The organism is Nitrosomonas sp. sh817, assembly GCF_030908545.1.
Lineage (GTDB): Bacteria > Pseudomonadota > Gammaproteobacteria > Burkholderiales > Nitrosomonadaceae > Nitrosomonas.
The window spans coordinates 288,358-403,700 of the sequence record NZ_CP133083.1 but is presented as its reverse complement, the minus strand read 5'-3'; the positions used below and the strand labels follow the sequence as shown (position 1 = coordinate 403,700).

Sequence of the window (115,343 nt, the reverse complement as noted above, 5' to 3'; positions counted from 1 at the left end):
CGGTCCGATATAGTTGAATCCGAATTCTTCAAACAAGGTCCCCGGGGTTACCATGCCTTTGACATGTTCTTCGGCTCGCTTGGCCAGTTCCAATACCGGCGGCACGACCCCCAGCACTTTTTCGCCGGCCCGCCGGGCAGTGGCATAGAATTTCCCCGACATCAGCTTGGCCAGATAATTATTCAGCGCACCAACCGGCCGGGAAATCGACATATCGTTGTCGTTCAGAATCACCAGCAAGTTGGCGTCCATGACTCCGGCGTTGTTCAACGCTTCGAAAGCCATGCCGGCGCTCATCGCGCCGTCGCCGATAATGGCGATGGCGCGCCGCCCGGTGTTATTGAGCCGCGCTGCAACCGCCATTCCCAGCGCAGCGCTGATCGAAGTGCTGGAATGCGCGGTACCGAAGGCATCGTATTCGCTTTCATCGCGGCGCGGAAATCCGGCGATTCCGCCGTGCATGCGCAGCTTGCTCATGCCTTCGCGCCGCCCCGTCAGAATTTTGTGCGCATAGGTTTGATGTCCGACATCCCACACCAATTGGTCGTAAGGGGTATTGAACACATAATGCAGTGCGACCGTTAATTCGACAGTCCCCAAATTAGATGATAAGTGCCCACCGGTCTGTGCGACCGAATCAATCAGAAAGTTACGTAACTCATTGGAGAGTTGCGGTAATTTTTTTTGATCCAGTTCGCGTAATTGGGATGGTGAGTTAATGGTATCTAACAGTGGATACATTCAATGCCTGAAAATAAAAAGTGTGAAAAAAACAATCAGAATTTACGTTTAATAATAAAATCGGCTACCTGCCGCAATCTTAACGCAGAATCACCGAATTCATTAAGTGCTTGGTGCGCATCGTGCTGGAGTTTCTCGGCCAATTCACGGGCTTGGTTGACCCCCAGAATACTGACATACGTTGGCTTATTATTGACCGCATCTTTTCCAGCAGTCTTGCCAAGCGTCGCGGTCGTCGCTTCGGAATCCAGTAAATCGTCAACGACTTGAAAGGCCAAACCGACACATTTGGCAAAATGATCCAATTTCGCCAATTGTTCGTCACGCAAATAACTACTGCAACGCGCTCCCAGCATCACCGCGGCGCGAATCAATGCCCCGGTTTTGTGAATATGCATGAATTCCAATTCCGGAAGACTGAGCATCTTGCCAACGCTATCCAAATCAAAGGCTTGCCCGCCCGCCATGCCGCGCGAACCGGAGGCCAGCGCCAATTGCGCAATCATCTCCAATTGCGTTTCCGCGGCGTCAGCGATACGCTTTTCCGCTAATAACTCAAACGCAAGGGTTTGCAGACTATCTCCGGTCAATAGCGCCGTCGCTTCGTCGAATTCAACATGGCAAGTCGGCTTGCCGCGACGCAAGATATCATCATCCATGCACGGCAAATCATCATGCACCAATGAATACGCATGGATCAGCTCCACCGCCGCAGCTACGATCGTGACGCGCTCAACATCCGCTACCGCCAGTTCTCCGGCTGCGAATGATAATAGCGGCCGGACCCGTTTGCCGCCTCCCAGCACAGAATAGCGCATGGCCTTATGCAGACGTTCGGGAACACAATCCGAGGCCGGTAATCTTGCTTCCAGAAAGGCTTCAATCCGCGCCTGACAGTTGCTGGCCCAGTTTTGAAAATCATTGTTCATCGCTATCCGATTTTGATAAATTTTTTAACATGCCGGATTCTAATACCCGCACTTGCTGTTGCGCATCTTGAAGTTTGCCCTGACAATATTTTATTAATTCCGCGCCGCGCTGATAGGCTGATAGTGAAGCTTCCAATGACATTTGCCCTGCTTCCATGGCTGCCACTATTTTTTCGAGTTCAGCCGACGCCGCTTCAAAACTCTCTGGTTGAGCCGAAGCAGTTTGCTTCGATGATTTGGTCATAAAAACGTAAGCCAGCTAATAAAACCGATAGAGACCATATTAATGGTTCATTTATAAAAATGGGTAAAAATAACGCAATAAGCCGTATCAGGTCAATGCAAATTTAGGAAAACACTGGAACAGCAATCCAAAGGTTTTTTTTAATAGCCCGACAAGGTTGAATGACATCGGTGGATGAAGTCTCCGTTTCGTTTAACGAATGCCATCCATAACCGCGATATTGATACATGAAACCGACTATGGCAAGATACAGACCTGAGCTAGCATGAGCGGGAGTCTATTAATTTTTTTCATAAATCTTCCGGAACATTGCCTCTCATTCAGTGAACCGCTAATCTCCCTATGTTTTTCAGGTAGAGATCTTACAAACAGAATCAATTGAATAACCATTAACATTTATTGAGACGATCTTGAACGAATTTTTTGAACAAATCGCCGTATATTTTGAGACCGTTCCGTTGTGGCCTTTTTTAATTTTTGGCTTCTTGGGAGTGGTGGCATTGATGATCGACATCGTCAACCGCAAACGGCGCACTTATGCCATCGAAAACTTCCGTGCCACTATTGAGGAGGAGCTGGCGGATATGTACCCTGTGCATAAGCGTTGGCCCAAAAATATCAATCATTACCTCACCGTCCGGTTACCGGAAATGCATCAAAATTTTGAAGTGCTCCGCGTGTTCATTCCTCAAAAAAACTTGCCCGAATATAATGCCGATTGGAACAATTTCCGGGATTTCTGCCGCAATCTCACTGATGAAAAGATTGCTGCAGCGGAGCAATCTCCGGTATCCGGCCAACCGCCAAGCAATGAGCCGGATCCCAAAGAAGTTTTTCATAAGTTGATCGAAAACTTACTGAAACACACGCATTTTAAATAATTTCGCTATCGCGCCGGGCTGCTGTATTTATCCGTTGTTAATCATCAGAATCATTTCGTTACCCAGTGAATAGATTATCGCTCGCGGCTCGTTGCAACATTTACCAGAAACGGTGCTCCATCATCGATGAGTAATCACCCGATGCCGGCCAATTCCCGCATAACCGTCAAACCGGTTATGTCATATCGGGATATGGGTAAGTTTATCGATGTCCCATGGCACGTCTATGCCGATGACCCGATGTGGGTGCCGCCGTTACGTCTCGAACGCCGTTTTCATTTTTCCCGTTTCAATCCTTATTTCAAACATGGCGAATGGCAAGCCTGGGTGGCGTACCGGAACGGGCAGCCCGTTGGCCGGATCAGCGCGCAAATCGACAAGCTGCACCAGGAAAGGTATGGATCGGATAGCGGTCATTTCGGTTTGCTCGAATGTATCGACGATTCCGAGGTATTCTCCGCCCTGATTCTGAATGCGGAAGCTTGGCTGGCAGCGAGGGAAATCCGCCAGGTCAGCGGTCCGTTCAATCTGTCGATCAATCAGGAATGCGGCATTCTGGTCGAAGGTTTCGACACACCGCCGGTTATCATGATGCCGCATTCCGCGCGCTGGTATGGCCGGCTGCTTGAAGAACAAGGCTATCATCCGGCAAAAGATTTATTGGCGTATAAAATTGAAGTCGACTTTGAGATACCGGCTGTCATGCAAATGATCATCCGGCGATTCTCCCCGCAAATTCGCTTGAGAACCTTGCAGCGTGACCGCTTCGACGAGGAAATCGAAACCTTGCGTAGCATTTTTAACGATGCCTGGTCGGAAAACTGGGGGTTTATCCCGTTCACTGAAGAAGAATTCGCCGAACTGGGCAACAGTTTGCGCCTGCTGCTGCCGGATGAATTTATCCAAATTGCCGAGATTGACGGAAAACCGGCGGCATTCATGGTGGGATTACCGAACTTGAACGAAGTATTAAAGGAATTAAACGGCCGTCTTCTTCCTTTCGGCTGGCTCAAACTTATCAATCGCGTCAGGAAACGGCAAATCCGTTCCGGACGCATCCCGCTAATGGGCGTCCGCAAACAATATCACAATACGCCGGTCGGGCTGGCGTTAGCCTGTCTCGTCATTGATGCCCCCAGGCAAGCCGGTCTCGCAAGAGGCATCGAAGAAGTTGAATTATCATGGATCCTGGAAGATAACATGGCGATGCGTCATATCCTCGACAAAATCGGCTGCGAGCAATACAAACGTTACCGGATTTATCAGAAACTGTTATGAGTAATCCATTAGCCGCGTGCCTTACGCTCCTTCGGAGCCATTGGCTTCGAAACATTGCCAGCTTGAATCGATGAAATTGATCGAACGGTATATCGCGCGGGAAATCATGTTGCCATTCACGGTAGTGGCGCTCATTTTGATCGGCCTGTTCGCCAGCTTCAGCAGCGCCCGCCTGCTGGCCGGAGCGGTAACGGAAACCTTGGGAATCGCAGCATTAATCAAACTGGTATTTCTCAAGACGCTCATCGCGCTGGAAGTTTTGATTCCCATCGCGCTCTATATTTCGGTCATCATCGGTCTGGGCAGGCTCAACAAGGATCATGAATTGATTGTGATGCGCACTTTCGGTTTGAGCGGCTCGCGTTTGGTGCTGACTGTCCTGACCGTGGCAATCCCTGTCGGTATTCTGAGCGGCATGCTGTCGTCGTATGTCCGGCCCTGGGCTTATAGCGAAAGCTACATCCTGGATGCGCAAGCGGAAGCGGAGTTGAATACCAATCGCTTTCAAGCCGGCCGCTTTTACGGCAGCGAAAAATCCGGCAGGATTGTATATGTGCGGACTAAAGACGAAATCAACAAGGAAATGCAGAATATCTTTCATTTCATGAGAAAACCGGATAGCAGTGAAATCGTATTCGCTCAAAAAGCGCACCAGATCCAGCCGACAGCGCAAGAACCGAGGCCGAACATCCAATTATCCGACGGCGTGGTTTATCAATTGACCAATGCGGCTACCGTGGATGACGTCATTCACTTCAAAAGCATGACTTACTTTATCGATAATGACACCGCACTTAACTACCGGCGTAAAGCGGCGGCAACCCGGACGCTATGGGAGTCGGATCAACCGCGCGACATCGCGGAACTGCAATGGCGGATTTCCCGTCCTCTCGCCACCATTCTGCTGGCTTTGATCGCCATGACATTTATCCGCTTGTCACCGCGCCAGGACAAAACCGAGCGGACTTATTTATTCGCCGCGCTGGCTTTCGCGGCTTATTACAACCTGAGCGGATTGGCTAAAACCTGGGTGGAACAAGGCGTGGTCGGCAACGTGCCGGGAGTTTGGTGGCTGGAATCCTTGATGTTGCTCGCCCTTATCACTTACGCATGGATCGCAAGCAATAAAAAACAGCCGCGTCAGTCATGACCCTCTATCGTTATATCAGCTACCAAGTCATCACCGGTTTCATAATCGCCACCGCGGTTTTGTTACCGCTCTTCAGTTTTTTTGATTTACTGGACCAGCTGGACGATGTCGGCAAAGGCACCTACCGCGTCAGCGATGCGTTTTTCTATACCGCCATGCTGTTGCCGCGCCGGTTCATTCAGATCGCACCCTTTATCGCGTTGATCGGTACCGTGATCGCACTTGGAAAGCTGGCAGTGCACTCGGAATTGATCGCCATGCGGGTCGCCGGCCTGTCGCCGCTGCGAATCAGCCTGGCGCCACTCAGCATCGGAATCGTGCTGTTGCTCGGTGTCGCGATTCTGGAACAATTCGTGGCCCCGCAGTTGCAGCAGAAGGCGATCACTTACCGGGCCAATGCATTGGAATTGACAGTTGAGCTAGGCAGGAATCTCGGTATCTGGACCCGCAACGAGCACAGCATTTTGCGCATCGGCCAAATCGTTCATAACACCAGAGCCGCGGATATCGAACTGCTGCAACTCGATCCGGATGGTTTTTTACAATCGCACACGCTGGCACAATATGCCGATATCATCGATGACGAAGTGTGGCAACTCAGCAATGTCACCATCCGCACGTTTACAGACGATCAAATAACCGTCACTCGCGCCGAGGCAATCAACTGGAATTCCTTCGTCAAACCCGACGACATCGCAACGTTGACCAAACCGCCGGAGAGTTTGTCGCCGGTCGAATTGGCCCGTCACGTCGAATTCCTGCGCAGCACCGGCCAGGATGCGGATTCCTACGCGCTGGCGTTGTGGCGCAAAATCGGCAGCGCCTTGATGACGATCGCCATGTTGCTGCTATCGATCCCATTCGTGTTCGGATCAATCCGTACCGGCCTCAGCAACAAACTGGTACTCGCCACTCTGATCGGAATCGCGGTTTACTTGCTCGATCAAATTATTGCCAATACCGGCTTGATCCTGCGGATAAATACCACCGTCATTGCATTGATACCCAGTATTGTGATGATTCTGATCGCCAGTTTATGGTTGCGCCGGACTTTTTAGCGATAAGCTATTATTGTTGCTGGAAAACCTCTAAAATCGCAGGGTCTCGCAAGACTCGATCCATTTTTCCCGGAATCGGACGGTCAAATTAGAATAACACCCTTGAGCTATCACACATGCCGACTTCAACCTACATTTACATTTTCGGTGAAGATGAAATAACCATTTGGGGACTCACCGGGCGCGAACGCTTGGCGCGGATGCTGAAACCTTACCCGCACTTGAAATTCACCGGCGATGCCGAAAAAATCCCGGTCAGCGCTCAGGCGCTGTTTTTGAACGCCAATTTCCTGTTCGACGCGCGCGTATTGAAAGCTTTGCTCGAACAGGACAAAAAAGTTGCGTTATACAATGACGAAGGTTGTCCCGCTGCGATCCTGACCGATGGCAGCTATGCGCCGCAGTTATTGCGCAATCTCAACAACAATAAAGACCATAACTATAAATTCGCGTTGCTGACCATCCCGCGCATCGGTTTGAAAGACCTGAAAATCGACGTGCAGCAAAATCTGAAAAAGAAAGATCCGCCGTATATTTTGCCGGTCAGTCTGGAAAACAAGCCGTTGCTCGAAAAAGAACTGTTTTCCGGATCGTATAAAGGCGTCACCGATTTCGTTACCAAGTGGGTCTGGCCGCTGCCGGCATATTGGGCAACGCATTACTGCGTGCGCCGGGGCTGGCAACCGAATCATGTCACCTACGCCAGCGTCGTTTTCGCCGTGCTGGCGGGCGTCGCGTTCTGGCACGGATTGTTCGGAACCGGTTTACTGATGGGCTGGTTCATGACCTTTCTCGATACCGTCGACGGCAAGCTGGCGCGCGTCACCGTCACGTCCAGCCGCCTGGGCGATGTATTGGATCATGGCCTGGATATCGTGCATCCGCCGCTGTGGTATGTCGCTTGGGGCGTCGGCCTAGCGGGCACCGCAACGCCGCTGACCGGACTGGGCGTGCTGATGACGTTGATGTTTCTCGGTTATGTCGGCGGACGCCTGTGCGAAGGCGCATTTCAGTTCGGCTTGGCGTCGTTCGATATGTTTATCTGGAAAAAACTCGACTCGTTCAACCGCCTCATAACAGCACGGCGCAACCCGAATCTGGTATTACTCAGCTACTGCTGGCTCACCGATCAACCCGATTTCGGATTGCTGATGGTGGTTGTCTGGCATCTGGCTTCCACCGTATTCCTGCTCTGGCGCGTCGTCACCGCATGGAAGATCAAGCTGCAAGGCGGAACCTTGACATCCTGGCTGCAGGATATCGACCCAGCGCGCGACCGGGATATCCTGGCGGTCAGAATTTTCACGCGTGCCCCGGTCGATCTGAGAAAACCATTCCCGTTGTCATAACGTTAACTAGCCGCCAGACTATCCTCATGACGCTGACCACGCGCATCAGCCGCCTGCAAGCCGGAACAGCCAAAATCGGCTGCCTGCTCAATCCGCTGGGCGGTCAGGTGCGCAAGCGCGCAGCCGCTATCCGCGAAGCGTTGCGTGCCATACCGGATCTGATGGTGTGCGAAGCGCAGGATGCTCTGACTTTCAAAACCACCATCGAACAATTGCTGCAAGCGGATATCGACTTGCTGGTGATCGTCGCCGGTGACGGCACCACGCATGCAATTTTCGGCCATTTATTCGCGGCCCGCGCGCCCGCCGACTGGCCGCTCATAATGATCGTGCCCGGAGGCACCACCAACATGACGCCGCTGGACTTAGGCATGCAAGGCAAGCCCGAACAAATCATTCAGCGTTTGCATCATTATCTGCGCCAACCAACAGCGCCCCATCTGGTGCAACGCCCGGTGCTGCGGATCGAACAACCAGACATTCCGGCGATTTACGGCATGTTCTTCGCAGTCGGCCTGGTTGCGCGCGGCGTTAAATTCTCGCGCAGCCCGGTCAAGCAAATCGGCATCACCGGCGGTATTTTCACCGCATTGATCATGCTGCGCTCACTGTTCGGTATGTTGTTCGGACGTCAGCAAAGCGCCTGGTCGCCGGTCACCATGACCTTGACCGAAGCCAACGGCCGGATGCACCGCGGCACCTACCTGTTCACCTTGGTCAGCGCATTGCATTGCCTGTTACTTAACATCCGCCCGTACTGGGGCAAAGAACCGGAGCCGCTGCACGTCACCTTGGTCGATCAAAGGCACAAGCGCTTGTGGCGTTCGCTGTGGCCGCTGTTATCCGGTGGCGGACATGTACTGCGGGAACAAGAGGGTTATTACAGTCACAATACCGCCCGCATGACGATCGAAATGGACGATGAATACATCGTCGACGGCGAACTGTACCGTTCGGCGCCGCAATCGCCGATCACCATCGCCGCCACCGAACCGGTTACATTTCTGGTGTTATAGGAACCTCATGACTCTAGCGCCTGCCACCCATGAACCATTGCCCGCCGAGTTGCTCGATGCCGTCGCGGCGGAAAGCGATCAGCCGGTTTCGCCGGATTTTGCGCCGCTGGTCGATGCGCTGATTCAGCGTTTCGGCGAATCGCTCGATGCCGTGGTGTTGTACGGCTCCTGCTTGCATTCCGCGATCAGTCTCGATGAAGGCATCGTCGATCTGTACGTGGTTGTCGACGACTACCGTAAAGCCTATCCCAAACGGCATTTAGCGGTTCTGAATGCGTGGCTGCCGCCGAATGTGTTTTATCTGGAAGTGCCGCATCAGGAAAAAACCCTGCGCGCCAAGTACGCAGTCATTTCCACCGCCGATTTTGAAGCCGGTGCGCACCGCTGGTTTCATTCGTATATCTGGGCGCGTTTCGCGCAACCGTCGCGGCTGTTGTTCGCACGAAATGACAGCGTCCGCCAGCAGTTGTACGCAGCAATGGCGCACTCGGTGCTCACTTTTTTGCGAACCGGCGTAGCCGCGCTTGAAGCCGGTAGCTACACTGTTGAACAACTGTGGACTCGCTGCTTGTTGTTGACTTACGCCGCCGAGCTGCGCGCCGAGAAGGCAGGCCGCGCCAATCATCTGGCCAATGCTAATTTAACCGCTTTCACCGGCCTGACCACCGCGGCCAGCCCGCTGTTGCGGAATGTTCTGGAACAACAAGCGGATGGTTGCTACCGGTGCCTGACCGATCCGGCAACCCAAAAGCAGGCTTTATGGCGCTGGCGCGTGCGCCGCTGGCAAGGCCGGGTTCTGTCGATCCTGCGCCTGGCCAAAGCCACACTGACATTCGCCAACAGCGTCGACTACGCCGCCTGGAAAATCGAGCGCCACACCGGCGTGCGCGTCGAAGTCACGCCGCTGCTGCGCCGCCACCCGATCCTTTGGGGTTTAAAAGTCGCCAGCCGTCTCATCCGCCGCGGCGTGTTACGCTAACGGCCATCATGCATTAAACTATCCACCAAAACTTCCATTGGAGAAAATCTATGAATCAGTCTATTCGTCTATTCATGCTGTCATTATCCCTGCTGCTAAGTGCCTGTACCACAATGTACCTCGAAGGACTGGAAAAAGTCGGCATACCCAAGCGCGATGTGATGGTGTATCGCGTTGAAAAAGCCCGCGACACCCAGCAGGAAACCAAGGAACAATTCAAATCGGCATTGGAACAATTCACCGCCGCCACCAACTTTCAGGGCGGCGATCTGGAAGCGACGTACACACGGCTGAACGACGCGTATGAAGCCAGTCTGGGCAAAGCCGAAGAAGTCCGCAGCCGCATCGCCGATATCGAGAGCGTATCGGAAGCGTTATTTACCGAATGGAAACAGGAAATCACGCAATACAGCAACGCCTCCATGCGGCAAAACAGCCAGCGCAAACTCGAAGCCACGCAAGCGCATTACCATCAGCTTATCTCGTCGATGAAGCAGGCTGAAAGCAAAATCCAGCCGATTCTGACGGTGTTCAACGATCAAGTCATGTACCTCAAGCACAACCTCAACGCCCGCGCCATCGCATCGCTCAAAGGTGAACTCGGCAATATCAAATCCGACGTGTCGGCGCTGATCGCTTCGATGGAACGCTCGATCAACGAAGCCAATGCATTTATTAGTACGATGGATAGCAAATAATCCATGAGCCTTGAGGACGAACTGACCAGAGCATTTATCGAAGATGGCTACCAACGTGCTGGCAAGGAAGTTGGTTATTGGGGTCGCCGATTTCTTCAATCAGTAAAACGTAATGGTGCCCTGGCGACCGCTAAGCGAATGTTGCTTCCTCGCAATCAAGGTCAGCGTAAGGGATTGGATGCACTCCTCGAAGCAAATCGCCCTGAATTAACGGTTGAGGCAATCCTCCTGCAACCCAAATTCCGCAGTTTATTCAGCGCCGCTGAGATTGCGATAGCCCAAGAACGTCTTGGTGAATATGGAAAAGCAATAGCCTCTCATATTATTTCTCGAGAGAAGCTATTTCCCGATGAACTTGAACCAGGAAAAAAGTACACTGAAGGAGCAAAGAAGCAAATACGGGTAAATGCCTACGAACGTAATCAAAAAGCTCGAGAAATTTGCGTGAAACATCATGGACATGACTGCGCTGTATGTGGATTCAATTTTCAAGCACGTTATGGAGAGATCGGAAAAAACTTTATACACGTGCATCATCTTAATCCTCTGGCTCTTACCGACGGTAAATATAAACTAGACCCCGTAACTGATCTTCGCCCTGTGTGCCCGAACTGCCACGCCATGCTCCATCGCGGCGATAAAGTATTAAGTATTGAAGATCTTCGTAACAAATTGATCAATCAAGACAAATTTTCTAACTCAAATCTGCTTATATAAACCGCATCGACAGATCCACCGCTTGGATATTCTTGGTCAGACTGCCGATCGAAATCCGGTCGACGCCGGTTTCCGCGGCTTGGCGCACGTTATCCAGCGTGATATTGCCGGAGGCTTCGAGGATCACCGGTGCGCCGGCTTGCTGGCGGGTCAGCGCCACGGCATCGGTTAATTGATCCAGCGTGAAATTATCCAGCAACACCATGCGCGCGTCGGCCGCCAGCGCTTCGCGCAATTCCGCTAGCGACTCCACTTCAATCTGGATAAAAACGCCCGGCGGCGCGATTTCGCGCGCCCTGCTTAACGCCGGTTGAATCCCTCCGGCGGCGATGATGTGGTTTTCCTTGATCAGAATCCCATCGTACAAGCCAATGCGGTGGTTCACCCCGCCGCCGCACGCCACCGCGTATTTCTGCGCCAGCCGCAAACCCGGCAGCGTTTTGCGCGTATCGACAATCACCGCGCTGGTTCCGGCGACGGCATCGGCATACCGCCGGGTTTGCGTCGCCACCGCCGACAGCAATTGCAGAAAATTCAGCGCCGAGCGCTCCGCCGTCAGCAATGCGCGGGCATTTCCCTCAACCTTGCAAAGTATCTGCCCCGCTTGTACCGTTTCACCATCCTTGGCGAACCATTCGATCTCTGTGTCCACCGCCAGCGATACAAAACACGTATCGAACCACTGCGTGCCGCACAACACCGCGTTTCCCCGGCTGATCACAGTGGCCTGCAGGGCTTTGTCATCCGGAATCAGCGACGCCGTCAGATCACCGCTGCCGATGTCCTCTTGCAGCGCGCGTTGCACGTTGGCGCGAATTTCATCGTGTAAATCTTGCAATTTTTATCCTTTTGGGCTGTCAAGCCATGCATTATAGTGCACGCAAGTTGTTCACTTACGTTCTTCGAACAGCTAGTATAGCGATTGGCCCGCGAAATAAGGAGACGACATGTCCGGCGCATTCGACTTTATCTTTTATAGTATCGCCACGATGCTGGGTGTGGCTGTTGTCGGTTTGATCGTCGTCTGGTTCATTCAGGATATCACGCAAAAAAAACATTCGATTCTGCGCAATTATCCGGTGATCGGTCGGCTGCGTTATTTTTTCGAGATCCAGGGCAAATATTTCCGGCAGTATTTTTTCGCCAATGACCGCGACGAAATGCCGTTCAACCGCGCCACCCGCGGTTGGATCTACAAAAATTCCAAAAATAAAGGCAGTCTGGTCGGTTTCGGGTCGACCAACGATTTGCGTCAGCCGGGTTCGATTATTTTCGTCAACGCGGCTTTTCCGATTCAGGAAGAAGATCAGTTGCCGACGCCGTCGTTGCGCATCGGTGAAGGTTACTGCGAACAGCCATTCGAAGCGAAATCGATCATCAATATCAGCGGTATGAGTTACGGCGCGATTTCCAAACCGGCGGTTCGGGCATTGTCGCTCGGCGCCGCGCAGGCGGGTTGCTGGTTGAATACCGGCGAAGGCGGCTTGGCGCCGTATCATTTGGAAGGGGGTTGCGATGTGATCATGCAAATCGGCACCGCGAAGTACGGCATCCGCGACGAGCAGGGGAATTTCTCGCCGCAACGCGCGAAAGAATTGAGCAAAGTGGTCAAAGCGTTTGAGATCAAGTTGTCGCAGGGCGCTAAACCCGGCAAAGGCGGTCTGCTGCCCGCCGGCAAGGTTCATGATGAGATCGCCTCCATTCGTGGCATTCCGGTGCATCAGGATTCGATCAGCCCGAATCGCCACAAAGACATCAACAACATCGACGAATTGCTCGACAAAATCCATTACATCCGCGAACTGACCGGCCGCCCGGTCGGTGTTAAAACCGCGATCGGCGGCTGGAATTTCATCAATGAATTGTGCGACAACATCAACCGCCGCGGCTTGGAATACGCGCCGGATTTTCTCACCATCGACGGCGGTGAAGGCGGCAGCGGCGCGGCGCCGCAAACTTTGATGGATCATGTCAGCCTGCCGATTGCCGAGGCGTTACCGCGGGTAGTCGATGCGTTGCTGCAAGCGGATTTGAAAAAACGCATTATCGTCATTGCCGCCGGTAAGCTGGTGACATCGGCGGAAGGCGCTTGGGCGCTTTGCGCCGGGGCGGATTTCGTCAACACCGCGCGCGGTTTCATGTTTTCACTCGGTTGTATCCAGGCAATGCGATGCCATCTGAATACCTGCCCGACCGGCATTACAACGCACGATCAGCGACTGCAAAATGGCCTGGTGGTGGAAGAAAAATATTTGCGTGTCTCCAACTACGCCCGGAATGTCAACAAAGAAATCAACATGATCGCGCATTCGTGCGGGCTTCGTCACGCGCGAGAATTCCGGCGCGAGCATGTGCGCATCGTTGAAACCGCCGGTAAAAGCATGGCGCTGAATATTTTGTATCCCTACCCGGAAGCCGCTAAGAAAAGAAATTCGGATTAACCGGACAAGTTGCCGACAGTAATCACCGTAATCTTAAAGCCGCAATCACTGCCCCATCTCGCTGCAAAACTGCATTGTTAGAATTGAGCGGAAAAAACCATCCAAATGCATACTTAAGTATTGTATAGAATAACCGATAATACATGCCTTTGAATCGATTCCAAAACTTCATACAACAGGCAATCACAGGCAATGCTTCGTTTCTTCAGCAATCAGGGCAACACAAAAACAATTGTAATAAGTGGCTTGACACTGACAACATTGATTATTCTGACGGGCCTGTCGGTTTATACCGTCATGCAGCGTCAGATCGAAACCATGACGGCTACCGGACTCAAAGCCACCTTGGAAAATACCGTTAAACTGATCGAAAATCAGATCACGCATTCGGTTGCAAATACCAGAGCCACTTCCACGCGGATTTTTTTAATACAAAGCCTGGAAAAAGTTTATTCGGATGATTCAAGATCCGAAGGCATTGCCGGATTACGGGAATCCGCGGAAAAAATCCTTACAACGCATTTCTCAAGCATCCGCATTTACGATTCCAATGACAATCTGGTGATCACGGACGGTAACGTCGCAGAGCGAGCCACGCTTCCCGTGGAGTTAAACACCCATCCCGATGTCCACACCTTATTGTTCTGGAACCAAGGCTTTATATTACAAAACTCGATCCGGCTGTTTAATCAGAACCATCAACTCATTGGCCGTATTGTCACAGAAGAACAGTTACCGGATCTCACACGGATCTTTACCGAAGCGCCACTGATTGGCGAAACCGGCGATTTCTTACTGTGCGCGCCGGTGACGAGCAATAATCTCGAGATGGATTGTTTTTTCCGCGCTTTCGACGGTAACCAGTTTAAGCGGATACAGCGCATTATCAATAACAAACCGTTACCGATCCATTTTGCATTGAACGGTGAAACAGGCACGAAATTTATCAAGGATTACCGGCAAGTCGATGTCGTCGCGGCGCATTCACCTGTCGCCTACGGACTCGGCGCTGTTCTGAAAATCGATAAAGATGAGCTCAATAGCTATCTCACGCATCAAGTTAAAATCATCGTCACCTTTCTGGTTTTGATTTTATTATTTGGCATCGCAGTCATTCACTGGTTGACTTTGCCTTTCATTCAGCGATCGATTAAACAAAAAGAGTCTTATCTGAACGAGCGGCTAAAGGAAAATGTTTGCCTGCAGAAAATCAGAAATTGTTTGACACAAGATCAAAGCATCGAAGAGACCTGCAAAAATATTTTAGGTTTCTTGTTGTCAGCTTTTGAAAACCAGGATACGGCGGTTGCCAAAATCAGCCTCGAGAACAAGCAGATGACCACTCCGGGATACCAGGATCATTTGCCCGATTATATTGAAGCCGCCGTGATCGCGAACGGCCAGCAGTGCGGATCGCTGCAAGTGGCCTTCATGCACGATGCGCCGCATGGATTGGTTTATCAGCAAAACCTGATCGGGACCATCGCTCATGATCTAGGCAGATGGTATGAACGCAAAGAAGCCGAGAAGCGCATCATCGAAATGGCAACACACGATGCATTAACCGGCTTGCCGAACCGGCACTTGTTACAGGATCGGGTTGAGCAGGCCCTGGCTCATGATTCACGACGGCAACGGCAAATGGCAGTACTTTTTATCGATCTGGATCATTTCAAAACAATTAACGATTCACTCGGGCACGATATCGGGGATTTATTGCTGAAAGCAGTCGCCAATCGCTTGAAATTTTGTGTCCGTAACGAAGATACCGTAGCGCGCCAAGGCGGCGATGAATTTATTGTCGTGCTCAATTCCATCGCCGAATCGCTCGATGCCGCAAAGGTTGCACAAAAAATTCTGGATTCTTTGTTGCAGCCTTTTTATATTCATGGAAACGAGCTTCACATCGGCGGCAGCATCGGCATTGCGGTATTTCCTAACGATGGCGGAACCGCTGAAACGTTGCTGAGAAACAGTGATGTCGCCATGTACCATGCCAAGGAAAATGGCCGGAATAATTACCAGTTCTTCACCGATGAGCTTAACAAATCCGCGTATGAAAGACACACCTTAAGTCTGGATCTGCGATACGCGATGGAACGGAACGAACTGATACTGCATTACCAGCCCGTCATGGATATGCCTAATTACCACCTGTACGGGCTTGAAGCTTTGCTGCGTTGGCGGCATCCGGTGCATCAGCTGGTATCGCCGGATAAATTTATCAATCTGGCTGAAGAAACAGGATTGATTATTCCCATCGGCGAATGGGTTCTGAAAACCGTCTGTCTCCAGATCAAAGCATGGCAAAACCAAGGCCTATACGTACCGCGCATTGCAATTAACTTATCTGCCCGGCAATTCCGCGATAAGGATTTGATTACCAATATCTCACGAATCCTAAATGAAACCGGGGTCGATGCGAAATATATCACGCTGGAAATCACCGAGAGCATGCTGATCGACAATATTGCGAAAGTCGTGGAAACGCTCAATCGTCTGCACGCAATGGGTCTGCATATTTCCATTGACGATTTCGGAACCGGTTATTCAAGTCTCAGTTATCTCAAACAATTCCCCATTCATACACTTAAGATTGATCGTTCATTTGTCCGCGATATTGTTACCGATAAAAATGATCGGACCATTGTTGCTGCGATTATTGCAATGGCGCATAGCCTGGAATTGGAAGTAGTCGCGGAAGGAATCGAAATAGAAGAGCAGTTAGCCTTCCTGACCGAACAGAAATGCAATCATTATCAAGGCTATTATTTCAGCAAACCGGTTCCGGCACCGGAGATCGAAAGCATGCTTAAACCGGTTCTGCATAAACCCAAGATTCGCGCCATTCATTCAGTCAGATAACATTCCACTTGAAATTTCACAGCTTTCCCCCACGTAGGGATCAATTACCTACGATGGGAGAATTTCATGCGTTTTGACAAACTCACTACTAAATTCCAACAAGCATTCGCGGATGCGCAGAGTATTGCAATCGGCCAGGATAATCCGGCCATAGAGCCTCAGCATCTGTTGCTGGCACTATTGCAGCAAGAAGATGGCAGCACTTTGTCGCTATTGCAGCGCTCCGGCGTCAACACTGCGCCTTTGCTTGAGAGCATCAAACAAAGCGTCCAGCGTTTGCCAAAAGTGGAAAACCCGGGAGGTGAAATCTCCATTTCCCGTACTTTGAATAATCTGCTCAATCTGGCTGATAAAGAAGCACAAAAACGCAGCGATCAATTTATTGCATCCGAAATGTTTTTGCTGGCGGCGTTACAAGATAAAGGTGACATCGGAACGCTGCTGAAACAGCACGGCGCCAGCTCATCCGCTTTGGAAAAGGCGATTAATGCGGTACGCGGCGGAGAACAAGTCAGCAGCGCGGAAGCTGAAAGCAGCCGCGAAGCGCTGAAAAAATATACCCTGGATCTGACCGACCGGGCACGCCAAGGTAAGCTGGATCCGGTTATCGGCCGTGACGATGAAATTCGGCGCGCCATTCAAGTATTACAGCGCCGCACAAAAAATAATCCGGTGCTGATCGGTGAACCGGGCGTCGGTAAAACCGCCATTGTTGAAGGACTCGCACAGCGCATTATCAATGGTGAAGTGCCCGAAAGCCTTAAAGACAAACGTGTTTTGGTATTGGATATGGCTGCGCTGTTAGCCGGCGCCAAGTACCGCGGGGAATTCGAAGAGCGTCTCAAGACCGTGCTGAAAGAGCTTGCGCAAGACGAAGGAAAAACCATTGTGTTCATCGATGAGCTGCATACCATGGTGGGTGCCGGAAAAGCCGAGGGCGCGATGGATGCCGGCAATATGCTGAAACCGGCGCTGGCTCGCGGCGAATTACATTGCATCGGCGCTACGACACTGGATGAATATCGCAAATATATTGAAAAAGACGCTGCGCTGGAGCGCCGGTTCCAGAAAGTATTGGTCGAAGAACCAACCGTTGAAGCTACAATCGCGATATTGCGCGGGTTACAGGAAAAATACGAGCTACACCACGGCGTGGAAATCACCGATCCGGCTATCGTCGCGGCAGCGGAGCTCTCTCATCGCTACATTACTGACCGTTTCCTGCCGGACAAAGCCATTGATCTGATCGACGAGGCAGCCGCACGCATCAAAATGGAAATCGATTCCAAGCCTGAGGTAATGGATAAGCTTGATCGCCGCCTGATTCAGCTCAAAATCGAGCGCGAAGCAGTGAAAAAAGAAAAAGATGAAGCGTCACAAAAGCGCCTGGCGTTGATCGAAGACGAAATTCAGAAGCTGGAGCGTGAATATGCCGATCTCGAAGAAGTATGGAAAATCGAGAAAGGCGCTGCGCAAGGTGCAGCCAGTATCAAGGAAGAAATCGACCGTATGAAGGCGGAAGTGATGAAATTCCAGCGCGAAGGCAAACTAGAAAAAGTTGCCGAACTGCAGTACGGCAAGTTGCCGCAACTCGAGGCCAAATTAAAGGAAGCCGCGCAATACGAAGCCGAAGGCGGACAAAACAAGTTGCTGCGCACGCAAGTCGGCGCCGAGGAGATTGCCGAAGTTGTATCGCGAGCCACCGGCATTCCGGTATCCAAAATGATGCAAGGCGAACGGGAAAAGCTGTTGCTCATGGAACAAAAACTGCACGAGCGGGTGGTCGGTCAAGACGAAGCGGTACGGTTGGTATCGGATGCGATCCGCCGGTCGCGCGCTGGTTTATCCGATCCTAACCGGCCTTACGGTTCATTCTTGTTTCTCGGTCCGACTGGTGTCGGAAAAACCGAGCTGTGCAAAGCGCTCGCCGGATTTCTGTTTGATTCCGAAGATCATTTGATCCGGGTCGACATGTCCGAATTCATGGAAAAACACTCCGTCGCACGTCTGATCGGCGCACCGCCAGGATATGTCGGTCACGAAGAAGGCGGTTATTTGACCGAACTCGTCCGCAGAAAACCGTATGCGGTCATTTTGCTCGACGAAGTCGAGAAAGCCCATCCGGATGTATTTAACGTATTGCTGCAAGTGCTCGACGATGGCCGCATGACCGATGGTCAAGGACGCACGGTGGATTTCAAGAATACCGTTATCGTCATGACTTCGAACCTGGGATCTCAGATGATTCAGGAAATGGCCGGCAGCGAGTATCAAACGATTAAGAATGCGGTGATGAGCGAAGTTAAAACCTACTTCCGCCCGGAATTCATTAACCGGATCGATGAAGTGGTTGTGTTCCATTCGCTGGATCAAAAGCATATCCAATCAATTGCCAGAATACAGTTACACGGTTTGGAAGCAAGATTGGCAAAACTTGAAATGAAGCTGGAGGTTAGCGACGCTGCGTTATCGGCGATTTCACAAACCGGATTTGATCCGATCTTTGGTGCGCGCCCACTCAAGCGGGCGATTCAGGCGCAAATCGAAAATCCGCTTGCTAAAGAGATTCTGGAAGGTAATTTTGTTGCAAAAGACACGATCTGTGTTGATCTAATAAATGATGTCTTCAGTTTTATCAAAAAGACACAATAGGTCATTATTTTCAATGGTTTGAATAATAATTCAAATGGTAACTACATCACAGGCAAGCCATCGGCTTGCTTGTGTATTTCGTGAGACCGCTTAATTAATACCAGATTCGGGTAAAATATATTTTTTTGACCGGGAAGTTCGTCATGTTTAAAGGTAGCTTGGTTGCTATCGTCACTCCCATGGATGAAGAAGGTGGATTGGACCTGAGTCGTTTCCGCTCCCTTCTCGATTTCCACATTGAGCAGGGTACCGATGGCGTAGTTGTGGTTGGCACCACGGGTGAGTCACCCACTGTCGATTTTGAAGAACATCACTTGTTGATGCAGATTGCAGTTGACCATGTTGCCGGGCGCATACCGGTGATCGCGGGTACCGGCGCAAACTCAACCCGAGAAGCCATCGACTTATCGATTCACGCTAAGAACGCAGGTGTCGATGCTTGCCTTTCGGTTGCGCCTTATTACAACAAACCCACCCAGGAAGGACTCTACCAACATTTTAAGGCAATCGCTGAGGCCGTTGATATCCCGCAAATTTTATACAACGTACCCGGCCGGACAGTTGCCGACATTCATAATGAAACGGCATTACGTTTGGCTCAAATTCCGAATATTATCGGTATCAAAGATGCAACCGGCGACATCGGCCGGGGCACCGAACTGCTGCAACGCGCTCCACCAGGTTTTGCGGTATACAGTGGCGATGATGCCAGCGGTCTGGCGTTGCTGCTGTTGGGCGCGACCGGTGTCATTTCAGTAACAGCCAATGTCGCGCCTCGCATGATGCATGAAATGTGCATTGCGGCATTCTCCAGCGACCTCAATACCGCACGCGAAATAAATAGCAAACTGTTACGCCTGCATATCGATCTGTTTGTCGAAGCAAACCCTATCCCGGTTAAATGGGCTGTTGAGCAAATGGGATTAATTGGCCGTGGAATCCGTCTGCCCCTGACGCCTTTATCCGAAAAATACCATCAACTTGTCCGTCAAGCGATGAAATCGGCCAGCGTCCAGGAAATAAAGGGATAAGATGTCAAAAATGAATTGGCGCAAGGTAATCGTAACCGCATCAGTATTGCCGCTTTCACTAATCCAAACAGGTTGCAAAACGATTGACCTGTTCCCGGACACGAAAACGATTGATTATAAATCGGCAGGGCGATTGCCTGCGCTGGATATCCCGCCGGATCTGGTGCAGCCGGCCATTGACGAACGCTATTCAATCCCGGAGCTTAGTTCATCGGGTAGCGCTACTTTTTCTTCTTACAATAACGAACGTGGCGGGCAACAAACAACCGGCATGTCCGCGCTGCTGCCGTCATCAATACAAAATGTGCATATCGAACGCTCCGGAACGCAACGCTGGCTGGTAATACCACAGTCTCCCGATCTGGTGTGGCCAGTTGTAAAGGAATTCTGGCAGGAATTGGGTTTCTTAATCAAAATTGAAATTCCGGAAGCCGGAATTATGGAAACCGATTGGGCTGAAAATCGCGCCAAGATCCCTCAGGATTTTATCCGCACTTTTATCTCCACCTTCTTGGACAGCATCTATTCAACAGCCGAGCGAGACAAATTCCGCACCCGCCTTGAACGCAGCGAAACGGGCAATACTGAAATTTATATCAGTCATCGTGGCATGACCGAAACTTTGGAGGGCAATCTCAACCGGTCAGTCTGGCAACCCCGCCCAGCCGATCCCGATCTGGAAGCGGAAATGTTATCACGCCTGATGATGCGCTTTGGTGTGGAAGAACAAAAAGCAAAAATGGAATTATTGACGGGAAGAAGCAGCACCTATGAACGCGCTTTTATCGACAAGGAAGAAACTTCGTTGCTTGTCTATGAAGCGTTCGACAGATCGTGGCGGCGTGTTGGTCTAGCACTGGATCGCATCGGTTTCACGGTTGAAGATCGCAACCGCGAAGAAGGCATCTATTATGTACGTTTTGTTGATCTCAACAAAGATAGCAAGAAAAAGGGCGACGATGAAGGAATTCTTTCGAATATTATGTTCTGGAGAAGCGGTGATAAAGATGACTCAAAAGCAGCGAAATATCGCATCCATGTGCATAATGCAGGAACAAATTCAAGCAACATCACATTGTCGAATGACGACGGATCGGCGGTGAATTCCGTCATGGCCAGCCGGATATTAAAGTTATTGCACGAACAGCTGAAGTAAACAGATGGTGGATTCAAAATTGAAGTGCAACTTTTGTAAGGAAGTTTAGGAAGCAAGCTGCGGTAGTATCGGAGCTTCTTAAACGACCAAGTAGAAGGAGCACAGATGAAGCACTACAAGCAGCTCACCAGCGAGCAACGATACCAGATTTCCGGCTTGAAGAAGGCGGGTTTGAACCAATCGCGAATAGCGGATGCAGTGGGCGTGAGCAAGTCGACGATTTCGCGGGAATTCAGGCGGAACAAGGGTCGGCGTGACTGGTATCCCAAGCAGGCGCAGGAATTACGGAACGAGCGCCGAAAACAATGCGCCAACGCCCAGCGTTTATCAATGTCGGACTGGACGGAAGTTGAGCGATTGGTTCGGCTGGACATGAGTCCGGAGCAAGCGGCCCGTCGACTTGCTTTGGAAAGTGTGTTGCAGATCAGTCACGAGACGATCTACTTGCACATATATGCAGACAAGCGTCGAGGTGGCGACCTGTGGCGGCATTTGCGTTGCCAGAAGCCCCGCAGGAAGCGTTATGCGAGCGGTCAAGAGCGCCGGGGCACGATCAAGAACCGGATCGGCATTGATGAGCGTCCGGGGATCGTGGATCAGAAGAACCGCATAGGCGACTGGGAGGGCGACACCGTAATCGGCAAGAACCATCAAGGCGCATTGGTTACGCTGGCCGAGAGGAAGTCGCGCTACATTCTGGCAGCCCAAGTGCCCGGCAAACATGCATCGGGCGTAACGGCGGCGGTAACGCGATTGCTGCGCCCCCATAAACGCAAGTGCCACACCATGACATTCGACAACGGGAAAGAATTTGCGGAGCATGAAACCATTGCTGCGAAACTCAATGTGGATATCTACTTCGCTCATCCTTATCATTCATGGGAGCGCGGCTTGAACGAGAACAGCAATGGTCTGCTGCGGCAGTATTTCCCCAAGGGAATGGAATTGATTAAGGTGACCCAGGAACAAGTACAATGGGCGGTGGATAGACTCAACCATCGACCGCGCAAGGTGCTTGGATTCAGAACCCCGTTTGAGGTGTTCTTCGGAAAGACGGTGCGCTATACCAAGCCACCGCTAGGTGTTGCACTTCGAAGTTGAATCCGCGGATGCATTCACTATTAACTTCATTCACATTCAACATTCATTAAATCAATTTCATTTCAATCTTTCTAACAACCCATCGAGATCAATGAGAAGAGAAACAAAAAAACCGCCTCGCGGGCGGTTTTTTTTGTGATAGGTGCTTATTAACTATCGATTAGTGGCCTGGCTTGCTTGTTCCACCATAAGGACGCGCATCCGCTCCCTCTTTCAAACAGTTGCCATTTGCATCGATTCCATGTGGACAATCAGGATCTTCCCCACGGAGGGCTCTTTCATAATTTTCTCTTTCGGTTTCAGGTAATGCTTGATTTTTTGCACCACCACAAGCAGATAAGGTCAAGGCAAACAATGCAGCAGCCAGAAGTGAATATTTCATTGTGAATTTTCCTTATAAAAGTTCTTAAAAGTTCCGCAGTATATAACGAGTTTAAACAATCATTCAAGCATATTCATATGCTTAATGAAAAGTCACTCGGTAGACATCTGCTCTTAAGGATTACATCGCTTAGATAAGTAATATCTATTTAAATGACTTCCTTTTTTCTGCGAGTCCATTCTTAACAGCCTGTACCTCAGGTTAAAAATGGAATTTCAAGATCTTGATTGACATTAAATGTAATTAAACGCTTTACTTTCCAATCTATCAATCAATCTGCCACAACCTCTCCAAAAAGAGAGTTTGTGGCCTCGGGAAACACTATTCACAGAACCCAACCACTCGCCATTAAGGACTTACGCGGCTTATCGATTCTGTTCATCCTGTTTATTTCAATTCTTCAGGCTCAGAATCTCTTGGTGCATAAGCTGATGGAGGCGGCTTATCCATTGGATAACCATCCAAGCTTTTTTTGCCCTCACATGCACTTAAAGTCAAAATCGCGAAAGCAATCGCTACAAGTGAAAATCTCAACATCTAATCTCCCATGTTCATCATTTAATTTGCGCTAATAGCATAATCCAACTTTTCGGATTATACAAATTTAGCACTTCTACTTTCATGTGCCATGCACAGGTCTTCCATAAAATACTTATAAAGATCAAATCTTCTGCTTAACGTAGCCATTGAGATACCATTGATAGAGAATTTCCCCAGTTGCTTTATCGATGTTCCCGGGAGACGTTAATTCATAATCATCCGCCAACTCCGTCAATAACCGGCATGCTTCGACACTTCCAGTAAAAATCTCGCCATTGATAAAAAACTTATCGCGGCGGCATAGCATTCTACTTTTTAGATCAAGCTCCAAGCCTTTTTCACGAACCGATCTAACAAAATCACGCAACGGTACCGGCTTTTCAGGTTGTTCAAAAAAAACATGCGGCTTGGGTTCGGAAAGATAGATCCCAAGAAAATCTTCTATATCATTTTGATTCCACTTTATTTTATTGAGGATAGTACGAACCTGCGACAACATTGCCGGACTCAAAACCGATGGATGCGATTGCAATTGCAGATCAGGATCCGCATACCGGCCAGGCGCCGCAACCCGATCCTGCAGAAAAACCAGAAATTGGGTCATCAACTCTTCATGACTGGGAGCGCGGAAACCAATGGAATACGTCATGCAATCGTCCTCCGCGATGCCGTTATGCGCGTATTTGGGAGGCAAGTAGAGCATGTCGCCGGCTTCCAGCACCCATTCTTGTTCCGGATAAAAATTCTTCAAAATCCGTAGCGGCGCATCTTCAATAAAAGCATCATCCAATTGGGCTGAAATCTGCCAGCGTCTCGCTCCAAGCCCTTGGAGCAAAAAAACATCGTAGGAGTCAAAATGCGGCCCGATTCCGCCCCCCTTCGGCGCATAACTCACCATTAAATCATCCAGCCGCGCATGTGGAATAAAACGGAACTTGGATAACAATTCCCGCGCCGATGGCAGAAAATGATTCACATCCTGAACTAATAGAGTCCACTGCTTCTCCGGTAATCTTGCAAAATCCCGATCATCCAACGGCCCATGTTTCAGTTGCCAGCGGCCATTTCTCTGGACAACCAAGCGGGATTGCGCTTCTTCGGAATACGCAAGCGAAATCAACGCATCGCGCGTCAACAAGCCTTTAAAACCCGGCAGCGCATCCCTTATCAACAACGGCTGCTTTTGCCAGTAATCACGCAAAAACACTTTCGGGGCCAAGCCTCCGAGAGAAATCATCTCAATCATTTAGTAATTCAACCTCGCAATCCAGGTAGCGGCTCCGATTGCAATACAAATTGCAGAGCCAAGCCATTATTACACCAACGCTCGCCCCGTGGTAATGGTCCATCTTTAAATACATGCCCTTGATGCCCGCCACAACGGGCGCAATGATATTCCGTGCGCATGAAGATCAATGAATAATCCGGTTTGGTTTCGACATGCCCCGCCACCGGTTGTGTAAAACTAGGCCATCCCGTGCCGCTTTCGTATTTATGCCGGCTCTCAAACAGTGGCAAATAACACGCAGCGCAAATATAAGTTCCTTCCCGGTATTCGCCGTTCAACTCGCTGCTCCCCGGTTCCTCGGTGTGCTCCTCGAACAACACTTGAAATGCCTCGGGCGATAAAAGTTCACGCCATGCATGATGAGATTTTTTCAATGGCCGGATCGTCCCTTGCGCGCCATCACTCGCCATCGCTTGAGAGGATAACCATGCCGGAAAAAACGGTAATACCACAATCCGACGAAGAAATGCGCGCCGTTTCATTGCAAATTGCTCCTTGATAATTGATGCAAAAAGAAATAATTCTACTGTATCCGCAGCCCATCCATTTTACTGGAATAGCTTCACAAAACCCGCAAACAGAATCACCCGGTTTCGCTTTACTCGCCATGCAGATTTATGGACAAATCCTGTATCATCACACTTTTAGATTTTTATCCCAGTCCACATGAAAATCACTTTTCTGGAATTTGAGCAGAATATTGCAGAATTTGAATCCAAAATCGAAGAATTACGCTTTGCACAAGACGATTCGGCGCTCGACATTTCAGCAGAAATTGCTCGCTTACAGGCCAAAAGTCTCTCTCTGACAAAAAACGTCTACGCCAAACTGACACCCTGGCAAATTTCACAAGTCGCGCGACACCCGCAGCGGCCCTATACGCTGGACTATATCGAGCATCTGTTCACCGATTTTGAAGAGCTGCACGGCGACCGTAATTTTGCCGACGACCATGCCATTGCCGGCGGGTTAGCGAGATTCAATGGTCAGACCGTGATGGTAATCGGTCACCAAAAAGGACGGGACACTCGTGAAAAAATTTTTCGCAACTTCGGCATGCCCAAACCGGAAGGTTATCGCAAAGCACTGCGCTTAATGCGCTTGGCGGAAAAATTTTCAATCCCGCTGATTACTTTCATCGATACACCAGGGGCTTATCCGGGTATCGATGCCGAAGAGCGCGGACAATCGGAAGCCATCGGTAAGAATCTTTATGTACTGGCGGAATTGCGAGTACCCGTCATTTGCGTCATTATCGGCGAAGGCGGCTCCGGTGGTGCTTTAGCCGTGGCCGTCGGCGATGTCATCCATATGCTGCAATATGCCACGTACTCGGTCATATCCCCAGAAGGTTGCGCGTCCATTTTATGGAAAAGCGCCGACAAAGCACCGGAGGCTGCTGAAATCATGGGCATTACCGCCGACCGGTTAAAGGCAGTGAATCTAATCGACAGTATCATCAGCGAACCCATCGGAGGGGCGCATCGTGATTATCCGGCGATCATGCAATCCGTCAAAAGTGTTCTACAAGAATCCTTGCGCAAACTTCAAGATCAATCGATTGAAACACTGTTGGAAAGGCGTCTGGATCGGCTCATGACATATGGCGCATTCAAGGAAGTCAAAGTCGATTAACTTGCTGTGTCATGTTCAAGCAGTATTACATACACATATCAAACCCGATGACCGGTTAGCCATCGCCTTGAGCGGCGGCGTCGATTCCGTTGTCTTGCTGCATGCGCTCTACACACTTTCCGGAGAAATTCCTTTTTCGCTCACCGCCGTGCACGTCAACCACGGCATCAGCCGCAATGCGCCACTCTGGAGCCAATTTTGCAGCGACCTCTGCCGCAGCTACGGCATCCCGATCAATATCGCTTGTCTGCAACTCAACAAGGAAAGCGGTATCAGCCTTGAAGCGCTTGCCCGGGAAGAACGCTATCGTATTTTCAGCCGCACGCAAGCCGACTATGTGGTTTTAGCCCATCATCTGGATGACCAAGCGGAAACATTATTGCTGCAATTACTTCGCGGGGCCGGAATCAAGGGTCTGAGCGGCATGCCTTGGATCAGAAAGCAACCGGGCGTTGCCGCGCCGCAACTATTGCGGCCATTGCTAGAAGTCACGCGGGGTCAGATTGAAGCTTATGCGCAGCAGCATCGATTGAAATGGATTTACGATGAAAGCAACGATAGCATCGCCTACAACCGGAATTTCCTGCGCCACGAGATCCTGCCGGTACTAAAAAAGCGTTACCCTGGTTATGGCAAGACCCTGCTGCGTACCAGCCGCCACTTATCCGAAGCTTCGCAATTGCTGGATGAATTGGCGGAAATCGACAGCACAGATTGCCTGGTATCGGGAAAACTGGCAGTCGACAAGATGCGCGCACTCAGTTCTTCGCGTGCGAAAAATTTATTGCGTCACATACTGAATCAACAGAACATAACGCTTCCCAGCACGGTGAAACTGGAAGAAATATTGAAACAGCTATTATCGTCAAGTACGGATAGTCAAATCCATATCCGTTTTGGCGATACCGCCATTCGTTGCTTTAAAGGACTGATTCACATTTTCCCGGAAGAAGTTACTCTGCAAGCACCACGGCCTTCGCAATTCATCTGGCAAGGGCAATTACCGCTGACACTGACACACCTGGATGGCACCGTCAGCTTTACCGAAACCGGATCGCAAAGCATCGATCCGCAGAAAATCTTAAACCAATCAATCGCATTACGTACCCGCCAAGGCGGCGAACATTTCAAGCCAGCCTGCAATCGCCCTACCCGTAGCCTCAAAAATTTGCTGCAAGAGGCGTCGATTCCACCTTGGCAACGCCGCATCCTACCGCTGCTATTTTGTAACGACCGGCTGATTTGGGTGCCGGGAATCGGTATCGATTGCGATTTTCAAGTAAAATCGGGTGAAACTGGGATCTTGCCTATCTGGAATTCTTAGTAGAAAAGCCTATTGCTAACAACCAATTGTATTAACTTCGCCACAATCTAGGACATTCAACATGATTTTAATTACCGGAGGCGCCGGATTCATCGGCAGTAATTTTGTGCTCGACTGGCTGGCGCAAACCGGCGAACCCATCGTTAATCTGGATAAACTGACGTACGCCGGTAATTTACAGAATTTATCGTCGGTATCCGGAAATACGCAACATATCTTCGTGCAAGGCGACATCGGCGATACGCAACTGATATCGCAACTGTTGGCGCAGCATCAACCGCGCGCGATTATCAACATGGCGGCGGAAAGCCATGTGGATCGCTCGATTCATGGCCCGGAAGACTTTATTCAAACCAATATTCTCGGTACCTTCCGCTTGCTGGAATCGGTCCGGGCTTATTGGTCTGCATTGGAACCCGCCGCCCGCGCCAATTTCCGCTTTCTGCACGTATCTACCGACGAAGTTTACGGTTCGCTAGAAAAAAACGAACCGGCATTCACCGAAACGCATGGCTATCAACCCAATAGCCCGTACTCTGCGAGCAAGGCTTCCAGCGATCATCTGGTGCGCGCTTATCACCACACCTACGGACTGCCGGTGCTGACCACCAATTGTTCAAATAACTACGGCCCTTTCCAGTTTCCGGAAAAATTGATTCCGCTGATGATCGCTAACGCCTTGGCAGGAAAACCACTGCCGGTTTACGGCGACGGCTTGCAAATCCGCGATTGGTTGTACGTGATCGATCACTGCCGGGCCATCCGCCGTGTGCTGGAAGCCGGTATACCAGGCGAAACCTATAACATTGGCGGCTGGAATGAGAAAGCCAATATTGAAATCGTCAACACGGTTTGCACGCTGCTCGAAGAATTTCACCCCGGCTCCGATTTCAAGCGTCTGATCACTTACGTCAAAGACCGGCCGGGGCACGACCGCCGCTATGCGATCAATGCGCAGAAAATTGAGCGCGAACTCGGTTGGAAACCGGCTGAAACCTTCGATACCGGTATTCGTAAAACCATCGAATGGTACCTGAACAATCCGCAATGGATTCAAGACGTTCAAACCGGCGCGTATCGCTCCTGGCTGGAAAAAAACTATAACGGCCGGCAGTAATATGAAAATTCTGCTATTCGGTAAAAGCGGTCAGGTCGGCTGGGAATTGCAACGCAGCCTAGCGCCGTTAGGCGAGCTCGTTGCACTGCATTCAAGCAGCACAAACTTATGCGGTGATTTCCGCGATCTCTCCGGGATTCAAGAATCTATCAGAACTATCAAGCCCGGCGTTATCGTCAACGCTGCAGCTTACACCGCAGTCGATAAAGCCGAACAGGAACCGGAACTGGCAAGGACGCTGAATGCTGAAGCGCCCGGACTGCTGGCGCAAGAAGCCAAGCGATTAAACGCCCGGCTGATTCATTATTCCACCGATTATGTGTTCAACGGCAACGGCGGCCGGCCGTTTGTTGAAACCGATCATCCGGAACCGTTGAATGTTTATGGCCGGACCAAATTGGAAGGTGAACGGAATATTCATGCAGCAGGTTGTGAATATGTCATTTTCCGCACCAGTTGGGTTTACGCAACCTTCGGCAATAATTTTATCAAGACCATGTTGCGGCTGGCGCAGCAACGGGATTCGCTCAAGGTCGTCAACGACCAAACCGGCGCACCAACCGGTGCGGAATTGATTGCCGACATCACCGCTTATACGCTGCTAATGCTGCAGCACCAAACGTTCGCCGGCGGTATCTATCATTTGACAGCGAAGGGTTACGCGTCATGGTTCGAGTATGCCAAGCTGATCTTGACTCAGGCGGAAACAGTAAACTTTCCCCTTAAAATGAACCCCGGCAATTTACAGCCCATACCGAGCCGCGAATTCCCGCTCCCCGCGCAGCGTCCGCTTAATTCGCGATTGAATACCGGCAAGCTGGAGCAGGCTTTGGAATTACAACTGCCCGATTGGCAAACCGGCGTTCAACGGACGCTAACGGAAATCCTCAACAAATCAGATTTGTTACCGGGCTGATCACCACAATCACTTAAGCGACCAGAATCCGTTTTCCAACAGAAAATTCATCGCAATCTGGCCGAAGCGTTTGGAAAACACATCCGCAAATCCCTCACGCGGTGAGAAATCGACCAGCGTTTCCGCTTCGATCACTTCGCGGGCGACGTATTCGGCGCTACCGAGCGCATCGGCAAGCCCCAAATCGATACTGCGTTGTCCTGTCCACACAATGCCGCTGTATAACTCCGGTGCATCCTTTAATCGGTCTCCCCGGCCATTTTTTACTACTTGAATGAATTGCTCGTGTATTTCGCGCAATAGCGTCGCCGCATGTGCTTTTTGGGTCGGATCCAGCGGCGAGAAAGGATCAAGGAAGCCTTTATTTTCACCGGATGTCAGCAGCCGCCGCTCGATACCTAACTTATCCAGTGTGCCGGTAAAACCGAAACCGTCCATCAAAACACCGATCGATCCGATCAAACTCGCCTTATCGACATAAATTTTATCCGCTGCTGCAGCCACATAATAGCCACCGGATGCGCAGATATCGCCGACCACCGCATAAACCGGAATTTCCGGATATTTAGTGCGCAACCGGCGAATCTCATCATTGATATAACCGGCTTGAACCGGGGTCCCTCCAGGGCTATTGATGCGCAAAACCACGCCCTTGGTATTTTTGTCCTCAAATGCCGAACGCAGACTCGAGTTAACCTTGTCGGCACTGTTCATGCCATTGGGAACTATCATCCCTTGCAAATCGATAATCGCCGTATGTTTTTCCGGGATCCGCACCTTGCCGTCCTCAATCCAGCCCATTGCAACGAATAGCAACAGAAACAGATAAACGAACGTGAGCAACTTAAAAAATATCCCCCATCTGCGAGCACGCCGCTGTTCCCGCAATGACGACAGCGCAAGACTCTCCAGTAAATCCTTTTCCCAACCCTCTTTTTTTACTTCCGGTTCCGCCATGATGATCGTTCCACAAACCTTATTCAAAGAAATTTCTTAGCCGCTGAAACAATGCGTTTCTGATCAACTAATCGATATATCGCTTTCATTTTATACCATTTTCTGTTTTGCCAGATTATGAAACAAATAAGCTTTTACGAACTTGTTTGATATTTAAGAATTTTTTATAGGAAAAACCGCCGGTCAGCGCCCGATTCCAGCGCCAATCCGGGTGCCCGGATGGAAGCAATTCATCGCCGATGGAACCTGCAAAACAGAATGTCGGATAAAATACCGGAATTGATCGAGTAGAATATGCCCGATCGCCACTAAAAAAATTAAACCTATGCTACGCAAAATTCTTATTGCCAATCGCGGTGAAATTGCGGTTCGCATCATTCGCGCCTGTGCTGAAATGGGCATCCGCTCAGTCGCCGTCTATTCCGAAGCCGACCGCTTTGCGCTGCACGTCAAAAAAGCCGACGAATCGTATTGCATCGGCAGCGAGCCGATGGCGTGCTATCTGAATATTCATGCGTTGGTCGATCTGGCGCTGGCAACCGGTTGCGACGCGATTCATCCGGGCTATGGATTTTTGTCCGAGAACGCGCAATTCGCCCGCGCCTGCAAGGAACGTGGATTGATCTTCATCGGCCCCACGCCGGAAGTCATCCATCGCATGGGCGACAAAACCGAAGCGCGCAATGCGATGATCGCCGCTGGAATTCCGGTCACGCCGGGATCGGACGGCAATCTGCACTCGGTCGGCGAAGCCTTGCAAGTCGCGGAGAAAATCGGTTACCCGGTGATGCTGAAAGCCACTTCCGGCGGCGGCGGGCGCGGCATCCGCCGCTGCGACAATGCGGAAGAGCTGAAACGCAATTACGACCGGGTGATTTCCGAAGCGACCAAAGCTTTCGGCAGCGCCAATGTGTTTCTGGAAAAGTGCATCGTCAATCCGAAGCATATCGAAGTGCAAGTGCTCGCCGATCATCACGGCAACGTGATTCACCTGTACGAGCGCGATTGTTCGATCCAGCGCCGCAACCAGAAACTCATCGAGATCGCGCCGTCGCCGCAACTGGATGAAGCACAACGCCAGTACATCGGCGGCCTGGCGGTGATCGCGGCAAAATCGGTCGGTTACACCAACGCAGGCACGGTGGAATTTCTGCTCGACGACAACGACCGGTTTTATTTCATGGAAATGAACACGCGCGTGCAGGTCGAGCACACCATCACCGAAACCATCACCGGCGTCGACATCGTCGAGGAGCAAATCCGCGTCGCCGCCGGCTTGCCGCTGCGCTCCAAGCAAGACGAAATCGTGCGGCGCGGCTTCGCCATTCAATTCCGCATCAACGCCGAAGATCCGAAAAACAATTTTCTGCCGAGTTTCGGCCGCATCTCGCGCTACTATGCACCGGGCGGCCCGGGCGTACGCACCGATACCGCGATTTACACCGGCTACGAGATTCCGCCGTTTTACGATTCGATGGTCGCCAAGGTCATCGTCAGCGCGTTGACCTGGGAAGATGTCATCAAGCGTGGTCAGCGCACGTTGCGCGACATGGGTTTGTTCGGCATCAAAACCACGATTCCGTACTATTTAAAAATTCTGAAGCACCCGCAATTCCGCAGCGGCAAATTCAATACCGGTTTTGTCGAACAAAACCCGAATCTGATCAATTATTCCGATAAACCCCGCCCGGAAGTGCTGGCAAGCGTGATCGCCGCGGTGGTCGCGTCGCATACCGGCTTATAGCCGCGGACAAACGGATAACAAAGGAAAGTTCATGCAAAAAGTTCATATCACTGATGTCATTTTGCGCGACGCGCACCAATCCCTCATCGCCACCCGCATGCGCACCGAAGACATGCTGCCGGCCTGCGCGATGCTCGACGCAATCGGCTACTGGTCGCTGGAATGCTGGGGCGGCGCGACGTTCGACGCTTGTTTGCGCTTTCTCAAGGAAGATCCGTGGGAACGCCTGAGCAAACTCAAAGCCGCTTTGCCGAAAACACCATTGCAAATGCTGCTGCGCGGCCAGAACCTGCTCGGCTACCGCCATTACTCCGACGATGTCGTGCGCGCGTTCGTCAAACGCGCCGCCGCCAACGGCATGGATGTGTTCCGCATTTTCGACGCGCTCAACGACGTGCGCAATCTCAAAACCGCCATCGAAGCCGCCAAGGAAGCCGGCAAGCATGCGCAAGGCACGATTTGCTACACCACCAGCCCGGTGCACGATACCGCCAGTTTCATCACGCTGGCCAAGGATTTGGCCACGCTGGGCTGCGACTCGATCGCGATCAAGGACATGGCGGGATTATTGACGCCGTATGCGACCAGTGAACTGGTCAAAGCCTTGAAAGACACTGTTGATCTGCCGATCCACTTACATTCGCACGCCACCGCCGGATTAGCGGAAATGTGCCAGCTCAAAGCCATCGAAGCCGGTTGCCGCCATATCGACACAGCGTTGTCGTCGTGGTCGGGCGGCACCAGCCATCCGCCGACCGAAAGCCTGGTGATGGCGCTGCAAGGCACGGAATACGATACCGGCCTGGATCCGCAAAAGCTGCAGGAGGTCAACGATTACTTCGCGCAAGTGCGCAAGAAATACCACCGTTTCGAGAGCGAATTCACCGGCGTCGATACTCGCGTGCATGTGTTTCAGGTTCCCGGCGGCATGATCTCGAATCTCGCCAACCAATTGCAGGAACGCAACGCGTTGGATCGGATCAACGAAGTCTACGCCGAGATTCCGCGCGTGCGTAAAGACCTGGGCTACCCGCCGCTGGTCACGCCGACTTCGCAAATCGTCGGCACTCAAGCGGTATTGAACGTGCTCACCGGCAAGCGTTACGAAACCATCACCAATGAAGTCAAACGCTATCTGCAGGGCGGCTACGGTAAAGCACCCGCGCCGATCGATACCAAACTGCAAAAACGCGCGATCGGTAAGGAGGACATCATCGACTGCCGCCCAGCCGACCTGCTGAAACCGGAATTCGACAACCTGCACCGCGAAATCGGACACTTGGCGTCGAATGACGAAGACGTGTTGAGTTACGCGATGTTCCCCGAAGTCGGCAAGCAATTCCTGGAACTGCGCTCGACCGGCAACCTGGTGCCCGAACCGCTAGAGGTAGCCACGACAGCGGCGGATGGTTTGCAAAAAGCACCAACCGAATTCAACGTGGCGCTGCACGGTGAGTCGTATCACGTCAAAGTCACCGGCACCGGCCCCAAGAACGATACATTGCGGCATTTTTATTTCATGGTCGACGGCATGCCGGAAGAAATCGTCGTCGAAACGCTCGATGAAATCGTGCTCGACGGCGGCACCCAAGGCGCGGTCAAGAGCACCATCGGCAGCAAACGCCGCAGCCCCACCGCCGAAGGCGATGTCGTCGTCAGCATGCCGTGCAACATTCTGGATGTACTCGTCAAAATCGACCAGAAAGTCACCGCCGGACAACCGGTTCTGATCACCGAAGCGATGAAAATGGAAACCGAAATCACCGCCCCGATCAGCGGCATCGTTAAAGCCGTGCACGTGATCAAAGGCGAATCGGTGAATCCGAACGAGGTGTTGATTGAGATTGTGGTGCAATAAGACAGATTCGATTACTTTCATTGACTATCTGAACACACTTATTTTCTGCATTTAACTCGATTAAAATTCAGTAGCATATGCTGATCGCCAAACTTGAGTGAGCAAAACCATGAATCCAATTGATGAGCTTTTACCAAAACTGAAAGCTTTTCATAACGCACTGCAAAACAGTAAGCCGCTGGAATCCGGTGATCCTCTCTATGTGCCGATTCTGCAGCAAAACCCGGCCGCCGATCCTATCTTGCAATTATCCCAACGGATCGATTTCGCCGTATCGGAGAGCGTCAATTTACTGACCGGTTTTCGCGGCAATGGCAAAAGCACGGAATTACTGCGTTTGAAACATCTGCTCGAAAACCAGGGGCATATCGTCATTCTGACCAATATGCAGCAATATGTCCTGATGACCAAACCATTGGAGTTAGCGGATTTTCTGCTGTCGCTCATCGCCGCCCTGGCCAACCGGACAAAAAGCGAATTCGGCATCGAATCGATCAAAGATTCGCCACTATCGCGTTTTTGGGATTTTCTGACGGAGACCCAGGTTGAACTTGAGCAAGTTGAATTCGGAAGTAACTTGGATATGGTTACTGCCAAAGTTGGCATGCGCTTGCAACGCGACGCCAATTTCAAGCGCCAAGTCCAAGAAAAACTGCGCGGCAACCTGGATGGATTGGTGCAGAATGCGCAGGCGTATATTCTCGATTTAGTCAAAAGACTGCAACAAGGCGATGCCAATAAAAAAATCGTCTTGCTGGTCGATTCCCTGGAACAAATTCGCGGTGTCGGCGACGATGCGCGGTCGGTGTACGACAGTATCGTCGAATTATTTTCCGGGCAGGCGGCAAATCTGGCGTTGCCGGGTCTGCATGTTGTTTACACCGTCCCGCCGTTTCTCATCCCGCGCGCGCCCAACATCGCCCGCAATCTCGGCGGCAACCCGATCTGCATTTGGCCCAACATTCACGTACGCAAAAAAGACGGCACGGAAGATCCCGCAGGATTGGCCATCATGCAAGAAATCATTGAACGGCGCTACCCCGATTGGCGGCAATTTTATACGCAAACGCAATTGTTCCGGCTAGCGAAAGAATCGGGCGGCGATATCCGGGATTACTTCCGGCTGATGCGCGAAGGCTTGCTGGGGCTGAGCGCCGCGCGCACTGTCCATCAAGATGCCAAACCCGCCGCAGTAAGCGACGACATGCTGAATCGCGCGATTATGCAACTTACCAATGAATTTCAACCGATTCCGGAACAAGATAAAAAATATCTGGAAAAAATCCATCACAGTAAACATCATGCCCTGGACGGCATGGACGATCTGCCAACCCTGACTCGCTTCCTCGACGCCAACATGATCATGAATTACCTCAACGGCAAACCTTGGTACGACGTGCATCCGGTGCTAATCAAGCTCTTGCGGTCATCGGACGATGCCCCGTGAACCGGCCGCATCCATTCAACTGACGCCGGAAGGCGAACAGCAGTGGCAACGTCTGCTCAATCACTTGCGCTGGTCGGATGATTTCAGTCTGATCCTCATTTTCAGCCAGCATGCGCCAATCGTCGAATTGTTCCGCCTGCGCCTGGAACAGTTCTACCGCTTGCGCGTTTCCGGATTGAATCAAGTACGGCTCGAATCGCCCGCGCAACTGCTGAACGACGCATTGCCCGCAATACTCGGCCAGAACATCGGCCACACTTTGACCAAAGCGCCGGTATGGTTGAATCTCACGCATACCGATCACGAAGATCATTGGCCTGAAACACGCCGGAAATTCTACCGGCGCTTGAATGAAAACCGCGAAACGCTACGTCAGCAAAATCGTGCGCTGATAATCGTGCTACCGGCAGCCGAGAAACAATCTTTCCGCGAACTCGCACCCGATTTATGGGCGATCCGCGATGTCACCGTGGAAACCCAGAACTGGCTTGCACTCACGAATGAAATGACCCTGTCAGCTCGTGACCAATCCGCGGCAAACATTCCGGCAACACCGTTTTCCGAAACCGATCAACAACTGATCGACGAGTGGCACCGGGTAAAAGATAAACCCTATCGCGGCGCACTGTTGGCTGCCGAACGCGCTCTGAAAGTTAGCTTATTGCATGGCCAACTCTCATTGGCGGAACAAATTGCCGGTAATGCGTTGAAACTTTCCCGGCAATTGCTGCAACAACTCGGCGCAACCCCGCAGACGCTGCGCGATTTGTCGGTTTCACTAAATAACATCGGCGATGTTGCGCAACAGCTCGGCCAGCTCGAAACCGCACAAGGCTATTTCGGCGAGTCGCTCGCCATCCACCGCCAATTGCTACAGCAGTTGGGCGAAACGCCGCAGGTGCTGCGCGATGTGTCGGTTTCACTGAGTAAGATGGGCGATGTCGCGCAACAGCTCGGCAAGCTTGAAGATGCGCAGACCTATTTCGGCGAATCGCTCACCATTGCCCGGCAATTGCTGCAACAGTTCGGCGAAACGCCGCAGGCGCTGCGCGATGTGTCGGTTTCACTGAGTAAGATGGGCGATGTCGCGCAACAGCTCGGCAAGCTTGAAGATGCACAGACCTATTTCGGCGAATCGCTCACTCTGCACCGGCAATTGTTGCAACAGCTCAGCGAAAACCCGCAAGCGCTGCGCGATGTGTCGGTTTCACTGAGTAAGATGGGCGATGTCGCGCAACAGCTCGGCAAGCTTGAAGATGCACAGACCTATTTCGGCGAATCGCTCACTCTGCACCGGCAATTGTTGCAACAGCTCAGCGAAAACCCGCAGACACTGCGCGATGTGTCGGTTTCACTGGATAATATGGGCGATGTCGCGCGGCAACTCGGGCAGCTCGAAGCCGCTCAAGACTATTTCGGCGAATCGCTCACCATTGCCCAGCAATTGTTGCAACAGCTCGGCACCCCACAGGCGCTGCGCGATTTGTCGGTTTCATTGAACATGATGGGTGATGTCGCGCGCGAGCTCGGTCAGCTCGAAGCCGCGCAAGGCTATTTCGGCGAATCGCTTGCCATTGCCCGCCAGTTGCTGCAACAATTCGACGAGACGCCGCAGGCGCTGCGCGATGTATCGGTTTCACTGCATAAAATGGGCAATATCGCGCAAGCGCTCGGCAAGCTCGAAGACGCACAAACTTATTTCGGCGAATCGCTCACCATTGCCCGGCAATTGTTGCAACAGCTCGGCGAAACGCCGCAGACGTTGCGTGATGTGTCGATTTCATTGGAGAAAATGGGTGGTATCGCGCTAGAGCTCGACCATCTCGAGGGTGCACAAGGCTATTTCGGAGAGTCGCTCGTCATCCGCCGCCAATTGCTGCAACAGCTCGGCGAAACGCCGCAGGCGCTGCGCGATGTGTCGGTTTCACTGGATAATATGGGCGATGTCGCACAACAGCTCGGCAAGCTCGAAGACGCACAAACTTATTTCGGCGAATCGCTCACCATTGCCCGCCAATTGCTACGAAAGCTGGAAGAGACGCCGCAGGCGCTGCGCGATTTGTCAGTTTCACTTGATAACATGGGCGATGTCGCGCAACAGCTTGGTAAGCTTGAAGACGCGCAAATCTATTTCGGAGAATCGCTCACTCTGCGCCAACAATTGTTACAACAGCTCGGCGAAACGCCGCAGGCGCTGCGCGATGTATCGATTTCTTTAAAGAAAATGGGCGATATCGCGCGGCAACTCGGCAAACCGGCGGATGCCGATAACTATGAATCGCAATCGCGGCAAATCGTTGAATTGCTCAAAAATCCCCCTGTTCGCAACCCGCCGTCCGATTAAACAGTGCAACCATCCGTAAATTACACAAAATGCAATATCCCGATCAGCGATACGCCGCCAACCGCATAGATCAGCGGACTATCCCAGGTATGGGGAGAAAAGGCTTCCGCCAAGGTAATCAGAAGCGGCACGGTGAGCAAAGCGGCGATGAGTTGCGTTGTGTTGAAATATTGGTGGAATATGAGGATTGCGATGAAAGCCGTTACCCATACGCAGGCGCTGCCGATATAGCTGCGCACGTATTTTTGCTTGGTAAACAGCGCATACGTCGTATATTTTCTTTTGCCGAATTTGATGCCCACCGGTTCGGCAAGCCCGTCGCCGATTCCGTTGGTAATGATGATGATCATGACGAGCGGCAGCATCGCATGGCTCTCGAAATAAGCAAGCAACGGAATCAGCACCAAGTAGCTTGCGATAAACTGGGTATAAAGCCAGGTCAGCGTCAACGGTCTGTCTTCCGGCCGGTCGAACGAGCAAAACATCACATTCAGCACTCCGATCCTGCTGCGCAGGGGCGCTATGAAAAATGTCAGGAAGATAAATGCGCAGATCATGTCCATGAAAAAAGCCGCCGCGCTGTAAGGGTATTCAATCACCCAAGACAATAAGGTCGGAAGGAAGAAAAAAGCGAAGTGATTGATCTTCCTTGTGTAATTCACTTTGACATTTTGATGGATCACGAGCAATCCACAAACATAGTGAATTAAAAACAGCGCGGTATAAAAGACTGCATGGTGCAGCCAATATTCAGCGGGAATGTTCACTTGCGATGGAAGCAACTTCGGGATGGCGCCCAGAAAACACCGGGAACGTCCGGCATTCGCCTAGGGAAATGCTGATTAATTCGGCGAACGAGAGGAAGCACGAGGCGCACGGAATGCAGCAACCGAGACATATCAACAAGATAGGCGAAGATGCGAGTACCGCGCAACAAAGTGATTCGCTCGTGCAGTCAATTAATCAGCATTCCCTATCGGGATAAGAAGGTAATCTTCTTGATAAACGCTTCGGCGCCTCCCCGGGTGTTGTTGGTATTGGCCTGAAAAGCGATTCCCGTAATCGGCGGTGTTTTATCATGCTTGAAAGTGGCGCGGAATTTTTCGTCGACTTCAAAATCGGTGGTAATCACTTTACCCGGCTGATCGCCGGACGCCACGCAAAAATAACGCCCGCCCTTTTTCCATAGCTTGCCCAAATACATGCGGCCCAGTTCTTCAGCCTTGCCGATAAAAGCGCTCAAAAAATAGGGCGCTGAATAGATGCCCAACGGCAAACCGCTTGAGAGCTTTTCAGTCCCGAATGACAACATCACGGCAATCGGCACGCTGTTAATGCCTTCGTTCCAATTGGCGCCCTGCGGATACTTGTTCACGCCCCAAACGATTTCGACCCGCTTAACATCGTGGATAAAATTCTGCTGCTGCAACTGCAAACCAAACAATCCGGCCATCTCGCCGTCAGCGCTGATCACCAGGGTATCGTTCTCAAACCGGGGATTCAGTTTTTTTGCATCCAACTGCAGTTCGAAGCCCCGTTCCTCCAGCCAGGAAACGGCACTACCATTCGAATTGCCGGAGAAATCGATGACATGCACAACTTTTTCATCCGCGACGGCAAGCGACGCCCAACACCACAACAATAGAACGCCCATTAAAAAATATTGATTAGGAGAATGCTGATTCATTTGTCGGACAAGAAGGTGAGTACATCAACAGCGTCAGGATTCCAATTGATTGGTTTCATTGGTAAAACGAGGGCATCATTGTATGTCTTTTGCCTTCCTCTGCACAAGTCCATTCCGACGAATCGTTCATATGTTCCGATGGATTCCGGTAGAAAATAGGACAAATGTACTAGAATAATCGGGAACCATGTTCTATTGCGCCTGCGTAATCCGGTCATTAACATCAGGATCGGGAACATGGGTTAATAAAGTAATGTTTACAATCATTTGTAACAATAGCGATCAATACATCACACCCGGCTCAACGAAGATACATCGATTAACCAAATTATAAATGGGAGATTCCATGAAAAAAATCAAATCAGCCGTTATTGCCGCAGCAATAACCACCGCATTCGCAGCGCCTGCCAGCGCGGCAGTCACCATTTTCTCCGACAATTTCGATAGCTACTCGCCATCGGCACTCAATTGGATACCGCCCGTTGCCAGCGGCTGGACCGTTTCCAGCGGCACGGTCGATTTAATCGGAATCGGTTTTATCGACATCTTACCGGGCAACGGAAACTATATCGATCTGGACGGCAGCACCGCCAATAGCGGTATTTTTGCCAACAGCGTCAATTTAACCGGCGGCGTTACTTATACCTTGTCATTTGACCTGGCGGGCAGCCAGCGCGGCTCCACTGAAACCGCCAACATCAATTTCGGCACTGCCAGTACTTCGGCTACGTTAGGCAGCAGCGCCGGATTGACAGCATATGCCTTAAGCTTCACACCAGCGGCTTCGGGGATTTATAGCTTCAGCTTTGAGAATCTGGGCGGCGACAATGTCGGCTTATTGCTCGATAACGTATCGGTAGCCGCCGTACCGGAACCGGAAACCTATGCCATGCTGCTCGCCGGCTTAGGAATGCTGGGCTTTATGCTGCGCAGAAAAGCAACCGCATAATTCAGTTTTGTCACACAACCGGGAAATCTTGCTCAATCGGCGGGATTTTCCGGATTCTTCCGAAGTTTCAAGCTTTCCGCTTATTATTTACGCAATCTTATCCAACCGGCATTGGTGGAGAATCTTTTTGTGCGCTTCACCGGTCAATAGCCCGGAAATACTGTCCGCATCGACTGGTTTACTGAACAAATAGCCCTGCACGATTTCACAGTTGAGATCTTTTAGAATCTTCAACTGCGCTTGTGTTTCGACACCTTCGGCGATGATGCCATATCCCAGTTTTTGCCCCATTTTCACCATGGAACCGACTAAAGTCAGGGTTTTCTCGTCGGACAGCATATCGTCAATAAAATATTTATCGATTTTCAAATAATCGACCATCAGGTGCTTAAGCGAGGCAAACGATGAATAACCGGTTCCAAAATCATCAATGGACAGCAGCACACCCAAGTCTTTCAGGTCCTGAAAAACGATTAAATTGCGTGGATCGGTCTGCACGATGCCTTCCGTCACTTCGAGTTCCAATTCGGCGGGTGCGATTCCCGCTTCATCGATAATCCGCTTCACCAGCCGCACAAATTCCTGATCCAGGAAAAGGCTTGGGGAAATATTCACTGCCATGCGTAACGCCTTGAAACCTTGTTTCTTCCAAGCAACCAGTTGACTACAGGCGGTTTGCAACACCCACTCGGTCAGTGTTTTATTCATGCCGATTCTTTCCGCCGTTGCAATAAAATCGCCAGGCGGAACCTGACCTAATTGCGGATGAAACCATCGGGATAGCGCTTCGGTGCCGAAGATTTCCCCGGTCTCGATATTGATCTGCGGCTGATAGACCAGTGATAATTCCTGGTTTTCGATGGCTTCCCTGAGACTCTGCTCGATCTGGAAGCGATACTCCGCCTTTTGGGTCAGCTCGGCCCGATAAAAAGCATAATGATTTTTACCGTTTTCTTTTGCCGAATAAAGCGAAATATCGGCTGCTTTCAGTAATATGGAAGGGTCTTCGCCGTCATCGGGAAAATAAGCGATACCAATGCTGCAGGCCGGTGTAATTTTTCTGGAATAAACTTCAATCGGTTGCGAAATCGCTTCAAGGCAACGCTTTGCGACATGGGCAGCGTACTCTTCTTCCATTTCTTCAATCAGAATGCAGAATTCATCACCGCCCAGCCGGGCAATAAAATCCGATTCGCGGCAAGTCGTTATCAAGCGCTGCGCAATGGTTTTCAGCAGCAAATCGCCGGCATCGTGCCCCAGACTATCGTTCACGCGTTTAAAATCATCCAGATCGATGTAGAGCAATCCAAACCGGCGGTTATGGCGGCAATACGCTTTGGTGATCTCTTCAATGTGTTGTATGAAGGCAGCGCGGCTCGCAAGACCGGTCAGCTCATCGGTATACGCCAGCGTCCAAATACGTTTTTGCGCTTGATCCCGTTCCATCACGATGCCTGTCAACCTGGCCGCGGCGATCAAATCTTTCAATTCTCTTTCATTGGGAAGCGCCGGATGGTTGTAGTACATACTGAACGCACCCAGAACTTTTCCTTCGGAATTCCTGATCGGTTCAGACCAGCAACAACGCATACCGTGCGGTAATGCGAAATGCTTGATTTTTGCCCATTTGGGATCGGTGTCAATATTTTCCACCAGTACGCGTTGCCCGGTGTAAGTCGACGCGCCGCAAGAACCAACGCTAGGACCGTTTTCCATGCCGTGTAAAGCATCGCAATATTCCTTCGGCAAGTTTGGCGACCCGCCGTGCAGCAGCTTGTTACCGCTCAACTCGAGCATCGCGCAGCGCATGCCGGGATGACGGGCTTCGTACATCAGCGCGATGGCATCGTAGATCTCCGGTGCGGGGCGTCCTATTGCAATCATTGCAAGAATTTCGGCCTGTTTGCCGTCGTACGCTTCCGTTTTTTTACGTTCGGTGATATCGACATGCGTGCCAACCAAACGCAGCGGCTTACCATCCGATCCGCGCGTAACCAAAAATGCGCGGGAAAGTACGAACACTTCGTGACCGTCCTTGTGGCGCATGCGCATTTCCACTTCGAAAGAATCTTTTCGTCCATCAAGGTAATCGCGCACTTTTTCCAACGCAATTTCTTTGTCATCCGGATGAACCAGGCTTGCCCAAGTGCTCAATTTATTTTCCAGTTCGCTTTCCGCATAGCCCAGCATGCTTTTCCAGCGCGGTGAGTAATAAACTTCATCCGTTTCCAGATTCCAGTCCCAAAGCCCGTCGTTCGCACCGCGCATTGCCAGGGAGAACCGCTCTTCACTGACAGAAAGCTCATGGGTTTGTTTTTCCGTCATCAACTTGACTGCGGTAAGTTCGGAACGCAACTGCTGCATTTCTTCAAGAAGCTGGGACTTCGTACGCTTGGTATTACCCATAACAACCTCGGTAACAGGCTAGATTGAAAAAACAACGGCTAAAATGATCATCCGGCAAACAGCGGTAAAGCACCGGTAAACTAGGGAAACGCTGATTGATTCGCCGGGCAAGATGATATGAACGCAAGAAATGAGACATATCAATAAGATAGGCAAGTTTCTGAGCACCGCCCAACGCAGCAAATCGCTTGCGCAGGCAATCAATCAATGTTTCCCTGGAAATCAAGCAGTTGTGCATCCGAGTCCGAATCCTTTATGATCACTGAAGCATCACCCCCACACTTTAATGCAAAACCACCCGCTTTTTCTCTCGAAAAAAAAGAACATATCAGCAGTAATTTCCATTTTTACGAGTTTTTGCGATCCGGTTTTCTTTTCTTTTCGCTGTTTCTTGCTTCTTTTGTCCGGCGCTTACCCATGACAATCAATTTGTCGCTACCCAGCGCTTTAATGAACCCTTCCTTATCAGCCGGTGACACGATAATGGCTTTATCTTCACCGTATGTAATTTCCAGTCTGTCGAACGACATGGCTGGACTCGTTATGGCGCTTTGCGTTTCTTGAATGGATGTTATCGTTTGAACCGGAATGATCCATGAAAACGGGCCACTGACAATTTTGAGATTCTCGTCATCAGCGATGTACCGGGTTGACACCAGAATCCATAGCGGGAAGCCGATACCGGCAATGACGATGACAGCAGCCATCACATAATTGGCAGTTCCGCCGATCTTGAGCATGACCGATGTTCCCATCAGGCAGGCAATGAATGACAACGCGAAACAAACCAACACCCATTTATCTACTTTAGACTTGAAAACATGCATGATCGATAATTGAAAATTTTTGAATTATGTTGAGCCAATCCATTGATATCTTTCAAAAGGACGCCACTACAGCAAAAAAAACACACGATGAATAATACCTGGCAATCGCATCGAAACAAAACCATACTCCATTCAAATCATGGAAACGCTTATTAATCCCCCGGGCAAGATTGTCTCGAATAAATCCGCCGGAAACCAGCAACCGGATTAACCGCAATCCATCAAAAAACCAAACGGTACGATGAAACCGTGCACATACAAAAAAGAACCGTTTTCACGTATAATCCGGTCTTCAATAACCAGGGCTTTTTAACGATTGATCCTGGGCCTTTTTCCAGATCTTGTCAGTTTCCAAGGAGTTTTTGTGTCACAACGACCGCACGCCATCCTCGCACTTGCCGATGGAACAATTTTTCGTGGCGTGTCTATTGGCGTTGCAGGCATCAATACCGGTGAAGTGGCGTTCAACACGGCGATGACCGGTTATCAGGAAATTTTAACCGACCCTTCCTATTGTCAGCAAATCATCACACTGACCTATCCGCATATCGGCAATACCGGCACCAATTGGGAAGATTATGAATCGGGTAACGTCAACAAAGTCTATGCAGCCGGCTTGGTAATCCGCGATCTGCCCCTCGTTGCCAGCAATTTCCGTAAAACCCATACATTGCCGGAGTTTCTCGAATATCAGAAAGTTGTTGCAATCGCTGAAATTGACACGCGAAAATTGACCCGGATTCTGCGGGAAAAAGGCGCGCAATCCGGTTGCATCATGGCAGGAACCATTGACGAGGAACAAGCGTTGCAAGCGGCAAGAGCGTTTCCAGGATTGGCTGGAATGGATCTTGCCAAAGTCGTGAGCTGCCAGCAGCCTTACACCTGGACCGAAGGCGAGTGGTCGCTCGAATCCGGTTTCCAGTCTCAGGGCAGTTCAAATTTTCATGTTGCGGCCCTTGATTTCGGTATTAAGCGGACCATTCTGCGCAAATTGGCGCAACGCGGCTGCAAAGTGACGGTTCTGCCGGCGCAAACTTCCGCTGCGGAAATTTTAAAACTGCAACCCGACGGCGTGTTTCTTTCGAATGGCCCCGGCGATCCGGAACCGTGCGATTATGCCATTGCCGCGACCCAAGCACTGCTGCAAAAGAATATTCCGATTTTTGGAATCTGCCTGGGTCATCAACTGCTTGGCCTCGCCAGCGGCGCACGCACCGTCAAGATGAAATTCGGTCACCACGGCGCCAATCATCCGGTACAGGATGTTGCCAGCGGAAAAGTCATCATCACCAGCCAGAATCACGGCTTTGCCGTCGATGCCGGTACCTTGCCGGCGAATGTCCGGGTTACGCATGTATCCTTATTCGATCGCAGTTTGCAAGGATTTGAGCTGACCGACAAACCGGCTTTTTGCTTTCAAGGCCACCCGGAAGCCAGTCCGGGACCGCATGAAGCCGATTATCTGTTCGATAAATTCATCGGCATGATGCAACGCTATAAAAACGATCTTCACAATCCACTTTAACAACGCTCAGTTTCCATTCAAGAATAACTAAGTATGCCAAAACGTACCGACATTCAATCCATACTCATCATCGGTGCCGGTCCGATTGTCATTGGTCAAGCTTGCGAATTCGACTATTCCGGCGTGCAAGCCTGCAAGGCCTTGCGTGAAGAAGGCTACCGCATCATTCTGGTAAATTCGAATCCCGCGACCATCATGACCGACCCGGAAATGGCGGATGCGACTTATATCGAGCCGATTACCTGGCCGATATTGGAGAAAATCATTGCAGCCGAACGCCCGCAAGCATTGCTGCCGACCATGGGCGGGCAAACGGCATTGAATTGCGCATTGGATCTGGTCAAACATGGCATATTGGAAAAATACGGCGTCGAACTCATCGGCGCCTCGCGCGAAGCCATCGACATGGCCGAAGACCGTGAGAAATTCAAACAGGCGATGACGCGAATCGGCCTAAATTCAGCCCGTTCCGCCGTAGCGCACAGCATGGAAGAAGCGCTGCAAGTACAAGCCATGCTGGGATACCCGGTCATCATCCGTCCTTCGTTTACCATGGGCGGCAGCGGTGGCGGTATTGCCTACAACCGCGAGGAATTTCTGGATATTTGCGAGCGCGGCTTGAAAACTTCTCCGACCAAGGAATTACTGATTGAAGAATCCGTGATTGGTTGGAAAGAATATGAAATGGAAGTGGTGCGGGACAAAAATGACAATTGCATCATTATCTGTTCCATCGAAAACCTTGATCCCATGGGTGTGCATACCGGTGATTCGATCACCGTCGCGCCGGCGCAAACACTAACCGACAAAGAATATCAATTGATGCGCAACGCCTCGATCGCCGTGTTGCGCGAAATCGGCGTTGAAACCGGCGGCTCCAACGTGCAATTTGCGATTAATCCGGAAAACGGCCGCATGCTGGTCATCGAAATGAATCCGCGAGTGTCGCGCTCTTCGGCGCTAGCGTCAAAAGCAACCGGCTTCCCGATTGCCAAAATCGCCGCCAAGCTGGCCGTCGGCTACACGCTGAACGAACTGGGCAATGACATTACCGGCGGCATCACGCCTGCTTCGTTCGAACCGACGATTGATTATGTCGTCACCAAGGTGCCGCGTTTTGCATTTGAAAAATTCCCGCAAACCAACGATCGCCTGACGACTCAGATGAAATCGGTCGGCGAAGTCATGGCAATTGGCCGGACTTTTCAGGAATCACTGCAGAAAGCCTTGCGGGGATTGGAAACCGGCGTCGATGGGCTGGACGAAAAAACCGATAATCCGGAAACGATACGTTCCGAACTGGCGAACCCCGGCCCCGACCGCATTTGGTATATCGCCGATGCGTTCCGTTGCCAGATGTCACTGGATGAAATCCATCAGTTGACGCATATCGATCCCTGGTTCTTGGCGCAGATCGAAGACTTGGTCCGGCAAGAGCAAGCATTAACCAATACCCGGCTGACGGAATTGGACCGGCAAAGCTTGCGCAAACTCAAACGCAGCGGTTTTTCCGACCGGCGCCTGGCAAAATTGCTGAAGACTGGCCAAACGGCTGTCCGTACACACCGCCATCAACACAATCTGCGCCCGGTTTATAAGCGCGTCGACACCTGCGCCGCTGAGTTTGCGACCAGCACCGCCTATATGTATTCCAGTTACGAAGACGAATGCGAATCCAATCCGACTAACAATAAGAAAATCATGGTATTGGGCGGCGGCCCTAATCGCATCGGTCAAGGCATCGAATTCGATTACTGTTGCGTGCATGCCGCTTTGGCGTTACGCGAAGACGGTTTTGAAACCATCATGGTTAACTGTAATCCGGAAACAGTATCAACCGATTACGACACCTCGGATCGCTTGTACTTTGAGCCGTTGACGCTTGAGGATGTACTTGAAATCGTCGCCGTTGAAAAACCTGAGGGGGTTATCGTGCAGTATGGCGGTCAAACGCCGCTGAAACTGGCGCGGGATCTGGAAGCCAATGGTGTTCCGATCATCGGTACCAGCCCGGACATGATTGATTGCGCCGAAGACCGCGAACGTTTCCAGCAGATGCTGCAACAGCTAGGGTTACGGCAACCGCCGAACCGCACTGCGCGTAATCCGGAAGAGGCACTGCTTGCCGCTGAGGAAATTGGCTATCCGCTGGTGGTTCGGCCCAGTTATGTTTTGGGCGGAAGAGCCATGGAAATCGTCCATGAAAAAGCGGATTTGGAACGATACATGCGCGAAGCGGTGAAAGTCTCCAACGATTCGCCGGTATTGCTGGATCATTTCTTGACCAATGCCACGGAAGTGGATGTCGACGCAATTTACGACGGTGAAACCGTGCTTATCGGTGGAATCATGGAACATATCGAACAAGCCGGTGTGCATTCCGGTGATTCCGCATGTTCATTGCCAACCTTCAATCTAGCTCCGGAAATGCTCGACGAACTGCGCCGCGAAACGGCTGAAATGGCACGAGCTTTGAATGTGCTGGGGTTGATGAATGTGCAATTTGCCATTCAAGACGACACGGTTTATGTCCTCGAGGTTAACCCGCGAGCATCGCGCACGGTCCCTTTCATCTCCAAGGCTACCGGTTTGCAGCTCGCCAAAATCGCAGCGCGTTGCATGACCGGCAAGTCTTTAATCAACCAAGGCGTCACCAAGGAAATCATTCCGCAATATTTTTCGGTTAAAGAAGCTGTTTTTCCTTTTATCAAACTTCCCGGCGTCGATACGATCCTCGGCCCGGAAATGAAGTCAACCGGAGAAGTGATGGGCATGGGCGCGACTTTTGCGGAAGCATTCGTCAAATCCCAGCTTGCTACCGATGTGCGGCTGCCGGCTTCCGGAAAGATCTTTATCAGCGTACGGCAATCCGATAAACTGCACGCCGTTGAAATCGCACAAAGCCTTGCGAAACTTGGTTTCACCCTTTATGCTACACGTGGTACCGCTGCAGTATTCACAGAAGCCGGGATTAACGTCAATATCATCAATAAAGTTGCGGAAGGCCGTCCTCACATTGTCGATATGATTAAAAATGGCGAAATCAGCCTGATTATCAACACTGTAAAAAATCAACGCAGCGCCATACGGGATTCCTATTCAATCCGCCATGCTGCGCTTCAAGCGAAAGTAACTTACTATACAACGCTGGCAGGCGCGCGCGCCGCTTGTGTGGGTATTACCGACAAACGTGAATTGCAGACATATAATCTGCAAAAACTGCATGTGCAGCTTAAAGCGTCAGAACAAGTGTGACTTGCTTCAGTACAATCAATCGGATGAACATGAAAGGCATGAAATTACAATGAGTACTATTCCATTAACGGTCGTAGGAGCGGAAGCGCTGCGTAAAGAATTGCATGAGATGAAAACGATACATCGCCCCGCGGTGATAGCTGCGATTGCTGAAGCGCGCTCACATGGCGATCTTTCGGAAAATGCCGAATACGATGCCGCCAAGGAAAAACAAAGCTTTATTGAAGGGCGCATTGCCGAACTGGAAAGCAAACTCTCCAGCGCTCAAATCATCAATCCGGCGCTTATCAATGCGGATGGCGCTTGTGTCTTCGGCGCCACTGTCGAATTGGAAGATTTGCAAAATGGCGAGACTGTGACTTATCAAATCGTCGGAGACGATGAAGCGGATATCAAGGACGGGAAAATTTCAATCAGTTCCCCCATTTCACGGGCCTTAATCGGAAAATACGCTGGCGATATCGCAGAAGTTCAAGCGCCAAGCGGTATCCGCGAATATGAAATCTTGAATGTCAAGTACATCTAGGCGCAATAATCTCTCAGTTCTGAAAATCACGCTTCTTACGTAACGGCGCACGTTTTTTCTTGGCGGGTGCACGTGCGCGTTCGAGTTTCTTTTCCGTTTCTTCCGGCTTGGGACGATAAATGATCAAAATCTTTCCCACGTGCTGAACTGGGGCAGCGTTGGTCAATGCGCATATCTCTTCAAAAAAAGTATTTCTAGCCACGCGATCATCCATCTGGACTTTGATTTTTATTAGCTCGTGGCTTGATAATGCTCGATCAATTTCTCCAATAACATTCGCGGATAATCCGGATTTCCCTATCATGACAACCGGATTCAATGCATGCGCGCGCGCTTTGAGTTCTTTTCGATGAGTAACTGTAATGGTTAGCATAAATTCTTTCAATTCGTTAGGGAATCTCTGAAAAACGACTCCACTTGGTCATGCCGCGTTGAAATCAGGTTCAAAATGCTCGTTTACCACTTGTAAACCGCGCTTCTTCACTTGATTTGACCTTGTCCGGTCGTCGTTCACTTTTTTCAGAGCTTCTTTAGGTATCCGGCTCGGAGTTCGTCGCAATGATCCGGGCTGCGGGAACTTGCTGCGCCGGTTCAAACCACGCCAGATTCTGATGTAATTTTACCACTTCTCCGACGATGATTAGTGTCGGCGGCGTCAAATGTTCGGCCTCGGCCTGTACCGGCAATGTTCGCAGCGTGCCAATAACAATTTTTTGTTTCTGCGTGGTGCCTTGCTGAATAATCGCGGCAGGTGTGGAATCAGGCAAACCATGCGTTATCAGTTGTTTGCAAAGAACTGATAGCCCCAGTAATCCCATATAAATCACGACGGTTTGATTCAGCCGCGCAAGCTGCGGCCAATCCAAGTCGATTGTGCCGTCTTTAAGATGACCGGTAACAAAAATGCACGATTGCGCATAATCCCGGTGTGTCAGCGGTATACCGGCATACGCCGCAACGCCGGAAGCGGCGGTAATTCCAGGCACCACTTGAAAGGGGATATGATGTGACGCCAAGGTCTCGATTTCTTCCCCACCGCGGCCGAAAATAAATGGATCGCCGCCTTTCAGACGCAATACCCGTTTACCTTCCTGAGCCAAGCGAACCAGCAGTTGATTAATCGATTCCTGCTGGAGCGTATGCCGGTTCCGCTCCTTACCTGCATAAATACGCGCTGCATCGCGACGGACCATATTGAGGATCTCCGGTGAAACCAGCCGGTCGTAAATCACAACATCGGCCTGCTGCATCAAGCGCATGGCACGAAACGTCAGCAAATCGGGATTACCCGGCCCTGCACCGACCAGATAAACCTCGCCTTGCGGAAAATGATCTTTTTCCTGTTTTAGGGATTGCAGCAAATATTCCTCTGCCGTTTTATCCTTCCCAGCCAATACCAATTCTGTCAACCGCCCTTGCAAAGTATTTTCCCAGAACTGGCGGCGCTTATCCGGATGCGCAATCTGTTGCCTGACATACGCACGGAATCTCCCAGCCATTGCGGCAAGCCGCCCGTACGCAACCGGTATGATCGATTCGAGCTGCGCGCGCAATAGTCTTGCCAATACCGGCGATTGCCCGCCGCTGGAGATGGCAATCAACAGCGGCGAACGGTCAACAATGGACGGCATGATAAAAGTGCACAGATCCGGGTTATCCACGACGTTGACCGGAATACGAAGCTGCTGGGAATCTTCCGATACCTTCCGGTTCACCGACTGATCATCGGTAGCGGCAATGACTAATACCTGTCCGTGCAGATGTCTGGATTGAAAAGATTCCGCCCAGTGGGCAATAGCTCCTTGTGCAGCAAGCTCGGCCAATGTGCTATTGATTTGCGGAGCAACCACCGACACCCGCGCTCCCGCTTCTAATAACAACGTCACCTTGCGCGCGGCAACTTCGCCGCCACCGACAACCAGACAGGGTTTGTTTTTGATGCTATAAAAAATTGGCAGGAATTCCATGGCTATCGCAGCATATCCGTTCTTAAAATGAAAAAGGGAAGTACTGATCAATTCTAAGCCATTAGCGGCTTTTGAGTCGATCAGCGCTTCCCTCGGATGTTTCTAATTCTTTACATACAATGAGAAACGAAATGCTATAAGACTGATTAAAAATACTTTATAAGCTGGATTCCAATTTCAGGATGTCTTCCAATCGTATGTTGATTCCGGTTCCTTTGAACACGGTTCCCAATTTCTTCTTATTCAAATGCTCAATATTGAGGTTGTACACTTCTTTAGAAAGCGGGAAATACTTCACTTCGGTCACCAATTCCGTCGCATTTTTCATATAAAAATTCACGAATTCATTGACTTCCGGCTTATCAGTCGATTTCGCGTTGATGTAGATAAATATGGGGCGCGATAATGGTTTATAGCTGTTATTTTCAACTGTCTCAGACGAAGGAATCACGCCGCCATCGCCGCTATCGATCGCAACTGCGGTGATCTTATTTCGATTTTCAATATAGTAGGCAAATCCAAAAAAACCGAGTGCATAAATGTCACTCGCAACACCCTGTACCAGCACATTGTCATCCTCTGAAGCGGTATAGTCGCCTCGGCTTGACTTGGCTTTCCCGACTATGGCTTCGGTAAAGTATTCAAAGGTTCCGGAATCCGCGCCTGGCCCATAAAGTTTAATTCTTTTGTCAGGCCAGGCCGGGTTAATTTGATTCCAGTTGGTTACTTTCCCCTGGGCAGCGGGCTCCCAGATTTTTTTCAACTCATCAACGGTAATGGTTTTGCTCCAGGTATTCTGGGGATTCACAACGACGGTTAAGGCATCGAAAGCAATCGGCATTTCGATGAATTGCACGCCTTCCTGTTTACAGGCTTCCATTTCAAGTTCCGTGATCGGACGGGAAGCATTCACAATATCGATTTCGTTACGGCAAAATTTCTTGAAACCGCCGCCCGTTCCCGAAATACCAACAGTGACTCGAATCGAACCTCGCTTGGCGATTTGAAAATCTTCAGCGACAGCTTCCGTTATCGGAAAAACAGTACTTGAACCATCAATTTTCACAATCGGTGTAGCATTGATCTTGGTCGCATAAGTAGCCGCCACTAGCAGCACGACCGCGAAAAGACCCCTAAGACTCAACACATTAATCATTATTCCGCGCTCCATATAAAAAATTGAACAACCCGCAAAAAAGACGATGCAGTATCGTATTTCAAAATTGTTACAGTATTATGACAGTCTATGGTTTTGTAAAAAAATTGAACGCCCGGGAATTTAACAAGAGACTTGTAACCCGCATGAAGTCCCTGAGCCGTTATTTTCGGATAATACTCAGCTGTTACAGGCCGTTTGAATGACTCCAGCAATCCGTTCCGACCAGTAATTGACTTTTTGCTTGGATTTTCCCTCTACCATCACACGAATGAGCGGCTCCGTTCCCGAAGCGCGAATCAACAAACGTCCTTCATCGCCGAGATCGGCTTCCGCCTCTTTTCTCACGGCATCAACCGCTTTATTGGCTTTGAGGTTGAAAGACTTGGAAACTTTTACATTAACCAGACGCTGCGGGAATAAAGCCACGCCGCGCATAAACTCAGCCAGCGTCTTGCGGGTATCGCGAAGCGCATAAAGCACTTGTAACGCCGAGATAATACCGTCTCCTGTCGTATGCTTATCCATGCAAATAATATGCCCCGAACTTTCTCCGCCAAGCTGCCATTTATTTTCTTGCAGCAATTCGTGAACGTATCGATCACCCACATTCGCCCTCAGAAACGGTATGCGCAATTTTTTAAATTGATTTTCAATGGCCAAGTTGGTCATCAATGTCCCTACCACCCCACCGCCGAGTACGTTCTTCCGCATGCGATGCTTGGCGATAATATAAGTTAATTGATCGCCATCGTAGAGTTTGCCGAACTTATCCACCATCATGACACGGTCGCCATCACCATCCAGTGCGATGCCAAGATCCGCACGGTGCTGCTTGACAGCTTTCTGCAAGGTTGCGCAGTGCGTAGCGCCGCATTCGAGGTTAATATTCAGCCCGTTGGGCTGCACACCGATTGTGACGACGTCGGCACCCAGTTCGTGCATGACGTGCCCGGCAATGTGATACGCGGCTCCGTGCGCGCAATCAACAACGATACGCAGTCCGCGCAGATCCAAATGATAAGGAAAAGTGCTCTTGCAAAATTCAATATAGCGCCCGGCAGCGTCATCGATTCGTTGTACTTTTCCCAGTTGAATGGAAGGCTTGGTTTCAATCGGTGAATTTAGCTCGGCCTCTATTTTGTGTTCCATTTCATCCGGAAGCTTACTGCCGGATGCCGAGAAAAACTTCACACCATTATCTTCAAATAAATTATGTGAAGCCGAGATGACGATACCCGCCTGCAACCGTAGCGCTCGAATCAAGTAAGCAATAGCCGGGGTCGGCATTGGCCCCGATAAAATGACATCCACTCCCGCAGCACATAATCCTGCTTCGAGAGCGGATTCGAGCATGTAGCCGGAGACTCTCGTATCTTTTCCGATCAGCACTGTTGGGCGTTTTCCCTCCATTAAATGCCAATCTGCTGCCGCTAAAACTTTCCCGGCTGAATAGCCTAGATGTAAAATAAAATCAGGGGTAATGGGAAATTTACCTACTCGTCCTCGTATGCCGTCGGTTCCAAAATATTTCTTAGTCAATTTGATGAGTATTCGCTAGTTGGTGTTAAGCAGCGGGGTGCTATTGGCTTACATGATTTTGCTGAATCATCGCATGATAGACAGCAAGCGCGTCTTTGCTTGCTTTAACATCATGCACGCGTACAATTCGGGCACCCTTAATTACCGCAAGCAAGGCTGCAGCAACACTTTCATGGAGCCTGTGATGCACTGTATTACCGGTAATCGCACCCAACATGGATTTACGCGATAAACCCGCTAAAACGGGAACATCCAGCTCTGTAAATTTATCCAGTCGATTCAATAGCGTCAGGTTATGTTGCAGCGTCTTGCCAAATCCAAAACCAGGATCGATAACCAAACGATCTTTCGAAATACCCCAAGCCTCCGCAATCTGGACACGCTGCTGCAGAAAATTTTTCACTTCAGTCACAATATCAGTATATTGCGGGTTAGCTTGCATATTTTGCGGCATACCCTGCATATGCATCAGACAAATCTTCACATGCGCATTCGCAGCCACTGCTTCCAGTGCATGCGGGTTGCGAAGTGCATGCACGTCGTTAATCATCTGAGCACCCGCTGCGATTGCACGTTTCATCACTTCGGGTTTCGAAGTATCGACTGAAATTGGAACACCGGTATGAACAAGTGCTTCTAATACAGGCATTATGCGCTTCAGTTCTTCATCAATATCGACTTGTTGACTTCCTGGGCGGGTCGATTCACCGCCAATATCAAGAATATCCGCACCTTCTGATATCAAGCGGTTGGCATGAGCTATGGCTTGTTGCGCAGAAAAAAATAGCCCGCCATCCGAAAAAGAATCGGGTGTTATGTTGACAATCCCCATCACCAATGGATGGTCTATTGAGTTTAGCTGATCAAGCAAAGACGTCACGAGAATACAGAACAAGAAAATAAAAACGGGATACGATGTTACAGTCGTATCCCGCGCCAATCAAGCTATCAACAGCTAATCAGTTTCTTTAGCAACTTCATGCGGTGCTGTCGGCTCGCTACTTTGTTGTTCTTCAGATTCCACCGGTGAAGATTCACCATCTGTTGTTGAAGACATAGATTGAGGTGGCTTCGGCGGACGCGGAGTGCGGCCGTCCATAATATCCTTGATTTGATCGCTGTCGATCGTTTCCCATTCCAACAAGGCCTTGGCCATCACTTCAATTTTGTCTTTATTTTCCTCGATCAGTTTTCGTGCCAATGCGTATTGCTCATCAATGATGCGACGAACTTCCGCATCAACTTTCTGCATCGTTGATTCACTGACATTCTTGTGCGTCGTAACTGAGCGGCCCAGGAAAACTTCGCCTTCATTCTCGCCATAAACCATCGGACCCAGCGTATCCGACATTCCCCATCGAGTAACCATTTGTCGGGCCATATCGGTTGCGCGCTCAAAGTCATTCGACGCGCCAGTAGTCATCTGATTCATGAATACTTCTTCGGCGATACGGCCGGCAAGCATCATCGAGATCATTTGTAAAATTTGTTCACGTTCCATCCCGAAGCGATCTTCCTTCGGAAGAGTAAACGTAATTCCCAAAGCACGGCCACGAGGAATAATGGTAACTTTATGCACCGGATCGTTTTTAGGCAGCAAATAACCGACAACCGCATGCCCGGATTCATGATAAGCAGTATTCCTACGTTCATGTTCAGGCATAACTGCTGAACGGCGTTCGGCCCCCAGGAAAATTTTATCTTTAGCGCGCTCGAAATCTTCCATATCGACCAGACGCTTGTTACTCCTTGCAGCAAACAGTGCCGCTTCATTGACCAGATTGGCCAGATCCGCACCAGACATACCAGGTGTGCCGCGCGCCAAGATTTCCGCTTTCACATCCGGTGCGAGAGGCACTTTGCGCATATGAACTTGTAAAATTTGCTCACGGCCTCGGATATCAGGAAGTGGAACTGTCACTTGCCGGTCAAAGCGTCCTGGGCGCAACAGTGCCGGGTCCAATACATCTGGACGGTTGGTTGCCGCAATCACTATAACCCCCATAGCGCCTTCGAAACCATCCATTTCCACCAACAGTTGGTTGAGCGTTTGCTCTCGTTCGTCATTGCCCCCCCCCAAACCGGCGCCGCGCTGGCGGCCGACTGCATCAATCTCGTCAATGAAAATGATGCATGGTGCATGCTTTTTCGCTTGTTCGAACATATCACGCACACGCGATGCACCGACACCAACGAACATTTCAACAAAATCAGAACCTGAGATACTGAAAAACGGTACCCCCGCTTCGCCCGCAATCGCTCGCGCGAGCAATGTCTTACCTGTACCGGGACTACCTACCATCAATACGCCACGGGGAATACGTCCACCGAGTTTCTGGAATTTGGTGGGATCGCGCAAAAATTCCACAAGTTCAGCCACTTCTTCCTTGGCCTCTTCGCATCCGGCCACATCATTAAAAGTAATGGTGTTTGCCGATTTATCGAGCATGCGAGCTTTGCTTTTTCCAAATGAAAAAGCACCACCATTTCGACCGCCACCTTGCATTTGCCGCATGAAAAAGATCCATACAGCAATTAATAACAACATCGGGAACCATGAAATGAAAATGCTCATCAACATGGAAGGCTCTTCTTCGGGTTTGGCTTCAACAATTACACCCGCTTTTAGCAAATCGCTTACCATCCAGGGATCGGAAGGCGCATAAGTTGTGAAACGCCTGCCATCCGACTTCGTACCTCTCAAAGTACGGCCTTCAATGACAACTTTTGCGATTCTTCCTTGGTTCAGTTCCGAAATGAACTGAGAATATTCCATTGGCACTTGTGCCGGTTGACGAACGCTGAATTGATTAAATACAGTCATCAACACAAGTGCAATTACCAGCCAAATGGCCATATTTTTAATTAGATTATTCAAGATAGCTCCTTCTTGGTTTTGCACCTAAAAATCATTGATTGGTCATTCTAACTCTATTCAAAATAATATAACAGCAAACTTATTAAATCCGACGGATCCACTACCACGCAATAATACTACTACTTATTGTTGCTGTTATCTCTGGGGATATCTACTCATTTTTTGTTAGCAGTCACTTTTATTTACTTTTTCCCTAAACCAAGCAAATACAATTCATTGCTCCGATCACGAGAAGCTTTCGGTTTTCGTATCGCTACATTATTAAACCCGGCTCGCATATCACGAAGAAATTGATCAAAATCCCTTCCCTGAAAAACTTTGACTAAGAAATTTCCGCTATAGTTCAGTTGTTCCATCGCAAAAGCAAAAGCCAATTCTGCCAGATACATACTTCTCGCCTGATCGCTAACAGCAATACCACTCATATTTGGCGCCATATCCGAAATAACCAAGTCTGGCTGATGCCCCTCGAGTTGTTCCCTCAATTCACTCAACGCAATTTCTTCCATGAAATCGCCTTGAATAAATTCCACTCCGGGTAGCGGCAGCATTTCAAGAATATCCAACGCTATCACTCTGCCTTTAGGTGCCACTTTCTGGCTCGCAACTTGTGACCAGCTGCCTGGCGCGGCTCCTAAATCCACTACAGTCATTCCAGATTTCAGAATATGATCCCGCTCGGTAATTTCCAATAATTTATAAGCGGCACGCGAACGATAGCCATCCTTTCTGGCTTGCTTGACAAAAAAATCACTGACATGCTCTTTCATCCAGGCCTTGCTGGTTTTGGTACGTTTCATCCGGAAATACTATTTTATCTGAGGTTGAAACTGAAAAATCTGTTCGATAACATTGGCGCTTGTTCTAAAAACATTTACCTAAAAATAAAAAAAGCACTTTGTTAAAAAACATAAGTGCTTTTTTGGTGGGTCTGGTTGGACTCGAACCAACGACCAAGGGATTATGAGTCCCCTGCTCTAACCGACTGAGCTACAGACCCCAAGACAAAAATTAATTGTTGCCGGTATCCAGAAAACTGCGTAACCGTTCCGAGCGGGCTGGGTGGCGCAGTTTGCGTAATGCTTTCGCTTCAATCTGGCGAATACGCTCACGAGTCACATCAAACTGCTTACCAACTTCTTCCAAAGTATGATCCGTATTCATTTCAATACCGAAACGCATCCGCAGCACCTTAGCTTCGCGTGGCGTTAATGAATCCAATATATCCTTGGTTACCCCACGCAGGCTTGCGTATACCGCAGCATCGGCCGGCGCCATTGTTGCAGCATCTTCAATAAAATCACCCAAGTGTGAATCCTCATCGTCACCGATCGGTGTTTCCATCGATATAGGTTCTTTAGAGATTTTAAGAATTTTACGGATCTTCTCTTCGGGCATCTCCATTTTTTGCGCCAATACAGCCGGTTCCGGTTCTTGTCCGGTCTCCTGCAAAATCTGACGGGAAATGCGATTCATTTTATTGATGGTTTCAATCATGTGCACCGGTATCCGGATCGTCCGCGCTTGATCGGCGATTGAGCGGGTAATCGCTTGACGTATCCACCATGTCGCATACGTTGAAAATTTGTAACCACGTCGATACTCGAATTTATCGACCGCCTTCATCAAGCCGATATTTCCCTCTTGAATGAGATCAAGGAATTGCAAACCACGATTGGTATACTTCTTAGCAATCGAAATTACCAGCCGCAAATTCGCTTCGGTCATTTCACGCTTGGCCCGGCGTGCTTTAGCTTCGCCAGTCGACATTTTACGGTTAATTTCCTTGAGGTCCTTGATCGGAATACCAATTTTGTCTCTCAAAGACAGCAAATTTTGCTGCTCCTCAAGAATCGCGGGTTTATAGTGTTCGAGCGACTGACTATAAGGCTTCCCCGCATTGATTTCCTGAACTATCCAGTCAAGATTGGTTTCATTTCCCGGAAAAGTTTTGATGAAATGGTTTCGTGGCATCTTCGCCTTGGATACACACAAATCCATAATTTTGCGTTCGTAATTCCGTACATCGCCAACCAACTCGCGCTGCGTATCACAAAGCTTTTCCACCATTTTTGCTGAAAAACGGATACCCATCAGTTCGGAAGAAATTTTATCCTGTAAGTCGAGATAGGCTTGCTGATAAGAACCTTCTTTATCAAGCAGTACTTGCATCTCATGATAAATTTCGCGAATGACTGCAAAACGTTCCAGTGCATCTGTTTTTAACTTTAGCAGATCAGCACTGGCAATTGCGGAGCCATCACCTTCCTCATCTTCATCTTCGTCACCAAGATCACCTGACGCCAGTTCTTGATCGAGCGACTCTTCCGAGAACTCCTCGTTAGTAATTTCTTGCGCATTCGCATCCAACAAACCATCCACTACCTCATCGATGCGAATAATATCTTTCTCGACTTCCGTTGCCAGATCGACAATCTTTCCAATAATAGGAGGACAAGCCGAAATCGCTTGAATCATGTGCCGCAACCCGCCTTCGATCCGCTTTGCGATCTCGATCTCGCTTTCACGTGTCAGCAAGCCAACCGAACCCATTTCACGCATATACATGCGGACCGGATCCGTTGTACGACCAAACTCAGAATCAACTGTGGAAAGTGCTGCTTCGGCTTCTTCTGCAACATCTTCATCGGCAACAGTCGTTGCCGCATCCGACATCAACAATGTCTCGGCATCAGGTGCTTCGTCATGCACCGATATGCCCATATCATTGATCATGCTGATGATGCCTTCAATTTGCTCAGCATCGAGCATATCATCGGGCAAATGATCATTTATTTCTGCATATGTCAGATAACCGCGCTCTTTGCCCAAACCAATCAGTATTTTCAGGCGCATACGACGCGCTTCAATATCCTGTGGTTGCGAACTGCCGCTTTCGATAGCAGAAACAGCCCCCATCTCGTCCAATTGATCAATCACAGCGTTCGCTTTATTTTTCTTCGGCGTTCTTCCTCTGGTTTTTTTACCGTCATTTGATTCCGCATTAAAAAAATCGGACACAACTGCTGGAGAGGCGCCCCCCTCTCTTGACTCTGCGGTATCGGAAGCAGCGATTCCTGCGACAACATCATTGTTTATCACTTTTTCGGACGACTGCTTGCCCGCCGCTTTCTTCGTTTTCTTCTCAGATTCTGCCGCTAATTTCTCAGACTTTTCTTTTTCTATCATTTCATTTTCAGGATTTTTCACTTTCTTGGTTGTTTGGTTCTTGGCAACCTCGTTATTTTTCGACTCGACCGCTTTCTTTGGCATATTGGATTCCCAATACAATAAATTAAATAAGGTGCTAAAAGTTTAGAATTGTATCAAAATTCGACACATACTAACACTATGTAACTGCTACTGCTGTTTAACCAATTGTTGCAGCTCTTTTTTTTCCTCGTCACTGAGCATATTCAGCGACTTGCTCTGCAACTCAGTAATACGTTCCTTATACTGCATAAGTCTTAATTTTTTCAGAATATCTGAAAATTCGGACTCAATAGCTGTTGAATGATTCCATTCTAGCGTTTCGCACTCGATACTTTCCAACAACGCTTTAAGGGGGTTATTTTGAAAATAGCCCGCTATTGAAAATACCGAATTATTCTCAGTTAAATTAGGATGCGCATCGAAAAATTCAAATAATGCTTCTAACGCGGCAATCTCTTCATTTTTCGCGTCCGATTTGACCAGCAAACCTCGATCAAGTTTAGTTACATAACTTGGATCGTCCAATAATATCCGAATCAAGCGCCGGTACAGTGTAACCGCCTGTTTTCTTTCATTACCCCCAATCTTCTTGGTTTCGGGAATACGCTTAATCTGAAGCAAAGTTTCTAATTCTTTATCAGCAAGCTCGCTCAATTCCGCCAGACGTCTTTTTAGAATTAATGACAATGCCGGCGCTACAATTCGCTGCAGTAAGGGTTTCGCATCTTTAACCAGCTTTGCGCGGCCTTCGCTGGTTTGCAGTTTTAGCCCGGCGCATAACTCCTTGAAAAAGAATTCTGATAACGGGACCGCTTGCGAGATTTGCTTCTCGAAAGACTCTTTCCCGAATTGATTGACGTAACTGTCGGGATCAGCACCTTCAGGCAAAAAAAGAAATCCCAGATACTTACCATCCGTCAGCAATTCCAAACTATTTTCCAGCGCTCGCCATGCTGCTTTTCTACCCGCCCGGTCACCATCGAAGCAAAAAATGATGTTGTCTGTTTGACGTAACAGTTTTTGGATATGAATGCCGGTAGTAGCTGTACCCAAGGTAGCCACTACGTTATCAATGCCATGTTGCGAAAGCGCGATCACATCCATGTAACCTTCCACAACAATGACACAATTTGCTTCACGGATAGCGCGGCGTGCCGAAAAAAAATTATATAGCTCCCGGCCTTTCCCGAACAAAACTGTTTCAGGAGAATTTAGATATTTCGGTTCTTCCTGCGCCAAAACCCTTCCGCCAAATCCGACGATCCGCCCTTTCTGATTAAGAATCGGGAACATAATCCGATCTCTGAAGCGATCATATTGTTTGGCATCATCGTTAATGATGATCAGGCCCGCTTGCGCCAGAATCTTTTTGGTTTTTTCGGCGGCATAATCCGGAAAAACAGCTTCCAGATTCTGCCAAGCTGCAGGCGCATAACCAATGGCAAATCGCGCTGCAGTTTTTCCGGATATACCGCGTGTCTTAAGATAAGCGATTGCCTTTCCGGAATGTTTGAGCTGCTCACGATAATAATGAGTCGCCATTTGCATTGCATTAATCAATTCGTCCGACGAGACCTCGTCATTTCCATGACCCTGATTAAATTCCTGATTTTGTGACAAATCATTTGAAGAAGCGCTCTCAGAAGAAATCTTACCTGATTGCACAGGCACTTCTATCCCGGCATACCCCGCCAGGCTCTGCACCGCTTCCACAAAACTCAATCCGCTGTACTCAATCAAGAAACTGATTGCATTACCATGCGCACCGCAACCGAAGCAATGATAGAACTGCTTGGTTTGACTGACTGTAAAAGAAGGGGTTTTCTCATTATGAAACGGGCAACAGGCAACAAAATTGGCCCCCGCCTTTTTCAAAGGAACATGATGATCAATCGTATCAACAATATCAACCCGATTGAGCAAATCATGAATAAAAGACTGTGGAATCATTGACTAGAAGCTATAAAATCGCTAGCACCTAGTATAAATAAATTAGAGGAACTACGGTTGTTTTTAATATGATTATACTAACTTGGATTTAATAAGCACCGATACTTTTGCCATATCCGCCCGTCCAGCCAGCTTCGACTTTAGGAGAGCCATGACCTTACCCATATCCTGCATTCCCGAAGCGCCGGTTTCCGAAATGGCTGCATCAATAAGATCATCAATCTCCGATTCGGAGTATGGCTGAGGCATATAAACGCTTAAAAAAGCAATTTCATCTTTCTCGATTTCTGCTAAATCCGGACGCTTGGCCGCCTCATAGTGTGCAATCGAGTCTTTTCGTTGCTTAAGCATTTTCTCAATCACAGCAACCACTGCCGCATCATCCAGGACGATGCGTTCATCAACTTCGCGTTGTTTAATCGCTGCTTGCAGTAATCGAATCGTGTCCCGCTGCTTCGTATTGCCTGTCCGCATTGCCGATTTCAAATCGTCGGCAATTCTTTCCTTCAAACTCATATTCGTTTTAACGTAAGCAGGTGACTAACTGAAACATCAGATGCCAGAACAGCAGAACAGTACTTTCGCTAACAAGCTTTGTACGACTGTCTTTTATGTTCCGTTCGGCCTATATTTAAAGAAAACTAATAAAGTTTAGGCGGTAGCAATTGACTACGGAGGCGCTTATAGTTCCTTTTCACAGCCGCCGCGAGTTTTCTTTTGCGTTCCGCGGTCGGTTTTTCATAAAACTCGCGCGCGCGTAATTCTGTCAAGATCCCCGTTTTTTCTATTGAACGTTTAAAACGGCGCATTGCCACTTCGAATGGTTCATTTTCCTTAACTTTAATCGTTGTCATAAATAGGCAATACCCTCACATATAATAGATTAATAAAAACTTTGCCGTAACCACATGTGCAGCACAACAAAAGTCGGCAAGTATAACACTGTGAATTTGGTTATAAAAGATTTATTTACATCGCCAGGAAGCAATGCTGAGTGCTCCGGAGAAACTTTGAAATGGACAGAAAAATTCAGAGGCCCCTAGAGATGCGTTAGCTTTCGCATCCATCTCAATGATAAAGATTCGCAGTGTTATTGTTGCAGATTGTTGTGAATTTATAGCAAGAAATATGCATTCATAATGACCATATTTCTTTTTTAGCGCCGGCAGACTGGTGGCGAATCAGGGATTTGAACCCCGGACCAACGGATTATGATTCCGCTGCTCTAACCACTGAGCTAATTCGCCACATGCAAAACACAAGCCGGGCATTTTGCCCTCGGGATAATGTCTTGTCAAGACTAAGAATCTGATGAAGCAGTGGTATCACCGGGATTTATCGAATCTAAAATATTCTTTGTGATTTCAGAGCATACTCGCTCGATACTCATCATTGGCAGCATTTTAATGCTCGACGATGCCTCATTACCGTAAAGCATACGTAACCAATCGGAGTTATCGTTTGTTTTGAACCTTCAACGCTAAAGCAGTTGTATAATCCAGCTCATGAAATTCGATCTGATAATCATCGGCGGCGGGCTGGTTGGAGCCGGATTGGCGGCAGCGTTAAAGGATTGCGGCCTCAAAATTGCTGTAATTGAACCGCACCTGACCATGCCGCCGCCCCAGGATGACAGCTGGGATAGCCGGGTTTACGCAATCAGTCCGGGCAGCGCGGCTTTTTTGCGCTCGCTGGGCGCATGGCCGCTCATGGATGCCGAACACATTGCCCCTGTTTATGAAATGTCGGTTTTCGGTGACGATAATACAGCCCGCATTAATTTCAGCGCCTATGAGATCGGCGTGCCGGAATTGGCCTTCATTATTGAAAACCGTCAATTGCAGTCAGCGGTATGGAAAGTGCTCCAAGCCGCTAACAACAATATTCAGATATTTTGTCCTGCAAAATGCGCCGCAATCAGATGGCTGGAATCGCACGTCGAAGTTCAACTGGAAGATGGCCGCCTGCTGGAAGCGGCACTGTTGGTTGGAGCGGATGGTGTGAACTCATGGGTACGTCAACAAGCTGGAATTGATGTTAAGAAGCATACCTATCATCAAATCGGCGTGGTAGCCAATTTCAGCACCGAACGGGCGCATCGCCAAATCGCGCATCAGTGGTTTCGCCGGGATGGAATACTCGCCTTGCTGCCGCTTCCCGATAAGCGGGTATCGATGGTTTGGTCAACCGGCGAAGATCATGCCGGTTTTCTGACTCACCTGCCGGCGGAAGAACTGTGCCGCCGGGTAGAAGAAGCATCCTCGCATGCACTGGGAAAGCTGCAACTGATAACACCCCCGACCGGATTTCCATTGAATTTTGTACACGTGGAGAAATTAACCAAGCCGCGTTTAGTGCTGATCGGCGATGCTGCCCACGGCATCCATCCTCTAGCCGGGCAAGGCGTCAACTTAGGTCTACGTGACACCCGGGAATTAACAGCGATACTCAAAGCACACAACCATACGGATTGTGGAAATTCGATGTTGCTGCGGCGTTACGAACTGGCACGAAAAGAAGATATTCTGGCATTGGAGTTAGTAACCGATGGTTTACAAAAGCTGTTTAACAATGCCAATCCGACCATAGCGCGCCTGCGCAATCTTGGACTCGAGATCACCGACCGGCTGCCACTGATTAAAAATCGACTGATGCAACACGCCCTGAACTAATCATTATTTTGTAACTGGAGTTATTATGGCAACACGCTTAAGGCTTTTCATTTCTTTACTGATTTTAGGTGCTTTTTCGACAATCGCTTGTGCCGATGAAGAAGCTTTGAGAAAAGCGATTGAACCGCATTTTGCCGGTCAAAAAATAGACAGCATCAAGAAAACTCCTTTCATGGGCTTGTACGAAGTCGTGGTAGGCGATGAAGTTTTCTATACCGACGATAAAGCCGACTACTTTTTCTTTGGTCACGTAATTGATACTAAAACCCGAGTCAGCATGACGAATGAACGCATCCAGGAAATCAAAGCCGCTCGCCGCGTTCCATTCGACAGCTTACCGCTGCAATACGCGATCAAAGCAGTCAAAGGCGACGGCAGCCGGAAATTAGCAGTCTATACCGACCCCAATTGCCCCTATTGCAAGCAATTGGAAAAAGAATTGCTGAACATTAACAATGTGACCGTCTATAACTTGCTGTACCCGGTGCTGCGAGGTTCGATGGAGTTATCAGCAAAAATCTGGTGTTCCAGTAATCAACTCAAAGCGTGGGAAGATTTCATGTTAAAAAGCGTCGCACCATCGTCGAAAGATTGTGAAACACCGCTGGAAACCTTGGTCCAGTCAGGTCGCGAAAATAAAGTATCCGGCACGCCGACCCTCATTTTCGCAGATGGTTCGATTGTCGGCGGTATGATCCCGGCAGCGGCGATCGAAGAAAAACTGGATAGCGCCGCTAAAAGCAAATAATCATAAAAACAAAAACTTAATGGCTTGATGAAAAAATCAGCAAGCCTTTTTTATTGCCGCGACACCAGGGGAAGCTGATAGTCACGCGGCAGCAACACCCACATTTTTCCCGATTGCTTCATTTTGCCTGCCTGAATACCGGCTTCATGCCCGAAACCCCAGAAAAAATCCGCACGCACCCCGCCTTTAATCGCACCCCCCACGTCCTGAGCGACCATGAGGCGATTGAGCGGTTTGTTAGTATTTGGCCAGGTCGTCGACAAAAATACCGGCGCCCCTTGCGGAATGGATAGCGGATCAATCGCGATACTGCGGCCAGCAGTCAATGGCACGCCCAGCGCGCCAATCGGCCCCGACAAATCGGATGGCAGCTCACGGAAAAATACATAACGCGCATTTTGCTGCAACAGCTCCGGCAGTTTTTTCGGATTTTGCTGCCCCCACTGTTTAATACCTTGCATGGAGGCTTTCTCGAGCGGCAATTCACCCCGTTCCACCAACAGCTTGCCGATTGAATTGTAAGGATAACCATTCTGATCGGCAAAGCCGACTTTCATGACTTCGCCATTATCGAATACGATTCGGCCTGAGCCTTGCACATGCAGAAAAAATAACTCAACTTCGTCCTCCACCCACAACAATTCGTAACCATCCAGCAGCTTCGGGTTATTCATGATGTCGGCGCGGGAATGGAACGGTACTACCTTGCGTCCATCCAAACGGCCACGCAAGCGTAAATCCTTCAACTCCGGATAGGCGGCGCCCAAGTCGATCGTCAGCAGATCATCAGGTGCGGCATAAATAGGAAAGCGATAACGGCTGGAAGGTTTGCGGCTGCCTTTGAGCAAGGGTTCGTAATATCCGGTTACCAATCCCTCCTGAGTGTTATCGGTATTGATAATTTGATAAGGCATAAAATGGGTTTCAAAAAATTTCCTCACCGCTGCGTTATCGGGTTGCTTAAGCAACGATGCCTGTTGGCATGACGCTTTCCATACCGGTTGCTTACTCAAAGCCAGACAGCTTTTCTGAAAAGCTTGCCAAGCAGGCAGCAGATCGTCATCCCGCCAGCCGGTCAGCGCGGACCAAGCCACTTTCTTTTGAATGGATTTGGTAAACGGCTTATCAGGCGGCAGCGCGGGCGTCACCACTTCCGCCGGTTTACCGGGTTCCACCACAGGACTCACGGACTCAGTCGCGCAACCGGTCAACAACGAACACAGCAAAATAATAAAACTTAATTGGTTTTTCATCGGATTTTGGTTAAAGTAGAAAACTTATGAATTTTGATAACAAAGTTAAAAAATGTGGTTACTCATCGTCGAAGCAGCAATGGCATTAGGTCTTTTTCTTTTCATCATCTGGTGGACCATGTTCTCCGGTAAAAAAAAGAAAAAGGATGATGATCACAACGTATAATTCGCAACGCTCAAACCCGCCAACACAGCACTTGACGCAAATATTCCCCGCCATCCATTAAGGAAAAGCTGATTAATTGACTGCACGAGCGAATCACTTCGTTACGCGGTCTCACATCCTCGCCTATCTTGTTGATATATCTCGGCTGCTGCGTTCCGTGCGCCTCGTGCTTCATCTCATTCGTTGAATTAATCAGCATTTCCTTAGATTACACCGGATTCTCGATATCGATAAACTGATGGCGGATACCGAATTTTTGCGCGATATGATCACCCACCGCCTGCACACCGTAGCGCTCGGTTGCGTGATGGCCAGCGACAATGAATGCGACGCCGGATTCACGCGCAAGGTGCACATGCCGCTCGGAAATTTCACCGGTCAAATAAGCATCGATTCCCTGCTGAATAGCCAATTCGAAATAGTCTTGCGCAGCCCCGGTGCACCAGGCAATCTGCCGTACCGGTTTATCCGGATCGCCGATAATCATCGGTTTGCGCAATAAAGTCCGAGAAATTTTATGGCTGAATGTATTCAGCGTAACAGCTTGCGGTAATTCTCCGATAATTCCGATTTCCTGTTCGCCGAAACGGCCGGTTTCGATCAAGCCCAGCTTTTTTCCCAACAACGCGTTATTGCCTAAATGAGGATGCGCATCCAGCGGCAGATGATAGGCGAATAAATTGATTTGCTGATTCAGCAACAACGCGATACGGCGGCTTTTGATACCGGTAATGCGCATGTCTTCGCCACGCCAGAAATAGCCGTGATGCACCAGAATCGCATCCGCTTTGGCTGCAATTGCGGCTTGCAGAAGATCCAACGAAGCCGTTACACCGCTGATGATCGTTTGAATTTCGCCGCGCCCTTCCACTTGCAAGCCATTTGGGCAATAATCATGAAAGCGGGAAATATCCAGCAACTGATTCAAATGATTTTCCAGTTCATCCCGATGCATTGACGCTCTCCTTGGCGCATATACTACTTTGCAGTAAATTAATTTTGGAGTAACCACACTGATGTACAGACTTTGGTTAATTTTTGCACAAACAGCAACAATTTTTCTGGCTATTTTTTTTGTTGTATCAACATTACGGCCAGATTTGCTGTCATGGAGGCCGCGCGGAGAAATCGTGACAATAACGGAAACGGCGCCCGCCGTGGAAACGCCGAGACCGGATAGCTACTCCAATGCTGCAGAAGCCGCCATACCGTCAGTCGTCAATATTTTTACCAGTAAGGAAATTAAAGAGCCGGCTCATCCCTTGTTGAACGATCCATTGTTCCGCCGGTTCTTTGGCGATCAATTCGAATCACGGACACGCCGCACATCCAGTCTGGGATCCGGCGTCATCGTCAGCGGCAATGGCTATATTCTGACCAATCACCACGTAATCGAAGCTTCCGACGAAGTCGAAATCGCGTTGTTCGACGGCCGCAAAGCCAAAGCAAAATTAATCGGTTCGGACCCGGAAACCGATCTGGCAGTCCTTAAAACCGATTTAAAGGATCTCCCGGCAATCACATTCGGACAATCGCAGCAGGTCAAAGTGGGAGACGTGGTACTGGCCGTCGGCAATCCATTCGGTGTCGGCCAGAGCGTTACCATGGGCATTGTCAGCGCCTTAAGCAGAAGCCGGGTCGGCATCAACACGTTTGAAGACTTTATCCAAACCGATGCCGCCATCAATCCGGGTAATTCCGGCGGCGCGCTGACCGATACATCGGGCAACCTGATCGGCATCAACACCGCCATCTATTCCCGCAGCGGCGGATCCCTGGGTATCGGCTTTGCGATCCCGGTCCACAACGCCAAGCAGATCATGGAACAAATCATACAATCCGGTAGCGTCACGCGCGGCTGGCTGGGCGTGAGTATGCAAGACATGACGCCGGAACTGGCGGAGTCTTTCGGTCTAACACAGCCGGCCGGATCGTTAATCGCCAGCGTCCTCAAAGACGGCCCGGCGGATAATGCCGGCATCAAAGCCGGCGATATCCTGATCGCAGTCGAAGGAAAACCGGTGAATAACGCATCGGAGCTACTCAAGATCGTTGCCGCTCTGGCACCCGGTGAGAATGTCACGGTGACGGTTATCCGCAACAAACAGGAAAAATCCATCCCGGTCAAAGTGGGTGTCCGGCCTAGGCAAAAATAACGCTATCCATAAAATCAAAACAAGAAATCTCACAACGCTATGAAAAATCTACTACCGGCAACCGGTTTCCTGTCCGTCATCGCGCAATGGTTCAGCGCCAATATTCTGGCGCTTGGCCGTGAAATGCGACTGTCTTATCTACCACCTTTGATGGTGTATGTCGCCGCAGGCATTTCCGGTTTGACCGGCATCGTCGGCACCTTCTATGTCAAGGAGAAACTGGGGTTATCCGCCGAGTTTCTGGCCATGCTCGGATTCTGGATGATGCTGCCTTGGGCGCTCAAAATGCCGATGGGGCATCTGGTCGATTTGATCTGGCGATGGAAAGGCTTGCTGGTGTATCTCGGCGCCAGCTTGATCATGCTGAGTCTGTTAATCATGATTGGTCTGCTGGGACACACCGAAGCCATGATCGCCATCTCCTCCGTCGAAACCTGGTATGTCACCTCCGCGCTGCTGGCGCCTATCGGCTATGTATTACAGGATGTCGTCGCCGATGCCATGACCGTCGAAGCGGTGCCGCGCATTGATGAAAATGGCAATAAGCTGGATTTGGAAAAACGCAAACTGATGCATGTCACCATGCAAACCCTCGGGCGCGTTGCTATCATCGGCGGCGGCGTGCTGGTATCGGTTGCCAATGTTTTTTTGCTGCGCGACGCAGGAGCGTTGCCGGAAGCCGAAAAAGAAGCGGTGTATTTACTGGTTTACGAATTGGCGCTGATCATCCCGCTGATTTCGATTCTGGGCGTGGTGTTCGCATCCTGGCTGCAACGGCGCGAGCGTAAACGCTTTCTGGCGCAAGGCCACAGCCGGCAAGAAGTTGATAAACTGCTCAGCGTTCACTCCGAATCACCGCCGGTTAATTGGTGGATTCTCGGCGGCGGGCTGGCGTTTACCATCATATCGCTGAGCGTCGGTTTGAGCCGGATACCTGCCGGCGAGGAAATCATTTTTGTCATTTCCTTAACAATTATCCTGTTTCTGATGTGGCGCCTGACCGGGGAACTGGAACCCGAAGCCCGCAACGTGCTGGTCGGCACCGCAGTCATGATTTTTATTTTCCGCGCCATCCCCGGTCCCGGCGCCGGTTCTACCTGGTGGATGATCGACGAACTGGGATTCGATCAACAATTTCTCGCCGTCTTGTCGCTGGTCGGCGCAACACTGACTTTGTTCGGCATGTTCATTTTCCGCCGCTTCATGGCAGAACGTTCGATCGCTTACATCATCGGCTTTCTGACCGTTGTCGGCACTTTTCTGTCATTTCCGATCATCGGCATGTATTTCGGATTGCACGAATGGACTGCGGCGATGACAGGCGGCATGGTCGACGCCCGGTTTATCGTGCTGATTGATACAGCCTTGGAATCGCCGCTGGGACAAATCGCGATGATTCCGATGCTGGCATGGATCGCCAACTCCGCGCCGGATAAACTCAAAGCCACTTTCTTTGCAGTCATGGCTTCTTTTACCAATCTGGCATTATCGGCTTCGCAACTGGGCACGAAATATCTTAATCAGATCTACGAAGTCAAACGCGAAGTCAAGGACGCGGCTACCGGTCAGATCACGATTCCCGCCGATTACAGCGAACTCGGGCATTTATTGATTACCGTCACGGTCATCGGTTTTGTGATACCGCTCGTCACGATTCTGATCGTCAAGCACTCACGTTTCCGCAATGCCTGACGAATTGTGAACCAATGCTTACAGGTGCGTTTCTTTTCATCGCTAATCGCATCCGCAAGGATCATCTTCTTGCTCCGCATCGCTCCAGGCAAGCTTGCGGTAGTCGAAGCCGTTTTTCAGCACGGGTTTGATGATATCGAAATACGGTGAGATATCGAAGTCGCGCGGTGTAAACAAACTATAGTGACGGATGTGATAGATTTCCGCGTAGCAATCGAAATTCCTGGGATCCTTCGACCACGCGCGCCGGATTTCCGGAAGTATCGGGTAGCGCACCGATTCGAACGCTTGTGCAATCAGCGTTGAACAAATCGCCCGCGTTGGGTCGCCGCTGCCAAGCGCGAGTAGGCGTCTGCGGAATCTGGTCGGAACCGGCGCTGTTGGCAAAAGGTAGCGCAACAAGTCGAAAATGTGCTTTAGATCGTATTGGTGGCCTATGCGCGAAATCGCAAAATCGACGACCCGCTTACGGTCTTCATTGCTCAGCCCGACCGGACGGCATATGCGTGTGTGCATTTGCGCATAATGCGCCAAGGTGATGGCGCGCACCCCTTCTTTCAGATCGGCTTCAATCAATACCTTTGGCAATTCCCACGGTGCGCCGTGCGGCAAGACATCGCCGACATACAGCGCGGCATGCGACCAGGTCGACTGGGTCAGATATTTAATGGCAACACTGATGCGAGTATCGCCCTCAACCAGCAGCACGTCGCCCGGTTGAAGCGTTGTCGTCAGTTGCTCCTGATTGACCGTCGCAACCTGAACACTTTGCCGCACCGGTTTGGTCAAAAATCTTGCCAAGCCGCGTCCCACCAATTCAGTCACCTGCCCCATGCGATTTCCTTACATCGTTATTTATTTTTGAAACATAGCATCAATTAAATCAATTCTAAAGAGCTTTGCATGAGCGGCGGCTGGCTTACGCAAGACACAAAAATATGATTTTGTTGAATATCATCATGTTAAGCCATTGATTAATCGCCATATCAGCTTTGCAACATCAATAGCAACTGATTGAGTCCGCCAGCTACAATTCCGTTTGATGAGCATTTATTGTCAGAATGACACCGATCCCTGTAGCGATGAGAGATTATCGTTCGGAATTAATTGGTTAAATGAATCATTGCCACACCAAGGTTTACTCTGCCAGTGATTGCCAGTAAAATTTTCACGTATTTCCATCTTGGCAGGAAATCATCCGCAAGCATAAACCCTGCACCATAGCGTTTTATTTTAGCCGGCACTCCCATCACATAAGCACTTATGTTTCCTGATTTGAACACGACTGCCACGGTTGTTGCCGCCGCAAACATACCCGGTACGGCCGCTCGCTCCGCTGATCGCCCAATGCGCGAGCGCTATTCCGCGCCGGACGATAATCGCAATACAGATTGGGTTTCCCGCACCTTGATTAAGGTTCCATGTACCGACGATGAGGAATCAGCATAACGATGGAAAACAACACTGCGAAACACAATGAGAAATCATCCGGCAAAAACCTCAACGGATTGGCATGGCATGCATTGCCGCCCGATGAAGTCGCCGTTCTCTGGAAAACTTCCAAGCAATCGGGGTTGACGGCGCAAGAGGCCGCTCAGCGCTTGAGCAATTTCGGCGAGAACTGTCTGCCGGAGCCGGTCCGCCGGGCCGCATGGCTTAGATTCCTTTTGCAGTTTCACAATCCGCTGATCTACGTTCTGCTGCTAGCTGGATCGGTTACCCTTGCATTAGGCGGATTGGTCGATGCGCTGGTCATTTTTTGCGTTGTCGTCATTAACGCCGTCATCGGATTCGTCCAGGAAGGTAAGGCTGAGCGGGCGCTCGATGCAGTCCGCGGTATGCTGGCGGCACGCGCTGCGGTCGTGCGCGACGGCGAGCGCCAGCACATCGATGCGGCACAACTGGTTCCCGGCGATCTGGTGTTGCTGGAATCGGGCGACAAAATTCCCGCTGACTTGCGCCTGATTCATACGCGGAATCTGCAAGTCATCGAATCCGCTCTCACGGGCGAATCAGCACCGGTCGAAAAAGTATCGGCCGCCGTATCTCAGCAAGCCAATCTGGCGGACCGGACCAATATGTGCTATTCCGGGACGCTGGTAAGTTATGGCCAGGCGCAAGGCATCGTTGTCGCTACCGGCGTGCTTACGGAAATCGGACGCATCGGTGCGATGGTGAGCGATGTCAAAAGCTTGGTGACACCGCTGACGCGGCGGCTGGATCAGTTCGCCCGGCAAATCACCGCTTTCATTTTGGGAGTCGCGGCAGTAACGCTGTTGTATGGTTATTACATCGCTCAACTGCCATGGTTCGATTTGTTTCTCGCAGTTGTCGGGTTGGCAGTCGCCGCGATTCCCGAAGGCATGCCGGCCATCGTGACAATCGTGCTGGCGATCGGCACCCGGGTCATGGCGCGCAAGAAAACCATTGTCAGACGTCTGCCGGCAGTCGAAACCCTCGGCTCGGTTTCGGTGATCTGCACCGACAAAACCGGTACGCTGACCCGGAATGAAATGACCGCCGTCCGGCTGGTATTGTCCGATTGCGAGATAACGGTGTCAGGCGCAGGATATGCGCCTGACGGCGGTTTTCACATCAACGGCGTCAATATCGACCCGGCAGCCATTGCCGGATTCGAGGATTTGGCGCGATGCGCGCTGCTTTGCAACGACGCCCGAATTCATCATGATGCCGCCGGCAACTGGATGCTGACCGGCGATCCGACGGAAGGCGCCTTGATGACGCTGGCTCACAAAGCAGGCATGGAACCGTCCGGCGCTGCGCCGCAGTGGCCTCGCATCGACGCAATCCCGTTCGAATCCGAGCGGCAATACATGGTCACGTTGAATCACGATCACGGCGGGCGCCACCTATTGTTTTTGAAAGGCGCGCCGGAACGCGTCTTCGCGCTCTGTAAAACGCAATCCGGCGGCGCTGCTATCGACCGCAATTACTGGGAAGCCGCCGTCACCCGCGCTGCTCAAGCAGGTGAACGGGTGTTAGCGCTCGCCCAAGCGCAATGGTTAGAGAACCGGCAAGACATTGAAGTCAGCGACATCATGCCTCGCTTTGAGCTGTTGGGGCTGGTGGGCATCATTGATCCGCCCCGGGAAGAAGCGATTGCAGCAGTCGCCGAATGCCACTCGGCGGGTGTGAGGGTCAAGATGGTGACTGGCGATCATGCGATCACGGCGGCGGCGATCGGCAGCCAGCTCGGCCTGGTTTCCGGACGAACCCTGACGGGTGATGCGATCGAAAACCTGGATGACAGCGCGTTACGTGAACATGCGCTCACCACCGACATCTTTGCCCGCGCCACACCGGAGCATAAACTGCGGCTGATCACCGCCTTGCAGTCGCAAGGCCATCTCGTGGCAATGACCGGAGACGGTGTAAACGACGCGCCGGCATTGAAGGCGGCTGACATAGGAGATGGTATGGACGCTTCCCTCCCTACGGGGAGTCGGGGTAAGCAATACGAATTAAGTTAGAGCCCCTCGCGGACCTGACGGCATCTACGTGCCAAGGTGGGGATAATAGAATCTTTCCACAAACGGACGGAGGGGCTGAAATGAATTTTACGACATATGGGTTGGATATCGCAAAGCGAGCTTTTCAACTGTACTGGGTAACACACGAGAATGGCGAGATACACAACCGCAAGTTTGGCAAGCAAGAACTGCTGGAGTTTCTGGCGCAACGTGAAGCTGGATTGATTGCAATTGAAGCGTGCGGTAGTGCCCACTGGTGGCGGCGCAAATTGATGGCACTGGGGCATGAAGTCAGATTAATTCACGCCAAGTTTGTCCGGCCTTTTGTGCAAGGCAACAAGACCGATGCGGCAGATGCTAAGGCAATCTGGACAGCGGTACGGCAACCGGGGATGCGGACGGTAGCCGGTAAAACAGAAGATCAACAAGCGATGTTGGCACTACACCGGATGAGATTATCGCTGATCAAGTTCCGCACCATGCAGGTGAATCAACTGCGCGGATTACTCTACGAGTTTGGTGTTACGTTGAAAGGTGGCCGACAAGCAGGCGTGGCAGAAATACAACAACGCATGATTGAACTAGAAGAAATCGTGCCTACCATGCTATTCAAAGCTACTAAGGAGCAGTTAAGGCGTATTGATGAAATTGAGGCTGATGTTCAACACATTGAGCGCAGAATCAAAGATTGGCAAAAACAACAAGCCGCTTGTAGGAAGGTTGCTGAGATTCCAGGTGTGGGAATGCTGACGGCAACCGCCTTGGTCGCGACGATGGGTGAAGCAAATTGCTTCAAATCTGGACGGGAGTTTGCTGCTTTTGTAGGGCTTGTTCCAAGGCAAAGTGGCACGGGCGGTAAGGTCAAGCTGTTAGGTATCAGTAAAAGAGGCGACACGTATTTACGAACTTTGCTGATCCATGGCGCCAGAGCAGTCATGTTCATCGCCAAAGATAAAGGCGCGTGGAGCGAAGCACTGCTGCATAGGCGTCCGACGAATGTGGCCATTGTTGCGATGGCTAACAAGATGGCACGAACGGCGTGGGCGATTTTGGCGCACGATCGAGAGTACCAAAAGGGTTATGTGAGCCAAGAGCCCACATAACAAAGAACAACCACTAAAAAGGAGTGGAATGCTGATAGGTTGCGCAGGTAGATAAACCCGTGTGATGGCGAAACAGGTCGGACCGCAAGAACGTGAACCTGCATGGCGTTAAGTGCTTTGAGCACGACAAGGAGATGAGGGCGTTCTTGGCGAATTCCATCAGGGCCCGCAGATAGAAATCCAATCTGCAATAAGGCCGGATATAAGACTGCAGCCGATTCTTCGTATCGCTAAAACACGAAATATCTCTTGCCAGACCGGGAGGCGTCCATATAAGTCGCCATGGGTCAAAAAGGCACCGATGCCGCCCGCGAAGCATCCGATCTGGTTTTGACGGATGACAACTTCGCCACGATTGCCAGCGCTATCCGCGAAGGCCGCGTGGTTTACGACAATATCAAGAAATCGCTGATGCACATGCTGCCTACCAATGGCGGCGAAGCCGGTGTCATTCTGCTGGCGATCTTTGCTGGTTTACCGCTACCGGTAACCGCCGGTCAGATCCTATGGGTAAACACGGTCACGTCGGTCACGCTGGCATTGGCTCTGGCATTTGAACCGGCGGAGCGGGGTGTCATGACGCTTGCGCCACGCCCGCCCGGCGAGCCTTTGATCACGCAAGCGCTCGGGTTGCGGATTCTGTTTGTGATCGTTTTGATGGTAGCCGCGACATTCGCCATCTTCAATTGGGAATTGCAGCGCGGCAGCAGCCTCGAAACGGCACGCACCGCCGCAGTCAATATGATTGTGGTGTGCGAACTGTTTTATCTATTCAATGTCCGTCATTTTACGGCGCACGCATTCAGACTGGAAACGCTACGCGGCAACCCGGCGGTTCTGCGGGTATCCGGCATTCTGATCGTGCTGCAACTCGCCTTTACCTACACAGCACCGATGCATCATCTTTTCAAAAGTGTCGCACTCGATATTCATTCCTGGGCGGCTATACTCAGCTTGGGCTTACTATTGTTCCTGTGCGTTGAAGCGGAAAAAACTTTCCTGCGTATCGCCAGAATCGACCGTTTGTGAAAAGCCGGTTGCATATATTCCATACGCAAAGGAGCGCTATTAATGAAACTGATTAACCATGTCTTTGTTGCAACGGATTTGTCATCCCCATCCTTGCAAGCCATCGAGCGAGGCTTCGATATTTCCGGGATAACTTCGGCCCGCTGCACGGTCATGCATGCTCTCGGACTGAACGCTTTGGGTTCGCTGCAGGATCTTATCGGAAGCCAGGCTGCCGCCGTCGCGAGCAAGCTGGTCGATAAGCAGCGTAATGAATTGCATTCGATTATTTCCGATACTTCCCGCAACTGCGGAGTGGCTGCGGAAATTCTAGTCGAGGAGGGATTGCCCGCTGCGGCGATTCCGGCTTGCGCCGCCTCAACGAGCGCGGATCTTGTCATTGCCGGTTCCCGCGGGGATAACGCATTGCGCCGGCTTCTAATTGGCTCGACCGCCTCGCATCTGCTGCGCAAATGCCATTGCCCGGTATTGATTGTGAAAACCGGCGTCCGCGGTTCGTACAAGAAAGCTTTACTGGCGATCGATTTTTCGCCGGCCTCGGAACTTGCCCTCCGGATAACCCGTGAGATCGCTCCCGATGCCGGTATCGTGCTGTTCCATGCATTCGACGTGCCGTTCGAAGGGTTATTGAATTACGCCGGCGTCACCCAAGATGACATTAAGCGCTACCGGCACGGAGCCTGCGAGAAAGCGTTGCATTTACTGCACGAACTGGCCCGGAATGCAGGCTTGACGCAAGACCAGTATCATGCGCAGGTGGAGTGCGGCGACGCCACGCGCGCCATCCTCAATCAAGCCGAACGTCAAGATTGCGATCTGATCGTTATGGGCAAGCATGGCACGCACGTTACCGAAGAATTATTGCTGGGAAGCGTCACCAAACGGGTGTTGGACGAAGCGCCAACGGATCTCTTGGTAATCGTCGATGCGCGTTCTCCGGAATTGGCAACGCTCGGCGGAATGCAAACCGGCGGCCGTATTTCCGGCGAACCGGGCACGGAAAAAGATGCGCCCTCCTCGCCGTCCTTCCCGCCGCCGGCGCATTTACTGCTGGCGACCGATCTAAGCCCGCGCTGCGACCGCGCGCTCGACCGGTCTATCCAGCTGGCGCAGGCTTGGCAATCGCATCTGACAGCGCTCAATGTCTTCGATATTCCCGGCGCGCCGGATCAAATCCTGGCATGGGCCGCAGGCGATAAATCGTTTGATTTGCAACACGATGCGCGTCATCAGTTAAGCCAGGATCTGGCGAACATGGGATCGCGCGCCGACATCCGGTTGGTCCGCTCAACCGCGCCTGCGGATTCGATCACCCTCGTTGCCAGGCAAACCGGCGCTGGATTAGTGATAACCGGCGTAGCGCGGGACGAACCGCTCGGGCGTTTTCTGCTAGGATCCACTGTCGAGAAATTGTCGCAGACATTGGAACAGCCGCTGCTGATCGTCCGCAATCGTGTGCGTGGGCCGTATCGTAATATTGTCGCCGCCACCGACTTATCCCGGAATTCCAGTGCCGCGCTGCTTGCCGCCGCGCAGTGGTTCCCGCAATCCGCCGTGGATGTGTTCTACGCACACGAGCGTCCCAAAGCGATGGGTTCCGCGCCGGAAAGCGCAGCATTAAAACTTGCCGGTTCCGCAGTTCATGAACGTTGTGAGCGGTTCGTCACCGGCAGCGGCATCCCCCGGTCACGAATCAGGCGCATCGTACCGGTGGATGAAGCATTGGAAACTTCACTCACCTGGTATGTCCGCCGGCACGCAATCGATCTGGTCGTGATGGGTTCCAGTGAAAGCACCGGCTTGTTCGATACGCTGTTCAGAAATTCCCTTAACCGGGTTTTGCAATGGATTTCTTCGGATGTACTCGTGGTGCCCGCGGCAGATAAGCAAAGCGAATGATCGAATTACATCCGGTCATCATCTTCCTCGGCGGCTTGGTGATCATCGTCCTGGGAGCCGAGATGCTGCTGCGCAGCGCTACCCGGGTAGCCGCAATGCTCGGTGTCAGCCCGATCGTTATCGGCTTGACCATCGTTTCGATCGGAACCAGCACCCCCGAGCTAGCGGTCGGCATCACGGCGGTCGCGGAGGATAAAGGTTCGCTGGCGATCGGCAATATCGCTGGCACCAATATCCTCAACATTTTGTTTATCCTGGGCCTGAGTGCGGTTATCCGCCCGTTGCCAATCCGACTTCTGAGTATCAAACTCGATGTGCCGGTGATGATCGGATCGGCTTTCATTTTGATGCTGATGTCGCTTGACGGCGTCCTGTCTCGGATCGAGGGTACGCTGCTGGTGCTTGCCGCGGTGTTGTATACGATCTTGCTGATCAAAGAAAGCCGCAAGGAAAGTGCCGCAACCAAGAAAGAATTTTCGGAGGAATTCGGTGAGAAGCCCATTCCCAAAGCACACCGGTATCCGCAATATGCTCTACAGTCATTGCTGTTGTTCACAGGTATGGCGCTAACGGTATTGGGTGCGGATTTTCTGGTCGCGGGGGCGGTGAACATTGCCAAGACTTACGGCGTCTCCGATGCTTTCATCGGATTGACAATCGTTGCCATCGGCACATCCGCGCCGGAACTGGTAACGACACTCGTAGCCACTTACCGGAATGACCGGGACGTGGCGGTCGGCAACTTGATCGGCAGCAGTATCTACAACATTCTGGTGATCCTGGGTTTGACTACGCTGGCCGCCCCTGGCGGAATCGGCGTTGAAGATGATATTTTATGGATCGATTTACCGCTGGCGGCAATCGTCGCCGTTGCTTGCCTGCCGGTATTCCGCAGCGAGCGGATGGTATCGCGCAATGAAGGGATTGTTTTTGTAACTGCGTACATCTTCTATCTGACCATGCTGGTCATGCTGCGCACATGACGATGGCCGGCGCGGTCTGATGGCTATCTCAAATAACTGCCATCAGACCGGCAGCGATTGACTATTTCAAACCAGACAAATCCTGCTGATACTTGGATTTGCATTGTTCGCCTTTACCACCCAGATCCAATACCCCCGTCGTTCGCATACATTCGTTATACTCAAACAGGATTTCATTTCGTTTTTGCGCAACCTTTTGAGCGGTTTCGATAGCTGCCGACAATTGCTTCATTTGTTGCGTAATGTTTCGCAAGCCGCTATCCGAAGCGGCGCCGAGTCCCTCGATGCTTTCTTTGGTGTCATCCAGTTTTTTCAATGATTCTTGATTGATTTTTCTAACCTGCTCGGTAAGTGCCTGGTTAACCCGGTTGGAAACATTTCTCAGTTCATCGACATTTTGCTGCGTAATACCCGCCAATTTAGTCTGGTAATTATTCAGTTCTGCTTGCACGAAGGTGTTGATGCCGTCTTTAAAGCTATCCAGGGAACCGTCGAGCTCCTCCTTGAAAGCTTGCATTTTCTTTTCGACCAGCACTTTGACATCATCGTCCAGCTTGCGCACGATAGTTTCGGAAATTTTATCGACAGGCGGACGCGAATCGATAATCTCCGTTTTGGCCGCCGCCAAATCGGATTTGAGATCGTCAGCCAGCGTTTTTTGCTTGCCGTCAATTTGCGCGAGCGCGTTTTTCTCATTTTCCGCCACCAGCCAGGAAATCAAAATCAATTCCTTCTTCTTATCCGGCTTGATGCCATGAATCATTTCATCCAATACGCTTGCGGCCGCTTCTTTATCCACGATGCCTTTGGCATGCGCCAGACTGGCGGAATCCAGAAATTCCTGCAAATTCCCCTGAACCTCACCGACATTGGCATGCGCCCGGGCGGATACCATTGACTGGCGGTAAAACTCATACGGCAAATAGACAAACGCAACCAGCGCGCAAATGACCGACGCGACTGCTTTCCATCGCTTATGTTGAATATAGAAACTCAACCCGAAAAACACCAGAAATAACAGAAAAAGCGGCATCGTGATTTGCGTCAACTCCAGCCAGCCTTTTTCCATCAGCGACTCAATCGAAAGAAATTTCAACATGTTGCCAATAAACTCGTTCATCAATGACTCCCCATTTGATATGACGAAAATATACCATTACACAAAAAAACCGGATTGCTGATAATTTATCACGGTATACCCGGTTAATTGAATAAACTTTGCATTTTGAGACCACCCGCAAACGCGAGTATGATCGCCACACTGACTTTGAATTTACTTGGAATCGGAAAATAGCGTGCCAACAGCGTATATCACCCATCCGGATTGCCTCAAGCACAATATGGGATCGTTCCACCCGGAATGCCCGCAGCGGTTAATCGCCATCGAGAATGAACTGAAAACCGCCGGGTTGCTGGAACAACTGCAACGTTACGACGCGCCGCTGGCTACGACAGACCAGTTGGCGCGGGTGCACATTGCGGACTACATCGACAGCATCCGCCAGGCTTCCCCGGCTGCCGGGATCGTGGCATTAGACGCCGACACCGCGATGAATCCGTTTTCCTTGAGCGCTGCCTTACACGCTGCTGGCGCTGTCATTCTGGCGGCCGATCTGGTGCTGGCCGGTACGGTGAACAATGCGTTCTGCGCCGTTCGCCCGCCCGGCCATCACGCCGAATCCGATCGCGCCATGGGTTTTTGTTTATTCAACAATATCGCAGTGGGGGTGGCGCATGCCATCGCGCATCATCACCTGCAGCGCGTTGCCATCCTGGATTTCGACGTGCATCACGGTAACGGCAGCGAGGAGATTTTCCGTGGCAACCCGCACGTCATGCTGTGCTCGACATTCCAGCACCCTTTCTACCCCTACAGCGGCGCCGGCAGCGCGACCGAGCGCATGATCAACGTGCCGCTGCCGCGCGGCAGTAATGGCGGCGTATTCCGCCAGGCAGTAACCGACCACTGGCTGCCGGCGCTCGACCGCTTCAGGCCGGAGATGATTTTCGTCTCCGCCGGATTCGATGCGCACGAGGATGACGACATGGCGCAACTGAATCTGGAAGACGGCGATTACGTGTGGATCACGCGGCAAATCAAAGCGATCGCCGCGAAATACTCACAAGGCCGCATCGTCTCAGCGTTGGAAGGCGGCTATGAATTGAAATCGCTGGCGCGCTGCGTGGCGGCGCATGTTCGGGTACTGGCAGCGGACTGAGATGCGATTAACCAGGTTTATCATCCGGTTGTTTGGATTACAACTAGTGATATAAACTGCCACTTTGCAATTCCGCATGCTGGTTACTGACGGAGAATTACCGGTATTTTAATTATTTTTCAGGGATTCACGCATCAATGAAGTTCTTTATTTTCCTCTTGTTAACAATGATTACCGGTCTGGCAAGCGCTGTCGAACCGGCGTCGTCCAAAATACCCGATAACCTGGATGAACGGATCAAGCCTTGCATCATCTGTCATCGAGATGCCGACTTGATAGACCGGGATGCCTATTTCCCGCGTATTGCCGGCAAACCGGCCGGTTATCTCTATAATCAGTTGCGTAATTTCCGCGATGGACGGCGCTTTTATCAGCCGATGGCCATTTTGCTCGAAAACCTCTCGGATGAATACATGCGGGAAATCGCGGAGTATTTTGCTGACCAACCCTACACACATCCGGAGCCGGTAGTGCCCGCCCTGTCACCCGATGAAACAAAATCCGTGGAAACACTGATGTATTCCGGCGACCCCGAGCGCGATCTTCCGGCATGCAGCGCCTGCCATGGCGAAGCGCTGATGGGCATGCAACCGGCCATTCCCGGTCTGCTGGGCTTGCCGCATGCCTATCTGGCCGCACAGTTCGGTGGCTGGCGCAATGGCGGGATCATGCGCGGCCAAATACCCGACTGCATGTCGGAAATTGCAAAAAAACTGACACAAGAAGAAGTCAATGCACTGGCACTGTGGCTGCCCGGACTGCCGGTATCGGGGCAACCGGCCGGAGCGGATGCGCTGACCCCGGAACTGGCGCAACGCTGCCGGACTATTTTGTCCGTGAAGGAGGTGTCACGATGAGAAATGCAAGCGCGGCAGGGTTTACGAGCAAATGGCGAACCATCGTTGTTGCGGGTGGTTTGCTGTTTCTGGCGCAAGCGGCATCGGCTCAGATACCGGCTGATTCCGATGCGGAACAAGTCCGGCGCGGAGAGTACCTTACCCGCGCAGGCAATTGCATGGGATGTCATACCATGCGGGGTGGAGAACCTTATGCGGGCGGGCGTAAGCTGAATACGCCTTTCGGTGAATTCATCACTTCAAACATCACGCCGGATAATGAAACCGGGATCGGCCGTTGGAGCGGCGAGGATTTCTGGCAAGCGTTGCATCATGGAAAATCGAAGGATGGCCGCTATTTGTACCCGGCTTTTCCGTATACCGAATACACCAAGGTTACCCGGCCGGACGCCGATGCGATTTTCGCGTATTTACGCTCACTGCCGCCCGTCGCGCAAACCAATCCACCGCACAAGATACGCCCGCCTTACGATAACCAGACACTCCTGTTTCTCTGGCGGAAATGGTATTTCAAGGAAGGCGTCTATCAACCGGATAAATCAAAAAGCGATGAATGGAACCGGGGTAATTATCTGGTTCAGGGACTCGGACACTGTAACGCCTGCCATACCCCCCGCAATGTCTGGGGAGCCAGCCAGGACGATAAGCTCAGCGGCAGCAAAATCGTGGGAACCTACTGGTACGCGCCCTCCTTGATATCCCCGCTGGAAGCCGGCGTAGGTGAATGGCCGATCGAGGACATCGTCGAGCTGCTGTCCACCGGGATAAACGGCCATGCCGTGACTTCCGGCCCGATGGCCACGATTGTCCGGCAAAGTCTGCAATATCTATCGGATGAGGACATGCGTTCGATAGCGGTTTACCTTCAGTCGCTGGGCGAGAAGCAAGACCATGCCCAAGCGCCTCGAAAAGCCCGGAAAATGCCGGAACAGGTACGCCAATACCTGGCTCTCGGGGAGGCGGTCTATGAAAAACACTGCCAAGATTGTCACGGCAAATCCGGGGAAGGCACGCCCAAAATATACCCCCCGCTGGCAGGAAACCGCAACGTGACCATGAATCCCCCGCTGAACACCATCCGCAGCGTGCTGTATGGCGGCTACCCGCCTGCCACGGCGGGCAATCCGAGACCTTACGGCATGCCGCCCTATCAGCATTTCATCCGCGACATTGAAATCGCCCAGGTGGTATCTTACATCCGGAATGCATGGGGCAATGCCGGCAGTCTGGTGAGTCCGGAAGATGTCGATAACAGCCGAGGGAATGAATTCTGAAACGCTCAGGTTTTTCCGGAAGTTTTTTAGTTTGAGTGGGTATCAACACATATATGTTAGGATGCAGCAAAATTACGTATTCTGGAATTCCCTTATGCTGAAGCTATTTTTTGGGTGAATTAAGTTGAGTGGAGAATAATGATGGCAACTGGTAAGCAAGACACTCAAGCGTTGATCGACAAAATAAGGTCGCTCCCTACCGACCGGATCGCGGAAGTCGAGGATTTCGTCGATTTCTTAAAAACGCGGATGGAACAACAAACAGCGGCAAACGAGGCCAAGAAACCGCTGGTTTTTCCTGTGGTCAGCGTAGGCAAATGGCCGGAAGACTTGAGTCTGCACCGCGAAGATATGTACGAAAACGATGGCCGCTGACGGCGCGCTGTTCATCGACACCAACACACTGGTGTACGCCAATGTGCTGGAAGCACCGCTCCATAAAAACGCCCTGACTGCTATCACAACCGCCTTTGAAGACGGACGGGAACTCTGGATAAGCCGTCAGGTGATCCGGGAATACCTGGCCACCTTGACCCGGCCGCAGGCCTTCGGTGCAGTGCCGAAACAAACAGTTCTGGCCCAGATAAACCAATTCCTGGAACAATTCAACGTCGCCGATGACAGTTTAGCGGTAACAGAAAAACTCCTGAACTTGATGACGCGCTACGAAATCAGCGGCAAAAAAGTCCACGACGCCAATATCGTCGCCACAATGCTGGCTTACAGTATTCCAGCCATACCCATAACACCAAGGATTTTGAACGTTTTAGCGATATCGTCACAGTCGAAGCCATCGACTAGCCCGGCTTGTTCGCATAATCCCGGGCATTATGTGATCTGGCAAGGGTTTTCCCAACTCACGCATCCTGCCGTGGGCTTCGCGAGCTCAGTTTCTACATGGAGAATAGCCGGTGAGGATATATTCGTTGGAATACCGGAACACCGCTAACGCCGCTTCCGACTTACGACCTTCCTGCTTCTAATAGAATGAAGCAAGAATCGGTGATACGAAATTTAAATGGATCGTTCAGTTCATTATGCGTGCAATTTTTAACCGGCGGTCACGCAGGGCTTTTAGCGCGAATTCAGAAGACGTGAAGTAGTAGACAATCATCGGTAAATTTGATTCTTATACAGCGTCATATCAAAACACAACCTTGTGGATTTGTGACCATGGAAATAGTGTATCAAAATGCAATCCATTCACTCCTTATGCTTTCAGAGCCATAGCTGAAACTTGGGTATACGAACAATCATTTTTATTTACTCTACCGCAGAAATATGTTGGAGTGCTTTTTACTTGGCTACGTTCTTTCCTGAGCAGTCCATATTTATCTTCCATAAATTGTTCTTCAGCGGTTAAGATCTTGCCGAGGCGATCTTTGTTAGGTTCTACTGCTAAAAGCACTATGACAGGAACCGCCCTCAATTTCTTCTGGGCCACAACCAAATTTTCTGCATCTTTATGAAAATCTGATGAACGGAAATGCCATTTAAATTCACATAACATTATAGGGGTTTCAGCAGATTTCCAGATTGCAAGGTCGTATCGATAACGTTCTGTCCCTTCGGGGGCGGTATTTTCCTCCCCCGCAAGTTTCCATATTCCTCCCTGGAGTGCTTCTGCAGTAACACCATAACCGGCTATTCTTAGCTTATTTAATACTGAGTGAACAATAAACATTTCAGGACAAGAACGATATTTTCCGCTGTCGTGTTCGTAATAATGAGCTCCATATCGTTTACTTTCATTAGCGCTCTCTTTGGCAATCAATGAAAGCACTTTTATTATTTCAGATTTATTCATAATAAGCATCTTACGACTTTCTTAAGTTGAATAAGGCAGTATTACAACAGGGACTCCAATACTCTCTATACTTCGCACTAATTGAAGTTCAAAAATTTTTCCAACTACCATACTCATAAGGTGCCAATAAGCATAGCGCATTGCACCATCAAGCATCCGGTGCAATGCTATTGCGCCCCACTGAATTCATCAATATACGCCTTCACCGCCGCCACATCGGCATCCTTCACCACAAACCGTTGCGGCAAGCTTTCCAGGTTCTCGAAACCCGTTGGGCGTTCCGGTTCGCGGCCGATCGCTTCAACGATGCTCTCAGCGAATTTCGCCGGTAGTGCGGTTTCCAGGCAAATCAGCGGCACGCCGGTTTCGCGGTGCGCTTGGCCGACTTTGAGGCCATCGGCGGTGTGCGTGTCTACCAACACGTGATAGCGTTGGTAGATGTCGCGGATGGTGGTGATGCGTGCGGCGTGGTTGCTACTGCCTGAGACGAAGCCGTAATCCTGGATTTTCGCGAACAGCGGCGTTTGCGATAAATCGAAAGGCTTGCCTTGATCGACTGCTGACCACAATTCCCTAACCTGTTGCGCGTTGCGTCCGGTCAGATCGAAGATGAAACGCTCGAAGTTGGAGGCTTTGGAAATATCCATCGACGGGCTGCTGGTGTGTTGGGTTTCAGTAGTCGTACGCGGACGATACACGCCGGTGCGGAAAAATTCATCGAGCACGTCGTTTTCGTTGGTTGCGAGGATCAAGCGTTTGATCGGCAATCCCATCATGCGGGCGACATGTCCGGCGCAGATGTTGCCGAAATTGCCGGATGGGACGGCGAACGACACTTGCTCATCGTTGGTTTTGGTCGCAGCGAAATAGCCTTTGAAGTAATACACCACTTGCGCGACGATGCGCGCCCAGTTGATCGAATTGACCGTGCCGATGCGATGCGCTTCTTTGTAAGCATGGTCGTTGCTGACTGCTTTGACGATGTCCTGGCAATCGTCGAATACGCCGCGAATGGCGATGTTGAAAATATTTTTGTCTTGCAACGAGAACATTTGCGCAGTCTGAAAGCGGCTCATTTTACCGAGCGGCGACAGCATGAACACGCGGATGCCGCGTTTGCCGCGCATCGCGTATTCGGCGCTGGAGCCGGTGTCACCCGAAGTGGCACCGAGAATGTTCAATTCGTCGCCGGTTTTACCCAATTGATACTGAAACAGATTACCGAGCAATTGCATCGCGATGTCTTTGAACGCCAGCGTTGGGCCGTTCGACAATCCCAAAATATGCAACCCCGGCTCCAGCGTTTTCAGCGGCGTGATATCCGGTGTGCCGAACACTTCGGCGGTATAGGTCTGGTTGATGATGTTGCGCAAATCGTCCGCTGGAATATCGTCGACGAAACGCGACAGGATTTCAAACGCCAAGGCCGGATAACTTAAATTCCGCCATGCAGCAAGTTCCGCTGACGTGATTTGTGGATACGCTTCCGGTATCGCCAGTCCGCCGTCGGGCGACAGGCCGCTCAACAGGATTTCAGAAAAGGATTTGGGCGGCATGCCACCGCGGGTGGAAATATAACGCATGATTGGTCTCTTCAGGTTATACAGCAGCGAAAGGCCGGGGATGCGGCAAACGCCATCGAAGCAGTTTGCCGCGTTGCCGCCGGATTTCACATTAATTATTCAATTCTTCGATACGCAAGCGGAACACCTTACCGGTAACGACCGGCAGCGCTTCGATGCGGTTGATGGCTGCGTTGATGTTTTTCTCAACCGTCAAATGCGTCAACATGATGACGCTGACTTGATCGGACTCGTCGCTCGCCTCTTTTTGCAGCAACGCGCTGATCGAGATATTCTGCTCCGCGACGATGCGCGTGATTTCCGCCATCACGCCGGGTTTATCGACCACTTGGATGCGTAGATAATACGAAGTCTCCACGTCTTCCATCGGAATCACCGGTGTATCGGACAGCAAGTCCGGCTGGAACGACAGCGGCGGTACGCGATGCTTCGGATCGGCGGTATGCAGACGCGTGATATCGACCAGATCGGCAATCACCGAACTCGCGGTCGGTTCCGAACCGGCGCCGGCGCCGTAATACAGTGTCGCACCGACGGCATCGCCTTTGACCACAATCGCATTCATCACGCCTTCGACATTGGCGATCAAACGCTTGATCGGAATCAACGTTGGATGCACACGCAATTCGATGCCTTTCTCGACACGCCTGGTAATGCCGAGCAGTTTAATGCGATAACCGAGTTCTTCGGCGTAGCGGATGTCTTCGCCGGTCAGCTTGGTAATGCCTTCAATGTAAACCTTACTGAATTGCACCGGAATACCGAACGCAATCGCCGACATCAAAGTAATTTTGTGCGCGGCGTCGATGCCTTCAATATCGTACGTCGGATCAGCTTCGGCATAACCGAGTTTTTGCGCTTGCGCCAGCACCGTTTCAAACGACAGGCCTTTGTCGCGCATTTCCGACAAGATGAAATTCGAGGTGCCGTTGATGATGCCGGCGATCCAGGTGATGCGATTGGCCGTCAATCCTTCGCGCAACGCTTTGATAATCGGAATACCGCCCGCCACCGCCGCTTCGAACGCGACGATCACGCCTTTGGCGCGTGCAGCGGCGAAAATTTCGGTACCGTGATTAGCCAGCAGCGCTTTGTTCGCGGTCACCACGTGTTTACCGTTGGCAATCGCTTCCAGAATCAACTCCTTGGCAATGGTTTGGCCGCCGATCAACTCAACGACAATATCGATCTCCGGATTCCGGGTAATTTCATGACCGTCGGAAGTCACAATGACGTTGGCATCGGCCAGGCTGCGCGCTCTTTCCAGATTGGTATCGGCAATCATTTTGATGACGATTTCCCTACCCGCGCGGCGCGCGATTTCTTCTTGATTGCGTTTCAAAACGGTATAGGTTCCGCCTCCCACCGTGCCGATACCTAATAAGCCAATTTGTATGGGTTTCATAAATTTAAGAATAAAAACAAGTTATGGAATGAACGCGATTATATACGATAATAGCGGTCCGGCGTTTGGCGGCTCTGTCCGTGTGAACACTCACCCGAATTACAGCAACTTAATTGTTTGCCCCTCCTCATTTCAAGCAAGTCCCTGATAAGATTTTCCGTCAAGCGCAAAACCGTTCCTTATTTGTTCCCTGTTTTCTGACACGGCTTCTCATTCCGGATGATTTAGGCTAGAATCGATAAAGATTCTAGGAAAATGATATATCCATTTGATAATTATGGATAATTTACCTTTTTAGTAAAAGGGTCTTTCATTGTTTGTCAAAGAGGAGTCGCGCATTATGGCCGAGTATTTAACCAAATCAGCCGCTCGCAATATTTTCTATGGCGGTTCTATTTTTTTTCTGGCCGTTTTTACGGCGTTAACCATTCACACGCATTTCTACATGGTGAATGTAGCCACCGATGAGTCCACGCTGACAGAATCGGTTGCGCGGGGTAAGCATGTGTGGGAACGCCATTCCTGCATCAATTGCCATTCACTGCTTGGAGAAGGCGCTTATTTTGCGCCCGAGTTAGGCAATGTTTGGATTCGTTACGGCGGCAAACAAAGCCCGGAAGGCGCCCGGTTAGGGCTCAAAGCCTGGATGCGCGCGCAACCGACCCGTATCGAAGGGCGCCGGCAGATGCCTCAATTCAATTTAACCGAGCAGGAACTGGATGATCTAGTCGATTTTCTGGAATGGACAAGCCGTATCAACACCCTTGGCTGGCCTCCCGGAATATCCGGTTAATCCTCGCGATCTTTCAGGCAAATTCATTCATCAAGACGTTTTCATGGAGGCATAGTAATGAAATATCACACACAGGGACTTGCTTTTCCCTATTTTGTCGCTGCTTTGGCATTGTTTCTGGTTCAAGTTTTGGCCGGTCTGCTGGCAGGCGCCATTTATGTGTTTCCTAATTTTCTTTCTGAAACGGCGCCTTTCCATATTATCCGGATGATACACACGAATGCGTTGCTGGTTTGGCTGCTGTTGGGTTATTTCGGCGCCAGTTATTTTCTGATTCCCGAAGAAAGCGAAAGGGAAATTCACAGCCCCAAACTCGCATGGCTGCAATTGGGCGTTTTTGTCTTTGCCGCATTGGCTGCGGTCGGCAGTTACCTGTCAGGCGTACACGAAGGACGGGAATTTTTGGAACAGCCTTTTTGGGTCAAAATCTTGATGGTTATCGCTTTCCTGATATTTATTTACAATATCACCATGACCGTGCTCAAAGGGCGCAAAACGGTGGTATCGATCGTGTTGCTGCTGGGTTTATGGGGTGCAGCCATTTTCTTCATGTTCGCTTTTTACAATCCCGACAATCTGGCTGTCGATAAATTGTACTGGTGGTGGGTCGTGCATGTATGGGTGGAAGGTGTGTGGGAGTTGATTATGGCAGCCATGCTGGCGTTCCTGCTGATTAAGCTGACCGGTGTCGATCGCGAAGTGATTGAGAAGTGGTTGTATGTGATTGTCGGTTTTTCGCTATTCAGCGGTTTGCTTGGCACCGGCCATCATTACTACTGGATTGGCGCGCCGGAATATTGGCACTGGATCGGCATCATATTTTCTTTCCTCGAAGTCGTTCCATTTTTTGCCATGATGCTGTGGGCTTTTTACCTGGTCAAGAAAAGCGGCCGGAACCATCCGAACAAAGCCGCGATTCTCTGGAGCCTGGGTTGCCCGGTGATGGCCTTCATCGGCGCCGGATTGCTCGGTCTGATGCACAGCTTCCCATCGATTAATTTCTATACGCATGGCACGCAATTGACCGCTGCGCATGGCCACTTGGCCTTTTACGGCGCCTACGTGATGCTGAACCTGGCGTTCTTCACTTACGCGTTACCGGCATTGCGTAAGTTGCAGCCGTTTAACCAAACCTTGAATATCTGGAGTTTCTGGCTCATGAACACGGCGATGATCGGCATTACGTTTGCACTGATATTTGCGGGTATCCTGCAAACGCACCTGCAACGCGTGCTGGAAATGGGATACATGCAAGTGCAATCGCAAATTGAATTGTTTTATTGGTTGCGCCTCGGTTCCGGAGTATTTTTCATCATTGGCGCATTACTGTTCATCTATTCGGCATTAGGGCCCGCGCGCGAAAAAGCCTTGTCACCAAGCTACGCGCATTAACGCTTGATGATCGATCACAGTACCGTTCAACAATCCGCCGGAGCGGCGCTCGTTCCATTTTACCGGCCAACCGGTAATGAATGCGCACTGTTTGAAACCGCCTATCGTGAAGGTCTGCCGCTGCTCATCAAAGGACCGACCGGTTGCGGCAAAACCCGTTTTGTCATGCACATGGCCGCTCGTCTGGGACGGCCATTGCACACGGTGTCCTGTCACGATGATTTGACAGCGGCGGATTTGACCGGACGTTATTTGCTGCAAGGCGGCGAAACTAAGTGGATGGATGGACCGTTGACGCGCGCGGTGCGCGAAGGTGGCATTTGTTATCTGGATGAAATTGTGGAAGCTCGCAAAGATGTGACAGTAGTGCTGCATCCCTTGACAGATGACCGTCGGATTTTGCCATTGGAACGCTCCGGAGAATTGCTCGAAGCCCCGCAGCAATTCATGCTGGTAGTATCCTACAATCCGGGTTATCAGAATATTTTGAAATCCCTGAAACCCAGCACGCGCCAGCGCTTCGTTTCCATCAGCTTCGATTTCCCGCCGCCGGCTATCGAGGCTGAAATCATTGCGGCCGAAAGCGGTTTGCCCGAGCCGCAATGCATCCCTCTCGCTGCGCTGGCGCAACGGTTGCGCGCCTTGAAAGATGTTGATCTTGAAGAGGTAGTATCTACGCGTTTACTGATTTATTGTGCCACGCTACTGAAGAATGGCTTGGATCCCCAACAAGCTGCCGAGGCGGCGCTCGTCGAGCCTTTATGCGACGACCCGGAAGTTAAACAAGGGTTGCTCGAACTCATCAACGCAACCTTCGGCCAGCCATGAATTGGCTTGAATTGACCGAATTGGAAGAACAAACAGGCCGTTTATGGCACCGCATGGTTGGCGCACCTTCCAGTTACCGGCATTATCCGGAAGCGGCGGTATCACTGGACGATGTGCGCACTGCACTCGGAATTTTTTTCCGCGGACTAGGCGGAGCTCCAGGCGTAGGTATCGTTGCAGGAACGCCGCAATCCTCGGAACATCGGCTGACAATGCGGCAGCGCCTCGGTCTGATGAAAGAATCGCTGATCCCGGTTGAATGCAATGCGGAACGCGTATTGCTGCCGCAAGCGCTGGATTTTTTTCCCGATAACGACCTGAACCGGCAACATTATTTCTGGCTCGCAGCATTCTTCGCCACGGCGGGCAATTACCGATCTTCACTGCCCCTTAAGTTCCAGGATCCTTTACAAACCGATCTTGCATTTTTGCATCGGGCTTACTGGATAACTCAATCTATCACCGAGTGCTACCCAGGCTTGGCGCAGAGCTACCGCAGGCTTTGCGCGGCCCTCCGGGAACAACGGCCGCGCCGTTCACTGACGGCGCAAGAACAGGGTATCGAAAGCGTTATTCAAACAATGCTGGGTAATCAATTGTGCATAGATTCTGCAGGAGAAGTCTTTCTGCAAGCTGTCCTGCAACCGGCGCCCGATTTCACACAATGGCGCGCAGCCCGGAATTATCGTCCCTTTCTGCCAGTCCCGCTGTGGGGCAGAGTGAATTTTTATCCGGAATCCGCAAATGCCGGCCCGGATGTTCTGGATGACGGTGCCGGCAATAATTCTGAAGCCGATGAAAGACACCGCAAAAAGAAAAGCCGGCGGAAAAAACAAGATCAAAGCGCTCGGGATGATCCGTTGTTATTGAATCGTTTCGAAAAATTGATGAGCTGGTCGGAAATGGTCAATGTCAATCGGGCAGTGCAAGACGACGAAGTGGATGCCGCCAAAGATGCTGCCGAGGCGCTTGAAGAAATCACACTTAGTCCGCATGAACAACGCGCTGCCACTCGATTGAAGTTTGACTTGGATCTTTCTCCGGATGATGTCAATCCGGAGATATTGATTGCTGAACTGGCTTATCCGGAATGGGATTTCAAGCGCAAACAATATCACACCCGGCAATGCCGGATTATTTTCCAGAACGCGCTTGAAGATAACGAACGCTGGGAACCGGATTCTCACGCGAAAAAACGTTTTCGTAAAATTCGCAGGCAATTTGAGGCATTGCAGCCAAAACGCGAAAAGTTGCGTCGCCAACTGGATGGAAATGAACTCGATATGGATGCCTTCGTGCGCGCACGATGCGATCTGCATGCAACCGGCACGTACTCCGACCGGGTCTACCTCGATACACGGCAGCAATCCCGCGATTTAAGCGTAGCGATTCTGATGGATGTTTCATTGTCTACAGACAGTTGGATAGGTGGAAAACGTGTTCTTGATATCGAAAAAGAAGCATTAATTACCCTTGCGACAGGCCTCGCTACATGCCGCGACAGATTCGCCATTTACACATTTACATCGCGCAAGCGGGATTATGTGCGCATCTCCGAAGTAAAAGACTTTAATGATGCGTTTGATGCTCGGGTACTTCGGCGTATCGCATCATTACGTTCCGGGTATTACACGCGCATGGGCGCAGCTTTACGTCATATCAGCAAGCTTCTAAATCAGCGCACGGAGCGCCATCGCCTGATCTTGCTGATAACCGACGGCAAACCGAACGATCTGGATTATTATGAGGGACGTTACGGTATCGAAGATACTCGTCAAGCTATCTTTGAAGCCCGCCATGCAGGGTTATCGGTGTTTGGAATCACGATAGATCATCAAGCGCAGGATTACTTTCCCTATCTATTCGGTCGAGGCGATTATGCCATTGTCGCCCGGCCAGACCGGCTCTCTCAAGTACTACCTAAAATTTACCGGCAATTAGCGCAATAAAGAACACAGTACAAGCTACGAATAGTGCTAATTAGAGTAACTATCAATTAGTGCCCAGGCGTTTGCGATAGCGATGCAAAAAATTTGCAATGCGGCCAATCGCTTCGGTCAGATCGTCGGTATTCGGCAAAAACACCACGCGAAAGTGGTCAGGATGTTTCCAATTGAAACCGGTGCCTTGCACCAGTAGCACTTTTTCTTCCAGCAGTAAATCGAGCACCAATTGCTGATCGTCTGACACCGGATAGATTTCCGGATCCAGCCGCGGAAACAAATACAACGCGGCTTCCGGTTTAAAACAACTCACACCGGGAATATCGGTCAGCAGTTTCCAGGCGGTATCGCGCTGTTTCATCAACCGTCCGGTCGGCATGGTCAGATCGTAAATACTTTGATAGCCGCCCAACGCGGTTTGAATGCCGAACTGCGATGGCACATTGGCACATAACCGCATCGAAGCCAGCATATTGAGTCCGGCAATATAATCACGCGCATGGGATTTCTCTCCGGATACCACCGCCCACCCCGAGCGAAAACCTGCTGCGCGATAATTTTTGGACAGCCCGTTAAACGTGATGAACAACACATCGTCAGCCAGCGAAGCAATCGATGTATGTACTGCGTCTTCGTAGAGAATCTTGTCGTAAATCTCGTCGGCGTAAATGATTAACTGGTGCTGCCGCGCGATCTCGATAATGTCGAGCAATAATTCTTTCGGATACAGCGCACCGGTTGGATTGTTCGGATTGATGATGACGATGGCTCGCGTTCTCGGATTGATCTTCGCGCGTATGTCGTCCAGATCGGGCAGCCAGCCGGTTTTCTCGTTGCATTCATAATGACGCGCCACACCGCCCGAGAGTACCACCGCCGCTGTCCAGAGCGGATAATCCGGCATCGGAATCAATACTTCGTCGCCGTTGTCGAGCAACGCTTGCATGGTCAGCACAACCAGCTCAGATACGCCGTTGCCGATAAAAATGTCGTCAAGCTGAACGTTCTTGATTTGCTTTTCCTGCGTGTAATGCATGATCGCTTTGCGTGCCGCGAACAGCCCCTTGGAATCGCAATAACCGGAAGCCGCTGACAAATTGCGGATCACATCCTGCAGAATCTCTTCCGGCACATCGAAGCCGAATGTTGCCGGATTACCAATGTTCAATTTGATGATGTGATGGCCTTCATCTTCCATCTGTCTGGCACGATCCATTACCGGCCCGCGAATATCGTAACAAACATTGATTAACTTGCTGGACTTTAAAATGGGACGCATGGCAATGACATGAAATTGTGGAGATTAAATTACTAATTCAGCCTAATAATCACAATAGTTGCAATCTAAGAAATTTGGCATTATATACGTTATCTTCGCTACTCCACATCGATAACAAATCGATCTTTCCTGTTAAATCCGCCTTTTCGCACATTTTCTTTTTCTGAAATTGATCACAATCTTTTTATTGAACATTGGCCGGTACAATCATGCGCAGAGAATTATTCCGCCTTATTTCTAATCGCCGGAGAAATGAATAAAGCAGGTACTGGCTTTCTTGAATGTTGCCGATGCGTTGCTGCATGTATTTTCCCGCCGTTGTTTGCTAATTCCGAACTGTTATCCGGATAACTTGAAACATAAGGCTCTGTAAATAATGGATCGATTATTTTATTGGCCTTGTTTTTTCTATTAGTATTTCTTGCTGCCTGCCCTTTGTTAAAAGGCGCTATGCCTTCATTGCTTTTCACTGAAGATTGAGAGTTCGCAACGCGATTGCGCACACCGGATTTGCTCTTTGGACCGGCTAATGCAGTTTTATTCTTAGAATCGGATGATTGCATTAAGTCTAAGTCATCCTTTCTACTCACTTGTTCTACTTTTAACTTCAGTCCGATGAGTTTTTCAATGCTCGCTACGAGTTTATTTTCTTCCCGGCTGACTAACGAAATCGCGGTTCCTTTTCTTCCAGCTCGGCCTGTACGCCCGATCCGGTGTACATAGTCTTCCGGATTACCCGGCAATTCAAAATTTATCACGTGCGTCAGTTCTTCAATGTCCAATCCCCGCGCCGCGACGTCTGTCGCTACGAGTACTCGGACCAGACCTTGTTTAAACTCTTCCAGTGCTTTGGTGCGTTGTAATTGATTTCTATCTCCGTGAATGGCTGCGCAGGTAATGTTTCGCCGACTTAACTGCTGAGCCAATCGATCAGCACTGTGCTTGGTTCTGGTAAAAATTAATACTTGCTGCAATGCTTGCTGCGAAATTAAATCCACCAAGAATTCTTGCTTCAGCTTTGTATCTACGGGATACAGAACATGCGATATCAGATCACTCACTGAATTCTGTTTTGCAACCTCGATTGATGCAGGATTAATTAAGATTTTACTCGCGAGTTTCTTGATTTCTTCAGAGAAAGTAGCCGAGAACATCAGGTTCTGGCGCTTTTCCGGCAACAATTCAATTATTTGCTTGATATCTGGCAAGAAACCCATATCCAGCATCCGGTCGGCTTCATCTAGTACGAATATTTCCACCTTTGAAAGCACAAGGTTTTTTTGCTGGAGATGATCCATTAATCGTCCCGGCGTCGCTACCAGAATTTCCACACCCGATCGAAGCGCTTCTATCTGTGTATCAATGTTGACACCACCATAAATCACGGTGGATCTCAGTAATGAATATTTTCCATACGCCTTAACGCTTTCGTAGACTTGTATTGCAAGTTCCCTTGTTGGAACCAGAATTAACGCCCGAACGGAGTGACGGGCTGGGGAAGCGCTGCTGTTGGCATGAATTTCCAATCTTTGCAGCATGGGTAAGGTGAAACTTGCCGTTTTACCTGTCCCTGTCTGTGCGGCCCCCATCACATCTTTGCCTGCTAATATGACCGGTATTGCTTGCACCTGAATATCAGTCGGTGTTTTATAACCTTCTTCGGATACAGCGCGCAGCAAATTGGCTGCAAGATCAAGCTGCTCAAAAGACTCAATTTTATTGCTACTCATATTTTACGAATGTTTTACCTTTCTTAATTTTTCTAAGCTTATATCCACATGGGCTTATAAATAGTTGCGTTTTTAAAACGAAAAGAACCCGTACAAAATAATTTGCACGGGTTCTTTAATTGAAGACTTGCTCTCACTCAGTTTCTTAAATACGCTGAATATCAAGCAAAACCTGTTTCAGAAGAATAACTGCCACTTACTCCTCGTCATCCTCGTCATCTTCATCACTTTGGGATTCTCCGGCTTCACTTGCGCCAGCCTCTCCCTCGTCTTCATCCTCTTCGTCTTCCTCGTCTCCACCTTCATCGCTGTCTTCATCTTTCTTCAGCACCATCTTGCCAGCTGCCAAACTTGCATTCAAGTCCGTCATCGGCGCTTCTTCATGCACTAAATTCTGATGGCAGTCTATGCACGTCGCACCTTCCGTCTTTAACTTCTTGTGCGCTTCCTGTGCGTCCGCTCCCGGTGGATTCGGGTCTTTATGACAGTCTCTGCACGTCACACTGTCCCATTTCTTCAGATTCATCCGCGCATCATGCGCCATGATCAATCGCCGCTCGTTAAACTTCTCCAGCGTCGAGTAGTCATTGATCAGTTCCAAGTACAGTTCCCGTGCACCATCCACCGCATGGGTGTACAGCGCTAAGTGAAAGTTCTTGAATCCTTGCGGTATATGACAGTCCTTGCAGCCAGGATTGACGCCCAACGCGCCATAATGCGTCGATTGCTTCAGTTCCGTTTGCGTGTAGGTCATCGAGTGACAACTGGTGCAGAATTCTTCGGTTGAGAGTGCCGCTTCTCCACCAAATACTACCGCTACCAGCAATATCCCGAGTAACCCGCCTGTCAGTAGCGTGCCTATCGCTCCTTTTTGTATCCCTGTCATTACTCTTTCCCTTTACCTTTTTTGTCCGCTGTTTTTTCCTTGGCGCTTGCTTGGAATTCATCGTGATACTTGAATTTCGGTTCGCCTACGAAAGTGCCGTCCAGTTTGTAGTGTTCGTGCATCGCTTTGACGTCTTTGACCATCTTGTCAAAGTCAAACTTGTATTTCGCGTCTACTTCCGGTGTGAACGGTGTGTACGGTGCTTTCGCGCCTTTCCACGGTGAACCTTCGTAGTTTAAGTGACAGGCTGCACAGGCTTCTTCAAAATGAAAGTCTTGTCCTTTGTCTGCAACCACTTTACGCTGTGTGGTGGTGCCTTTGCTTTCAAATGCTTGACCTGCTTTGCGGTGATCTCCTCGGTAGTTCTTGCCGCCGCCATGACAGGATTCACAGCCAACCGCCGCGAGCGGCTTTTTCGCTGTTTCAATGGTGTAGCCGCCTTTCTTACCCCAGCCGTCAACGTGACAGCCTACGCAGTCTTTATCTTGCGTGTAGTCTTTGTCCGGATCCAGCTTCGCTTTGATCTTGGCTTCTTTGCGGGCGCCAGGCTTTAATGATTCCATCGCTTTGGCATGCGCGGTGTCTTTCCAGGATTTCGCTTGCGATTTGTGGCAGGAGCTGCATTTGGTGCGTCCTTCAAAATCCGCCAGTGCCGCACTGGAAAATAATGCCGCTGCCAATATTGATAGTATGTATGCGATCGGGTGTTTCATCCTTCCTCCTTTATGCTTTATGCTTTATGCTTTTTTAATCCAATTCCGATGGCTTCGTATTGTACGCTATCGTCCGTTTGTGTAAATGACTATGTGGCCGCTTTGCGCCTTTTTTGTTGTGCCGGTGTTGTACTTTCTTTGCGTTCTTTTGCGTTCTTTTGCGTTCTTTTGTGTTCCCTGAGTCCTTGCTGTTCTCTACGGCAGTTTGTATACCCAGTAGCCGCCTTGTTGATAGATCAGCTGCGCCAGTTCCAGTTCTGTCGGTGCTGGTTTGTCTACAAACGGCAACATTCTGGCCAGCAGTGTTTGGCTGCTCTTTTCGTCGCTTAGGAAGAATACCCGGATTTCATTGTCCGACAACGATTGCAGGGTGTAGGTGTCAAAGTTGTTCTCCTTCACCTGTACTTTCATTTGGTTGATCAGGCCGTGCATGTTGCCTGTCATCGGGAAGTTTTGATAGGCGACGCCAATTTCTTCCGGGTACATGAGTCCCAGTTTGTATAAGTCGGTTACGTGTACGATCAGGTAGGTTTCCCGGTCGGATCCTATCAGTTGCCGCAGTTGTTTGATGCCTTCTTCCGCTGGCGCCGCTAGTGCCCCGCTGAATTGTTTGAAGCGTTCCAGTTCTTTGGCGTCGGGTTTGCTTTCCCAGAATTGTTTTTCATACGCCCTTATCGCTTCACTTTGTTCCAGCCAGGGTACCGGTATCATGAGCGGTTCGTTCAGGTGGCTGGTAAAAAAGGTGTCGCGTCCGGTGAGCAGTTTGATTTGCCGTGAGGTGTCCCACCAGCTGAGTATCAATGCGTCTTTCGGTGCGTATTTGCTGATTGCGGTTGCCAGTACCGTCAGTTCCGATGGCTTGCGGTCGAAGTTATAGAGTACTTCGTTGGTGCTGTTCTTCCAGTAAATCAATACCGGGGGCTCAGCGTTTTGTTGGGCGACGATAAATTCCGCGATCGGTTTGTCGATTCCTTCCGCTTTGACTTTGTATTCGCTTAGCTTCAGCTCAGGCCAGTCTTCCAGCCCCATTTTGCCGAATTTTTGCACATCGCCTTCCGCTATCAGTTGGTATTGGTAAGGCGCCGGTATCGGTTTAAACCAAAGATAGGCAAACCAGCCTAACAAAAGCAAACCTCCCGTCACCAGGAGTATCCCTAATGACGGGAGCAGCTTGTCTCCCGATCGCACTACTTTGGTAGTGCGATCTGTCGTGTCAGCGCCTATCAAGCTTCGCTTTGCTTACGTCTGCGCCAGCCTGCCAGTGCCAGTGTTCCGGCCAGTAGCATGCCACCACCTAAACCGCCCAGAGAGATTTTCTCTGCTGTGCCGTCTAAGTCGAGTAAGCTGGTTTTCTTGTTTTCAAGATTTTTAACACGTTCTTGCAGTGCAACCATTTCACGGATGCGGGTGTTTTCGTCTTGAATTTCAACATACGCGCGGTTGATCGGTCCCCAACCTTCGGTGTAAGTCCATCCACCTGGGTTGACGTGCGCCAGTCCTACGTGCATCTTGGCCAGGTCGTTTTCGTGCATTTCCAGTACTTTCAGCTCGATCGCCGCTGGGCTGTTGCCTTTCGACCAGAACAGTTGCGCAAAGTAAGCGTAACCTTCTTTTTCCGGTGCCGGTGGTGCAGGACGGTTGGTTTTTTGTCCTGTTAACAGGCCTTCTTTATACAGTTGATGGACGATTGCGTTGGCTTCCTGGTATTTCGCCAGCCCTTCCAGGGTGCCTTTGTCCATCAGTTCCAGGTAGGAGCGTGCAAAACGTTCGGAGTGGCATTGGGTACAGGTGACTACCCATGAGTCCAATCGCGCTTCCGACCATTCGCTTCTGATGTTTTCCGCTATGCCCGGTACAAACGGATAGTTTGCCCAGCGGATCTTTCTTACCATGTTATGGCTGTATTCGCCTTCGTATTCCATGTGGCAGCCCGCACAGGTCGGTGCGTTTTGTCCACCTACTGCATAGGCGTCTTTCAGCGGTGCTTCCCAGTTCCATTTGTCGCCCAGCATCGATACCATCTTGCCGTGCTTGGACATCGAATACGCTTCCCAGTTGTTGTGGTCTACACCGCTATGACAGGTAGCACAGGCTTCCGGTTTGCGCGATTCCGCTGCCGAGAATTCGTGGCGGGTGTGGCAGGAGTCACATTTGTTTTGGTTGGTGTGGCACATCGAGCAGCCTTCCGCTACTTCTCGTTGTGGCATCGCCGCCCATACCGTGGTCTCTACGTTGGCTTTGTAGTCCAGCGCGTGCGATGGACGTCCATCCGGCCATTGGTCATGCGGCCAGATCATCGTGTCTCTTTCCGATTCACGTTCGACAAATTCCGCCAAGTGGCAGGTGCCGCATACATCCGCTGTCGGCATGATGATGTCTTTGGTGTGATCCGCTTTTTTCTTCGCGTTCGGTTCTACGTGACAGTCGATACAGCCGACTTCTTTCAGGTTCTCGCCTTCCGCCAGTTTGCCCATCGAACGAAGGTTCTTTTCTACTTCTTCCAGTTTGGCTTTCTTGTAAAAAGTCGGATCGCTCGGTTTTAAGTTACGCACCTTGTCCAAGTTCGCATGGGTGCTGCGCTTCCATGCTTGTACCCACACCGGTGATTCATCCGTATGGCATTCCACGCATTCCTTACGGCTCGCTATTTCTTTGTTCGTGGTCGGTGATTTGTAAAATGTAGCCGGGTCTAAATAAATCCCGTACGGTATCGGTTCCCAGTATTGCGCCAGTGTGCCGCGCCCAGCTCCTTGTTCAGGATCCTTGTAACGCTTCACTACCGCTTCATATAATTCCTTCGGCGATACCTTCTCCCGATCCAGCTTCAGCGCTTCGTACAGCTCGTTCGGCACAGTCGGTATGTTCCCCGCTTGCAATCCCCCTGCTATCACGAGCCCTAACATCAGCGCCCCTCTCTTCAGCCAGCTCTTGGCATTCATCTCTCTCTCCTTTGGTTTTCCATCTTTCTTTCTCCTTTCCTTCCCATCTTCTTCTTGTTATTAACTACTCGGTCTTCCTAATCCTTGACCCCTCTCAGGGCTCGTCCCCTAGACTACTGAGTCATCCACCTGCTGTCAAGATTTTTAACTAAATCCAAAAGGATTCGATTAACAGTCTCTAAACGGCGCTATCGATTGACACATTCGATTCAAATCCAAATTCCGCTGTTTTAATTTGATTCTTACGTTTGCTATGAAACGTTAATCCTGTGCCAGCCGGCACCAGTCTACCAACTATCACATTCTCTTTCAGGCCGCGTAGCTCGTCTTTTTTGCCCATAATCGCAGCTTCAGTCAATACGCGAGTTGTTTCCTGGAAGGAAGCTGCTGAAATAAATGAATCTGTAGACAAGGATGCTTTTGTAATACCAAGCAGCATAAATTCATAGGTAGCCGGCAATTTCTTTTCGGCAATCAATCGCTCATTTTCAATCAGTAAATCCGCACGCTCAACCTGTTCGCCAGGAATAAACGACGAATCTCCGGGGTTTACTACCTGAACGCGTCTAAGCATCTGACGCACGATAACTTCAATATGTTTATCATTAATCCTGACACCTTGAAGCCTATATACATCTTGAACTTCATCGGTGATATAGCGTGCTAATGCTTCTACCCCTTGTAATCTTAGGATGTCACGTGGATCGGCAGGACCATCAACGATGATTTCCCCCTTATTGACGACTTGTCCATCGTGAGCCATTACGTGTTTATCTTTCGGAATCAAGTATTCGTGCGTAACTCCTTCAAGATCAGTGATAATCAAACGTTGTTTCCCTTTGGTATCTTTTCCGAAAGAAACTATCCCAGTCACCTCTGCCAGCATGCCGGCATCTTTTGGTGATCTTGCTTCAAACAGTTCTGCAACGCGAGGCAAACCACCGGTGATATCTCTTGTTTTTGAAGTTTCCTGAGGAATTCTAGCCAGCACCTCACCAACACTAACTTGTTGACCATCTCTTACTGTAATAATACAACCAATCTGAAAGGTAATGCTTACGGATTGATTGCTGCCGACCATTTTGATTTCATTACCGTCATCGTCCAGAAACTTAACCAAAGGACGCAATCCTTTTGATTGGGTAACGCCGCGACGTTTCGGGTCAATGACCACTAATGTAGATAAACCAGTTACTTCATCAATTTGCTTAGCAACAGTGACACCTTCCTCCACGTTCTCAAAACGCACTTTCCCGGCGTATTCCGTAATAATCGGACGAGTGTGGGGATCCCACGTTGTTAATATCTGCCCCGCTTTAACTGTTTCACCGTTACGAACTAACAGTGTCGCTCCATAGGAAGCTTTATGCCTTTCACGTTCGCGACCATTCTCATCTTGTATAATAATTTCACCGCTTCGCGAAATGGCAATCAATTCATTTTGGGCGTTCGTTACATAACGCATCGTCGATGAATAATGCACCGTTCCACTCGATTTGCTTTCAACCTGGCTAACTACCGCAGTTCTTGACGCAGCCCCACCAATGTGAAAGGTACGCATTGTTAATTGCGTACCTGGCTCGCCGATGGATTGTGCTGCGATTACGCCAACCGCTTCACCGACATTGACAGGAGTTCCGCGTCCCAGATCCCGGCCATAACATTTTGCACACAATCCAAAACGCGTTTCACACGTCAACGGCGTACGAACCTTCACTTCGTCAATGCCGAGCGCTTCGATCATCTCAACCGCTTCTTCATCAAGCAAAACACCGGCTGAAAATACGACTTCCTGGTTTTCTGGATTGATCACATCACTTACTACAACTCGACCAAGGATCCTTTCCCTCAAAGCTTCAATGATCTCGCCACCTTCGACAAGCGCTTTCATGACGACACCATTACCGGTGTCGCAATCTTCTTCAGTTACTACCAGATCCTGAGTAACATCGACTAAACGCCTGGTCAAATACCCCGAATTAGCTGTCTTGAGCGCAGTATCCGCTAGACCCTTGCGTGCGCCATGAGTCGAAATAAAATACTGCAAAACATTTAAACCTTCCCGGAAATTAGCAGTAATCGGCGTCTCAATGATCGAGCCATCCGGCTTTGCCATCAATCCACGCATCCCAGACAATTGACGTATCTGCGCCGCAGAACCGCGCGCCCCGGAATCGGCCATCATATATATCGAATTGAATGACTCTTGCGTCAGTTGCTTGCCATCTTCTCCGAGATGTACTTTGCCGCTTGCCTGATCTATCACCGGTTCAACACCTAGCTGATTCATCATGGCCTTGGCAACTTGATCACCCGCTCGCCCCCAGATATCGACGACCTTGTTATAACGTTCGCCTTGCGTTACTAAGCCAGAAGTATATTGCCCCTCAATCTCTTTAACTTCTTTTTCAGCCGAGGCAATTATTTCTCCTTTCTGGGTCGGTACTAACATATCATCCGCACAAATTGAAATACCAGCCCGTGTCGCATAGCTGAAGCCCGCATACATCAACTTATCTGCAAAAATGACTGTTTCACGCAATCCGCAACGCCTGAAACTCGCATTAATGAGTTTTGAGATTTCTTTTTTCTTGAGCGTTTTATTAAGTAATGAAAATGGCAAGCCGGGAGGAAAAATTTCAAATAATAATGTCCGCCCCACAGTCGTTTCATATCGTGTAATTTTTTCACAACGCTCGCCATCAGCATTCGTATCGTTTTCTTTAATTCTGACCGTGATTTTCGCGTTCAATTCGACATTTCTACTTTCATAGGCACGCGATACCTCGCTAAAATTCTGGAAAAGCATCCCTTCCCCGCGTGCGCCGACTTTCTCACGCGTTAAATAGTACAATCCCAATACAATATCTTGCGAAGGTACAATAATCGGCTCTCCATTCGCTGGAGATAACACATTATTTGTCGACATCATCAACGTGCGGCATTCCATTTGCGCTTCCAGCGAAAGCGGAACATGAACAGCCATCTGGTCACCGTCAAAGTCTGCGTTAAAAGCTGCACACACTAAGGGATGCAGTTGAATCGCTTTACCCTCAACCAGAACCGGTTCAAATGCCTGAATACCCAGCCGATGTAGGGTAGGCGCTCTGTTCAGCATGACCGGATGTTCGCGGATGACATCTTCGAGGATATCCCACACCACCGGACTTTCATTTTCAACTTCACGTTTCGCGGCTTTTATGGTGCTGGCAATTCCCATTATTTCGAGTTTATTAAAGATAAACGGTTTGAATAACTCCAACGCCATTTTCTTGGGCAATCCACACTGGTGAAGTTTCAGCTGCGGCCCGACAACGATGACAGAACGTCCGGAGTAATCAACCCGCTTACCAAGCAGATTCTGACGAAAACGACCACCTTTTCCTTTGATCATATCGGCGAGGGATTTAAGCGCACGTTTATTAGCCCCGGTCATCGCTTTACCCCGGCGACCATTATCCAGTAATGAATCCACAGCCTCTTGCAACATGCGTTTTTCGTTGCGAACAATAATTTCAGGAGCTTTTAATTCAAGCAACCGCTTCAATCGATTATTTCGATTGATTACACGCCGATATAAATCATTCAAATCCGAAGTTGCAAACCGTCCACCATCCAAAGGCACCAACGGACGCAGGTCTGGCGGTAAAACAGGCAAAACTGTCAAGATCATCCACTGCGGTTTAATCCCTGATTTATTAAACGCTTCAAGTAGCTTTAAACGTTTCGAGATTTTCTTAATCTTCGTTTCAGAGCCGGTCGAGTCCATCTCGCGCCGAAGATTTTCTATCTCGACAGGGATATCGAGGTTACCCAACAAATCACGAATTCCTTCTGCGCCCATGCTGGCACTGAAATCATCCCCGTATTCTTCGGTTTTGATCAGATAATCCTCTTCAGTAAGCAACTGGCAGCGCGTTAAGGTTGTTAGGCCAGGATCTGTAACGACATACGCTTCAAAATAGAGAACTCTTTCGATATCGCGCAACGTCATATCCAATACCATACCTAAACGGGATGGCAGTGATTTCAAGAACCAGATATGCGACACCGGTGACGCCAACTCAATATGTCCCATCCGTTCACGCCGCACTTTCGATAATGTCACTTCAACGCCACATTTCTCGCAAATCACCCCGCGGTGCTTCAAGCGTTTATACTTTCCGCACAAGCATTCATAATCCTTGACAGGACCAAAAATCTTGGCACAAAACAGCCCGTCTCTTTCCGGTTTAAAAGTACGATAATTAATCGTTTCCGGTTTTTTTACTTCTCCATATGACCAAGAACGAATTTTTTCTGGAGAAGCAAGCCCGATTTTGATGGCATCAAACTCTTCTTTATAGGTAACTTGTTTAAATAAATCTAGCAGTGCTTTCATTCGTCACTCCTGTAAAAATCAGGGGGCTATCAACTCATAATAAAAAGGCATGAACAACCGGTTGAAACTTCAACCTACTTTCTGAATTCAGAAATATCAATGTTGTTCAAGATCGATATCCATTCCTAGCGAACGTATCTCTTTCACCAATACATTAAATGATTCCGGCATTCCAGCATCAATCTTATGATCACCTTTTACGATACTTTCATATACTTTGGTACGACCGGTAACATCATCCGACTTCACTGTCAGCATTTCTTGTAGAGTATAGGCAGCACCATACGCTTCCAGCGCCCAAACTTCCATCTCACCGAAACGTTGACCGCCAAATTGCGCTTTACCCCCCAGCGGTTGTTGAGTCACCAAACTATAAGGACCTGTCGAACGTGCATGCATCTTATCATCCACTAAATGATGCAATTTCAAGACATGCATGTATCCGACCGTCACTGACCGATCAAAAGCTTCTCCGGTACGGCCATCATACAATGTGACTTGCCCGGATCTGGGTAATCCCGCAAGTTCCAGCATATTTTTAATTTCATCCTCGGTTGCCCCGTCAAACACCGGTGTAGCAAAAGGAACACCTTCAATTAAATTGCTTGCTAATGACAAAATTTCAGCATCTGATAAACCTGATATGTCTTCTTTCTTACCACTCGCGTTATAAATTTTATCCAGGAATTCCCTTATTTCACTCGCATTTCGTTGTGATTTAAGCATTCCATCGATTTTCTTACCCAGCCCTTTTGCTGCCCATCCTAAATGAACTTCAAGAATTTGACCGACATTCATCCTAGACGGAACACCCAAGGGATTTAATACCACGTCGACTGGCGTTCCATCCGCCATATAAGGCATGTCTTCCAATGGCACAATCTTGGAAATCACCCCTTTATTGCCATGCCGTCCGGCCATTTTGTCGCCTGGCTGTAACCGCCGCTTGACAGCAATGTATATCTTGACCATTTTCTGAACGCCAGGCGCAAGCTCATCACCTTGCGTAAGTTTTTTCTTCTTTTCGTCAAAAGCGGCATCAAATGCCTTCCGTTTTTGAGCCATGCTCTCACGCACTTGTTCAAGTTGAATGCTTGCGTCCTCATCGGATAGTCGAATATCAAACCAATAGTGAGGATCCAAACTTTTTAAGTACTCGGTCGTGATTTCCTTTCCTTTTCCGAGCTTATTCGGTCCACCTGTCGCAATTTTCCCGACCAACAAGCGCTCAAGTCTCGCAAATGCATCCTCTTCCACAATGCGCATCTGGTCGGCTAAATCCTTTTTGTAACGAACCAGCTCATCGTCGATGATCTTTTGAGCGCGTTTATCACGTTCAATACCTTCTCTGGTAAATACTTGGACATCGATCACAGTTCCTGAAATTCCCGATGGAACCCGTAAAGAAGTATCTTTTACATCCGATGCCTTTTCACCAAAAATTGCACGCAACAATTTTTCTTCAGGGGTTAATTGTGTCTCACCTTTTGGCGTCACTTTCCCAACCAAAACATCGCCCGCTTCTACTTCTGCGCCGATATAAACGATACCCGATTCATCAAGCCGACTCAGTTGATGTTCAGACAAATTGGGTATATCAGCAGTTATCTCTTCTGTCCCCAGCTTAGTATCCCGGCTTACGACTGATAATTCCTCGATATGTATAGAAGTAAAGCGATCTTCCGCAACAACCCTTTCTGAGATCAGAATTGAGTCTTCGAAGTTATAACCATTCCACGGCATAAACGCCACGAGCATATTTTGCCCCAAAGCCAATTCCCCCATATCGGTGGAGGCACCATCCGCAATGACATCATCCCTGCTGATGTTGTCACCAACTTTTACCAGCGGACGTTGATTAATATTGGTATTCTGATTTGATCGTGTGTATTTAATCAGGTTATAAATGTCTACGCCGACCTCGCCAACCCGGGTTTCTGCATCATGCACACGAACTACGATCCGGCTAGCATCGACATAATCGACGATCCCGCCACGCCTTGCTCTAACAGTAGTACCAGAATGCACTGCCACTACCCGCTCAATTCCAGTACCGACAAGCGGTTTCTCAGGACGCAAGCATGGCACCGCTTGACGTTGCATGTTAGATCCCATCAAAGCACGGTTTGCATCATCATGTTCCAGAAAGGGTATCAGTGAAGCAGCAACGGATACAATTTGTGCGGGCGCTACGTCGACATACTCGATTCGATCTGGAGAAGAAAGCGTAAATTCATTTTTGTGTCGACAAGAAACGATGTCGCTAATTAACTGATTGTCATGATCGACTTCAGCATTAGCCTGTGCAATCATAAAATTACCTTCCTCAATCGCTGAAAGATAATCAATCTCTTCGGTTACTCTGCCATTTCTTACCTTACTATATGGCGTTTCAATAAATCCATATTCATTAGTTCGTGCGTATAAAGCCAGTGAATTTATTAGTCCAATATTTGGACCTTCTGGTGTTTCAATAGGACATACCCGGCCATAATGGGTAGGATGCACGTCTCGCACTTCAAAACCAGCCCTTTCTCTCGTCAAACCTCCCGGTCCTAGTGCGGAAATACGCCGCTTATGGGTAACTTCCGATAACGGATTTGTTTGATCCATAAATTGCGATAATTGACTCGATCCAAAAAATTCCCGCGCAGCTGCCGATACCGGTTTGGCATTAATCAAGTCGTGCGGCATTAGATTCTCTGATTCTGCTTGACTTAGGCGCTCTTTAACAGCTCGTTCTACACGCACCAAACCTGCTCTGAATTGATTTTCAGCTAGCTCTCCCACTGAACGCACGCGCCGATTTCCAAGATGATCGATATCGTCGATTTCTCCTCGTCCGTTGCGCAGCTCGACCAAAATTTTTATAACCGCAATAATATCCTCGTTGGAAAGCGTCTGTTCTCCCGCTAGCTCAGTCCTGCCAACCCTACGGTTAAACTTCATCCTCCCCACGACTGATAAATCATATCGCTCCGGCGAATAAAACAATCCAAAAAATAGCGCTTTAACAGCTTCTTCAGTAGGAGGCTCACCGGGTCGCATCATTCGATATATAGCAACCTGAGCATTCATTTCGTCGGTTGTTTCATCAATTCTTAGTGTTTGCGAAATATAAGCGCCGTGATTCAGGTCATTTACATACAGTGTATTGATTTTACCAACATTTGAGTTTCTTAACTTAATCAAGGCTTCTTCGGTTATTTCATCATTGGCTAAAGCAATGATCTCCCCCGTTTCTTTATCGATAATATTCTGAGCAAGGATTCTTCCCAGCAAAAAATCTTCAGGAACTTCCAATTGATCAATCTTGGCTTCCTGCATCTCACGGATATGTTTGGCTGTAATACGCTTATCTTTCTGAACTATTAATTTTTTATTTTTGGTGAGGATATCAAAACTTGCCACTTCCCCTCGCAAGCGTTCGGGAACCAGCTCAAACTGAATGGATTTATCATTGAAATGGAAAGTATCAAATATAAAAAATTCTTGTAATATCTGTTCTGCTGTACAACCAATAGCCTTTAATAAGGTTGTAACAGGCATTTTGCGGCGACGATCTATCCTGAAATACAGACAATCCTTGGGATCAAATTCGAAGTCAAGCCAGGACCCCCGGTATGGAATAATTCTTGCAGAAAATAAAAGCTTTCCGGAAGAGTGTGTTTTACCGCGATCATGCTCAAAGAATACACCTGGTGAGCGATGCAACTGCGAAACTATCACTCGCTCCGTGCCATTAATGACAAATGAACCTGTCTCAGTCATCAACGGAATCTCGCCCATATAAACTTCTTGTTCCTTGACTTCCTTGACGGTCGGTTTGGATATTTCCTTGTCCATTATTGTCAGTCTTACCCGCGCACGTAACGGGGATGCATAAGTCAATCCACGTTGCTGACATTCCTTCACATCAAAGACCGGTGTCCCTAGCTCATAACTTATGAAATCCAAGCGGGCATTCTTAGTGTGGCTTTCAATTGGAAATATCGAATTAAAAGCCGCCTGCAGGCCGTGATTCAAACGTTTATTGGGTGCCACATTTTCTTGCAAGAATGTGGCATAAGACTCGAGCTGAGTAGCGAGAAGAAAAGGGATTGGTAAGACGCTTGCCCGTTTAGCAAAACTTTTACGAATACGTTTTTTCTCTGTGAACGAATAGCTCATGAATTATCTCCGGGAGAAGAAGATAGTGGTTCGAGGAATTAAGGCTAAATAATTTTTAATTATTTAAAGACCCGCATCTACATATCAACTCAATTTATAAAAACACCAAAGGCTGGTGGCATAAATTGCTCACCAGCCCGATCAAACGATATTTATTATTTGATTTCGCAGGTCGCTCCAGCTTCTACCAATTGCTTCTGAATATTGGTTGCTTCATCTTTCGGTACACCTTCTTTAAGCGGTTTTGGAGCGCCATCGACTAAGTCTTTAGCTTCTTTCAGGCCTAATCCGGTTACTGCTCTGACCACTTTGATCACATTAACCTTACTTTCGCCCGCAGAAGTCAGAATCACCGTAAATTCGGTTTGTTCTGCAGCAGCAGGGGCACTACTTGCTCCAGCAGGAGCTGCAACTGCAACAGCGGCGGCTGCTGCCGAAACCCCAAACTTTTCTTCCATTTCTTTTATCAATTGCGATAGTTCTAGTACTGACATACTTGCAATTGCTTCTAAAATCTCTTCTTTCGATACCGCCATTATTTCTCTCCTGGTTATTATTTAACTATGTTCTGATCAAATGATATTTCTACGTTACTTGCTATCACGTATCATAGCTAAGCCACGTACAAATCTTGTTGGCACTTCATTAAGAGTTTGAACAAATTTGGCAACAGGCGCTTGCATTGTTCCTAACAATTTAGAAAGCAACTCCTCACGGCTTGGCAGCGAGGCAAGCGCAGCAATCTCATCAATCGACATGACATGATCGCCAAGTGCGCCTATTTTGATTACAAACTTTTCGTTGGTTTTCGAAAATTCATGAAGTACTTTTGCTGCTGCAACTGGATCGACACTAATGCCGTACACCAGAGGACCAACCATATGCTTAGCCAACTCAGCATAGGGGGTTTCAGCAACAGCTCGGCGAACTAATGAATTTTTGACAACCCGAAAATAAACGCCGGATTCACGAGTTCTCGCTCTTAATTGCGTCATTTGACCGACTTCCATCCCTCGATACTCAGCAATAATAATCGCTTTAGCATTTGCAACTTGCGCACTCACTTCCGCTACTATTGCTTTTTTCTCTTCAAGATTAAGACTCAAGGTTCATTCTCCATCAGTAAAAATAGTACTTGGATAATTTTTTATGCCAAAGTACTAAAAACTGGCTACCTTAAACCAGGAAAAACTCCTGTTTTGGGCACACCATCTGCGCTGGGTACCAGCTTGATTAAAAAAACAGCGATCACTTAAGATCATTAATCTCTAATGGCTAGGCTTTTAAGAATTTAATTGAAACTAACAAGCGTTTATCCACTTGTTTGCTCGTAAATTACCCCAGTGGTCTTTGATAATCCACATGAAACGGATTCAGTATTCATGTGGCCCAAAGTTCTATTTACTACACAATATTTGTTTGATCTACTCGCACACCGATACCCATGGTGCTTGATATAGACACTTTTCTAAGATAAACACCTTTTGACGAAGCCGGTTTAGCTTTGTTAAGCGCATCTATCAAGGCTAATAAATTTTGTTTCAATGCTGCAATTTCAAATGAAGCACGGCCAATTGTGCAATGGATAATACCCGTTTTATCCGCTCTAAACTGTACTTGACCGGCCTTTGCGTTTTTTACAGCGCCCGCTATGTCCATCGTCACCGTACCAACTTTTGGATTCGGCATTAAACTACGCGGGCCTAATATTTGGCCCAATTGACCGACTACTCTCATGGCATCGGGGCTTGCAATTGCCACATCAAAATTTATTACTCCCGACTTTATCTCAGCAGCCAGATCTTCGAACCCAACAATATCTGCACCAGCTTCTTGCGCTTCCTTAGCCTTATCACCTTGCGCAAAGACTGCAACACGCACAGTCTTACCCGTGCCAGCCGGCAAAACTACGGATCCGCGCACGGCTTGATCCGATTTTTTTGCATCTATGCCTAGATTAACCGCCACATCAATCGACTCGTTAAACTTGGCAGTCGCCGATTCTTTGACAAGCCCCAATGCTTCTTCGATCTGATAGGCTTTATTGCGGTCAACCTTTCCAGCAAGATTGTTGTGACGTTTTGATGAACGTGCCATTCTATATCCCCTCCACTTCAATGCCCATACTTCTTGCACTGCCTGCGATAGTGCGAACTGCCGCATCCAAGTTAGCTGCTGTCAAATCGGGCATTTTCGTTTTTGCTATCTCTTCTGCTTGACTGCGAGTCAACTTTCCAACTTTATCCAGGTGTGGTTTCGAACTTCCTTTTCCGACACCCGCTGCTTTCTTGATTAATACAGTAGCAGGGGTTGTTTTCATTACAAACGTAAAGCTCTTATCGGCATAAGCTGTAATTATTACTGGTACCGGCAGTCCTGGCTCCATCTTCTGAGTGGCCGCATTAAATGCTTTACAGAATTCCATAATATTTAATTGCCGCTGACCTAGTGCGGGACCGATAGGCGGACTTGGGTTCGCTTTACCTGCTGGAACCTGCAATTTAATATAGCCGATTATTTTCTTTGCCACGGAAATCTCCTTGTTGGGTTCAAACGAATGGTTACCCACTCTCCCCATTAAAAAATGAAATATTTAAGAACGTTTTTTTAAACTTTCGAAGAGTCGATAAATCAGGTTTTTTCTACTTGATTGAAGTCTAACTCTACTGGTGTTGGGCGGCCAAAAATTGAAACAGATACACGCAACTTACTTTTGTCATAATTGACATCCTCTACATTGCCGTGAAAATCTGTGAAGGGACCATCTTTTACGCGCACCGCTTCACCGATTTCGAATAATATCTTTGGCTTAGGCTTCTCAACTCCCTCTTGAATCTGATGCAAAATGCTATCAACTTCTTTTTGACTGATTGGTGTCGGTTTCATCGCCGAACCGCCAACAAACCCTGTTACTTTGTCAGTATTTTTTACTAAATGCCATGTATCATCGGACATTTCCATTTCAACCAGAACATAGCCAGGAAAAAATTTTCGTTCACTAATATTTTTTTGACCACTTTTCATTTCAATGACTTCTTCTACCGGCACCAAGATTTGACCAAACTTATCCTGCATGCCCGCTCGATCAATTCGATCTTTCAATGCCCGCTGCACACTTTTCTCATACCCCGAATAAGCGTGAACTACATACCATTTCTTACTCATTCTTTCCTCTGAGAAAAAATCAGACGTCTTGATTCATCATCAGCTTCACAAGAGACATTAATGCAGCATCTATGAGCCATAAAAATAAAGCCATCGCTATAACAAACGCAAAAACCACACCTGATGTTTGAAACGTTTCTTTTCTGCTTGGCCAAACAACTTTTCTGGTTTCTTCAATGGATTCTCTGCAAAACACAAAAAAATCCTGACCCTGGGTTGTAAATCGCGCAGTGATCACAGCAAGAATCAAACCTATTAGAATGGACAAAACACGGATAACCATCGCACTTTCATTCATATAAATGAAACCTGCAATACCCACCAAAATAAAAATGATTGCAAGCGCAAGCTTTAATTTATTTATCACAACAATTAACCCTTCGGACTTAATTCTTTAGACTTGATCATGCCAATCCAAAAACAAAACTTTTATCAAGCGAATTTTAATTATCAAAACCACTACAACCTATCAATTGTTATCACACATTAATACAACCGCTTTGATTTGTGCACTTATGCTATTTCATTGTATGGCAGGCCAGGAGGGCATCGAACCCCCAACCTTCGGTTTTGGAGACCGACGCTCTGCCAATTGAGCTACTGGCCTATACCTTTGAAACTCTTTTACAATGCTAAATATCTGACGAAACAGCATTATTCCTGCTAAATATTTTTAGAATCACTCAATAATTTTGGCGACGACACCGGCGCCCACTGTTCTGCCGCCTTCACGTATCGCAAATCGCAGCCCATCTTCCATCGCAATTGGCGCTATCAAATTAACCGTCACTGAGACATTATCACCGGGCATCACCATCTCCGTACCCGCCGGCAATTCAATCGCTCCCGTCACATCCGTGGTTCTAAAATAAAACTGCGGACGATAGCCTGGAAAAAATGGGGTATGCCTCCCACCTTCCTCTTTACTCAGCACATAAATCTCAGCTGTGAATTTTGTATGCGGCGATATGCTGCCAGGCTTCGCCAATACTTGGCCACGCTCCACTTCTTCCCGCTTTGTTCCACGCAACAATATCCCGACATTATCCCCGGCTTGCCCCTGGTCCAATAGCTTGCGGAACATTTCCACACCCGTACATACCGTCTTTAGCGTCGGTTTCAACCCGACTATCTCTATCTCTTCACCTACCTTGATGATCCCTCTCTCTACCCTTCCGGTCACAACAGTTCCACGGCCTGATATCGAGAAAACATCTTCCACCGGCATGATAAATGCACCATCAATCGCGCGCTCCGGTTGCGGTATATAACTATCCAGCGCTTCCGCCAGTCTCAAAATGGATGGCTCGCCAATTTCACTCTGGTCCCCCTCCAATGCTTTTAAGGCCGATCCTATTATTATGGGTGTATCATCCCCAGGAAATTCGTATTTGGATAACAGTTCTCGGATTTCCATTTCCACCAGTTCGATCAATTCCTTATCATCGACCATATCGGCTTTGTTCATGTATACAATGATATAAGGAACACCTACCTGACGGGCCAACAGAATGTGCTCGCGCGTTTGGGGCATCGGTCCATCCGCAGCAGAAACAACCAGAATCGCTCCGTCCATCTGCGCCGCACCCGTTATCATGTTCTTCACATAATCCGCATGCCCAGGACAGTCAACATGCGCATAATGGCGCTTGGCGGTTTCGTATTCCACGTGCGCAGTGTTGATAGTAATGCCTCGCGCCCGTTCCTCCGGTGCCGAATCAATTTGATCATAGCTCTTCGCTTCTCCACCAAATTTTTTCGTCAATATCGTCGTTATTGCCGCCGTCAGCGTCGTCTTACCATGATCCACATGCCCTATCGTCCCCACATTCACATGTGGCTTCGACCGCTCAAATTTACTCTTTGCCATTATGTTCCCCCTTTGCGTGCTTAAACCATATCAATCCATAATACGACCTATGGAGCCCATGGCCAGAATTGAACTGGCGACCTCTCCCTTACCAAGGGAGTGCTCTACCACTGAGCTACATGGGCAAGCATTTACAATCACAACCATCTAACCCACAACATCAACTGGAGCGGGTGAAGGGAATCGAACCCTCGTCGTAAGCTTGGAAGGCTTCTGCTCTACCATTGAGCTACACCCGCATACTACAACTATTTACTCTTTGAGGTTTATCCTAAAAGACCACACAGATACAAGTCCAGATCATCCTCAAAATGCTTTCATAACTTGGTGGAGGGGGAAGGATTCGAACCTTCGAAGGCAGAGCCGTCAGATTTACAGTCTGATCCCTTTGACCGCTCGGGAACCCCTCCAAAAGAAATCGGCAATTATGAATAGATTGAGGCCATAAGTCAATTAAGTTCTGTGCAGATATTACAATTGCTTTAAACAAGCCGCTGAAAAATGTTTCGAGACAGCAGATCCAAGCAAAAAAGGCACAGAACCCAATTTATACCCAATAATATAGGCATTCCTAACTTTTTTAACATTGCAGCGACAATACGGATAGTTTTTCAGCAACCTGCCAATAAAAAACGGGGGTTATTTTATCATATAGCTTTAGAGCAGCACTCTAGTAACATAAACAATAAATTTCTTGAACTTATAGCATTTCCTATGCTAAACGGATTCTCGGATCAACAAGCGTGTATGAAATGTCGGTCAATACCAAACCAGTGATGTATAAAATCGACCCTAAAAAAACCATTGCCCTGACTATCGCGAAATCTTGGGAATTAATTGCATCAATGGTATAACTCCCGAGACCTGGAATGCCAAAGAAAGATTCGACCAGCAAGCTGCCCAAAAATAGCAAAGGAATCACTACTACCGCACCTGTTAAAATTGGAATTAATGCATTTCTCAAGACATGTCTGAATAAAACAAGGCGTTCTGACAGACCTTTAGCTCTTGCAGTACGAACATATTCCTTATTCATTTCTTCAAGAAAAACTGTCCGATACCAACGAATATGCGATCCCGCACTGCTAATGATCCCGATGATGACCGGAAGCAACAAAAACTTAATTGCATCAAGTCCACTTCCGAAGCCTGATATCGGCACCCAGTGCCAGACCTTACTCACTAGAAACTGTCCAAC

General features: G+C 49.6%; 93 protein-coding genes and 6 tRNA genes (2 of these 99 only partly in view). 45 read left to right on the top strand and 54 right to left on the bottom strand.

Features of this window, described 5'->3' with window-relative positions:
* The 3 genes in view from dxs to RBH92_RS01945 are tightly spaced (at most 35 nt apart) and all read right to left on the bottom strand, a layout consistent with a single transcriptional unit that may run on beyond the window.
* On the bottom strand, window positions 1-741 hold the 5' end (the start) of the coding sequence (gene dxs / locus RBH92_RS01955) for a 1-deoxy-D-xylulose-5-phosphate synthase (RefSeq protein WP_307933030.1). Its footprint begins 1,104 nt before the window's first position; only the first 741 of its 1,845 coding nucleotides appear in the window; its start codon is at window positions 739-741; its stop codon lies beyond the left edge, outside the window.
* Window positions 742-776: 35 nt separating this feature from the next.
* Window positions 777-1,670, bottom strand: coding sequence for a polyprenyl synthetase family protein (locus RBH92_RS01950; protein ID WP_307933029.1), 894 nt, complete (start codon window positions 1,668-1,670; stop codon window positions 777-779).
* The gene (locus tag RBH92_RS01945; protein ID WP_307933028.1) at window positions 1,660-1,914 is read right to left on the bottom strand and encodes an exodeoxyribonuclease VII small subunit; all 255 of its coding nucleotides are present in this window, start codon (window positions 1,912-1,914) and stop codon (window positions 1,660-1,662) included. The genes RBH92_RS01950 and RBH92_RS01945 overlap by 11 nt, the downstream gene beginning before the upstream one ends.
* Before the next feature lie 410 nt (window positions 1,915-2,324).
* On the opposite strand from RBH92_RS01945, the gene RBH92_RS01940 reads away from it, so the two are divergent.
* The 9 genes from RBH92_RS01940 (at window position 2,325) to RBH92_RS01900 (ending at window position 11,040) form a co-directional block, all read left to right on the top strand.
* The gene (locus RBH92_RS01940) at window positions 2,325-2,795 is read left to right on the top strand and encodes a hypothetical protein (protein ID WP_307933027.1); all 471 of its coding nucleotides are present in this window, start codon (window positions 2,325-2,327) and stop codon (window positions 2,793-2,795) included.
* A gap of 126 nt (window positions 2,796-2,921) precedes the next feature.
* Window positions 2,922-4,073 (top strand): N-acetyltransferase, encoded by a 1,152-nt coding sequence (locus RBH92_RS01935; RefSeq protein ID WP_307933026.1) that lies wholly within the window; start codon window positions 2,922-2,924, stop codon window positions 4,071-4,073.
* 70 nt (window positions 4,074-4,143) lie between these two features.
* Window positions 4,144-5,223 carry an LPS export ABC transporter permease LptF gene (lptF, locus tag RBH92_RS01930; protein WP_307933914.1) on the top strand — a complete coding sequence of 360 codons (1,080 nt, stop codon included), beginning with the start codon at window positions 4,144-4,146 and terminating at the stop codon, window positions 5,221-5,223.
* Window positions 5,220-6,281: an LPS export ABC transporter permease LptG gene (gene lptG / locus RBH92_RS01925; RefSeq protein ID WP_307933025.1), complete on the top strand. Its 1,062-nt coding sequence runs from the start codon at window positions 5,220-5,222 to the stop codon at window positions 6,279-6,281. Before lptF ends, lptG begins: the two co-directional genes overlap by 4 nt.
* 116 nt (window positions 6,282-6,397) lie before the next feature.
* Window positions 6,398-7,630 (top strand): CDP-alcohol phosphatidyltransferase family protein, encoded by a 1,233-nt coding sequence (locus RBH92_RS01920; RefSeq protein ID WP_307933024.1) that lies wholly within the window; start codon window positions 6,398-6,400, stop codon window positions 7,628-7,630.
* A 26-nt stretch (window positions 7,631-7,656) separates the two neighbouring features.
* Entirely contained in the window at window positions 7,657-8,646 is a 990-nt protein-coding gene (locus RBH92_RS01915) for a diacylglycerol/lipid kinase family protein (RefSeq protein WP_307933023.1), read from the top strand.
* A 7-nt stretch (window positions 8,647-8,653) separates the two neighbouring features.
* Window positions 8,654-9,625: a hypothetical protein gene (locus RBH92_RS01910; protein WP_307933022.1), complete on the top strand. Its 972-nt coding sequence runs from the start codon at window positions 8,654-8,656 to the stop codon at window positions 9,623-9,625.
* Window positions 9,626-9,675: 50 nt separating this feature from the next.
* Window positions 9,676-10,323, top strand: coding sequence for a DUF2959 domain-containing protein (locus RBH92_RS01905; protein WP_307933021.1), 648 nt, complete (start codon window positions 9,676-9,678; stop codon window positions 10,321-10,323).
* A gap of 3 nt (window positions 10,324-10,326) precedes the next feature.
* Entirely contained in the window at window positions 10,327-11,040 is a 714-nt protein-coding gene (locus RBH92_RS01900) for an HNH endonuclease (RefSeq protein WP_307933020.1), read from the top strand.
* On the opposite strand, the gene nadC is transcribed toward RBH92_RS01900, so the two are convergent.
* The gene (gene nadC, locus RBH92_RS01895; protein WP_307933019.1) at window positions 11,033-11,878 is read right to left on the bottom strand and encodes a carboxylating nicotinate-nucleotide diphosphorylase; all 846 of its coding nucleotides are present in this window, start codon (window positions 11,876-11,878) and stop codon (window positions 11,033-11,035) included. The two genes, RBH92_RS01900 and nadC, sit on opposite strands and share 8 nt — an antisense overlap.
* 109 nt (window positions 11,879-11,987) lie before the next feature.
* Here nadC and RBH92_RS01890 point away from each other — a divergent pair, with 109 nt between their 5' ends.
* The 6 genes from RBH92_RS01890 to RBH92_RS01865 all read left to right on the top strand — a co-directional run bounded on the left by RBH92_RS01890 (window position 11,988) and on the right by RBH92_RS01865 (window position 22,286).
* Complete coding sequence (locus RBH92_RS01890) at window positions 11,988-13,481, top strand: FMN-binding glutamate synthase family protein (protein WP_307933018.1); 1,494 nt, start codon at window positions 11,988-11,990, stop codon at window positions 13,479-13,481.
* 246 nt (window positions 13,482-13,727) lie between these two features.
* Window positions 13,728-16,346: a putative bifunctional diguanylate cyclase/phosphodiesterase gene (locus RBH92_RS01885; protein WP_307933017.1), complete on the top strand. Its 2,619-nt coding sequence runs from the start codon at window positions 13,728-13,730 to the stop codon at window positions 16,344-16,346.
* 66 nt (window positions 16,347-16,412) lie between these two features.
* Complete coding sequence (clpB, locus tag RBH92_RS01880) at window positions 16,413-18,998, top strand: ATP-dependent chaperone ClpB (protein WP_307933016.1); 2,586 nt, start codon at window positions 16,413-16,415, stop codon at window positions 18,996-18,998.
* Window positions 18,999-19,141: 143 nt separating this feature from the next.
* Complete coding sequence (gene dapA / locus RBH92_RS01875) at window positions 19,142-20,029, top strand: 4-hydroxy-tetrahydrodipicolinate synthase (protein ID WP_307933015.1); 888 nt, start codon at window positions 19,142-19,144, stop codon at window positions 20,027-20,029.
* A 1-nt stretch (window position 20,030) separates the two neighbouring features.
* Window positions 20,031-21,185 (top strand): NlpB/DapX family lipoprotein, encoded by a 1,155-nt coding sequence (gene bamC / locus RBH92_RS01870; RefSeq protein ID WP_374049945.1) that lies wholly within the window; start codon window positions 20,031-20,033, stop codon window positions 21,183-21,185.
* 105 nt (window positions 21,186-21,290) lie between these two features.
* Window positions 21,291-22,286 carry an IS30 family transposase gene (locus tag RBH92_RS01865; RefSeq protein ID WP_307931565.1) on the top strand — a complete coding sequence of 332 codons (996 nt, stop codon included), beginning with the start codon at window positions 21,291-21,293 and terminating at the stop codon, window positions 22,284-22,286.
* A 160-nt stretch (window positions 22,287-22,446) separates the two neighbouring features.
* Here the strand turns inward: RBH92_RS01865 and RBH92_RS01860 are convergent, their stop codons facing one another.
* The 4 genes from RBH92_RS01860 to msrB all read right to left on the bottom strand — a co-directional run bounded on the left by RBH92_RS01860 (window position 22,447) and on the right by msrB (window position 24,978).
* Complete coding sequence (locus RBH92_RS01860; protein WP_292916888.1) at window positions 22,447-22,668, bottom strand: hypothetical protein; 222 nt, start codon at window positions 22,666-22,668, stop codon at window positions 22,447-22,449.
* A gap of 387 nt (window positions 22,669-23,055) precedes the next feature.
* Window positions 23,056-23,205 (bottom strand): hypothetical protein, encoded by a 150-nt coding sequence (locus tag RBH92_RS01855; RefSeq protein ID WP_292922798.1) that lies wholly within the window; start codon window positions 23,203-23,205, stop codon window positions 23,056-23,058.
* 124 nt (window positions 23,206-23,329) lie between these two features.
* Window positions 23,330-24,445, bottom strand: coding sequence for a cupin domain-containing protein (locus RBH92_RS01850; RefSeq protein ID WP_374049953.1), 1,116 nt, complete (start codon window positions 24,443-24,445; stop codon window positions 23,330-23,332).
* 17 nt (window positions 24,446-24,462) lie between these two features.
* Complete coding sequence (gene msrB / locus RBH92_RS01845; protein WP_307933013.1) at window positions 24,463-24,978, bottom strand: peptide-methionine (R)-S-oxide reductase MsrB; 516 nt, start codon at window positions 24,976-24,978, stop codon at window positions 24,463-24,465.
* Window positions 24,979-25,162: 184 nt separating this feature from the next.
* Between msrB and RBH92_RS01840 the strand changes: the two genes are divergently transcribed.
* The 4 genes from RBH92_RS01840 (at window position 25,163) to rfbD (ending at window position 29,488) form a co-directional block, all read left to right on the top strand.
* Window positions 25,163-26,131, top strand: coding sequence for an acetyl-CoA carboxylase carboxyltransferase subunit alpha (locus RBH92_RS01840; RefSeq protein ID WP_307933012.1), 969 nt, complete (start codon window positions 25,163-25,165; stop codon window positions 26,129-26,131).
* A gap of 1 nt (window position 26,132) precedes the next feature.
* Window positions 26,133-27,455: a tRNA lysidine(34) synthetase TilS gene (tilS, locus tag RBH92_RS01835; protein WP_307933011.1), complete on the top strand. Its 1,323-nt coding sequence runs from the start codon at window positions 26,133-26,135 to the stop codon at window positions 27,453-27,455.
* A gap of 61 nt (window positions 27,456-27,516) precedes the next feature.
* Window positions 27,517-28,572, top strand: coding sequence for a dTDP-glucose 4,6-dehydratase (gene rfbB / locus RBH92_RS01830; protein ID WP_307933010.1), 1,056 nt, complete (start codon window positions 27,517-27,519; stop codon window positions 28,570-28,572).
* Window position 28,573: 1 nt separating this feature from the next.
* Window positions 28,574-29,488, top strand: coding sequence for a dTDP-4-dehydrorhamnose reductase (rfbD, locus tag RBH92_RS01825; RefSeq protein WP_307933009.1), 915 nt, complete (start codon window positions 28,574-28,576; stop codon window positions 29,486-29,488).
* Window positions 29,489-29,497: 9 nt separating this feature from the next.
* Here rfbD and RBH92_RS01820 read toward each other — a convergent pair whose 3' ends face one another.
* The gene (locus RBH92_RS01820; RefSeq protein ID WP_307933912.1) at window positions 29,498-30,445 is read right to left on the bottom strand and encodes a S49 family peptidase; all 948 of its coding nucleotides are present in this window, start codon (window positions 30,443-30,445) and stop codon (window positions 29,498-29,500) included.
* A 325-nt stretch (window positions 30,446-30,770) separates the two neighbouring features.
* Here RBH92_RS01820 and RBH92_RS01815 point away from each other — a divergent pair, with 325 nt between their 5' ends.
* The 4 genes from RBH92_RS01815 to RBH92_RS01800 all read left to right on the top strand — a co-directional run bounded on the left by RBH92_RS01815 (window position 30,771) and on the right by RBH92_RS01800 (window position 37,838).
* Entirely contained in the window at window positions 30,771-32,189 is a 1,419-nt protein-coding gene (locus RBH92_RS01815) for an acetyl-CoA carboxylase biotin carboxylase subunit (RefSeq protein ID WP_307933008.1), read from the top strand.
* A gap of 31 nt (window positions 32,190-32,220) precedes the next feature.
* Window positions 32,221-34,047 (top strand): sodium-extruding oxaloacetate decarboxylase subunit alpha, encoded by a 1,827-nt coding sequence (oadA, locus tag RBH92_RS01810; protein WP_307933007.1) that lies wholly within the window; start codon window positions 32,221-32,223, stop codon window positions 34,045-34,047.
* 109 nt (window positions 34,048-34,156) lie between these two features.
* On the top strand, window positions 34,157-35,494 hold the full coding sequence (locus RBH92_RS01805) for a hypothetical protein (protein ID WP_307933006.1): 1,338 nt from the start codon (window positions 34,157-34,159) through the stop codon (window positions 35,492-35,494).
* Window positions 35,484-37,838 carry a tetratricopeptide repeat protein gene (locus tag RBH92_RS01800; protein WP_307933005.1) on the top strand — a complete coding sequence of 785 codons (2,355 nt, stop codon included), beginning with the start codon at window positions 35,484-35,486 and terminating at the stop codon, window positions 37,836-37,838. The genes RBH92_RS01805 and RBH92_RS01800 overlap by 11 nt, the downstream gene beginning before the upstream one ends.
* A gap of 20 nt (window positions 37,839-37,858) precedes the next feature.
* Here RBH92_RS01800 and RBH92_RS01795 read toward each other — a convergent pair whose 3' ends face one another.
* Both RBH92_RS01795 and RBH92_RS01790 read right to left on the bottom strand, forming a co-directional pair.
* The gene (locus tag RBH92_RS01795; protein WP_307933004.1) at window positions 37,859-38,605 is read right to left on the bottom strand and encodes a hypothetical protein; all 747 of its coding nucleotides are present in this window, start codon (window positions 38,603-38,605) and stop codon (window positions 37,859-37,861) included.
* Window positions 38,606-38,811: 206 nt separating this feature from the next.
* Window positions 38,812-39,525, bottom strand: coding sequence for a hypothetical protein (locus RBH92_RS01790; RefSeq protein ID WP_307933003.1), 714 nt, complete (start codon window positions 39,523-39,525; stop codon window positions 38,812-38,814).
* A 346-nt stretch (window positions 39,526-39,871) separates the two neighbouring features.
* Between RBH92_RS01790 and RBH92_RS01785 the strand changes: the two genes are divergently transcribed.
* On the top strand, window positions 39,872-40,474 hold the full coding sequence (locus tag RBH92_RS01785) for a PEP-CTERM sorting domain-containing protein (RefSeq protein ID WP_307933002.1): 603 nt from the start codon (window positions 39,872-39,874) through the stop codon (window positions 40,472-40,474).
* Between the two features lie 87 nt (window positions 40,475-40,561).
* Here the strand turns inward: RBH92_RS01785 and RBH92_RS01780 are convergent, their stop codons facing one another.
* Both RBH92_RS01780 and RBH92_RS01775 read right to left on the bottom strand, forming a co-directional pair.
* Window positions 40,562-42,880 carry a bifunctional diguanylate cyclase/phosphodiesterase gene (locus RBH92_RS01780; protein WP_307933001.1) on the bottom strand — a complete coding sequence of 773 codons (2,319 nt, stop codon included), beginning with the start codon at window positions 42,878-42,880 and terminating at the stop codon, window positions 40,562-40,564.
* Window positions 42,881-43,227: 347 nt separating this feature from the next.
* Window positions 43,228-43,707, bottom strand: coding sequence for a PH domain-containing protein (locus tag RBH92_RS01775; protein WP_307933000.1), 480 nt, complete (start codon window positions 43,705-43,707; stop codon window positions 43,228-43,230).
* A 364-nt stretch (window positions 43,708-44,071) separates the two neighbouring features.
* On the opposite strand from RBH92_RS01775, the gene carA reads away from it, so the two are divergent.
* Genes carA through greA form a run of 3 tightly spaced genes read left to right on the top strand, consistent with a single transcriptional unit; the run spans window position 44,072 to window position 49,013 of the window.
* Complete coding sequence (gene carA / locus RBH92_RS01770) at window positions 44,072-45,232, top strand: glutamine-hydrolyzing carbamoyl-phosphate synthase small subunit (RefSeq protein ID WP_307932999.1); 1,161 nt, start codon at window positions 44,072-44,074, stop codon at window positions 45,230-45,232.
* A 33-nt stretch (window positions 45,233-45,265) separates the two neighbouring features.
* Window positions 45,266-48,487: a carbamoyl-phosphate synthase large subunit gene (gene carB, locus RBH92_RS01765; protein ID WP_307932998.1), complete on the top strand. Its 3,222-nt coding sequence runs from the start codon at window positions 45,266-45,268 to the stop codon at window positions 48,485-48,487.
* Between the two features lie 49 nt (window positions 48,488-48,536).
* The gene (gene greA, locus RBH92_RS01760; RefSeq protein ID WP_307932997.1) at window positions 48,537-49,013 is read left to right on the top strand and encodes a transcription elongation factor GreA; all 477 of its coding nucleotides are present in this window, start codon (window positions 48,537-48,539) and stop codon (window positions 49,011-49,013) included.
* Between the two features lie 13 nt (window positions 49,014-49,026).
* Here the strand turns inward: greA and yhbY are convergent, their stop codons facing one another.
* The 13 genes from yhbY to RBH92_RS01695 form a co-directional block, all read right to left on the bottom strand.
* The gene (gene yhbY, locus RBH92_RS01755; protein ID WP_307932996.1) at window positions 49,027-49,386 is read right to left on the bottom strand and encodes a ribosome assembly RNA-binding protein YhbY; all 360 of its coding nucleotides are present in this window, start codon (window positions 49,384-49,386) and stop codon (window positions 49,027-49,029) included.
* Window positions 49,387-49,543: 157 nt separating this feature from the next.
* Window positions 49,544-50,980 carry a siroheme synthase CysG gene (gene cysG / locus RBH92_RS01750; protein WP_307932995.1) on the bottom strand — a complete coding sequence of 479 codons (1,437 nt, stop codon included), beginning with the start codon at window positions 50,978-50,980 and terminating at the stop codon, window positions 49,544-49,546.
* A gap of 157 nt (window positions 50,981-51,137) precedes the next feature.
* Window positions 51,138-52,136 carry a PstS family phosphate ABC transporter substrate-binding protein gene (locus RBH92_RS01745; protein ID WP_307932994.1) on the bottom strand — a complete coding sequence of 333 codons (999 nt, stop codon included), beginning with the start codon at window positions 52,134-52,136 and terminating at the stop codon, window positions 51,138-51,140.
* 180 nt (window positions 52,137-52,316) lie between these two features.
* Window positions 52,317-53,678 (bottom strand): phosphoglucosamine mutase, encoded by a 1,362-nt coding sequence (gene glmM / locus RBH92_RS01740; protein ID WP_307932993.1) that lies wholly within the window; start codon window positions 53,676-53,678, stop codon window positions 52,317-52,319.
* A gap of 40 nt (window positions 53,679-53,718) precedes the next feature.
* Complete coding sequence (gene folP, locus RBH92_RS01735; RefSeq protein WP_307933911.1) at window positions 53,719-54,510, bottom strand: dihydropteroate synthase; 792 nt, start codon at window positions 54,508-54,510, stop codon at window positions 53,719-53,721.
* A 123-nt stretch (window positions 54,511-54,633) separates the two neighbouring features.
* A complete protein-coding gene (gene ftsH / locus RBH92_RS01730; RefSeq protein ID WP_307933910.1) occupies window positions 54,634-56,556 on the bottom strand; it encodes an ATP-dependent zinc metalloprotease FtsH in 1,923 nt (640 codons plus the stop codon).
* A gap of 182 nt (window positions 56,557-56,738) precedes the next feature.
* Window positions 56,739-57,356 (bottom strand): RlmE family RNA methyltransferase, encoded by a 618-nt coding sequence (locus tag RBH92_RS01725; RefSeq protein WP_307932992.1) that lies wholly within the window; start codon window positions 57,354-57,356, stop codon window positions 56,739-56,741.
* A gap of 123 nt (window positions 57,357-57,479) precedes the next feature.
* Window positions 57,480-57,556 (bottom strand) — tRNA-Ile (locus RBH92_RS01720).
* 11 nt (window positions 57,557-57,567) lie between these two features.
* Window positions 57,568-59,829 carry an RNA polymerase sigma factor RpoD gene (gene rpoD, locus RBH92_RS01715; RefSeq protein WP_374049944.1) on the bottom strand — a complete coding sequence of 754 codons (2,262 nt, stop codon included), beginning with the start codon at window positions 59,827-59,829 and terminating at the stop codon, window positions 57,568-57,570.
* Window positions 59,830-59,916: 87 nt separating this feature from the next.
* Complete coding sequence (gene dnaG / locus RBH92_RS01710; protein WP_307932991.1) at window positions 59,917-61,719, bottom strand: DNA primase; 1,803 nt, start codon at window positions 61,717-61,719, stop codon at window positions 59,917-59,919.
* Between the two features lie 72 nt (window positions 61,720-61,791).
* The gene (locus RBH92_RS01705) at window positions 61,792-62,235 is read right to left on the bottom strand and encodes a GatB/YqeY domain-containing protein (RefSeq protein WP_307932990.1); all 444 of its coding nucleotides are present in this window, start codon (window positions 62,233-62,235) and stop codon (window positions 61,792-61,794) included.
* Between the two features lie 125 nt (window positions 62,236-62,360).
* A complete protein-coding gene (gene rpsU / locus RBH92_RS01700; RefSeq protein ID WP_013648785.1) occupies window positions 62,361-62,573 on the bottom strand; it encodes a 30S ribosomal protein S21 in 213 nt (70 codons plus the stop codon).
* A gap of 317 nt (window positions 62,574-62,890) precedes the next feature.
* Window positions 62,891-62,966, bottom strand: a tRNA-Met gene (locus RBH92_RS01695).
* Between the two features lie 258 nt (window positions 62,967-63,224).
* Between RBH92_RS01695 and RBH92_RS01690 the strand changes: the two genes are divergently transcribed.
* Together RBH92_RS01690 and RBH92_RS01685 are read left to right on the top strand one after the other, a co-directional pair.
* On the top strand, window positions 63,225-64,391 hold the full coding sequence (locus tag RBH92_RS01690; protein WP_307932989.1) for a UbiH/UbiF family hydroxylase: 1,167 nt from the start codon (window positions 63,225-63,227) through the stop codon (window positions 64,389-64,391).
* A 25-nt stretch (window positions 64,392-64,416) separates the two neighbouring features.
* Window positions 64,417-65,139, top strand: coding sequence for a DsbC family protein (locus tag RBH92_RS01685; RefSeq protein WP_307932988.1), 723 nt, complete (start codon window positions 64,417-64,419; stop codon window positions 65,137-65,139).
* Window positions 65,140-65,189: 50 nt separating this feature from the next.
* Here RBH92_RS01685 and mltA read toward each other — a convergent pair whose 3' ends face one another.
* Window positions 65,190-66,392 (bottom strand): murein transglycosylase A, encoded by a 1,203-nt coding sequence (gene mltA / locus RBH92_RS01680; RefSeq protein ID WP_307932987.1) that lies wholly within the window; start codon window positions 66,390-66,392, stop codon window positions 65,190-65,192.
* A 374-nt stretch (window positions 66,393-66,766) separates the two neighbouring features.
* Window positions 66,767-67,513, bottom strand: coding sequence for a Nif3-like dinuclear metal center hexameric protein (locus RBH92_RS01675; RefSeq protein WP_307932986.1), 747 nt, complete (start codon window positions 67,511-67,513; stop codon window positions 66,767-66,769).
* Between the two features lie 61 nt (window positions 67,514-67,574).
* Between RBH92_RS01675 and RBH92_RS01670 the strand changes: the two genes are divergently transcribed.
* Window positions 67,575-68,714 carry a Do family serine endopeptidase gene (locus RBH92_RS01670; protein ID WP_307932985.1) on the top strand — a complete coding sequence of 380 codons (1,140 nt, stop codon included), beginning with the start codon at window positions 67,575-67,577 and terminating at the stop codon, window positions 68,712-68,714.
* A gap of 39 nt (window positions 68,715-68,753) precedes the next feature.
* Window positions 68,754-70,406: an MFS transporter gene (locus tag RBH92_RS01665; RefSeq protein ID WP_307932984.1), complete on the top strand. Its 1,653-nt coding sequence runs from the start codon at window positions 68,754-68,756 to the stop codon at window positions 70,404-70,406.
* A gap of 42 nt (window positions 70,407-70,448) precedes the next feature.
* On the opposite strand, the gene RBH92_RS01660 is transcribed toward RBH92_RS01665, so the two are convergent.
* Window positions 70,449-71,240 carry a YiiX/YebB-like N1pC/P60 family cysteine hydrolase gene (locus RBH92_RS01660; RefSeq protein ID WP_292924088.1) on the bottom strand — a complete coding sequence of 264 codons (792 nt, stop codon included), beginning with the start codon at window positions 71,238-71,240 and terminating at the stop codon, window positions 70,449-70,451.
* Between the two features lie 269 nt (window positions 71,241-71,509).
* Window positions 71,510-71,719, bottom strand: a complete 210-nt coding sequence (locus RBH92_RS01655; protein WP_307932983.1) for a hypothetical protein — start codon at window positions 71,717-71,719, stop codon at window positions 71,510-71,512.
* A gap of 138 nt (window positions 71,720-71,857) precedes the next feature.
* On the opposite strand from RBH92_RS01655, the gene RBH92_RS01650 reads away from it, so the two are divergent.
* The 5 genes from RBH92_RS01650 (at window position 71,858) to RBH92_RS01630 (ending at window position 78,911) form a co-directional block, all read left to right on the top strand.
* Window positions 71,858-73,897: a cation-translocating P-type ATPase gene (locus tag RBH92_RS01650; protein WP_307932982.1), complete on the top strand. Its 2,040-nt coding sequence runs from the start codon at window positions 71,858-71,860 to the stop codon at window positions 73,895-73,897.
* Between the two features lie 80 nt (window positions 73,898-73,977).
* The gene (locus tag RBH92_RS01645; RefSeq protein ID WP_074722071.1) at window positions 73,978-75,000 is read left to right on the top strand and encodes an IS110 family RNA-guided transposase; all 1,023 of its coding nucleotides are present in this window, start codon (window positions 73,978-73,980) and stop codon (window positions 74,998-75,000) included.
* 282 nt (window positions 75,001-75,282) lie between these two features.
* Window positions 75,283-76,029 (top strand): cation transporting ATPase C-terminal domain-containing protein, encoded by a 747-nt coding sequence (locus tag RBH92_RS01640; RefSeq protein WP_307932981.1) that lies wholly within the window; start codon window positions 75,283-75,285, stop codon window positions 76,027-76,029.
* A gap of 42 nt (window positions 76,030-76,071) precedes the next feature.
* Window positions 76,072-77,928, top strand: a complete 1,857-nt coding sequence (locus RBH92_RS01635) for a universal stress protein (RefSeq protein WP_307932980.1) — start codon at window positions 76,072-76,074, stop codon at window positions 77,926-77,928.
* Window positions 77,925-78,911 (top strand): calcium/sodium antiporter, encoded by a 987-nt coding sequence (locus RBH92_RS01630; protein WP_307932979.1) that lies wholly within the window; start codon window positions 77,925-77,927, stop codon window positions 78,909-78,911. Before RBH92_RS01635 ends, RBH92_RS01630 begins: the two co-directional genes overlap by 4 nt.
* A gap of 61 nt (window positions 78,912-78,972) precedes the next feature.
* Here the strand turns inward: RBH92_RS01630 and RBH92_RS01625 are convergent, their stop codons facing one another.
* On the bottom strand, window positions 78,973-80,031 hold the full coding sequence (locus RBH92_RS01625) for a hypothetical protein (protein WP_307932978.1): 1,059 nt from the start codon (window positions 80,029-80,031) through the stop codon (window positions 78,973-78,975).
* A gap of 175 nt (window positions 80,032-80,206) precedes the next feature.
* Here RBH92_RS01625 and RBH92_RS01620 point away from each other — a divergent pair, with 175 nt between their 5' ends.
* The 5 genes from RBH92_RS01620 to RBH92_RS01600 all read left to right on the top strand — a co-directional run bounded on the left by RBH92_RS01620 (window position 80,207) and on the right by RBH92_RS01600 (window position 84,210).
* Window positions 80,207-81,130 carry a histone deacetylase family protein gene (locus RBH92_RS01620; protein ID WP_307932977.1) on the top strand — a complete coding sequence of 308 codons (924 nt, stop codon included), beginning with the start codon at window positions 80,207-80,209 and terminating at the stop codon, window positions 81,128-81,130.
* Window positions 81,131-81,267: 137 nt separating this feature from the next.
* Entirely contained in the window at window positions 81,268-81,987 is a 720-nt protein-coding gene (locus RBH92_RS01615; RefSeq protein WP_307932976.1) for a c-type cytochrome, read from the top strand.
* The gene (locus RBH92_RS01610) at window positions 81,984-83,261 is read left to right on the top strand and encodes a cytochrome c (RefSeq protein WP_307932975.1); all 1,278 of its coding nucleotides are present in this window, start codon (window positions 81,984-81,986) and stop codon (window positions 83,259-83,261) included. Before RBH92_RS01615 ends, RBH92_RS01610 begins: the two co-directional genes overlap by 4 nt.
* Window positions 83,262-83,399: 138 nt before the next feature.
* The gene (locus RBH92_RS01605; protein ID WP_307932974.1) at window positions 83,400-83,636 is read left to right on the top strand and encodes a DUF2281 domain-containing protein; all 237 of its coding nucleotides are present in this window, start codon (window positions 83,400-83,402) and stop codon (window positions 83,634-83,636) included.
* Complete coding sequence (locus RBH92_RS01600; RefSeq protein ID WP_307932973.1) at window positions 83,626-84,210, top strand: type II toxin-antitoxin system VapC family toxin; 585 nt, start codon at window positions 83,626-83,628, stop codon at window positions 84,208-84,210. Before RBH92_RS01605 ends, RBH92_RS01600 begins: the two co-directional genes overlap by 11 nt.
* Before the next feature lie 261 nt (window positions 84,211-84,471).
* Here the strand turns inward: RBH92_RS01600 and RBH92_RS01595 are convergent, their stop codons facing one another.
* The 3 genes from RBH92_RS01595 to RBH92_RS01585 all read right to left on the bottom strand — a co-directional run bounded on the left by RBH92_RS01595 (window position 84,472) and on the right by RBH92_RS01585 (window position 88,056).
* On the bottom strand, window positions 84,472-85,068 hold the full coding sequence (locus RBH92_RS01595) for a hypothetical protein (protein ID WP_307932972.1): 597 nt from the start codon (window positions 85,066-85,068) through the stop codon (window positions 84,472-84,474).
* Window positions 85,069-85,235: 167 nt separating this feature from the next.
* Window positions 85,236-86,651 carry a threonine synthase gene (gene thrC / locus RBH92_RS01590; RefSeq protein WP_307932971.1) on the bottom strand — a complete coding sequence of 472 codons (1,416 nt, stop codon included), beginning with the start codon at window positions 86,649-86,651 and terminating at the stop codon, window positions 85,236-85,238.
* Between the two features lie 91 nt (window positions 86,652-86,742).
* On the bottom strand, window positions 86,743-88,056 hold the full coding sequence (locus tag RBH92_RS01585) for a homoserine dehydrogenase (protein ID WP_307932970.1): 1,314 nt from the start codon (window positions 88,054-88,056) through the stop codon (window positions 86,743-86,745).
* Between the two features lie 340 nt (window positions 88,057-88,396).
* On the opposite strand from RBH92_RS01585, the gene RBH92_RS01580 reads away from it, so the two are divergent.
* Genes RBH92_RS01580 through RBH92_RS01565 form a run of 4 tightly spaced genes read left to right on the top strand, consistent with a single transcriptional unit; the run spans window position 88,397 to window position 93,018 of the window.
* Window positions 88,397-88,849, top strand: a complete 453-nt coding sequence (locus tag RBH92_RS01580) for a c-type cytochrome (RefSeq protein WP_107804351.1) — start codon at window positions 88,397-88,399, stop codon at window positions 88,847-88,849.
* A 57-nt stretch (window positions 88,850-88,906) separates the two neighbouring features.
* On the top strand, window positions 88,907-90,241 hold the full coding sequence (locus RBH92_RS01575; RefSeq protein ID WP_307932969.1) for a cbb3-type cytochrome c oxidase subunit I: 1,335 nt from the start codon (window positions 88,907-88,909) through the stop codon (window positions 90,239-90,241).
* Window positions 90,242-90,247: 6 nt separating this feature from the next.
* A complete protein-coding gene (locus RBH92_RS01570; RefSeq protein ID WP_307932968.1) occupies window positions 90,248-91,069 on the top strand; it encodes a CbbQ/NirQ/NorQ/GpvN family protein in 822 nt (273 codons plus the stop codon).
* Complete coding sequence (locus tag RBH92_RS01565; protein WP_307932967.1) at window positions 91,066-93,018, top strand: nitric oxide reductase activation protein NorD; 1,953 nt, start codon at window positions 91,066-91,068, stop codon at window positions 93,016-93,018. The genes RBH92_RS01570 and RBH92_RS01565 overlap by 4 nt, the downstream gene beginning before the upstream one ends.
* Window positions 93,019-93,061: 43 nt before the next feature.
* On the opposite strand, the gene RBH92_RS01560 is transcribed toward RBH92_RS01565, so the two are convergent.
* From RBH92_RS01560 to RBH92_RS01465, 20 genes are all read right to left on the bottom strand, one after another.
* Window positions 93,062-94,291, bottom strand: a complete 1,230-nt coding sequence (locus tag RBH92_RS01560) for a pyridoxal phosphate-dependent aminotransferase (RefSeq protein WP_292924061.1) — start codon at window positions 94,289-94,291, stop codon at window positions 93,062-93,064.
* Between the two features lie 221 nt (window positions 94,292-94,512).
* Window positions 94,513-96,021 (bottom strand): DEAD/DEAH box helicase, encoded by a 1,509-nt coding sequence (locus RBH92_RS01555; RefSeq protein WP_307932966.1) that lies wholly within the window; start codon window positions 96,019-96,021, stop codon window positions 94,513-94,515.
* A gap of 196 nt (window positions 96,022-96,217) precedes the next feature.
* Window positions 96,218-96,907 (bottom strand): NapC/NirT family cytochrome c, encoded by a 690-nt coding sequence (locus RBH92_RS01550; protein ID WP_307932965.1) that lies wholly within the window; start codon window positions 96,905-96,907, stop codon window positions 96,218-96,220.
* Window positions 96,907-97,620 (bottom strand): cytochrome c-550 CycA, encoded by a 714-nt coding sequence (gene cycA, locus RBH92_RS01545; RefSeq protein ID WP_307931834.1) that lies wholly within the window; start codon window positions 97,618-97,620, stop codon window positions 96,907-96,909. Before cycA ends, RBH92_RS01550 begins: the two co-directional genes overlap by 1 nt.
* A 195-nt stretch (window positions 97,621-97,815) precedes the next feature.
* On the bottom strand, window positions 97,816-98,847 hold the full coding sequence (gene haoB / locus RBH92_RS01540; protein WP_307932964.1) for a hydroxylamine oxidation protein HaoB: 1,032 nt from the start codon (window positions 98,845-98,847) through the stop codon (window positions 97,816-97,818).
* The gene (locus tag RBH92_RS01535; protein WP_374049943.1) at window positions 98,844-100,559 is read right to left on the bottom strand and encodes a multiheme c-type cytochrome; all 1,716 of its coding nucleotides are present in this window, start codon (window positions 100,557-100,559) and stop codon (window positions 98,844-98,846) included. Before RBH92_RS01535 ends, haoB begins: the two co-directional genes overlap by 4 nt.
* Before the next feature lie 178 nt (window positions 100,560-100,737).
* The gene (gene rpoC, locus RBH92_RS01530; RefSeq protein ID WP_307932962.1) at window positions 100,738-104,940 is read right to left on the bottom strand and encodes a DNA-directed RNA polymerase subunit beta'; all 4,203 of its coding nucleotides are present in this window, start codon (window positions 104,938-104,940) and stop codon (window positions 100,738-100,740) included.
* Between the two features lie 96 nt (window positions 104,941-105,036).
* Window positions 105,037-109,110: a DNA-directed RNA polymerase subunit beta gene (gene rpoB, locus RBH92_RS01525; RefSeq protein ID WP_307932961.1), complete on the bottom strand. Its 4,074-nt coding sequence runs from the start codon at window positions 109,108-109,110 to the stop codon at window positions 105,037-105,039.
* Between the two features lie 155 nt (window positions 109,111-109,265).
* A complete protein-coding gene (gene rplL / locus RBH92_RS01520) occupies window positions 109,266-109,646 on the bottom strand; it encodes a 50S ribosomal protein L7/L12 (protein WP_307932960.1) in 381 nt (126 codons plus the stop codon).
* A 54-nt stretch (window positions 109,647-109,700) separates the two neighbouring features.
* Entirely contained in the window at window positions 109,701-110,216 is a 516-nt protein-coding gene (gene rplJ / locus RBH92_RS01515; RefSeq protein ID WP_307932959.1) for a 50S ribosomal protein L10, read from the bottom strand.
* A 298-nt stretch (window positions 110,217-110,514) separates the two neighbouring features.
* Window positions 110,515-111,207 carry a 50S ribosomal protein L1 gene (gene rplA / locus RBH92_RS01510; protein ID WP_307932958.1) on the bottom strand — a complete coding sequence of 231 codons (693 nt, stop codon included), beginning with the start codon at window positions 111,205-111,207 and terminating at the stop codon, window positions 110,515-110,517.
* Between the two features lies 1 nt (window position 111,208).
* Window positions 111,209-111,640, bottom strand: a complete 432-nt coding sequence (gene rplK, locus RBH92_RS01505; protein WP_292924956.1) for a 50S ribosomal protein L11 — start codon at window positions 111,638-111,640, stop codon at window positions 111,209-111,211.
* A 101-nt stretch (window positions 111,641-111,741) separates the two neighbouring features.
* The gene (nusG, locus tag RBH92_RS01500) at window positions 111,742-112,275 is read right to left on the bottom strand and encodes a transcription termination/antitermination protein NusG (protein WP_292924955.1); all 534 of its coding nucleotides are present in this window, start codon (window positions 112,273-112,275) and stop codon (window positions 111,742-111,744) included.
* A gap of 19 nt (window positions 112,276-112,294) precedes the next feature.
* Window positions 112,295-112,642 (bottom strand): preprotein translocase subunit SecE, encoded by a 348-nt coding sequence (gene secE, locus RBH92_RS01495; protein WP_307932957.1) that lies wholly within the window; start codon window positions 112,640-112,642, stop codon window positions 112,295-112,297.
* Between the two features lie 164 nt (window positions 112,643-112,806).
* Window positions 112,807-112,882 (bottom strand) — tRNA-Trp (locus RBH92_RS01490).
* A gap of 72 nt (window positions 112,883-112,954) precedes the next feature.
* Complete coding sequence (tuf, locus tag RBH92_RS01485; RefSeq protein ID WP_307932204.1) at window positions 112,955-114,145, bottom strand: elongation factor Tu; 1,191 nt, start codon at window positions 114,143-114,145, stop codon at window positions 112,955-112,957.
* A 50-nt stretch (window positions 114,146-114,195) separates the two neighbouring features.
* Window positions 114,196-114,270 (bottom strand) — tRNA-Thr (locus RBH92_RS01480).
* A 40-nt stretch (window positions 114,271-114,310) separates the two neighbouring features.
* Window positions 114,311-114,384: transfer RNA gene (locus RBH92_RS01475), tRNA-Gly, on the bottom strand.
* Window positions 114,385-114,470: 86 nt separating this feature from the next.
* Window positions 114,471-114,555: transfer RNA gene (locus RBH92_RS01470), tRNA-Tyr, on the bottom strand.
* A 302-nt stretch (window positions 114,556-114,857) separates the two neighbouring features.
* On the bottom strand, window positions 114,858-115,343 hold the end of the coding sequence (locus RBH92_RS01465) for an ABC transporter permease (protein ID WP_307932956.1). It continues 492 nt past the right edge of the window; 486 of the gene's 978 nt are visible here — the last part of the coding sequence; its start codon lies beyond the right edge, outside the window; its stop codon occupies window positions 114,858-114,860.

Coding starts and splice junctions, on each gene's coding strand:
- RBH92_RS01950 (WP_307933029.1), bottom strand. CDS start 1,670: ATGAACAATGATTTTCAAAACTGGGCCAGCAACTGTCAGGCGCGGATT.
- RBH92_RS01945 (WP_307933028.1), bottom strand. CDS start 1,914: ATGACCAAATCATCGAAGCAAACTGCTTCGGCTCAACCAGAGAGTTTT.
- RBH92_RS01935 (WP_307933026.1), top strand. CDS start 2,922: ATGAGTAATCACCCGATGCCGGCCAATTCCCGCATAACCGTCAAACCG.
- lptF (WP_307933914.1), top strand. CDS start 4,144: ATGAAATTGATCGAACGGTATATCGCGCGGGAAATCATGTTGCCATTC.
- lptG (WP_307933025.1), top strand. CDS start 5,220: ATGACCCTCTATCGTTATATCAGCTACCAAGTCATCACCGGTTTCATA.
- RBH92_RS01920 (WP_307933024.1), top strand. CDS start 6,398: ATGCCGACTTCAACCTACATTTACATTTTCGGTGAAGATGAAATAACC.
- RBH92_RS01915 (WP_307933023.1), top strand. CDS start 7,657: ATGACGCTGACCACGCGCATCAGCCGCCTGCAAGCCGGAACAGCCAAA.
- RBH92_RS01910 (WP_307933022.1), top strand. CDS start 8,654: ATGACTCTAGCGCCTGCCACCCATGAACCATTGCCCGCCGAGTTGCTC.
- RBH92_RS01905 (WP_307933021.1), top strand. CDS start 9,676: ATGAATCAGTCTATTCGTCTATTCATGCTGTCATTATCCCTGCTGCTA.
- RBH92_RS01900 (WP_307933020.1), top strand. CDS start 10,327: ATGAGCCTTGAGGACGAACTGACCAGAGCATTTATCGAAGATGGCTAC.
- RBH92_RS01890 (WP_307933018.1), top strand. CDS start 11,988: ATGTCCGGCGCATTCGACTTTATCTTTTATAGTATCGCCACGATGCTG.
- clpB (WP_307933016.1), top strand. CDS start 16,413: ATGCGTTTTGACAAACTCACTACTAAATTCCAACAAGCATTCGCGGAT.
- dapA (WP_307933015.1), top strand. CDS start 19,142: ATGTTTAAAGGTAGCTTGGTTGCTATCGTCACTCCCATGGATGAAGAA.
- bamC (WP_374049945.1), top strand. CDS start 20,031: ATGTCAAAAATGAATTGGCGCAAGGTAATCGTAACCGCATCAGTATTG.
- RBH92_RS01865 (WP_307931565.1), top strand. CDS start 21,291: ATGAAGCACTACAAGCAGCTCACCAGCGAGCAACGATACCAGATTTCC.
- RBH92_RS01860 (WP_292916888.1), bottom strand. CDS start 22,668: ATGAAATATTCACTTCTGGCTGCTGCATTGTTTGCCTTGACCTTATCT.
- RBH92_RS01855 (WP_292922798.1), bottom strand. CDS start 23,205: ATGTTGAGATTTTCACTTGTAGCGATTGCTTTCGCGATTTTGACTTTA.
- RBH92_RS01850 (WP_374049953.1), bottom strand. CDS start 24,445: ATGATTTCTCTCGGAGGCTTGGCCCCGAAAGTGTTTTTGCGTGATTAC.
- msrB (WP_307933013.1), bottom strand. CDS start 24,978: ATGAAACGGCGCGCATTTCTTCGTCGGATTGTGGTATTACCGTTTTTT.
- RBH92_RS01840 (WP_307933012.1), top strand. CDS start 25,163: ATGAAAATCACTTTTCTGGAATTTGAGCAGAATATTGCAGAATTTGAA.
- rfbB (WP_307933010.1), top strand. CDS start 27,517: ATGATTTTAATTACCGGAGGCGCCGGATTCATCGGCAGTAATTTTGTG.
- rfbD (WP_307933009.1), top strand. CDS start 28,574: ATGAAAATTCTGCTATTCGGTAAAAGCGGTCAGGTCGGCTGGGAATTG.
- RBH92_RS01820 (WP_307933912.1), bottom strand. CDS start 30,445: ATGGCGGAACCGGAAGTAAAAAAAGAGGGTTGGGAAAAGGATTTACTG.
- RBH92_RS01815 (WP_307933008.1), top strand. CDS start 30,771: ATGCTACGCAAAATTCTTATTGCCAATCGCGGTGAAATTGCGGTTCGC.
- oadA (WP_307933007.1), top strand. CDS start 32,221: ATGCAAAAAGTTCATATCACTGATGTCATTTTGCGCGACGCGCACCAA.
- RBH92_RS01805 (WP_307933006.1), top strand. CDS start 34,157: ATGAATCCAATTGATGAGCTTTTACCAAAACTGAAAGCTTTTCATAAC.
- RBH92_RS01800 (WP_307933005.1), top strand. CDS start 35,484: ATGCCCCGTGAACCGGCCGCATCCATTCAACTGACGCCGGAAGGCGAA.
- RBH92_RS01790 (WP_307933003.1), bottom strand. CDS start 39,525: ATGAATCAGCATTCTCCTAATCAATATTTTTTAATGGGCGTTCTATTG.
- RBH92_RS01785 (WP_307933002.1), top strand. CDS start 39,872: ATGAAAAAAATCAAATCAGCCGTTATTGCCGCAGCAATAACCACCGCA.
- RBH92_RS01780 (WP_307933001.1), bottom strand. CDS start 42,880: ATGGGTAATACCAAGCGTACGAAGTCCCAGCTTCTTGAAGAAATGCAG.
- RBH92_RS01775 (WP_307933000.1), bottom strand. CDS start 43,707: ATGCATGTTTTCAAGTCTAAAGTAGATAAATGGGTGTTGGTTTGTTTC.
- carB (WP_307932998.1), top strand. CDS start 45,266: ATGCCAAAACGTACCGACATTCAATCCATACTCATCATCGGTGCCGGT.
- greA (WP_307932997.1), top strand. CDS start 48,537: ATGAGTACTATTCCATTAACGGTCGTAGGAGCGGAAGCGCTGCGTAAA.
- yhbY (WP_307932996.1), bottom strand. CDS start 49,386: ATGCTAACCATTACAGTTACTCATCGAAAAGAACTCAAAGCGCGCGCG.
- cysG (WP_307932995.1), bottom strand. CDS start 50,980: ATGGAATTCCTGCCAATTTTTTATAGCATCAAAAACAAACCCTGTCTG.
- RBH92_RS01745 (WP_307932994.1), bottom strand. CDS start 52,136: ATGATTAATGTGTTGAGTCTTAGGGGTCTTTTCGCGGTCGTGCTGCTA.
- folP (WP_307933911.1), bottom strand. CDS start 54,510: ATGGGGATTGTCAACATAACACCCGATTCTTTTTCGGATGGCGGGCTA.
- RBH92_RS01725 (WP_307932992.1), bottom strand. CDS start 57,356: ATGAAACGTACCAAAACCAGCAAGGCCTGGATGAAAGAGCATGTCAGT.
- rpoD (WP_374049944.1), bottom strand. CDS start 59,829: ATGCCAAAGAAAGCGGTCGAGTCGAAAAATAACGAGGTTGCCAAGAAC.
- dnaG (WP_307932991.1), bottom strand. CDS start 61,719: ATGATTCCACAGTCTTTTATTCATGATTTGCTCAATCGGGTTGATATT.
- RBH92_RS01705 (WP_307932990.1), bottom strand. CDS start 62,235: ATGAGTTTGAAGGAAAGAATTGCCGACGATTTGAAATCGGCAATGCGG.
- rpsU (WP_013648785.1), bottom strand. CDS start 62,573: ATGACAACGATTAAAGTTAAGGAAAATGAACCATTCGAAGTGGCAATG.
- RBH92_RS01690 (WP_307932989.1), top strand. CDS start 63,225: ATGAAATTCGATCTGATAATCATCGGCGGCGGGCTGGTTGGAGCCGGA.
- RBH92_RS01685 (WP_307932988.1), top strand. CDS start 64,417: ATGGCAACACGCTTAAGGCTTTTCATTTCTTTACTGATTTTAGGTGCT.
- mltA (WP_307932987.1), bottom strand. CDS start 66,392: ATGAAAAACCAATTAAGTTTTATTATTTTGCTGTGTTCGTTGTTGACC.
- RBH92_RS01675 (WP_307932986.1), bottom strand. CDS start 67,513: ATGCATCGGGATGAACTGGAAAATCATTTGAATCAGTTGCTGGATATT.
- RBH92_RS01670 (WP_307932985.1), top strand. CDS start 67,575: ATGTACAGACTTTGGTTAATTTTTGCACAAACAGCAACAATTTTTCTG.
- RBH92_RS01665 (WP_307932984.1), top strand. CDS start 68,754: ATGAAAAATCTACTACCGGCAACCGGTTTCCTGTCCGTCATCGCGCAA.
- RBH92_RS01660 (WP_292924088.1), bottom strand. CDS start 71,240: ATGGGGCAGGTGACTGAATTGGTGGGACGCGGCTTGGCAAGATTTTTG.
- RBH92_RS01655 (WP_307932983.1), bottom strand. CDS start 71,719: ATGTTTGCGGCGGCAACAACCGTGGCAGTCGTGTTCAAATCAGGAAAC.
- RBH92_RS01650 (WP_307932982.1), top strand. CDS start 71,858: ATGGAAAACAACACTGCGAAACACAATGAGAAATCATCCGGCAAAAAC.
- RBH92_RS01645 (WP_074722071.1), top strand. CDS start 73,978: ATGAATTTTACGACATATGGGTTGGATATCGCAAAGCGAGCTTTTCAA.
- RBH92_RS01640 (WP_307932981.1), top strand. CDS start 75,283: ATGGGTCAAAAAGGCACCGATGCCGCCCGCGAAGCATCCGATCTGGTT.
- RBH92_RS01635 (WP_307932980.1), top strand. CDS start 76,072: ATGAAACTGATTAACCATGTCTTTGTTGCAACGGATTTGTCATCCCCA.
- RBH92_RS01630 (WP_307932979.1), top strand. CDS start 77,925: ATGATCGAATTACATCCGGTCATCATCTTCCTCGGCGGCTTGGTGATC.
- RBH92_RS01625 (WP_307932978.1), bottom strand. CDS start 80,031: ATGAACGAGTTTATTGGCAACATGTTGAAATTTCTTTCGATTGAGTCG.
- RBH92_RS01615 (WP_307932976.1), top strand. CDS start 81,268: ATGAAGTTCTTTATTTTCCTCTTGTTAACAATGATTACCGGTCTGGCA.
- RBH92_RS01610 (WP_307932975.1), top strand. CDS start 81,984: ATGAGAAATGCAAGCGCGGCAGGGTTTACGAGCAAATGGCGAACCATC.
- RBH92_RS01605 (WP_307932974.1), top strand. CDS start 83,400: ATGATGGCAACTGGTAAGCAAGACACTCAAGCGTTGATCGACAAAATA.
- RBH92_RS01600 (WP_307932973.1), top strand. CDS start 83,626: ATGGCCGCTGACGGCGCGCTGTTCATCGACACCAACACACTGGTGTAC.
- RBH92_RS01595 (WP_307932972.1), bottom strand. CDS start 85,068: ATGAATAAATCTGAAATAATAAAAGTGCTTTCATTGATTGCCAAAGAG.
- thrC (WP_307932971.1), bottom strand. CDS start 86,651: ATGCGTTATATTTCCACCCGCGGTGGCATGCCGCCCAAATCCTTTTCT.
- RBH92_RS01585 (WP_307932970.1), bottom strand. CDS start 88,056: ATGAAACCCATACAAATTGGCTTATTAGGTATCGGCACGGTGGGAGGC.
- RBH92_RS01580 (WP_107804351.1), top strand. CDS start 88,397: ATGGCCGAGTATTTAACCAAATCAGCCGCTCGCAATATTTTCTATGGC.
- RBH92_RS01575 (WP_307932969.1), top strand. CDS start 88,907: ATGAAATATCACACACAGGGACTTGCTTTTCCCTATTTTGTCGCTGCT.
- RBH92_RS01570 (WP_307932968.1), top strand. CDS start 90,248: ATGATCGATCACAGTACCGTTCAACAATCCGCCGGAGCGGCGCTCGTT.
- RBH92_RS01565 (WP_307932967.1), top strand. CDS start 91,066: ATGAATTGGCTTGAATTGACCGAATTGGAAGAACAAACAGGCCGTTTA.
- RBH92_RS01560 (WP_292924061.1), bottom strand. CDS start 94,291: ATGCGTCCCATTTTAAAGTCCAGCAAGTTAATCAATGTTTGTTACGAT.
- RBH92_RS01555 (WP_307932966.1), bottom strand. CDS start 96,021: ATGAGTAGCAATAAAATTGAGTCTTTTGAGCAGCTTGATCTTGCAGCC.
- RBH92_RS01550 (WP_307932965.1), bottom strand. CDS start 96,907: ATGACAGGGATACAAAAAGGAGCGATAGGCACGCTACTGACAGGCGGG.
- cycA (WP_307931834.1), bottom strand. CDS start 97,620: ATGAAACACCCGATCGCATACATACTATCAATATTGGCAGCGGCATTA.
- RBH92_RS01535 (WP_374049943.1), bottom strand. CDS start 100,559: ATGAATGCCAAGAGCTGGCTGAAGAGAGGGGCGCTGATGTTAGGGCTC.
- rpoC (WP_307932962.1), bottom strand. CDS start 104,940: ATGAAAGCACTGCTAGATTTATTTAAACAAGTTACCTATAAAGAAGAG.
- rpoB (WP_307932961.1), bottom strand. CDS start 109,110: ATGAGCTATTCGTTCACAGAGAAAAAACGTATTCGTAAAAGTTTTGCT.
- rplL (WP_307932960.1), bottom strand. CDS start 109,646: ATGGCGGTATCGAAAGAAGAGATTTTAGAAGCAATTGCAAGTATGTCA.
- rplA (WP_307932958.1), bottom strand. CDS start 111,207: ATGGCACGTTCATCAAAACGTCACAACAATCTTGCTGGAAAGGTTGAC.
- nusG (WP_292924955.1), bottom strand. CDS start 112,275: ATGAGTAAGAAATGGTATGTAGTTCACGCTTATTCGGGGTATGAGAAA.
- tuf (WP_307932204.1), bottom strand. CDS start 114,145: ATGGCAAAGAGTAAATTTGAGCGGTCGAAGCCACATGTGAATGTGGGG.